Here is a 114,927-nt window from a genome sequence, read left to right as displayed (position 1 = left end):
CCGGCTGAAGCCCGTCAGTGCGGTCTCCCCGGTGGCCAGGGTGTAGCGCTCGATCTCCATGTTGAGGAACCACTGGGTGACGACACCCAGCACGGCCCCCCACAAGAAGACCAGCCCGATCTGGGAGGAGATGTAGGGCCACAGGATGAACTCGCCCGAGGCCAGGCCGACCCCGGCGCCGACGAGCCCGGGTCCGATGACGCGCCAGGTCTGCGTGGGCGGCGCGGGCAGGTCTCGCACCCGTGCGCCGGGAAGGTGCCTGGTGGACAGCGCAGACGAGGAGTCGGGCTCACCACCGGTCGAACGGGCCTCGGTCATGCCTCGTCCTTTCCGACAAATGTGCGAGATCTGGACGAAACGCTGCGGAATCAGTGAACCTCCAGTACGCCGAGTGGTCAAGCCGGTCGGCTCGGTGCTCTTCCGCCAGGTCGTGAACGCTGGTTGGCGCTTCGGTCGCCGGCGGTGTCCGCATCCGGCCATGCGTACGAACGGCGACCGCCGGCGGGGGAGTGTGAGGTGCGGCTCCGAATCGGCCGACGGGACGTACTGTCAAGGAACGCTTGACAGCAAGGACGTGTTGACGGTGGCGCGGCCGGTCCCGGGCAGGATCGCCGCGCTCGTCCCGCGGGCCGGTGACCGCCCGGCCGACGGCCCATAGACTTGCGGGGCCGGACGGCACGTCCGGGTTTCGACGAGGAGGCAACCGCGTGAGCTTGCAGCAGGCGATGGAGATCTGCCCGGCGGTGGCGATTCTGCGGTCGGCGTCGGCCGCGCGCTACGCCGAGGTCACCGACGTCCTTGTGGAGGCGGGAATCCGGGCGGTGGAGTTCACGTTCACCGCACCCGACGTCGCCGACGCCATCCGTTCCTACGCCGCGCGCAAGCCCGCCGACGTCGCGCTCGGGGCCGGCACGGTCATCACTCCCGCACAGGCCCGCGAGGCGGTGGACGCGGGCGCGACCTACCTCATCTCACCGGCGGTCTGCCTCGACGTCATCGAGGAGGCCAACCGCCTCGGCGTACCCGTCCTGCCCGGTGCGGCCACCCCGACCGAGATCCTCACCGCGTGGCGGGCGGGTGCCGCGATGGTGAAGGTGTTCCCGGCGTCGGCGCTCGGCGGGCCGGCGTACCTCAAGGCGATCCGAGGCCCGCTGCCCGACGTCCCGCTCGTTCCCACCGGCGGCGTGGACGTCGACAACGCGGGCTCCTACCTGCGGGCCGGCGCGGTCGCGGTGGGCGTGGGCAGTCCGCTGGTGGCCGACGCCTGCGAACCCGGTGCGGACCTCGACGCCCTTTCGGGGCGCGCACGCACGCTGGTGGCGAGCGTGGGCGGCACCCGCGACGCGACCCCGGCAGGCCGCGCATGAGCAGTTCGGCCCAAGACCCGAATGGGACCTCGGCCGGGGGTCAGGTCGGGAGGTCTGCCGACAGCTCGGTCGACGTGGTGACACTCGGCGAGACGATGGCGCTGGTCGCCGCCACCACCACCGGTTCGTTCGCGGTCGGCGCCCCGGCCCGGATCTCCTTCGGCGGCGCGGAGACCAACGTCGCCATCGGCCTGAGCCGGCTGGGCCACAACGCCACCTGGATCGGCCGGCTGGGCGCCGACCCGCTCGGCCACCTCGTCAGGGACGCCCTGCGCGGTGAGGGTGTGGACGTCTCCCGCGTGCGGACCGACACCGAGGTGCCCACCGGGCTGATGCTGCGCGAGCACCGCACCGCCGACCGGGTACGCGTGAGCTACTACCGCCGCGGCCTGGCGGGTTCCCGGCTGACCCCCGGCGACGTCGACACCGGCCTGGTGGCCGCGGCCCGGGTCCTGCACGTCTCCGGTATCACCCCGGCACTGTCGGAGTCCGCTCGCGCCGCCGTGCACACCGCGGTCGACGCGGCCCGGGCGGCCGGCGTACCCGTGTCGTTCGACTTCAACTACCGCGCCGCGCTGTGGTCGGTGACCGAGGCCGGTGCCGCGTTCCGCGAGCTCGTGGCCGCCGCGGACATCGTGTTCGCCGGTGACGAGGAGGCGGCCATGGTGGTGCCCGCCGGCTCGGTCGAGGAGGTGGCCAAGGAGCTGGCCGCGCTCGGGCCGGCGCAGGTCGTGCTCAAGCGCGGTGCCGCCGGTGCGTACGCCGTGGTGGACGGGGAGAGCTTCACCGAGCCGGCGCTCGCGGTCAGCCTGATCGACCCGGTCGGCGCGGGCGACGCGTTCGTCGCGGGCTACCTGTCCGCGACGCTGGACGGGCTGGATCCGGCGCAGCGGCTGCGGCGGGGCAACGTCTGCGGAGCCTTCGCGGTGTCGGTCGCCGGTGACTGGGAGGGCCTGCCGCGCCGGTCCGAACTCGCCACCATGGACGCCACCGAGAACGTCGCCCGCTGACGGGTTCGCCTGACCGGCTCGCTCGTCAGCCGCGCGGCAGCGACCGGGCGAGCAGCAGGGCCACGTCGTCGTCGTACCCGCCCGGCGGCCGCAACGCGTCGATCACCTGGTCGCAGAGACCTTCCAGGCTGCTGCCCGAGGCCCTGGCCAGCGCGTCCACCAGCGCGTCGATGCCGGCGTCGACGTCGCGCCGGCGATTCTCGACCAGTCCGTCGGTGTAGAACACGACCGTCGTCTCCTCGGGCAGGGAGACCACGTGCTCGGGTGCGGTCCGCGCCGGTGCCGCCGACGAGGCGCCCACGCCCAGCGGCAGGCCGGCCTCGTGGTCCAGCCGCCGCGCCTTGCCGAACCGGTCGACGGTGAGCAGTGGGAGGTGTCCGGCCGAGGCGTACGTCAGCGTCCCGCGCGCGGCGTCGAAGACCGCGTACGCGCAGGTGACGATCTCGGTGTCGCCCAGGTCGGCGACCACCCCGTCGAGGAGGGCGAGGATCTCCTTGGGCCGCAGATCCTGACGGGCGTAGGCGCGCACAGCGGTGCGTACCTGCCCCATGAACGTCGCCGCCCGCAGCCCGCGGCCCATCACGTCACCGATCACCAGCGCCGTGCGGCGAGGCCCGAGCGGGATCACGTCGTACCAGTCGCCGCCGACCTCGGCCTCCTCCGCGCCCGGGAAGTAGCGGGTCGCCACCTCGAGCTCCTCGGGCGGATGGATCCAGGCGGGCAGCAGGCTGCGCTGCAGAGTGAGTGCGGTACGCCGTTGCCGGCGTTCGCTGTCGGTGAGGTTGCGAGCCAGCCGGCGTTCGGCGTCGAAAAGCCGGGCGTTCTCGATGCTCTGCGCCGCCCGGGTGGCCACCTGTTCGAGCACCGCGAGGTCCTCGCCGGGCGCGAGGTCACGGCCGTACGCGCGGCCGGGCCCGAGCAGGGTCAGGACGCCGATCACCCGGCCACGGGTGACCAGTGGCACCGCGACGAAGCCGGCCCCGCGGGTCGCCTCACGCTCCGCCTCGTGTGCCTGCGGGTCGGCGTACATCTGGGCGAGGGTGTCCGGGTCGGTCGCGGTGAGCACGGCCGGGCGGCCGGTGAACACCGCGCGCAACGCCGGGTGCCCGTCGCGCTGGGAGCCGCCGAGTGCGCGGACCCGCTCGACCAGCGACTGCCGGGCAGGCTCGGCCTCGCGGACGTAGACGCGGTCCAGTCGGCGGCCGTCCCACAGGTCGATGATGCACAGCGTCCCGAACCGCGGCACGACGAGGTCGCCGACCGTCTCCATCGTCATGCCCACGTCGAGGGAGGAGGCGAGCCGGCTGCTGGCGTGCACGACGTAGGCGAGCCGGTCGCGGACGTGTTCGAGCTCGGCGCGCGCGGTCCGCTCGGCGCGGAGCAGGGCGGCCCGTTCGGCGCGGAGCAACGCGGCCCGGTCGTCGTCGCGGACCGTGCCCCCCGTACCCGCCGTACCCGCCGTGCCGGCCGGGCCCGCCGGCCCGTCTGTGCCGGTCGGGTCGCCGGGACTGCCGGGGCCGGACCGGCCGAGCTCGGCGAAGACGGCGAGGACCTCACCGACCGCGCCGTCGCCGTCTTCGCCGCCGCCACCACCGGCGCCGCCGGACAGGGCGCGCGCCCGGACCGCACAGACCACCGCGTGCCCGTCACGGTGCCGCAGCGGGACCGCTCCCTCCCAGGTGCCGTTCACCGCGAGCTTGGCCAGCAGGTCCCGGGCGGTGGAGTGGGAGTGCGGCGCGACCATCGCGGTCAGCACCTCCTGGCCCAGTGCCTGCTCGGCCGGCCAGCCGAGGACGGATTCGGCGGCGGCGTTCCAGAGCGCGATCCGGCCGCGCTCGTCGACCAGGACGATCGCGTTCGCGCTGAGTTCGAGGACGGCGTCGATCAGCTCGCGTTCGAGCGGTCTGGTCACGCCGGGTGCATCTTCCATTGCGGAGCATCATGCCGGTTCGCGGCTCGGTGCGTAGGGTTCATGCCGGATCACGCAAGGTCAGTCTGGTGGAGAAGCCGCGGCGTGGGTCCTTGTCAGCGGGTCTGAGGCGGTGGATCTGTGGGTGGGTCTGGTCAGGCAGTCGGACTGGTCGGTCGGTTCACGTCCGGGTCGAACGCCGGAGGTGAACCGTCGCGATGTCGGATGAGCTCGTCGGCCAGTGCGTTCCGCAGCCGGTCGTAACGAACCCGGGCGGCGGCCATGCGTACGACGTCGTCCGGGTCGGGCACGATCTGCTCCTTCGGCGGGGCCAGGTCGATCCCCAGCGCCAGCGCCGCCGCGCCCCGGGCGCCGACCTCGGGGTCCTCGGCGAGTCGCAACGACCGGTCGAAGGTGCCCGCGAACGCCCGGCACCACCACGGGGAGGCGTGCACGGCACCACCGCCGAGCACGATCTCGAGTTCGGCGCCGAACGACCCCTCGAGGGTGTCCAGCGCACGCGCCGACTCCAGCGCGACACCCTCCAGCGTCCCCGCGAGAAGCTCCTCCGGCGAGGTCTCCAGGGACAGCCCGGCGACCACGCCGGAGCCCGGCGGGATCGTGCCGGGTGGCCGGCTGCCGGCGTGCATCGGCAGGCAGACCAGGCCGCTAGTTCCGGGCGCGCGCGTGGGCTCGGCGTCCGCGCCGAGCCGCAGCAGGCGAACGACCCAGGCGCGCAAAACCCCGCCGCCGGAGAACGCGATTCCGCTCACCAGCCGGTCGGCGTCCACGCGGTAGCGCCACACGGTGGCCGGCGGCGGCGGGACGTCGGGCCCGTGGACCACGCGCAGCGCGGCGGAGGTGCCGACGGTGACGCCGACCGTGCCGGCGTCGGTGCACCCGCTGCCCAGGTTGGACGCGGCGCCGTCGCCGAGCGCCGGTGCCCAGAGGGCGTCGGCCAGCGCCGGCCAGCGGTCGCGCCAGTGGGGCGCCAGCCGGGCGGGGGTGTCGTCGACGGCGGGCAACTCGGCCGGGGTCACCTCCGCCAGGGCCAGCGCCTCGCGGTCCCAGGCCATGGCGAGGACGTCCAGCAGACCGGTGCCGGAGGCCATCGACACCGAGGTCGCGTCGGTGCCGAGGAGTACGCCGCGCAGGTAGTCGGGCAGGCCGAGGAAGCGCAGCGGCCTTCCGCCCAACTGGTCATGGAGCTGCTCCCGCAGGAAGGGCACCTTCGTGGTCCAGTAGAGTGGGTGCACCCACGCGCCGGTGCGTGCGTGGAACGCCTCGGGGTCGGCCGGCAGCCGGTCCGGCCGGGGCCGCGCGCGGGTGTCGAGCCAGCTGAGCACCGCCGAGCATGGCGTTCCGTCCGGCCCCACCGCGAGCACCGAGTGCCACTGGGAGGAGGTGGCCACCAGCTCCACGCCGTCCAGCGAGCCCGCCGTCTGCAGCTCGTCCAGGCAGCTCACCAGGTCGGCGAGGTAGCCGTCCGGGTCCAGTTCGCCGCGCCCGTCCTCGTCCTGGCGCGCGGTGACCGAACGCCGGGCCAGCAGGCCGGGCACCGGCTCGGCGCGTTCGTCGCACACGACGGCCCGTACCGACGACGACCCCAGGTCGAGCGCGAGAAGCCGCCGCGCGGTCATGTCCGGAGCTCTCCCGTCAGTGCGCTCAGGAACGAGCTGGCCCACCGGTCCACGTCGTGCTCCACCAGGTGCCGGCGCATCGAGCGCATGCGGCGGGTGGCGTTGCGCGGGTCCAGGCGGAGCGCGTCGACCAGGGTGGCCTTCAGCCCGTCCACGTCGTAGGGGTTGACAAGGAAAGCTTGCCGGAACTCGTCGGCCGCGCCGGCGAATTCGCTCAACAGGAGGGCACCGGTGTTGTCGTACCGGCAGGCGATGTACTCCTTCGCCACGAGGTTCATGCCGTCGCGCAGCGGCGTCACCACCATCACGTCGGCGGCGCGATACAGCGCGGCCAGCTCCTCCCGATCGTGCGAGGAGTGCAGGTAGGTCACCGCGGGCCGGCCGATCCGACCGTGCGTGCCGTTGACCCGGCCTACGGCCAGTTCGACTTCGTCGCGCAGCAGTTTGTACTGCTCGACGCGCTCCCGGCTCGGCGTGGCGACCTGGATGAACGTCGCCTCGTCGGGCGTCACCACCCCGTCGGTCAGGAGCTCGGCGAACGCGTGGATGCGCTCACCGATGCCCTTCGTGTAGTCGAGCCGGTCGATGCCGAGGAGGACCTTCGACGGGGAGCCGATCTCCTCCCTGATCTCCTCCGCGCGCCGCTGGGTCTCCGGGCGCCGGGCGATCTCCTCAAGCTGGGCCACGTCGATGGAGATCGGGAACGACCGTGCCCGCACCACCCGGCCGTCGGGCAGGAACGTCTGGTCGCGCTGGGTCTGGTAGCCGAGCAGCCGGCGGGTGAGCCGCAGGAAGTTGGACGCGGCGCCGGGACGCTGGAAGCCGACCAGGTCCGCGCCGAGCAGTCCGCGCAGGATCTGCTGGCGCCACGGCAGCCGGGCGAACAACTCCACCGGAGGCAGCGGGATGTGCAGGAAGTAGCCGATCCGCAGGTCCGGGCGCAGGGCGCGGAGCATCTCGGGTACGAGCTGGAGCTGGTAGTCGTGGATCCACACCACTGCGCCGTCGTCCGCGGTCTCCGCCGCCGCCTCGGCGAACCTCCGGTTGACCTTGACGTACGCCTCCCACCACTCGCGGCGGTAGACCGGGGGAGCGATCACGTCGTGGTAGAGCGGCCACAGGGTGGCGTTGGAGAAGCCCTCGTAGTACTCCTCGACCTCCGTGGCCGACAGGGGGACGGGCACGAGGTGCATGCCGGCCTCGTCGAACGGCTCCGGCGCCTCCTCGGTGGAACCGGCCCAGCCGATCCAGGCGCCCTTGTTGGCCTTCATCACCGGATCGAGCGCGGTGACCAGCCCGCCCGGGCTGCGCCGCCACTGCGTGCTGCCGTCGGGGGTGTCCACGCGGTCCACGGGCAGCCGGTTGGCGACGACGACGAACGCCGACCGTCCCGACTTGCCGGAGCCGCCCTTCGAGCCCGCCGCCCGGGTGGAGGTGCGGGAGCCGCCCTTCGACGTCCGGGACTTCGGCGCCCGGGCCGGTGCAGCGGCGGCGGCGTCGGCCGCGGCCGCGTCGGTCGCGGCCTCGCTCGCGGCGTCGGCCGCAGACTCGGAGGCAACGGCCGCCGCGGGGTCGGCGAACCCGTTGGAGGACCCGTTGGAGGTCTCGGACGTGGACTCGGCGGGTGACTCTGTGGGCACCGGGGCAACTCCCTCGATCGGTGGTGCGAACTTCTCCTGTCGACCCTACGGTCGCGACTGTGGGTGGCCGAATTGTCGGGGATGATCCGCCTGTTCCCGACCGTTCGAAACCAGCGAGCTACGCGGAGTCGCGGTCGCCAGGGTCGTCCCGGCCGGCCGGTTCGTCCGACTCGTCGTTGGGGTAGCGGACGCCGACCTGGGCGCGGGCGGCGTCGAGCACCTCCATCACCGCGATACTGTCCGCCCAGGGCACCAGCGGACTCTCCAGCAGCCCGGCGCGCAGGCACCGGGCCACCTCCTCGGCCTCGTAGGTGTAGCCGACGCCGAGCAGGTCGACGGTGACTTCCTCCGGCTCCTTGTCCGGGTGGTGGACGACCAGCCGGTCCGCGGCCTGGAAGTCGGCCGGGATCTCCACCCAGCCCTCGCTACCGCTGACGTACGCGGTGTTCGGGAGCGGGCCGGCCAGCGAACCGGTGAGCGTGGCCACCGCGCCGCCGGCGTACCCGAGCAGGAGTCCCGCGGTCGCGTCCACGCCGGTGGGGGCGAGCATCCCCGTGGCCCGCACCGTGTCGGGGGCGCCGAGCAGGTGGTGCGCGAGGCTCACCGGGTAGATGCCGACGTCCAGCAGGGAGCCGCCGGCCAGGTGGGGCGCGAACAGCCGGTCGTTCGGGTCGTAGTCGGCGAGGAAGCCGAGGGTGGCGTGGACCGACCGCGGTTCGCCCAGCCGGCCGGAGTCGAGCAGTTCGCGAAGGTGCAGGTGAAGCGGGTTGCACCGCATCCACATGGCCTCCATCAGGAACTGCCCGTGCTTGCGGGCCAGGTCGACCAGTTGGCGGGCCTCGGCGGCGTTGACGGTCAGCGCCTTCTCGCACAGGACGGCCTTGCCACTCTCCAGTGCGTGCCGGGTGGTGCCCAGGTGGTCGGAGTGCGGGGTGGCGACGTAGACGACGTCCACTTCCGGGTCCTCGGCCACCTCGGTGTAGGAGCCGTACGCCCGGGGGATGTCCCACTCCTGCGCGAACGCCTTCGCGCGGTCGAGGTTGCGCGAACCGACCGCCACCACCTCGTGGCCGGGCAGCAGGGCCAGCTCGCGGGCGAAGACTCCGGCGATGTTCCCGGTGGCGACGATGCCCCAGCGAAGTCGGGCTTGCATGGCTCCCATTTCCCTCGGTTCCCCTCGGTTCCTCTCGGCTGCCTCGCGGTCGTCCGGCCGGCCCTGGGACCGGCCGGACGGGCGGAGTCGAGGCGCGGCTGGTCTCCGACGCTACTGGTCGGGCGTGGGAGGTAGGTGCCGACGGCTGGCGCGGGTGGCGGCGGCCGTCCGGTACCGGCCTGGTGTGCCGGTGGCGCCGCGGCGGCGTAAGACACCGGTGAAACCTCTATACCGGTTGCATCGCCCCGCGTGTGACCGGCATACTCCGATTGCAGGTGACGCGCACGTAGGCAGGATTTTCGGGCGTACGTCACCGCCGCCGTCCGATTCCACTTCCACGGGAGGCCCTCATGACCGGCTCCACCAACACCGGCACGAACACCGGCTCCATCGGCACCGACGCCGGCCCCGTCGGCACGCTCGGGACGGTCGCGTTCGACTGCCCGGACCCCAGGGCACTCGGCGAGTTCTACGCCCGGGTGCTCGGCGGAAAACTGGAGATCAGCGAGGACGAGGACGACTGGGTGGACCTGCGCCTCGACGACGGCCGACGCCTCAGCTTCCAGCAGGCCGACGACTGGGCGTCGCCGACCTGGCCCGGAGGTGAGCGCCCTCAGCAGGCTCACATCGACGTCGAGGTCCCCGACCTGGACGCGGCCGAGGAGCGGGTGCTCGCGCTGGGCGCCCGGAAGGTCGACCACCAGCCGGGCAGCTCCTGGCGGGTGTTCCTGGACCCGGTGGGGCACCCCTTCTGCCTGTGCGCCTGCTGAGGTGAGGCACGCCGCAGGGTGTGTGCGCGGTCAGCCGATCCGGGCAGGCCGGAACGCCGGCCGCGCCTGCCGCCTCTGCGCGCCGAGGGCCTGTTCGAACGCGTACGCCAGCCGGATCAACGTCGGCTCGCTCCACGCCGTACCCGCGAACGCGAGCCCGACGGGCAGGCCGTCCACCGCGCCGCACGGCACCGTGACCACGGGATAGCCGGAGATCGCCGACGGCGTCGTGCACGCGCCGGGAAGCTGGTCGCCGTTGACCAGGTCGATCTTCCAGGCCGGGGGATAGGCCGGCATCACCAGCGCGTCCAGCCGGCCGGCGCCGAGAGCGGCGTCGATGCCGTGCGTACGCCCGAGCCGGCGGCAGGTGCGCAGCGCCTCGACGTAGACCGGGTCGCAGAGTCCCCGGGTGGCCAGGGCGCTCTCGAAGCGGTCCTGGCCGAAGTGCGTCAGCTCCCGGTCGGCGTGGGCGTCGTTGAACGCGATCAGCTCGGCGAGCGTGCGCGGCCCGTCCGGCCGGCGGGTGGCGAGGTAGCTCTCCAGGTCCGCCCTGAACTCGGTACTCAGCACCGTGAACTCCGCGTCGCTCTCCCGGATCTCGTCGATGCTGGGCAGGTCGGCGTGGTCGACGATCGTGGCGCCGCGGGCGGCCAGCAGCCGGACCGCTTCCTCGGCGAGCGCGTCGGCTGCCGCGCTGTATCCCCACAGCCCGGCGCGCGGCAGCCCGATCCGGGCACCCGCCAGCCCGTCGGGCCGGCAGAACCTCGTGTAGTCGGAGTACGCCACCCGGCCGGACCGCATGGTCGCGGCGTCAGAGGGGTCGGCGCCCGCCAGCACCCCGAGCAGCAGCGCGGCGTCGGCGACCGTGGTGGCGATCGGCCCGGGCGTGTCCTGGCTGTGGGAGATCGGCACCACGCCGGTCCTCGAGACCAGCCCGACCGTGGGCTTGATGCCCACCACCCCGCACAGCGCCGCCGGGCACACGATGGATCCGTCGGTCTCGGTGCCGACCGCGAGCGGTGCGAGGCCGGCCGCCACCGCCGCCGCCGAACCCGACGACGATCCTCCGGCCGAGCGGTCCAGGGCGTGCGGGTTGACGCACAGACCCCCGACGCCGCTCCATCCCGACGTCGAGGAGCCGGACCGGAAGTTGGCCCACTCCGACAGGTTGGCCTTGCCGACGAGGACCGCACCGGCCGCGCGCAGGGCGGTGACCAGGTGGGCGTCGGAAGGGGTGGGTACGTCCGCGAGTGCCAGCGACCCCGCGGTGGTCGGCAGCGCGCCACCGGTGTCCGCGATGTCCGCGGCATCTGCGGTGTCGATGTTGTCCTTCACCAGCACCGGAACCCCGTGCAGCGGGCCGCGGACCTGGCCGCGGGCGCGCTCGGCGTCGCGTTCGGCCGCACGGTCGACCGCGTGTGGGTCGACGGCGAGCACCGACCGCAGGGTGGGGCCGGACCGGTCGATCTCCTCGATCCGGCGCAGCAGCGCGGCGACGTGGTCGGCGGCGGAGGTGGCGCCGGTGGCGTACCGGTGGCGGAGTTCGGCGGCGTCCAGCGCGGCGGCGCAGGCGGTCGACGGCGACGGGTCCCACGAGACGGCGGGGTCGGCCGACGCTGCGGCGGAGCCGGGTGACGGAGCGGCGGCGGGCACCCGGCCATGGTGCACTGCCCGGCGCGATCTCGCTGGTGGACCGCGGCGGAGCCGGCGCTGGTAGGCGGCGCTCGGCAGGTGCTCGGCCAGGTGTTCAGACTGCGTTCGGTGCGCGTTCGGGCCGACTTGTCGGTGCTGTGCTGTACGACAGTGCTCACGAACAAACGCGACAATCGCGTGGCGGCGCTGAATGACATCGTTGTGCTTCGGTCGTACGATGTCAGGCGTCGCTGATCGCCGAGGAGGGATGCCCGGGTATGGACGCTGCAATGGAGCCGGCCCCGAAGATCGCTGCCGGCCTTTCCGACGGATCGCCTACCGAGTCGACCACCGAATCCACCATCGAGTCGACCGACCTCGACTCGCGCGCCACCTCCGGGCTGTGTGAGCGCGACCAGCAGATCATCTCCTTCGAGCGCCAGTGGTGGAAGTACGCCGGCGCCAAGGAGCAGGCCATCCGCGACCAGTTCGGGATGTCGGCCACCCGCTACTACCAGGTGCTCAACGCCCTGATCGACCGTCCCGAGGCGCTCGCGTTCGACCCGTTGCTCGTCAAGCGACTCCGCCGGCTGCGGTCCAGCCGCCAGCGGGCGCGCGCCGCGCGCCGTCTCGGCGTCGACGGGTGACCTCTCCGGACCCCCTGCCGACGCCCACCACACCCGAGGGCGAGGCCGCCCTCCGCGCGATCGTCGAGCATCCTGAGCGGTCGATGCTCGCCTTCGACTTCGACGGCGTGCTGTCACCGATCGTCGATGACCCCGAACGCGCCTTCGCCCACCCGGGAGTGCTGCCCGCGCTGCGCCGCCTCGCCCCGCGGTTCCAGGCGCTCGCGATCGTCACCGGGCGGCCCGCCGAGGTGGTCGTCCGGCTCGGCGGGTTCACCGACGTCTCCGAGCTCGCCGGCCTGCTCGTGGTCGGCCACTACGGCGAGGAACGCTGGGACGCCCGCACCGGAGAGGTCATCGCACCGCCGGTGGCTCCCGGGGTCGAGGAGGTCCGCCGGGCGCTGCCCGACCTGCTCCGCCGCTGGGGTGCGCCTGACGGCACCCGCGTGGAGGACAAGGGCCGGGCGGTCGCGGTCCACGTACGCCAGACCGCAGACCCGGCCGCCGCGGCCGAGTTGCTCACCGACCGGCTCACCGAGCTGGCCCGCGCCCACCACCTGGAAGCCCAGCCCGGCCGGATGGTGCTGGAGCTGAAGCCCGGCGGCATGGACAAGGGCGCCGCGCTGCGCAAGCTGGCCGAGGAGGTGGGCCCGAGCGCCCTCGCCTACACCGGTGACGACCTCGGCGACCTGCCCGCCTACGACACGGTCGAGGAGCTGCGGTCGCGCGGCGTCGCCGGCCTGAAGGTCTGCTCGGGATCGACCGAGGTGACCGCGCTCGCCGACCGGGCCGACCTGGTGCTCGACGGGCCGCCCGGGGTGGCGGCGTTCCTCGACGCCCTCGCCGACCGGATGCCCGCCTGACGCGCGGACGTCACCGCGCGGCAGCAGTCTCCGTCTGTTGTTCGGCCGATTGGTCCGGCGTACCGGCCTTGCGGGCCAGTCGGTCTGCCTCGTCGTCGGTGCTGGCGTACCGCTCGTCGTCGTTGCCTTCGGCGCCCGCGGCCTTCGCAAAGGCGGGCGGGGTCAGCGCGGGCGACGACTCGGGGAGGGGCGCAGGCGCCGGTGCGAACGTCGGTGCGGAGCCGGAGCGGTACCTCGTCCGGCCGCCCTCGTCGCGCGCGTCGACCACGATGATGCCCGCGATCGGCAGTTGCAGCCGGTCAAGGACCTGGATCGCCCGGCGAGCTTCGGCGACACCGGTGGAGCAGGCGCGTACGACCACCACGGCGGCGTCGCATTCCGCGGCCAGGGCGGACAGGCCCGCGCCGACGAGCACCGGCGGGCCGTCGAGGACGAGCACGTCGCTGTGCTCGCGGGTCGAGGTCAGGAAGTCCCGGAAGGCGACGCTGCGCAGCAGCGCGCGGCTGAGCTCAGGGTCGCACTCCGCGGCCGACACGACCCGCAGCGGCCCCTGGGCGGACCGCAGCCGCTCCGGCTTCGACATCAACTGCTGGATGGTGTACTCCCCGCCGCCCGGGAAGTGCTCGCCCACGCTGGGACGCTGCAGGTCCGTCTCCACCAAGGTCACGCGGTAGTACTGCTCGGCGAGCGCGAGCGAGATCAGGGCGCTGACGAACGCCTTGCCGTCGTCCTGGTAGGCGCTGGTGACCAGCAGTCGCCGGTCCGGGATGTCGGTGAGCGGGGCCAGCGCGGCGACCGCGGACCGCACCGGCCGGGCGACCCGCAGGCGGCGCCAGGCGCCGAGCGCTCCCTTGTGGCGCTGCCGGGCCGGTACCCGCGGGAGTGTGCCGAGGATGCCGACCTGCAGTTCACGCTCGATCTGGTCGGTGGACCGCAGAGTGCTGTCCGTTCGCCGGCGTACGACCACGATCACCAGCCCGGCGAGGAGCCCGGCGATCCCGCCCAGCACCAGGTTCCGCGGAAGGTTGGTGGGCACCCTGGTCGAGGAGGTCGCCGCGCGGTCCCAGGGGCTCACCGTCAAGGTCGCCTTGCTCCCGAACATTCCGGCGGTCGCGACCTGGGTGCGCAGCACCGTCGCCGCGGTGTTCACGATCGCCGCGGCCCGTCGGGAGGTCTTCGCGTCGCCGGTGAGGGTGACGACCTGGACGCCGGGTTGGTAGCCCGCGCGCAGGTGCCCCCTCACCGCGCCGACGGGAAGCCCCGTCCGGGCGGCGGTGAGCTGGGCGATCCGGCTCGACTCGGCCATCCGGGCGACGGTGGCCACGGCGCCCTGTGACAGGACGGGGTCGTACACACCCGCGGCCGGGATGCCGTCGGCAGGTGCGGTCCGGCCGGCGTTCGCCGATGCCGACCAGTACGCCGCCACCGTCACCGAGGACTGTGCCACGAAGGTCGGCCTCACCGAGATGGTGAGGGCGAACGCGGCGGCCAGGCCGATGGCGACGGTCGCAACGACGATGCCTGCCGGCCACCCGGCGGCGCGCACCGCCCCACGCCGGTTGAGAGAGCTGCTCACGTCGGTCGCCTTCCAGGTACGCGGCGGCCGGGATAGCCGGACGTGCAGGACTGCCCGTCGACCCCGGCTTGCGCAGCGGGACTTTCCGAAATCGCGCATTCGGTAGGGAATGCTCTCCAGCTGGCATGCTGGACAATCGCCGAATTCCGAACTAGCGGATTTCGGGAGGGGTTCCGGCGTACACCCGAGGGCGGTCACCGCTCAGCCGGCGTGGGTCTCCAGGGCGTGGAGCTGGTCGGCGAGCCAGGCCTGCGGCGGGCACCTGCCTGCCGCCTCCGCCAGCTGCGCCGACCGCGTGCGGCGTTCGGCACCACTCAGCGACAGCGCGGCGTGCATCGCCTCGGCGGTTTCCTCGATGTCGAACGGGTTGATCAGGAACGCCGCGTCACCGAGCTCGACCGCAGCGCCGGCCTCGCGCGACAGCACCAGCGCACAGCCGTTGTCGGAGACGATCGGGATCTCCTTGGCGACCAGGTTCATCCCGTCCCGGATGGGGTTCACCACCGCGACGTGGGCCATGCGGTACGTCGCGAGCGAGCGCGCGTAGTCGTCGTCGACGGTGAGCACGAGGGGGTCCCAGTCCGGGCTGCCGAACTCGTCCACGATCTCCTTGGCGACGCGCTGTACCGAGGCGGAGTACTCGCGGTACTCCGGAATGTCGTGCCGGCTCGGGTAGGCCAGCGCCGCGTGCACCACCCGGCCCTGCCACTCCGGCCGTCGGCGCAGTAGTTCGCGGTACGCCAGCAGTCCCCGCACGATGTTCTTGCTCAGCTCGGCCCGGTCGACCCGGACCAGCAGGAGACGGTCACCGACCTGGGCGCGCAGTCCCGCCATCCGGGCCCACACGTCGGGTGCGTTGGCCCGGGCGCGCATGGCGCCGGCGTCCACGCCGAGCGAGTGCACGCCCACGACGGTGCGCCGGCCGGCGTACTCCACGGTGTCGTGCGCCCAGTCGACCCGCGCGCCGAGCACGGCCTCACAGCACGCCAGGAACGCCCGCGCCCACCGCCGGGTGAGGAAGCCCGCGTGGTCCGCGGCGAGCAGCCCCTCCAGCAGGGCCACCGCCACGTCGTCGGGCAACAGCCGGTAGTAGTCCGGCGGCGCCCACGGGGTGTGGGAGAAGTGACCGATGGCGAGGTCGGGGCGGCGGGCACGGAGCAGTTGTGGCGCCAGGGTGAGGTGGTAGTCCTGGATCAGCACCCGCCCGCCCGGCGCGGCCTCCTCGGCGAGTGCCTGCGCGAACGCGGTGTTGTAGTCCACGTAGGACGCCCACTCCCGGCGGAACCTCCGGTCGAAGAGCGGCGCGTTGGCGGTGTCGAACAGCAGGTGGTGCAGAAACCACAGGGTGGAGTTGGCGATGCCGTTGTACGCACGGGTGAAGGTGAGCGGCTCGATGTCGAGCAGCCGGACCGGAATCGTCCCGGTGTCGTACCCCGCGGCGTCCAATCTGCCCGACGGCGCCGACCTGGCCGCGAGCCGGTCGGCGTCGGACAGCGCGGCCGCGACCCACAGCGCGTCCTCCTGAGGGGGGATCGCGGCGAGCGCCGCCGACAGTCCACCGGAGCCTCCGACGCACTGGAGCCTGCCGGCGTCGTCCTGGCGGAATGACACCGGGCCTCGGTTGGAGGCGAGCAGCACGCTCTTGTTCGGTTCGCTCGCCATGGCGACAGAGCCTAGGCCCTCGACTCGGGCCCATCCGCCGTTCAGGCCAGCCGGGAGCGCTGACCAACCGGTTGCACCGCGCGGTCGCACCGCCGGTTACAAAGCTGTGCGCAGACGGGTCGGCGGCGCGCCACCTGGGCACATCTGCTGCGTGGGATCGCGTGGTGGGCCTTCGAGTGTGCTCGGCCGTTGGCTTTCTGTCGTACGACTGCGGTGGCTGCTGGCCTTCGCCCTTCTGCTCCCGCTCGCGGCGGTGACGGATGCCGTCGCGGCCGACCACCCCGGCAAGCCGGTGATGCGGCAGGCACAGACGGTCGCCGTCGGCCGGACCGGGGAGTACGCGGGTGCCGCCTGGCGGCTGGTGACGTTCACCGCGAGCGCTCCGCGGCATCCGCTGCGGGTGCGGGCGGGTTGGACCGCCGTGTACGTCGCGCTGATGGTCACGCCGCGAGACCGCGCCGCGGGCCGCCGGATCCAGGGCTGCGAGTTCTCCGTCGCCGACCGCAGAGGGCACACCTGGCACCCTGCCGGCGTGCTCTTCACCGACATCCGGCGGCAGGTCAAGGAATCCGCGATCGGCTGCTTCCGGCACACCGGCCGGTTCCTGCGGCATCCGATTCCCGGTGGTGAGACCCAGAACGTCGTGACCGCCTTCCTGGTGCCGAAGGCCTCGGTCCGCGACCTCGCCCTGCGGGTGCTGGTGCCCGATGCGGCGCCGGCCTACCTGCGACTCCTCACCGGAGCGGGTGTAAAGCGCGCTTGACACGACCCGCGACGAGACGACGTTCGTGCACGCGTTGTTCACCGGCCGGCTGCTGCCGAAGGCCCAGGTCGCGCAGATGACCGACACCGGGAAGTTCGGCTACGGCCTGGGGATCTTCCCGGTGCAGGTGCCCTGTGTTCCCGGTGGCGTCGTCTGGGGCCACGACGGCGCGGTCTTCGGCTACAGCGCGGAGTCTTCAGTACGCCGGACGGGGTCCGGCAGGCCGCCGTGGGCGCCAACACCTGGCTGTTCACCGACGACGGTGAGCTGAACCCGCTGCCCGCCCAGGTGGCCGCCGTCGCGCTGTGCGACGGTTCCCGAAGCCCGGCCGCGGTGGCGCCGCTTCGGCGTTCCACGCCGGCCGCGACGGCCGCGGCGGGGGCGTGGCCGGCCCGATGAGCCCGGCTTGTCCTCCATTCGGACAGCTCGTCTCGCATTCTGAACGCTGTCGACGTTCGCCCGGACCTACCCGTTAGGCTCGCCCGCAGGCGGTGACACGACCGACGTCGCCGCTTGCCCCTGGAGGGGCCGCACAGCCGAACCGCCACAACTGAACACCACAACTGAACAAGGAACTCATCCAGAGGGGCAGAGGGACCGGCCCGACGAAGCCCCGGCAACCGGCCGACCGCCGACGAGTGTGTCTCGCGTACATGCAGGCCCACGGCGGCCACGGTGCCAACTCCGGCCCACGACTCCGCGTCCGGGACGACCTCCCGAGCGGACGTACGCGGGAAAGATGAGAGGAGAGGCCTCGCATGACGACGACCTACGCCGACAGCACCACGCCCGGCACCCACACGATCCGCCCCGGCGCCTTCGGGAACGCCACCGAACTGCGATGTCGGGAGTGCGGAGCCAGCAGCCCGCTCGGCGCCCACTACGCGTGCTCGGAGTGCTTCGGCCCGCTCGAGGTGGGCTACGACTTCCCCACGGTGACCCGCGAGCAGATCGCCGCCGGCCCGCACAACATCTGGCGTTACCGCGAACTGCTTCCCGTGCCGGCCGACGTGGCGTCGTTCCCCAACACCGAGCCCGGGCTCACCCGGCTGGTGCGCGCCGACCGGCTCGCCGCCGACCTGGACCTGGCCCGGCTGTGGGTCAAGGACGACTCCGGCAACCCCACCCACTCGTTCAAGGACCGCGTCGTCGCCGTCGCGCTGACCGCGGCCCGTGAGCTGGGCTTCCAGGTGCTGGCCTGCCCGTCCACGGGCAACCTCGCCAACGCCGTGGCCGCGGCCGCCGCCCGCGCCGGGATCCGCAGCGTGGTGCTGGTGCCGCACAACCTCGAGCAGCAGAAGATTGTCACCACCGCGGTGTACGGCGGCACGCTCGTCGCCGTCGAGGGCACCTACGACGACGTCAACCGCCTGGCCAGCGAGATCGCCGGCGAGGAGGAGACCTGGGCGTTCGTCAACGTCAACGTCCGGCCCTACTACGCCGAGGGCTCCAAGACGCTGGGGTACGAGATCGCCGAGCAGCTCGGCTGGCGGCTGCCCGAGCAGATCGTCGTCCCGATCGCGTCCGGCGCCCAGCTGGTGAAGATCGACAAGGGCATCCGCGAGCTGGTCGAGCTCGGGCTGGTGGAGGACACGCCGTACCGCATCTTCGGCGCCCAGGCCACCGGCTGCTCCCCGGTGTCGGCGGCGTTCCACGCCGGCCACGACGTGGTCGCCCCGGTGAAGCCACAGACGCTGGCGAAGTCGCTGGCGATCGGCAACCCCGCGGACGGGCCGTACGTCCTGGACGTGGTGCGGCGCACCGGCGGGACCGTCGAGGACGTCTCCGACGAGGAAGTGGTCGACGGCATCGCCCGGCTGGCCCGCACCGAGGGCATCTTCGGTGAGACCGCCGGCGGGGTGACCGTGGCCACGCTGGCGAAGCTGGTGCGCACCGGCAAGCTCGACCCGGCCGCCGAGACCGTGATCATCAACTCCGGCGACGGGCTGAAGACCCTGGACGCCATCGCCGGCAGGGTCGGCCCGAAGGCCACCATCCGCCCGACGTACGAAGCATTCACGGAGGCTGGTCTCGCATGAGCGTGAAGGTTCGGATCCCCACCATCCTGCGCACCTACACCGGCGGCTCGTCGGAGGTGAAGGCCGACGGCGACACCCTGGCCGAGGTGCTGGAGTCGCTGGACGCGAACTACCCCGGCATCCGCGCGCGTGTGCTCGACGACGCAGGCAAGCTGCGCAGGTTCGTCAACGTCTATGTCGGCGAGGAGGACGTGCGCTTCGCCGGCGGCCTGGACACCCCGACCCCGGAGGGTACGCAGGTCTCGGTGATCCCCGCCGTCGCCGGCGGTGCCCGCTGAGCTCACCGGCGGCGACGGGCGGCGTCACCGCGCCGGCGCCCGCGATTCCGGACGCGGCGTTCGTGCTGCACGAGCGCACCGACGGCCCGCGTCAAGCGCGCCTTGACGCGGGTCCGACCACCAGGTTCACCACCGCCGAGGTGGAGGTCGGGCTGGTCCAGGGGCCGAACGGTCTCGACGTCACGGTGGCCTGCCCGGACGCCGGCCTGTCCTGGGTGGTGCTGCGCTGGCGGCGCCGCGTGGCCACGTCCGCGCTGGTCCTCGGCGACGCCTGGGAACGCTCCTACGGTGACCTCGCCTGGAGGCACCACCAGCCCGAGCGGCTGCTGCCGTGGTCGTGGCTCGCGCACGACCCGGTGTCCGCGACGACCACGGGCATGGGCGTTCGCGTACGCCCGAACGCCTTCTGCGCCTGGACCGTCGACGAGGACGGCTGCTCGTTGTGGCTCGACGTCCGCAACGGCGGCGGCCCGGTCTCGCTGGGGGATCGGGTGCTGTCCGCGGCCACGGTGGTCGAGGTCGCCGGCGACGCGAACGCCTCGCCCTACGCCGTCCAGCGCGGGTTGACAGCGGCGATGTGCGCCGACCCGCTGCCGGTGGCCGAGCCAGTGGTCGGCGCCAACAACTGGTACTACGCCTACGGCCGCGACTTCGGCCCCGCCCAGATCCTGCGCGACGCCGAGACGATCGTGTCGTACGCCGACGGCCATCCGGTGCGGCCGTTCTGTGTCGTCGACGCCGGCTGGAGCCCCGGTGGCGTCTGCCCGGGTGGCCCCTGGACCGCCGGTGTCCCCGGCCTCTTCGACGACATGCCGGGCTTCGCCGCCGACATCGCGGCGCGGGGTGCCCGGCCGGGGATCTGGATGCGCCCCGCCGCGCTGTCCACCGTGACCGACCCGCCGCGGCTGCGGCCGGGCCCGCGCCCGGCACGCGAGCAGCCGCTCGACCTCACCCTGCCGGACAACCTGCGCACGATCGGCGAGGACGTGGCCCGGCTGGTCGGCTGGGGCTTCGAGCTGGTCAAGCACGACTTCTCGACCTTCGACGCGTTCGGCCGGTTCGGCCCGGCGATGGGTGCGGGGCTGACCGACCCCGGATGGCACTTCGCCGACCGCGGGCGTACGAACGCCGAGATCCTGCTGCGGCTGTACGAGACGATCCGCGAGGGTGCCGGCAGTGCGGTGGTGATCGGCTGCAACACCGTCGGGCACCTGGCCGCCGGCCTGGTGGAGGTGCAGCGGATCGGTGACGACACCTCCGGCCGGGACTGGGAACGCACCCGCCGGATGGGCGTCAACACGCTCGCGTACCGGCTCGCCCAGCACGGTGCGTTCTTCGCCGCCGACGCCGACTGCGTGCCGTGCACGCCGGTGACGCCGTGGGAGAAGAACCGCCAGTTCCTCGACCTGGTAGCCCGCTCGGGGACGGCGTTGTTCGTCTCGGTGGACCCTGCCTCCCGTACGCCGAAGGTGGACGCCGACCTGCGCGCGGCCGTCCGGCTGGCCCTGGACGGCGGGCAGCCCGGCGGGCTCGAGCCACTGGACTGGTTGTGGTCGACGGTTCCGCGCCGGTGGCGCTCCGGCGACGAGGAACTGACCTACGACTGGGCGGAATCCTTCGGGGCGTCTCCGCTGGCCAGCTGACGTTTTGTCCTGCATAGCGGGATGGTAGTTACGCGCTGTGGCCGATGTAGTAGACCGTTGACGTTCCGTGATTCTGAGTGGGGTGACGGGGCCGAACCTGGCCCAAACGAGATCGTTCAGACATCTCCACACCGGACACGTTTTTGGTTATGGTCGGCCGTGGTCGCCATGATCGTGCGTAACGGCTCGACCGCCAACGGTGGGAATGCGCGCTGATCGATCGCAACACCTCCCCTCGCGGGACGGGTGCGGTGAGTACGACCCGGGCCCGCGCCGGGCGGGTCTGACACCCGAACGGGTCTGAGGAGAGGGCATGACGCAGGGAACCGTGAAGTGGTTCAACTCGGAAAAGGGCTACGGCTTCATTGCGGTGGACGACGGTAACGACGTCTTCGTCCACTGGTCGAAGATCCAGATGGACGGATACAAGTCCCTCGCCGACGGCCAGGCCGTCGAGTTCGAGGTCGTCCGTGGCCCGAAGGGGCTTGAAGCGCACGAGGTGCGCCCGGTCTGAGCCAGACCACGGAAGGCGACGCCGGGGCCCGGGCGGGAGGATCCGTCCGGGCCCCGGCGTGTCCGCGGCAACCCGTGTGCGGCAACCCGTGTGCGGCAACCCGTGTGCGGCAACAACCTGTGTGCGGCAACAACCTGTGTGCGGCAACAACCTGTGTGCGGCAACCCGTCTGCGGCAACCCGTCTGCGGCAACACGTGTGCGAGGGTGTGTCCGTCGGTGAAGGATCGATGGGCACGCTGCGAGGGCCGGGGTCTCGGCTTGTCCGGCCTCCCCGCCCTCGGCTTGCACTCTCCCAGGGCGAGTGCTAAACACGTGTTAGCACTCGAAGGTCGCGAGTGACAATCCACTTGGTTTGGTTCGACGAGGTTCCCGGCCTGGCCGGGAAGCGTCCGTCGCGGGCGTCGACCCGAACCCACGACCATCCACCCACCTGGGGGAGGATCCAGCTAGATGCCCAAGATCATCTCGTTCAACGAGGACGCGCGCCGCGGTCTCGAGCGGGGAATGAACACCCTCGCCGACGCCGTCAAGGTGACTCTCGGCCCCAAGGGCCGCAACGTCGTCCTGGAGAAGAAGTGGGGCGCGCCGACGATCACCAACGACGGCGTCTCCATCGCGAAGGAGATCGAGCTCGAGGACCCGTGGGAGAAGATCGGGGCCGAGCTCGTCAAGGAAGTTGCCAAGAAGACCGACGATGTGGCCGGTGACGGCACCACGACCGCGACCGTGCTCGCCCAGGCGCTGGTCCGCGAGGGTCTGCGCAACGTCGCCGCCGGGGCCAACCCGATGGGCCTCAAGCGTGGCATCGAGGCCGCCGTCGACCGGGTGACCGAGCAGCTCGCCCAGGCCGCCAAGGACGTCGAGACCAAGGAGCAGATCGCCTCTGTGGCGGCCGTCTCCGCCGGTGGCGACGCGAGCGTCGGCGAGATCATCGCCGAGGCGATGGACAAGGTCGGCAAGGAAGGCGTCATCACCGTCGAGGAGAGCAACACCTTCGGGCTCGAGCTCGAGCTCACCGAGGGTATGCGCTTCGACAAGGGCTACATCTCGCCGTACTTCTGGACCGACGCCGAGCGCATGGAGGCCGTCCTCGACGACCCCTACGTTCTCGTCTACAACGGCAAGATCTCCGCGGTGAAGGACATGCTCCCTCTGCTGGAGAAGGTCATGCAGTCCGGCAAGCCGCTGGCGATCATCGCCGAGGACGTCGAGGGCGAGGCCCTGGCCACGCTCGTCGTCAACAAGGTCCGCGGCACCTTCAAGTCGGTTGCCGTCAAGGCTCCCGGCTTCGGTGACCGCCGCAAGGCCATGCTCGGCGACATCGCCATCCTCACCGGTGGCCAGGTCATCTCCGAGGAGGTCGGCCTGAAGCTGGAGAACGCCGGTCTCGACCTGCTCGGCCGCGCCCGCAAGGTCGTCGTCACCAAGGACGAGACGACGATCGTCGAGGGTGCCGGTGACCCCGAGCAGATCTCCGGCCGGGTCAACCAGATCCGCGCCGAGATCGAGCGCAGCGACTCCGACTACGACCGCGAGAAGCTGCAGGAGCGGCTGGCCAAGCTGGCCGGCGGCGTTGCGGTGATCAAGGTCGGCGCCGCCACCGAGGTGGAGCTGAAGGAGCGCAAGCACCGCATCGAGGACGCCGTTCGCGCGGCGAAGGCCTCGGTCGAGGAGGGCATCGTCGCCGGTGGCGGCGTGGCGCTCGTCCAGGCCGGCAAGAAGGCCTTCGACAAGCTCGACCTCGAAGGTGACGAGGCCACCGGCGCCAACATCGTCAAGGTGGCGCTCGAGGCTCCGCTGAAGCAGATCGCGGTCAACGCCGGCCTCGAGGGCGGCGTTGTCGCCGAGAAGGTCCGCGGACTCCCCGACGGCCACGGCCTCAACGCCGCGACCGGCGAGTACGTCGACCTGCTCGCGGCAGGCGTTCCCGACCCGGCCAAGGTCGTGCGCTCGGCGCTGCAGAACGCCTCGTCCATCGCCGGCCTGTTCCTCACCACCGAGGCGGTCGTCGCGGACAAGCCGGAGAAGGAGAAGGCCCCGGCGGGCGGCGGCATGCCCGACGGTGGAGGCATGGACTTCTGAGTTCGCTCGAAGCCCGGTAACTCCCGCATCACAGCGGCAGGGCGGTCCTGGAACACTCCAGGGCCGCCCTTCTGCATGTCGGCGAGGCGCCCACGGCAAGATCGGGGCATGGCCACCACGACTCCTGCCGACCACCTCGACCGAGCGCGGGCCCTGCTCGCCGCCCATCCGCTGGTCGACGGGCACAACGACCTGCCGATCGCGATGCGGCACGCCAGCGCGTACGACTTCGACAAGGTGGACATCGCCGTCGACCAGCCCAGCCTGCAGACCGACATCCCGCGGCTGCGGCAGGGTCACGTCGGCGCGCAGTTCTGGTCGGTCTACGTGCCGAGCCGGCTGCAGGGCGACCACGCGGTCTCGGCGACGCTGGAGCAGGTCGACGCCGTGCACGCGATGGTCAGCCGGTACGCCGACACGTTCGGGTTGGCGACCACGGCCGACGAGGTGGAGCAGGTTTTCGCCTCCGGCCGGATCGCGTCCCTGATGGGTATGGAAGGCGGCCACTCCATCGACTGTTCGCTGGCCACGCTCCGCGCGATGCACGCGCTCGGCGTGCGGTACATGACGCTCACTCACAACGACAACGTTCCGTGGGCGGACTCCGCGACCGACGAGCCGGCTGTCGGCGGGCTGTCGAAGTTCGGGCTGGAAGTCGTCGCCGAGATGAACCGGCTGGGCATGCTCGTCGACCTGTCCCACGTCTCCGCCGACACCATGCGGGCAGCTCTGGCGAGCAGCGAGGCGCCGGTGATCTTCTCCCACTCCTCGGCCCGGGCGGTGTGTGACGTGGCGCGGAACGTCCCCGACGACGTGCTCGCCCTGCTTCCGGCGAACGGCGGCGTGTGCATGGTGACGTTCGTGCCGGAGTTCGTCTCACCCGCGTGCGCGCTCTGGCGGGTGGAGGCGTCGGAGGCGGCGCGGGCACAGGGCATTAGCCCGACCGACCTCAGTGCGTTCTTCGAGTTCAGTCGGCAGTGGCGCAAGGAGCACCCGAAGCCGGACGCCGCGCTCTCCGACGTGGTGGCGCATGTGGAGCACGTACGCGAGGTGGCAGGTATCGACCACATCGGGCTCGGCGGCGACTACGACGGCACCGACACGTTCCCGGTGGGGCTCGGCGACGTGTCGGGCTACCCGCTGCTCTTCGCGGCGCTGCTGGAACGCGGCTGGTCCGAACAGGACCTCGCCAAGCTGGCCGGCGCGAACGCGATCCGGGCGCTCAGGGACGCCGAGGCCGTCTCCCGCGATCTGCGTACGCGCCGCGGTCCGTCCATCGCCACCATCGAGTCCCTCGACGGCCCCCCCGCGGCATCGTCGCGTCTTCGCAACGGGAACTCAGTAGATGTCAACAGCTAGTTGACAGGAATAGCCCTTGCTGCGGTTGGCGGTGCCGGCATCAACAAGGTGCGGCGGCGGTCATCTGGTCACGGACCAATCCACGGGCGTTGCGTCTTACTACCTACAAGAACGCCGCCAGGAGGACAGAGATCGCGCCCCGTCACGTCCTCCGCTGCTCTCGATCCTCCGGGTCGCGGGTGACGTAGGCCTCCACGTCCATGTCCTCCCACGGAATCCACTCGTTGCTGTCGGGGTCGAGGATCAGCCGAACCCCCGCCGGGAGGTCTGCTGCCCACCTAAGCACGGCGTCCTTGTCGGCAGCCTCGTAGGCCTTCATCCCTCCAGTCGACCCGGCGTGCCACTCACCTCGCCACATGTCCGGGCGGGTACCGGTGCGGCGGAGGAGGGTGACCGCGCGGCCTTCCTTCTGGGCGAGGGTCCTCATCCACGTGTTCGTCTGGACGTTGCGTTTCGCTGTAGCCCACCACAGGTCGTGCAGCGTGGACTTCACGTCCAGCAACGCGTAGGCGATCGCCTCGTCGGCACGCCCGGCGGCCAGAGCATCCCGAGCCTTAGCTTCGTCGTTACTCATGGCGCCTCCAATCACGCACTGTGTCAGTCCGAAAGCAGTCTGCCCCCGCGCTGGTGGATGCGGGGGCAGAACGCACACAATGACGGGTTCGCGGCCGCTGGCGTCTCGACCGCGACCGGGACGCCGGTCTCGGTGTCGAGTGGTTGCGCACTCGCGGCGGGGACGGAAAGGCCGAGCGTCGCGAAGGTGATCGCTAGGGTGGCCGGTAGCCATCTCTTCATGCTGGTTTCCCCTGTCGGGTCTGGTGTGGGAGTGGTGGTCAGGAGGGGTCCCCGGTGGCCGCCGAGGACCCCTCCACTATCGGGTTGCCCGGCGCGAGATCAGGCGTCGTGCCCGAGGCCGGACTGCTGTCCGGTCACCTGGTCACGCTTGATGCCGGTCGAGCCGAACAGCGACTCGTCGGCGCTGCTCGATCCGTTGCCAGGGTTGGTGATTGTTGCCTGCATGGCGCTACCTCTTTTCTTGGTGTCTTCTCATGACGTGGCCACCGCCGCCGCACCTGCGAGAGGTGCGGCGCCTCCGCGGTGGCCACTCTTCGTCGGCCCCGCCCTGGATGGACGGGGACCTGCAACCCGGACGTCGACGGGGCACGGATGCCCAACCGGCGTACGGGAATCCGAGGGGGTTCAGAGCGCGACGCGATGCTCGGTGACCCACGCGGTCGCGAACCGCACGACAGCGGCGTAGTCGCCGGCGTCGGCGCTCCAGGCGCAGCCGGGAACCCATGTCCACCGGTTGTCGCGGAGCCACAGGCACATGTGCAGCCGCTCGTCGGCGGGCTCGATCACCCGCACGCACCACGCGGACTTCCGGTCGTCCCAGACGACCGCCGCGGCTAGCCCGCTACGAGTGAACAGCTCGGCGAGTTCGTACGCCCGCTGTCTGGCTGTGATGGCCACGAGCGGTGCCTTCCCCGCGACGAGCGTTTCACTGCACCCGCTCCGCGTTTCGACCATGCGGCCACTCCCCGTCGTGTGAGTTCGCATCACGCCGCGCGCCGTCACCGCGCCGTCCGAGGGAACGAGAACCGGCGGGTGTCAGCTCGCCGTCATGATGACGATTTGCCGAATGATGCACACCTTGGCAGGCTTCGGCCAGGTCTGCAAGTACGCTTTGCACGTTGTTCGGCACTGTCCGTCACGCCTGACAGGAGCTAGGGTCATGCCCCAGGGGCGAATCATTCGGGTGCAAGGGGTGCCAGTGATCAGCAGTCCGTACGTATGTCGGCTGCGTCTTTCCGAGGAGCTGATCGCTCATCGGCAACGGGCGAAGATGACCCACGCGCAACTCGCGAAGGCGACCGGGCTGTCCCAGGCGAAGCTGTCCAAGCTGGAGAACGGCCATCTGCGCCCGCAGATCGACGAGATTCTCGACATCGCCGAAGCGCTGAACATCCAGGGAGACGCCTGGACCTTGTTCGTGGACACCGCGCGCGGCGCCGCCGAGCGCGGCTGGTGGGAGGCGCACAGCAGCCGGATGGGCCACCGGCAGGCGCGCTACGCCGACCTCGAGCAGGGGGCTTCGCAGATCCGCGACTACGCCATGGCGCTGGTTCCCGGTCTGCTCCAGACCGAGGCGTACGCACGCAGCATCGCCGAGGTCGACGACCTGACGTTCGTCGAACCGACCATCACCAGACAGGGAGTCGTACGCGGTCGGGCTGACCGGCAGCGGATGTTGCGGCGGCGCCGGCCGACGTACCAGGTGATCCTCGACGAGCTCATCGTCCGCCGCCCCGCGGTGCCGAAGGACGTGCTCGCCGAACAGCTCCGCCACCTTGCCGAGCAGCCCATGCACGCCGACATCCGGGTGCTCCCCGTGGACGCCCAGATCAAGGGTCCTGCCGTACCCAAGAGCGCGTTCGGGCTCTACACGTACCCCGAGCCGTTCTCCAAGACCTTGGTGACGGTCGACAACCTCGCGTTCGACACCGTGCTCACCGGCGAGGAGGAGGTACGCCTTCACGCGACCCTGTGGAAGCGCCTCCTGGAGGCCGCACTCCCGGCACAGGACAGCGTGACTCTGCTCCGGAAGGCCGCCGGGGAGCTGACCGGGCGGCAACCTCGCAAAGCTTCGGCCTCACCGGATGTCGCCCAGGTTGTGACGCCCGCGGCGCCCTCCTCGCTTTAGTACGTACGAAAGCCGAAGGCCCTCCCCGCTCGGCGTGGAGGGCCTCCGGCTTCGACTGCCGGGAGATCGGAGAACCTCAGGCGTCGCTACCTGCCGGCGTAGTACGCCTCGACCGCCTCGATGTCCACCGTCTCGTCGGGCTCGCGGCCGAGCTTCTCGTACAACTTCCGGCGGGCGTGCATGTCGGCGATCAGGACCGCGCGGGCGTGCACCGCGACCTCGCCCGCGACCTCGGCGGGTACGACGATCACGCCGTCGTCGTCGGTGCCCACGATGTCGCCGGGCCGCACCTGCACTCCGCCACAGCCGATGGTTACCTGGGCCTCGACCGCCTCGATCCGGCCCGGAATGATCGTCCGGCCGCGAGCCGCGGCGCATATCGGCGTCCGCTGCAGCTCGATCTCGGCGGTGTCCCGGCAGTACCCGTCGGTGACGATGCCGACGGCGCCGTTGGCGTGGGCGGACATGGCGTTCGCCGAACCCCAGAAGCCCACCTCCCGCGCCCCGCCGCCGTCGGTGACGATCACGTGGCCGGGCGGGAGGTCGCCGAGACCGGCGGGCCGGCCGACCTCCTCGAACCAGATGCCGTGCGCGGCAACGATGTCCTCGGTGGAGTCGAGCTTCCACATCGGACGGTTGGCGGGTACGCAGCGCAGCGTCGCCGCCTCACCCCAGAACTTCATCCCGCGCCACAGCGGGCGGACGTCGCGTGAGACCAGGCCGATGTCGAAGTAGCCGATGCCGTCCATGGCGTCGGCGACGTCGGTGACCCGGAGGTACTTGTAGAGGCTGGCGACTTCGGAGGGGCTGGTCGCCGCGGACGCGGCGGTCTTGCCCGTGGTCATGGCGTTCCTTTCCGGTACGTGGATGCGGAAGCTCGCACGTGGGGACGGGAGATCGCCGATGGGCCCTCGACTCGCTCCGATTATTGTCTACAACCGTCTGTCGCCAAGGCGTACGTCCGGGATGGGTCAGCCTGGGTGAGCGGAAGGACGCGCTCTGTCAGAGCTCCCCGAGCGGGGCGACGTCGATCCCGCCGCGGTCGCAGACCCAGTGCGGGTTCGGTCCGAGCTCGGGTTCGATCCGCAGCTCGTGCGGCTCGACGTCGTCGCAGGCCTTGCACCTGGGCCAGCGCCCCACCGAGTCCATCAGCGCGTCCTGCACGTCCTGGGCGATCTGGCCGGCGACATAGTCCGCGCCCTCCGGCCACTGCGCGACCCACCACCGGCGTTCGGCCACCGCGTCCTCGAGGATCGACACGCCTCGGGGGTCGGCGTGACCGGAGGCCTGCAGGTCGTGAAAAACCTGGGCTCGGGCGTTGATCAGCGGGTCGTCGTCCGTCACGGACACGATCCTGGCAGGCTTCGTCCCATGACGCGTCCCTTGCTCGAGGTCATCGCCCTCGGAGTCGCCGACGCCGTGGCCGCGGAGGACGGCGGCGCGGACCGGGTGGAGCTGGTGACCGACATGGATGCCGACGGCCTGTCGCCGGAGCCGTCGGTGGTGGAGGAGATCCGGCGGCGTACGAACGTTCCGCTCCGGGTGATGCTGCGCCTGTCCGACACGTTCAGCGCAACCGGTGCCGAGGTGGCCCGGCTGCGCGGACTGGCCTCGTCGTACGTCGCGGCAGGCGCGGACGGCTTCGTGCTCGGCTTCCTCACCGGCACGCTCGAGATCGACCAGGAGACCACCTGCGCTCTGGTCGAGGAGTTCCCCGACCGGCCGTGGACGTTCCACCGGGCGGTCGACCACGCGCTCGAGACCGACCGGGCCTGGCAGGACCTTCGCCGGCTGCCGGGGCTCACCCACGTGCTGACCGCGGGTTCGCCGCGCGGGGTGGAGGCCGGCCTGGACGACCTGACCCGGCGGGCGAAATCCGACCCGTTCGCCACCGACCGGATCATGGCCGGCGGGGGCCTGCGGGCCGATCACGTGCCGTGGCTGGCGCAGGCCGGGATCCGGGCGTTCCACGTGGGTACGGCGGTCCGGCCGGACCGTTCCTGGAAGGCGTACGCCGACGCGTCGTACGTCCGCGCCTGGCGCACCCTGGTCGACGACGAGGTGGCCCGCGCGCTCGACCTGCTCTCCAGTGGGACCGCGAAGGAGACCGCGAGGGAGACCGCGAAGGAGAGCGGAAGCGTGCCGGAGCTGTGACGCTCCTCCTCGACCCGCCGACCTGGCCCGCGCGCGGCACCGTCTGGTCGCATCTGGTGAGCGACCGGTCCTTCGAGGAACTGCACGACTTCGCCCGCCGCTGTGGACTGCCCGAGAGCGGCTTCCACCGTGACCACTACGACGTACCGGAGGCGAGGTACGCCGAGGTGCTCGCGGCGGGCGCGCAGCCGGTGACGAGCCGGGAACTCGTGGCCCGGATCACCGCCGCCGGCCTGCGCCGCCGCAAACCCCGCACGTAACGACGTACTCGGCGTACTCGACGTACTCAGTCCAGCTTGCGGTAGTTGACGCCCACGGTGTCCAGCCGGGCGAGGTGTGGCCGCAGCCGGTCCAGGAACGCGGAGTACTCCTCCACGCCGCCGGTCTCGTCGCGCCACACCGCCTCGGCGAACGCGCACACCCGCGGGAACAGCATGTACTCCGCGTGCTCGGGCGTCGGGACGTACTCCGTCCACAGCTGGCACTGCGCGCCGAGCACGTGCCGGGCGGCCTCGGCGTCGAGTTCGCCGGGGATCGGCCGGTAGTTGTAGACCTTCTCCAGCGGCGCGAACCCGCCGATGGCCAGCGGCTCGGAGTCGGTGTCCTCGCTCTGGTAGTAGTCGAAGTAGACGGTCTGGCAGGGCGCCATCACCACGTCCAGCCCGCCGCGGGCCGCCTCGATGCCGCCTTCCTCGCTGCGCCACGACATGACCACGACGTCCTCGGGCAGGTTGGCCGGTCCGCCGCCCTCGAGCACCTCGTCCCAGCCGACGAACCGCCGGCCCCGGTCGGCGAGGTGGGCCGCCATCTGCGCGGTGAACCACCCCTGCAGGGCGTTCTCGTCGGCGAGGCCGAGCGACCGCATGCGTTCCTGCGCGGCCGGGCTGACCTTCCACTCCGCCTTCGGGCACTCGTCGCCGCCGCAGTGGATGAGCGGGCTCGGGAAGAGGCCCATCACCTCGTCCAGGATGTCGCGGCAGAAGTCGAGGGTGGAGTCCTCGACGTTGAGCACCTGCTCGCTGATGCCCCAGCGGGTCCATACCTTCGCCGGCTTCAGGCCGTTGCCGAGCTCGGGATAGGCGGCGATGGCGGCCAGCATGTGCCCCGGCATGTCGATCTCGGGGATGACGGTGACGAAACGCTCCTGGGCGTACGCCACGATCTCCCGGATGTCGTCCTGGGTGTAGTAGCCGCCGTGCGGCGTGCCGTCGAAGGTGAACTCGCTCTCCGGGCGGTGGGCGTGCCCGACAAGGGTCTCCGGGCGGTAGGCGCCGACCTCGGTGAGGCGGGGGTACTTCTCACTCGCGAGGCGCCAGCCCTGGTCCTCGGTGAGGTGGAAGTGGAAGACGTTCAGCTTGTGCAGGGCGAGCAGGTCGATCAGCTTGAGGACGAACTCCTTCGGCATGAAGTGCCGGGCCACGTCGAGCATCGTCCCGCGCCAGCCGAACCGCGGCCGGTCGACGACCTCGACCGCCGGGATCTCCCACTGCCGCTCCACCGTGGTGGGGGAGAAGATCTCCGGGGGAAGCAGCTGCCGCAGCGACTGGACCCCGTAGAAGACACCGGAGGGGTCGCTGCCCGCGATCTCCACGCCGTCGGGCGTCACGCTGAGGCGGTAGGCCTCCGGCCCGACCAGGCCGGTGTCGACGCGCAGCGTGATCGCGGCGGAGTCGTCTCCCGAGGCGTCGTCGAGCGCGAAACCGGTCGCCGGCGCCAGCGCCCGGCGCAGGGCCCCGACGATCGGGGCCGACGACTCGTCGGCGCGGACCGTGGCGGAGCTGGTCAGATGGAACGCGCCGTCGAGGCGCTCGAGCTGCTGCGGCTTGGGAAGGATCACGATTCGGCAGCCTAGGGCATGTCCATGCCCGAACGTGACTGTGCACAGTCGCGTCAGCTCACTTGTGAGCACTGCTCAGGATGCGGGAGTGAGCGCCGCACGGGACGCCTCGATGGTGCCGCTGGTCGCCGTGGTCAGGCCGTAGCTGCGGGAGATCTTCTGCTCGTACGCCGGAATCCCGCCGAGGTCCTCCTCGTGCGCGGAGGCGACGGTGGCGGCGAGGTACGGCCACGGCGAGCGGCCGCGCGGCGAGCCCAGCACCCACCACAACGTGACGTACTTCTGTTCGCGGGTGACTCCGAGCAGGTGGCTGGCCTGGCTGATCGGGGCGTGGTACTTCAGGTACGCCACCCCCGGCTCGGCCACCCAGGCGGGCGCGCCGGCCGACCGGACGCTGGGCCGCACGGAGTAGCTCCCGTAGATCGTGGCCCGGTCCCCGCGCAGCACGGTGACCTGGCTGGAGGCGACCATCGCGTCGTACGCCGCGCTGACCGGGACCTGGACCAGGCGTACTTCTGTCGTCTCCGCGCCCGCCTCCAGCCGGTCGCCCGGGCGGAGGGAGTCGAGCTGGCCGGCGCCGACGAGTTCGTACCCCCGCACGGTCGTGTCGCGGAGCAGCTGTGCTCGCCCGTCGCGCAGTCCGACCAGCCGATCGGCGATCCCGGCGGCCGGTGTGTAACTGCCCAGCCGCCCGCTGACCTGGTACAACGTGCCGAGCACGTGCACGGGGACCGACCCGCGGTTCTTCACCGTGACCGAGAGCGGGACGAAGACCGACCGCCGGTCCGGAGCGAGCCGCGGCGCCCCGAACTCCGCGCTGGCCGACACGCTGACCGGCAGCGCGAACGGCTGGTAGATCTGGGAGTACGCGAAGTTGACGATCGCGATCCCGGCGGTCAGCGCCACCCCCAGCGCGAACCTGCGCGGATAGGGGATCTGCCCCCAGATGTGCTGGCGGTGCAGGACGCCGAGTGCCCACGCCGACCAGGCCAGCAGGGCCAGCCACAGCCAGAAGTTGGTGGCCAGCACCCACCGGCCGGGCACCGGTTCGTAGTCCCCGCTGGACACGCCGACCGCGATCAGCATCACCGCGGACAACGCCACGGTGAGCACGCCGACCAGCATCGCCGCGCCGGAGTTGGCGACCCGCCGGCGGCCGCGGTAGTCGGCCACCGCGAGCGCGGCCAGCCCGACCAGGACGGCCGCGAGCACCGCCAGCCCGCCGGTCAGCCGCCCCACGAACGTCAGGGCACCGGGGATGTCGGCCAGACCGATCCGGGCGAGGACGACGAACCCGGTGAGCAGGCCGGCCAGCAGGACCAGGGTGGTGAGGTTCTCGGTGGTGAGGAAGCTGGTCAGGCGTCGCCGGCGCGTGCGGGCGGACATGGCCTCTCCATTACCCGCGGGCTCACCGGGCGATGCCGGGGGAGCGGCCGGGCGGTGACCGCCGGAGAGCTGGTGGCCGGCGGAGAGCTGGTGGCCGGTGGAGGGCTGGTGGCCGGTGGCTCACTCCTCGGGCCGCACCAGGTCCTCAGGCCTGGTCAGCAGGATGAGCTCTGCGGCGAGGTTGTGGCGGGCGCGCTTCTCCCAGTGGGCCCGGCCGTACTCGGTGCCGAAGAGGCGTTCACGGGCGGCGAGGTCGGACAGGATCGCCGCGCGGCCCTCGCGGAACGCCTCGTCGGGCACGTGGGCGTACTCCGCGCGGACGTCGGCGACGTACACCGCGTAGCGCTCCGGCGCGGTGGACAGGACGGCCAGGTCGGCGTCGCACAGCACCGCGCCGTCGGCGTCGTCGGCGGCCGGTTGGTGCCCCGCGGTGAGCAGGACCAGCCGGGACACCTCCGCGGCGACCGCCTCGCCCACGCCGCACCTGGCCAGCGCCTGCTCGGCCAGTTGCGCGGACGCCTCCTCGTTGTCGCCGCGGTGCGGATCGTAGATCGCGTCGTGGAACCACCCCGCCAGCCGGACGGTGTCGACCTGGCGGGCGAAGTCGGCGAGCAGGTCGATCCGGTCGAGGACCTCGGTCAGGTGGCGTACGTCGTGGTAGCGGCGGGCGGGTTCGGAGTAGCGCGCGAGCAGGTCCCGGCCCACCGCCTCACGGTCGGCGTCGGCCACTCCGGCGGCGTCGGCAGCTCCGGCGGCCCGCGCGGCACGGTTCACCGTCTCCGTCCAGCGCCACAGCAGGTCCGCCTCGTCGGCCACGGTGGGGCTCATCCGGCCGTCCTCATGCCGCCATCCTCACCCGGCCGTGCTCGTGTCGCCACCGCGGCCCCCACCCGCACGCTCACCCTCATGAGTCGATCAGCGAGCTGCCCTCGGCCGCCGGGCCGAACACGGTGCCGACCTCCCCCGCGGTGGTGAGCTGGCGGGGGAGGGGGTCGGCGTGTACGACCCGGAGGGAGGTCACCGCGCGGGTCAGGCAGACGTAGAGCCGGCGCAGTCCGGTCACCTCGTCATGCTCCCCGGCGACGATCCGGGCCGGCTCGGCGAGGACCACATGGTCGAACTCCAAGCCCTTCGCCAGGGCCGCGGGTACGACGTCCAGCCGGGCGTCGACGTCGCCCTCCTCGCCCAGCTGGGCGTACGCCACACCGGCTCGGTCCAGTGCGGCACGCACCGCGCCCACCTGGGCGTCGGCGACGATCAGCCCCACCGACCCCGGCCGGTCCAGAGCGGCCCGAACGCCGCCCACGGTGGCCGCGACCGCTGCTGCCGGATCGGCGGCAGCCACCACCTCCAGGTCGCCGCGGGACCGGCGGACCGACGTGGGAGCGGTGAGCGTCGGCGCGATGTGTGGCAGCAGGCGGGCGGCGAAGGCGATCACGTCGGCGGGTACGCGGAACCCCCTGGTCAGCTCCTCGACGTGGCCGTCCGGCTTGCCGAGGTGCGCGAGCGCCTCGTCCCAGGCACGGGTCGCCCACGGCGTGGTCGCCTGGGCCAGGTCGCCCAGCACGGTGGCCGAACCCGTCGAGCAGCGCCGGCCCACGGCCCGCAGCTGCATCGGCGACAGGTCCTGCGCCTCGTCCAGGACGACGTGCCCCAGGCTCGGGGTGCGTTCGAGCAGGTCGGCCACCTCGTCGACGAGCACCGCGTCGGCCAGCGACCAGCGGGCCGACCCGGCCGTACGCGGCGGCTTGGGCCAGGCCAGCAGCGACTGTTCGCGCTCGTCCAGCAGCCCGTCGGCGTGCTCGGCGAGGAACGCGGGTTCGGACAGCAGCCGGAAGACCAGCCGCACCGGGTCGACCGCCGGCCACACCTGGTCGGCGTACGCCCGGACCGGCCGGCTGCGGGCGACGGAGTTCTGCACGCGGTCGTCGGGTGAGTCGCCGTCGGCCTCCATCCGCAGCAGGACGGCGTGTGCGAGGCGCTGCGGCAGGATCGCCCGGCCGGCGCCGTAGCGGACGCCGCGGTCACGGATCCCGCCGAGGATCTCGCTGACCTCGTACGACGGAACCCGGAACCGCCGCGCGCCCCTCGGCACCAGGAGACCCTCGGACGGGGCGCGCAGGTTGCTCCAGACAGCGCGGCGCAGCACCTCCGCCAGCCGGGCGTCGCCCTTCAGCGTGGCCACGTCGGCGGGCTCCTCGGCCCGGATGCGTACCCGGCCGACGAGTTCGGGGAGCGTGGCCTGCCGGGCCTCGATCTCACCGAGGGCGGGGAGCACGTCCCCGATGTAGCGGAGGAAGGAGTCGTTCGGGCCGACGACGAGGACGCCCTGGCGGCGGAGCTGGTCGCGGTGGGCGTAGAGCAGGAACGCGGCGCGGTGCAGGCCGACGGCCGTCTTGCCCGTGCCCGGTGCCCCCTGGACGGCCACGGTGCCGGCGAGGTCGGCGCGGACGATGTCGTCCTGCTCGGGCTGGATGGTGGCCACGATGTCGCGCATCGGCCCCACGCGGGGCCGCTCGATCTCGGTCTCCAGGATCGAGCTCGCGGCGTCGGTCTCGGACCGGTCGGTGAGGTGTTCGTCCTCGTACGCCGTCAGGTCGGCGTGGTGGAAGCCGAACCTCCGCCGCAGCTGCACGCCCATCGGCGCACCCCTGGTCGCGCGGTAGAAGGGGCGGGACACCCCGGCGCGCCAGTCGACCACCATCGGGTCGCCCTCGGCGTCGGTGACGTGCCGGCGGCCGATGTAGAAGCGCTCGCCGCGTTGGGCGGGACGGGTGCGGCCACCGGGCAGGTCCTCGGTGGGACCGGCGCCGGGCGCGTAGTCGAGCCGGCCGAAGAACAACGGTGTGCTCGGGTCGTCGGCGAGGGAACGGGCCCGGTGGTAGAGCGTGGCCTTGAGGTACTCGGTGGAGACGGCGTTGCCGCCCTCGGCCTTCAGCGACTCGGTGCGTTCGCGCATCCGGCGCAGCGCGTCGCGCGACGCGGCGAGGTGGGCCTGTTCGGCGGTCAGCGGATCGGCGGAGCCGACCGGACCGGCTGGGTTGGTAGCGGGGTTGGTTTCTGGGCTGGTATCGGGTGGCTGGAGAGTTTCGTGCGTCGGCATGGGGCGGCGTCCTCCCGTGAAAAACGGCCAGGCAGGTTAACACGCGAACGGCGTCCGATCGACCGGTTTGTGGACGCCGGTCGGCCGGTTGCTGACGTCGTGCACAGGGCGCCTGGCCGACCCCGGACGAACGGGGAACTACATGCGTGTGGTTCCCACCTGTGCGCTCTGACCGGCTTGTCGAATGTGATGCTGTGCGCGGTGAGTGCGTCTCCGGACGCTCTTCGTGTCCATATCGGTCGTGCACCAGTCACCATCAGCTGTTTTCGCCGGGGGACTCCTACGGGAAAGGCGGATCGTGATCAGACCTGACCACACATACCTGGCCGGTGTACGGCGCTTCCTTCCGGTGACCGGCGGTCGGAGGGCCGCCCGCAACCGCGTCGGTCTCGCTCTCGCCGTCGCCGGCATGGTCGCGGGGACGAGTGCCGTGACCACGTCCGCCACCGTGGCGAACGCCGCGGTCGGCGCGACCACCCCCACCTCCGACGGTGTCCAGTCCGCCCGCGCGGGCGCCGGCCGGGTCGCCACCCTGACGAAGGGCGCGACCCGGACGGTCGTGTACCGCGGGCTCCGGCTCACGGTCCCCGCCACCTGGGCCGTGCACGACCTCGACCGCGACCCGCGGACGTGCGTACGTTTCGACCGGCCGGCGCTCTACCTGGGCAGGCCCGGTGCCGACCAGCGCTGTCCGGCCCGCGCGGTGGGCCGCACCGAGGCGGTGCTGGTCCAGCCGGCCGCGTCGGCCCCGTGGGCGAAGGCGAAGGCCCCGGCGTCGCTGGGAAGGGGCGCCGAGGTTCGCAGGCTTCGTCCCGGCCGGACGACCTCGGTCACGGCCGGCGCCACCGCGGACCAGGAGGCGCACTTCGACCTGACCGGCACCGGGCTGGTCGCCACCATGGCGTACGGCGACCGGCCGGCGCTGGTCGAGGCGATCCTCGCCGACGCCACCTACACCGGGCCGAAGCGCGCAGGCGGCGGTACGGCGCTGTCGGGGCCGGCCGGGACGACCGGCCTGAGCGACCCGCCCTCCATGCCGGCCGGCTCCACCACGACGCGCTTCCGGGGGCTGGGGTTCGACACCTGCGGCGCCCCGTCCGCGACCACGATGCGGGCCTGGCTGGCCTCGCCGTACCGCAGCGTCGGCATCTACATCGGCGGCGTCAACCGGGCCTGCCCGGATGGCAACCTGAGTGCCGGTTGGGTACGCACCGTCGCCGGAATGGGATGGAAGCTCACCCCGATCTACGTCGGGCGGCAGGCACCGTGCGCGCTGCAGGGTGACCTCGGCCCGATCCGGACCACCAACCCCGGTGGGCAGGGCGTGGCCGCGGCGGAGGACGCGATCGCCGACGCGCGGCGGTTCGGGCTGGCCCCCGGCAGCACGATCTACAACGACATGGAGGGGTACGACACCCGGAGCGCCTCCTGTCGCCGGATCGTGCTCGCGTTCCTGAACGGCTGGACCAAGCGCCTCCACGACGGCGGTTACCTGTCCGGCGTCTACTCCAGCGCCTCGTCGGGAATCCGCGACCTGTCCGGGGTCTACGTGTCCAACACCTTCGCCCGGCCGGACGTCATCTGGACGGCCCGGTGGGACGGCAAGCCGACCGTGTGGGGCGAGCAGTACGTCGCCGACTCGAAGTGGGCGATGCACCAGCGGATCAAGCAGTACCGCGGTCCGCACACCGAGAGCTGGGGTGGCCGGCGGATCGAGATCGACAGCGACCGGGTCGACTCGCTGCAGGGCTCGGCGAAGTTCGTGCACGAGGTGATCTCCAGCGGTGACCTGGTGACGCGCAAGGGACCGGGTACGGCCTACCCGGCCGTCGGTCGCCGGGAGTCGGGCAGCAACGTCAACGTGCTCTGCCAGACCGCGGGCAGCCAGGTCGGTGCGACCACCGTCTGGGACCGCCTCGCCGACGGCACCTACGTCAGCGACCTGTACGTGGGTACGCCGAACAAGCGCGGGTACTCCGCGCCGATCCCCAAGTGCCGGTACTCGTACACCGTGTGGACCGACGCGCTGCGGGTGCGGTCCGGACCGGGAACGAACTACTCCCAGGTCGGCCAGATCCTGTACGGCGGGATGGCGAACATCCTGTGCCAGCGCACGGGCACGCAGGTCGGCAAGAGCCGGGTGTGGGACAAGCTGGACAACGGTGGCTGGGTCTCCGACTGGTACACGATGACGACCGGCCGGCCGGGGTACACCGCGACGATTCCGCGTTGCCCGTAAGGGAATCGAGCACAGCTGCCCGCGGGGCAGCGGGTCTGCAACCGAGACAAGGGCCGCCCGGCGACGTGCCGGGCGGCCCTTGTCCGGTTGGGGAATCCAACCGGGTGGGTCGGGTGAGTCAGGTGGGTCAGCTGAGTCAGCTGGGCATCTCGCCGGAGAGCACGTCGTCGGCGTCGACGATGCGGTAGGCATACCCCTGCTCTGCAAGGAAACGTTGACGGTGCGCGGCGAAGTCCTGGTCGACGGTGTCCCGGGACACCACGGCGTAGAAGCGCGCGGCCCGCTTGTCGTGCTTGGGCCGCAGCAGCCGCCCCAGCCGTTGTGCCTCCTCCTGCCGGGACCCGAAGGTGCCGGAGACCTGGATGGCCACCGCCGCCTCGGGCAGGTCGATGGAGAAGTTCGCGACCTTGGACACCACCAGCAGGCTGATCTCGCCGCTGCGGAACGCCTCGAACAGCCGCTGGCGTTCGCGGACGGTCGTCTCGCCCTTGATGATCGGGGCGTCCAGCCGGGCGGCGAGCTCGTCCAGTTGGTCGATGTACTGACCGATCACCAGCGTGGGTTCGCCGCGGTGCTGTTCGGCCAGCCGGCAGACCACCCGGGCCTTGGTGTCGGTCGTACACGCGAGGCGGTAACGCTCGTCGACCTCGGCGGTGGCGTAGGTGATGCGTTCGCTGTCGGTGAGGGTGACCCGGACCTCCACGCAGTCCGCCGGTGCGATCCAGCCCTGGGACTCGATGTCCTTCCAGGGCGCGTCGTAGCGCTTCGGCCCGATCAGGGAGAACACGTCGCCCTCCCGGCCGTCCTCGCGGACGAGCGTCGCCGTCAACCCCAGCCTGCGCCGGGCCTGCAGGTCGGCGGTCATCCGGAAGATCGGCGCCGGCAGCAGGTGCACCTCGTCGTAGAGCACCAGGCCCCAGTCGCGCGCACCGAAGAGCTCCAGGTGGGTGTAGGCGCCCTTACGCCGCGACGTCATCACCTGATACGTCGCGATGGTGACCGGCCGGATCTCCTTGCGGGCACCGGAGTACTCACCGATCTCGTCCTCGGTCAGGGACGTGCGGCGGATCAGCTCGTCCTTCCACTGCCGGGCGGACACGGTGTTGGTGACCAGGATCAGCGTGGTCGCCTTCGCGTGGGCCATCGCGGCCGCACCGACCAGGGTCTTGCCGGCACCACAGGGGAGTACGACGACGCCGGAACCCCCGTGCCAGAAGGCGTCCGCGGCCTGCTGTTGGTAGGGCCGCAGGGACCAGTCGTCCTGGAGCAGGTCGATCTGGTGCGCCTCGCCGTCGACGTAGCCCGCGGTGTCCTCGGCCGGCCAGCCGAGCTTGAGCAAGGCCTGCTTGACATGACCGCGCTCGGAGGGGTGCACCGCCACCGTGTCGGGGTCGATGCGCGCGCCGAGCATCGGCTTGAGCTTCGCGCTGCGCATCACCTCCTCCAGCACCGGGCGGTCGGTGGTCACCAGGACCAGCCCGTGCGAGGGGTGGTTGTCCAGCCGCAGCCGGCCGTAGCGGGCCATGGTGTCGGCGATGTCCACCAGCAGCGCGTGGGGCACGGCGTACCGGCTGAACCGCAGCAGCGTGTCGACCACCTGCTCGGCGTCGTGCCCGGCGGCGCGGGCGTTCCACAGCCCGAGCGGGGTGAGGCGGTAGGTGTGGACGTGCTCGGGTGCACGCTCGAGCTCGGCGAACGGCGCGATCGCCTTGCGCGCCTCGTCCGCCGCGGGATGCCCCACCTCCAGCAGCAGGGTCTTGTCGGACTGGACGATCAACGGTCCGTCGTTCACGAGATCTCCGGGTGGGGCGTCGGGGGTGTCACTCCAGTGTCCAACCCCGGGCAAGGCCGCGGTGTTCCGCGGCGGGCCGCGGGGACCGCGAGGGTCAGGGAGCCGTGGTGTCGGAGGGTCGGCAGGGTCGGCAGGGTCGGGGGAATCATGGTGCCGCGGCCGCCCGGCGGCGGGCCCGGAACGCGGCGACGTTGGCCCGCGAGGAGCACCGGTCGGAGCAGTAGCGGCGGGAACGGTTGGGGGAGGTGTCGACGAACACCTGGTCGCAGCGGTCCGCCTGGCACTCGCCCAGCCGGTCCGGGCCGAGATCGCAGACCACGATCGCCAGTCCCATCAACCCTTCCGCGGCGAGGGTTTCGGCCACAGAGGACCGGCGTTCGGCGACGTGCAGGTGGAGCCCCTGCCCGCCGTGCCCGGAGATGAACGGCGACACCGGATGGCGGGCGAGGAGCTCGTTGAGCCGCTCGACCACGTGTTCCGCGGCGTGGGCGGCGTCCCGGCCGGCGTCGGTGCCGCTGCGGCTGTGGGAGTCACTGCCGCTGTCCGTGGCGGTATCGGCGTCCGTTTCGGGGTCCGTCGTCCGGGTGAACACCGGTCTCAGGTCGCGCCGGAGCCGGCGCAACGCGCGGACGTCGGCCGCACCGACGCGCTCGGCCAGCCAGGGCCGGTCGGCAAGCAGGGCCCGCAGGTCGTCCTCGTCCTCCAGCGGCGCGTTGACCATGGTCGCCGCGCGGTCGGCGTAACGGAGAAAGTCCACTTGTGCACCTTACTCCACGCCTCTGAGATGTAATCCTCACAAGTCGTCAGTGACTATTACTTTGAAGGCGGGCCGCCGTACACCACCCACTTGGACCACCTGCGGGCCGCCGGGTTCGCCGAGGTCGGGCTGGTCTGGCGCGGGCTCACCGACGCGGCCTTCGCCGCTGTCCGCTGACGGGGCCGGCTGAGACCGAGTAGCGAAGACGCGGACCGGCGACCGCCCGTACGAGCGACGGCGCTGACCAGGGCATCGGCGACCGGGTAGCGTGCGGGCCATGCTGGCTCGTGATCTGGTCGAGGACTACCCGTCGGTCCACGTCGACGACGACGCCCTGGACGCCGCCCGGCTGATGGGCGAGCACCGGCTGCCCGGCCTGGTGGTGACCGGCGAGGGCGGCCGCCCGATCGCCGTGCTCCCCGCCTCGCAGGTGGTGCGGTTCGTCATCCCGGGCTACGTCCAGGAGGATCCCTCGCTGGCCCGCGTCCTGGACGAGCGGGCGGCCGACCGGATCGTCAACGAGCTCGCCGGCCGCCGGGTCGGAGACCTCCTGCCGCCGCGGACCAAGGACCTCCCGGTGCTGCACGGGGACGACACTGTGCTGGAACTCGCGGCCGTGATGGCCCGGCTGCGCTGCCCGCTGGTCGCCATCGTCGACGACGACAGCGTGCTGGGCGTGGTCACCGCGTCCCGGCTGCTGTCGTTGTCCCTGCACACCAGATGAGCCTGCACGCCACATGAGCCTGTGGATCGCGGTCGCCGCGTTCGTCGTCGCCTACACCCTCATCGCCACCGAACGGGTTCCCCGGCTGGCGGCTGCCCTCGGCGGAGCCGGTGTCGTACTGGCACTTGGGATCGTCGGCGCCCACGACGTCTTCTACTCGCCCGCGAGCGGCATCGACTGGAACGTCGTTTTCCTGCTCCTCGGCATGATGATCATCGTCGGGGTGCTCCGCCAGACCGGCATCTTCGAGTTCCTCGCGATCTGGGCGGCCAAACGCGCGCGCGGGCGGCCCTACCGCGTTCTGGTGCTGCTGTGCCTGCTCACCGCGGTGGCCTCGGCGCTGCTGGACAACGTGACGACCGTCCTGCTGATCGCCCCGGTCACGCTGCTGGTGTGCCAGCGGATCGGTGTACGCCCCGAACCCTTCCTCATCGCGGAGGTCCTCGCCTCCAACATCGGCGGCACCTCGACCCTGGTCGGTGACCCGCCCAACATCATCATCGCCAGCCGTGCCGGCCTGACGTTCAACGACTTCCTCGTCAACCTGGCCCCGTTCATCGTGGTCCTGCTGGTCGTCTTCCTCGCGGTGTGCAGGTGGCTGTTCCGGCACGCGTTCGAGGCCGACCCCGAACGCGTGGCCGAGGTGATGTCGCTGTCCGAACGCGAGGCGATCAACGACGTCCCCCTGCTGTGCCGCTCGCTGGTGGTGCTCGCGGGCGTCCTGCTCGGCTTCGTCCTCCACCCGGTGCTGCACGTCGAACCCTCCATCGTCGCGCTGCTCGGCGCCGGAGTGCTGGTGCTGGTCAGCGGACTGTCGTCCGGCACCTACCTGGAGGAGGTCGAGTGGGAGACGCTCGTCTTCTTCATGGGCCTGTTCGTCATGGTCGGTGCGCTGGTGAAGGTCGGCGTGATCGACGCCATCGCGAACTGGATGGCGGAGGCGACCGGCGGCAAGCCGGCGCTGGCGATCGGCGTCCTGCTGGTCGGCTCGGCGTTCCTGTCGGCGATCGTCGACAACATCCCGTTCGTGGCGACGATGGCGCCCGTCGTCGCCGAACTCACCGGTCCGCACGGGCCGCTCGCCGGGCAGACCGGCCTGTGGTGGGCACTCGCGCTGGGTGCCGACCTGGGCGGGAACGCCACCGCCGTCGGCGCCAGCGCGAACGTCGTCGCCCTCGGCATCGCCAAGCGCAACGGCTTCCCGATCAGCTTCTGGGAGTTCACCAAGTACGGCGCGCTGGTGGCCGCGATCTCGATCGCGCTGGCGCTGCCGTACCTCCTGCTCCGCTACACCTGACGCGCACGTGCCAGGCTTGGCCGTGATGAACGCGCTCCCGACTCCCGACTCAGCGGCCGTGCCCGATCCGGCGGCCGGCCTCGAGTCCGCCGCCGCACCCGAACGCGTCCGCGCGGTGATCTGCGACCTGGACGGCACCGTCTACCTGTCCGGCCGGCCGGTGCCGGGGGCGGTGGAGGCGCTGGCCCGCCTGCGCGCCGACGGCGTGCAGGTGCTGTTCGTCTCCAACAACCCGCTGCGCGACCCCGTGTCATACGCCGAACGCCTCACCGGGCTCGGCATCACGGCCACCGCCGACGACGTGCTCACCTCCGGTGTGGTGATGGGACGCTGGCTCGCCGAGGAGACCCCCGGCGCGAAGGTGTACCTCCTTGGCGAGGAGAGCCTGCGCCGCGAGCTCACTGCCGCCGGCGCGGTGCTGGTGGACTCCGGCGACCAGGCCGAGGTGGTGGTGGCGTCCTTCGACCGGACGTTCCGGTACGAGACCTGGCTGGAGGCGTTCAACGCGCTGCGGGCCGGTGCGCGGTTCGTGGCCACCAACCCCGATCCGACCTGCCCGGTCGAGGGCGGCGAGGTGCCCGACTGCGGCGGCATCATCGCGGCGCTGGAGGCGACCACCGGACGCCGGGTGGAGGCGGTCGCCGGCAAGCCGTCGCCCCTCATGCTGGCCGCGGCGCTGGAACGCCTCGGCTGCTCCCCGGCGGAGGCCGTGGTGGTCGGCGACCGCCCGGGCACCGACATCGAACTCGGCCACCGCGGCGGCGTGGCGACCGCTCTGGTGCTCACCGGCATCACCGACCGGGCGGGCGCCGCGGCACTGCGGCCGGCTCCGACGTTCGTCCTGGACAGCATCGCGGAACTCCCGGACACGCTGGCCGGCAGGACGTCCTAGGCCACGGGGGCCCGGGAGACGGAGGCCCGGGAGACAGGGGCCCAGGACACGGGGCCCGGGAGACGGGGCTCACAACTCCGAGCGCAGTGGCCAGGCGTTGGCCCGGCAGGAGCCGACACTCTTGGTCTGCTGCATCATCACCGGCGCCGGCCTGCCCGGGCCCGGGCAGCGCGCGTGGCTCTCGCCGAGGGCGTGCCCGACCTCGTGGTTGACGACGTACCGGCGATATTTCAGGACGTCGCCGCCGAACGCCGGGACGGCCTCCGCCCACCGGCGGGCGTTGATCGCGACGTGATCACCCATCCGGCAGGAGAGCTCTCCGCCGGTGCCCAGCGGCGCGCAGAGCTTGTCGGTGGTGTCCGGTGAGGCGATGACGATGCGCAGGTCGAATTTCTCGCCGGAGACGCGCTCGAATCTCGCCCGCCCCGCCGCTGCCCAGCTGCGCCGGTCGGCGAGAGTGGCGTCGACCACACGGGCGACGTCGGCCGGGCGCCAGGGCAGGGAGTCCTCCACCTCGACCCGGTAGCGCACGACACGGCCGGTTCCGAACGGCGCGGTGTGTCCCGGCGCCGCCACCAGCTCACCTGACCCGTGGTCGGGGACGGTCACCGGGCTCGGGGTCGGCTCGGGTGTCGGCCGCGGGGCAGCCGGGGAGGTACGGCCCTCGCTTCGGGAGATCCGGTCCGGTGAACCCCGCAGGACCGCCCGGACACCCTCCGACGCCGCGTTGGAGTCGGAGTCACCGGCATCGCCGGACCCCTTCGGGTCGTCGGATCCAGCGCGCTCGCCGCCGGTCCTGTTCGCCGCGTCGAGCATCCGCGGGGCGGCGTTTCGGTCGAACGGATTCGCCGGCGCCAGACCGCGCATGCCCGCGATCAGGGCGACCGCGACCACGGCGGCCGAAGCGAGCACGGTCAGTGAGCGCCGGAGCCGTCGGCGTCGCTGGAGTCGCCTCCCCTTACGACTGACCATCTAGTTCCGGCCCCCTCCGCTCGAACCCGAGGGAACCCTAGTCGACCACTGCGCGGAACCTGCCGCCTAGTCGACCGGAGCCGCGCCGGTGACGCGGTGCAACGCGAACGTGCGCGCCTCACCGGCGGCATGGTCGTACGCCGTCAGCCAGCCGCCGTCGATGCGTACCGGATCGACGATCCGATCCAGGGCACCCCCCTGCTGGTCCACGTACCCCATCCACACCGACCAGCCACCTGCCAGCGCGGCCCGCAGGACGTCGACGGCCTCACCGGAGGGCGTCCGGCGCAACTGTCCGACCGTCGCGCCCGCCGGCCGGGACGCGCGCGCCCGGTCACCGGCCCGGACCGCGCGGACCGCGGCCGCCAGCACCTCTGGTTCGGGCGTACGGGAACCCGCCGTGACCGGCGTGCGCTGTGGGGTTTCCGTCGTACGCCCGACCCGGGTCTCGCTGAGCATCAGCGCCCCGTCGGCGGTCTCGGGGACCGGGGAGAAGCCGAGCGCGCGGAGCTCGTCGACCAGGGCGCGTACGGGCTGGCGGGCAACCACCACCGTCGGCGCGATGCGGCGCAGCCCGAGGGCTGCCGTACGACGGTCCGCGAGCACGGAGTCCAGCAGCGCCGGGTCGTCGCAGCGCAGGTAGGCCGTCGCGGACCCGGCCCGCAGGTGGCCGTGCCGGCGAGCGACGTCGTCGACGAGGTACGACAGCGGCTGGGGCACCGGAGTCGCGGAATGGTGGGCCAGGAGCTCGTGGAGTTCGGCGGCGGTGCGGCCGGCGTCCAGTGCGCGGCGTACGGAAGTCTCGGTGAAGCGGTAGACGGTGGCGCCGCCGTGCGACTCCGCGTCCGCCATCGCCGCCAGCGACCTGGCGAGGTCCGGGCGCAGCGGTCCGGGCGCGACGGCGGTGAGGTCGGCCTGCAGGAGCACGTGGTCGACGGGTTCGGGAAGGTGCGGAGAGAGTTCGGCGGCGGCCGCCTCCTCACCCGCCGCGCCCGACAACAGGGCCCGCCCGTGGCCGGCCAGCGCACCGAGCCCGGTGACACCCCACGCGGACGCCTCCTCCAGCGTCCAGGCGACGAGCTGTTCCACGAACGCCGTCATCCGCCGGGGCCGCCGCCAGCGCACCCACGCCACGACCACCTCGGCGCTCGGTGCCGTACCCGCGTCGGCGTCGGCCAGGGCGGCGAGCACCAGCCGGCGGATGCCGGGGGCCACGGAGCGCTCCAGCTCGGCCGACAGCGCCTGCCGCGGCCGGTCGCGTTCGTCCCTGCTGCCAACCAGGGCGGGTACGCGGGGAGAGTCCAGCCACGCGGTGGCCAGCCGGGCCCAGCGGTGCTCGGTGTCCAGGGCGAGCCAGGTGTCGTACGCCGGCGTCGGCAGCCAGGAGTCGTCCTCGCCCACGGCGACCAGGCCGGCCGCGAACGCCGTCTCCAGCAACAGCGCCGCGCTCGGCTCGGACACGCCGAGGCCGGCGGCGGTGCGCCGCAGGTCGCGGACTCCGAGGCCGCCCGCGCGCAGCACCGACGGCGGGTCCGCGCCCCACGTGTCCAGCAGTTGCTCGACCTGTCGTACCACCTCCAGCGTGGTGCCGGCCGCGGTGCGGTCGACCAGCGCAGGGTCGCGGGTGGTGCCCTCCAGCGTGGGCGGGGTCAGCTGCTCGGCGGGGTAGAGCCGGCCACCCCGCAGGTGCAGGCCGACCTCGCGCGGCAGCACCACCGAGCGGGCGTCCGCCGCGGTGAGCAGGCCGCGGGCACGCAACCGTTCGACGGGAGTACGCGCGGTCTCCACCGTGACCGGCCGGTCGGCGGCGGTCACGATCCCGACCGGCGGCCCGGCGGCGAGTCGTTCGGCGACCGCCCGGGCCTCCGGCCCCGCCTCGGCCAGCAACGCGGCGATCCGCCCGTCGTCGGCAGGGTCGCCGAGGTCGCCGAGTTCGGTGGGCGGGCCGAGGCCGGCGGGGTAGGGGCCGAGCAGGTCCGCGAGCGCGACGGGTACTTCCAGTGCGTCCCTGGGACCCCACACCAGGGCGAGGCCGCGCAGCTGCGCCAACGTCTCCTTGACACGGGCATCCGGCAGACCGGCCAGCGCGCGGACCGCGGTCTCGGCGGCCGGCCGGGGGAGTACGACGAACGCCTCCAGCACCGCCAGCGCCCGCCGGTCGAGCTGGTCGAGCGTGCGGGCCAGCGAGCTGCGGGTGGTGGAACGGGACGCGAGCTGCGCGAGATCGGACGGCAGCGGCGTCATCAGGTCGGGACGGGCGCGGAACAGCTCCGCGAGCGCGTCGTCGTCAAACCCGCGCAACGTCTCCGGTAGCGTCGCGGGGCGCGAGGTGGATCTGGGCATCACCTCAACCGTAGAGCGCGGCGCAAGCGGGCCGCGCTCGGTGTGGCGTACGGCACCTTCGGCCGTCCTTGCCGACCAAGGCGCCCTACCCAGGTCGTAGCAAGGTCCCGACTATCGGGCGACGTCCCGGGTGGGTTCGGACCGGCAGGATCGAGCCATGGCTGATCAGCACCCCGCGCAGCGACCCTGGGCCACCCTGAGCGCCCCGCCAGGGTCACGCGCGGCCGTTCCCTGATGTGGGGGACCGCCCCAGGCGGCAGCCTGGAACCTGCCCGACGTCCGACCGCACGAATCACCCGGTCCGTGCCGATGATTGACGCCCGTCCCGTTCAGGTAGGAGATGACCGGTGACCACTCTCGCCCCGGTGCCCGTCCCGGCCCGTGCGACCCCACGTGCCCCGGGCACGGACGCGCGGCCGCGTCGTGACCTGCCCGCGGGCCGGGTCGCGGTGGCGGACCGAACGGAGACGCCGGTACGCCCGTCCACGCTCACGCCCGCCCCCTCCACGGCCCGGGTGGTGACGTCCGGCGCACCCGCGACCGCCGCGCCGGAACGCCGGACCGGAATCAAGTTCTCCTGGCGGCCGCGGCAGATTCTGCTGCTGGTCGCGGTGGTGGCGCTGGTCAGTGTGCTGGCCTACGACAACCGGCACGCGATCGACCTCGGACTGTGGCGGTCGCAGCTGAACCTCTGGTGGGCGGGCCTCGCGGTGTTCGGCATGGTCGTCACCCTCGCCGGCAACGCCTGGAACCTCATGGGCGCGAGCCCGGTGCGGCTGCGGTTCGGCGCGACGTTCGGTGCGCAGCTGGCCGGTTCGCTGGTCCGGATCGTGTCGCCGGCCGCGGTCGGCTCGGCCGCGGTCAACGTGCAGTACCTCCGCCGCGCGGGCGTCGGCACCTCGGCCTCGGTCGGCACCGTCTCGGTGGCGCAGAGCGTGCAGGTGCTGCTGGCGCTGTGCCTGCTTCCGCCGGTCGCGTACGCCGCCAACACCGACGTCGACCTGCTGCGGGGGGACGTGGCGCGGTTCGCGCCGTACGCCGCCGGCGGCCTGGCCGTCCTCGTTGTGGTCGGCGCCGTGCTGCTGCGCCGGTCGGCCCGGCTCACCCGCAAGGTGCGCGCGCTGGCGAAGGAGCTCACCCGGTCGCTGCGCACGATGGCCGCGCACCCGCTGCGGGCGCTGGTCAGCCTGACCGGGGCCGTCCTCATCTCCGCCGGCCTGATCACCGCGCTGTGGGCGTCGGTGCACGCATTCGGCGGCCACCTCGGGATCCTCACCGTCGCCGCCGTACTCCTGCTCGGCACCAGCGCCGGCAACGCCGTGCCGGTGCCCGGTGGCCTCGGCACGGTCGACGCCGCGCTGGCCGCCGCGCTCGCCGCGACCGGCGTGGGGCTGGCGGTGGCGCTGCCCGCGGTCGCGTTGTTCCGCCTCGTCACGCTGTGGATGCTGCTGCCGGCCGGTGCGGTGAGTGTCGGCGTGATGCGCCGCCGCGGCCTGTTGTGAACAAGATCACCGGAGCCCCTCGAACGGATGTGCGTGCGGGCGGACGCGTCGGGTAGGAAGGACGTACCGCCCGCCCAGGCCCAGCTCCGGCCGAGGGCCGCGGGCGCCAGACCAGAGCACACATCCGAGCACGGAAGGAGCCCCACATGGCGAAGGTCGCGTTCCTCCTCGCCGACGTCTTCGAGGACTCGGAGTTCCAGCAGCCCTACGACGCGGTCCGCGACGCCGGGCACGAGGCGGTCGTGGTGGGCAAGGAGTCCGGCAAGCAGGTCACCGGCAAGAAAGGCTCCAAGGTCACCATCGACAAGGGCTCGACCGACGTGCGTGCCGACGAGTTCGACGCAGTTGTCGTACCCGGCGGCTACTCCCCGGACAAGGTGCGCACCGACGAGGCGTCGGTCGCCATCGCCCGCGGTGTCCACGAGGCCGGCAAGCCGGTGGCGGCGATCTGCCACGCGGGCTGGGTGCTGGCCGAGGCCGACATCGTGCGCGGCCGCACGGTGACGTCGGTCGCCTCGATTCGCACCGACCTGAAGAACGCCGGCGCCACCTGGGTCGACCAGGAAGTCGTCGAGGACGGCAACCTCATCACCTCCCGTACGCCGGACGACCTGCCGGCGTTCTGCGCGGCGCTGCTCAAGCAGCTGCCCTGAGCCGCGGGGGTCCGGCCCGCCGGCACCCCGCCGCGAACGAGCACGCCGAACGCCCCGTCCCGGGCAACCCGGGGCGGGGCTTCGCCGTCCGTACGACATGAAGCCCGCGCGCTCCGCCACCCGGTCCGGCATCCCCGGCATCCACGGCGCCCTCGCTCCGCTCGCGGTCGTGCTGTTCGTGCTCGCGTGCGCCGGCTGCGGCCGCGCGGCCGGCACGACGTCGACCACGACGGAGCAGGCCGAGCCGACCGGTCACACGTACCTCTCCACCGAGGTGACCGAGGCGGGCACACCGCGGACGCTCGCGCCCGGCACCCGGATCCGGCTGGAGTTCACCGAGGACGACCGGTTGGCCGTCGACGCCGGATGCTCGTCCATGGGCGGTTCGGTCGCGCTGAAGGACGACCGGTTGGCTGTCGGAGAGATCGCCGGCACCGACATCGGCTGTGACGCGCCCCGGCACGCGCAGGACCAGTGGCTGACGAGCTTCCTGGCCGCCGAACCTGCCTGGCAGGTCAGCGGGCACCGGCTCGTCCTGACTGCCGACCGGCCGCACCAGGGCACCCGGATCGTGTTGCTCGACCGCAAGGTGGCCGACCCGGACCGTCCGCTGCTCGGCACCCGCTGGGACGTGACGACGCTGGTGGACGGCGACACCGCGTCCACGATCGCGCGGTCGGCCGACGCCGAGATGGTCTTCTCCGAGAACGAGATGAGAGGGTCGGACGGGTGTAACGGCATGGGCGGCCCGGTGACCCACACGAGCACGCACCTGACCTTCGGAATGATCTTTACCCACGTGGCGAAATGCATCGACCTCGACCGGGACCGCACCGAAGTCCACGTCCTGGCAATCGTTCAAAGCGGTGAGCCGGTGGCGTACCACATCGACGGTGACCAGCTCACCCTCGACGGACCCGACGGCAAGGGACTCGTCCTCACCGCGCACCGAGCGAGCCGATGACGGTGGTCCGGTTCTGGCCGCACGACGGGTGGAAGGTCGGTTACCGTCCGAAAGCCCGTAAGGTCAAGGGGTGGCCCCGGATACGTTCGTCGTCGGTTTCGACCTGGACATGACCCTGATCGACTCCCGCCCCGGCATCGCCGCGGTGTGGGACGCGGTGTCCGCCCGCACGGGCGTCGCCGTCGACAGTGCGCTCGCGGTGAGCCGGCTCGGTCCACCGCTGGAGTACGAAGCGGGACTGTGGTTCCCGCCCGAGCAGGTGACCGACGTCGTCGCTCTCTATCGCAGCCTGTACGCCGACACCGCGATCGGCGCGGCGTCGCTGATGCCCGGTGCGGCCGAGGCGATCGCCGCCGTACGCCGGCACGGCGGCCGGGTACTCGTCGTCACCGCGAAGAACACCGCCCACGCGAAGCTGCACGTCGAGCACTTCGGGCTGGAGGTGGACGAGGTCATCGGCGACGTGTGGGCGGAGCAGAAGGGCGAGGTCCTGCTGGCACGCGGTGCGGCCATCTACGCCGGCGACCACCTCGGTGACGTCCGGGGTGCCCGGGCCGCAGGGGCGCTCGCGCTCGGTGTCGCCACCGGTCCGGTGCCCGCGGAGGAGTTGCGCGCGGCCGGTGCCGACGTGGTGCTCGCCGACCTGGCCGACTTCCCGTACTGGCTGGAGGACCACCTGCTCGAGCAGCGGCTGGCAGATCTCAACGACCAGCTCGCGGGCCTGGGCTCGGTGCTGGTGGCGTTCTCCGGCGGTGCCGACTCGGCGTTCCTGCTGGCCGCCGCGGTGCGCGCGCTCGGACCGGAGAAGGTGGCCGCGGCGACCGCGGTGTCGCCGTCGCTGCCGGACGCCGAACTCGACCCGGCGCGGGAGTTCGCCCAGTCCCTCGGCGTCGAGCACCACACGCCGCACACCGACGAGATGGCCCGCGACGGCTACCGCGCCAACGCCGGCGACCGCTGCTACTTCTGCAAGGCGGAGCTGGTGGAGGTCCTCGGCCCGCTGGCCGAGCAGCTCGGGCTCACCCACATCGCCACCGGCACCAACGCCGACGACGCGCGGGCCGGGTTCCGTCCGGGCATCCGCGCGGCCGCCGAGCGGGGCGCGGTCACGCCGTTGCGCGACGCCGGCTTCACCAAGGAGCAGGTACGCGAGGCCTCCCGGCGCTGGGGGCTTCCCACCTGGGACAAGCCGGCCGCGGCCTGTCTGTCCAGCCGGATCGCGTACGGCCTCGCGATCACCCCGGCCCGGCTGGCCCGGGTCGAACAGGCCGAGGTCGCCCTGCGCGCGGTCCTGGCCGAGTCCGGTACGCCGTATCGCAACCTGCGGGTCCGCGACCTCGGCGACACCGCCCGGATCGAGGTGGACGCCGAGCTCGTCGACCAGGTGGCGTCGATGGACGAGGCGGTCGAGGCGGTCCTCGCGGCCGGTTTCGACGTGGCGGAGGTCGACCCCAAGGGCTTCCGTTCCGGTGCGATGAACGAGCTGCTGCCCGATCCCACGCGCTACCGCTGAGCCGGCCGGACGCAAGCCGTTACCGGCGAAGCTGATCTAAGTAGTGGAGCGCGGGCGCCGCGCCGTCTAGGCTGGGAGTGGCCCCCGTGCGACGGGGGCCACTGTCATGGACGGGCGCGGGCACGGTCCGCGTTCTACGCAACCTTCGGGTTCAGCGCGAGTGAGGTCGATGTGCCGGCTGGCAAGGTGAAGTGGTACGACGCGGACAAGGGCTTCGGCTTCCTCACCAAGGACGGTGGCGGTGACGTCTACGTCCGGGCGAGTGCCCTACCCGCGGGAGTCGCCGCGCTCAAGGCCGGTCAGCGGGTGGAGTTCGGCATCGTCGAGGGCCGAAAGGGCGACCAGGCGCTGTCGGTGCGGTTGCTGGAAGCCCCGCCGAGCGTCTCCAAGGCGATGCGCAAGTCGCCGGACGAGATGGTGCTGATCGTGGAGGACCTGATCCGCCTGCTCGACGGCCTGGAGACCACCTACCGCCGCGACCGCCACCCGGACCCGCGTACGTCCAAGAAGGTGTCCACGGTGCTGCGCGCGCTGGCCGACGAGCTGGAGCTCTGACCAGGACCTTACGAACGCGCTGTCAGCGGTCGGCAGCGCCGGTCGGCGTCCGCGGCTGCTCCACCGCCGTGGACACCGACCCGCGCGGTGTTCGGAGTACGACCACGAGTCCCGCCGCCAGCCCGGCAGCACACAGGCCGAGCCCGAGCTGGGGGATGAGCGGGAGCACGATCCCGATACCGCCGCCGACCACCCAGGCCAGCTGGATCAGCGTCTCCGAGCGGGCGAAGACGCTGGTCCGCACACTCTCGGGCACCTCGTGCTGGATGAGCGCGTCCAGGGACAGCTTGCCGGCCTGTTGTGCGAAGCCCGCGGCGAACGCCAGGACCGCGACCGTCACCAGGCCGTAGAAGGTCGCGGCCAGGGCGGCCACCGCGGCCGTGACGCCGAGGAGCACCGACAGCACGAGTTCGGGCCGGCGGGCCCGGGCCAGCGCGCCGAGTGCCGTACCCACCAGGTTGCCGGCACCGGCGGCCCCGACCACCACGCCCACCTGCACGGTCGCCGACCACCCGGGCAGTGGCACCTCGCGCAGCAGGAACGCCATGAACATCAACAGGAAGCCCGACAGCACGCGGAACGCGACGTTCGCCCGCAGCGCGAGCCCGATGCTGGGGGAGATGCCGCGCAGCCGCCGGCCGATGTCGGCGATCCGGACGTCCTCCTCGCCCTCGGCGGAGTCCACCCTTGCGGGCAGCAGGATGGCCGCGACGGTCCCCGCCGCGAAGACCACGAACGCGAACCGCAACGGCCACTGCGGTCCGAAGTACGCCAGACCGCCCGCGGCCGCGCCGACGACGCCCGCGCCGATGCTGCCCGCGAGCGAGATCCGCGAGTTGGCGGTGACCAGCGCGACGCCGTCCGGCAACAGTCGCGGCACGGCCGCCGCCCGGGTCACGTTGTGCGCCTTGGACGCGATCAGGCAACCGAACACCAGGGGGTACAGCCACAGCGCGCCGGTGGCGACCCCGCCGGCCATCACCCAGCAGAAGAACGCCCGGACCGCCATCGTCGACCCGATCGCCCATCGGCGGCCCCGCCGGAAGCGGTCCAGGAACGGCCCGATCAGCGGTGCCACCACCGCGAACGGCGCCATCGTGATGAGCAGGTAGAGCGCCACCCGGCCGCGGGCCTCACCGGACGGCACGGCGAAGAACAGCGTGCCGGCGAGCCCGATGGCCATCGCCGCGTCGCCGCCGGCGTGGAACGCGTTCAGCTCGATCAGCTTGGCAAGCCCGGACTCGCCCATGCCCTGGGCGTGGGTCACCCGGCGTACCCGGCGGACTCCGGCGCCGCCCGCCCGCCGCGCGCCACGGCCGGCGCCGGCGGCCGCCGCACCGACCGCGCGGGCGGTGCGGGTGAGCCCGTCCCGCGCGGCGCGGGTACGCGAGCCTCGGGGCGGCGCCCCCGTGTCGCTTCGGGGCGGGTCGCTTCGCGGCGGCGCTGATCCGTTCGGCGCTGGTCCGTTCGGCGGAGGTCCGTTCGGCGTGGACCAGCGCGGTGGGGACCCGCCCTGGGCGGATCCGTTCTCGGCAGATCCGTTCTCTGCAGATCCGTTCTGGTCGGATCCGTTCTCGCCGGCCGGCTGCTCCTCGAGCGGACGGGTGCGGTCGGGACCGGGGGAGTCCGGGATCGCCCGTTGACCGGCGCGGCGACCGGGCGGTCCGAGCGGCCGGCCCGGCGGGCGATCACGTGGTTCCACCGTCACATCCTCTCCCGGTCGTCTGGTCGGCGTCTCGTGCTCCCCCGCTCCCGGCCATGCTCCAGGCCCGGCTCCGGCCGGACCGGCGGCGGACCCAGGTCGGCCGTTCCAGGCGGGGGCGCGGCACCCGGTGAGGACCAAGGGGGCGCGTGCAAGAATCGCTGTCGTGAGTACCACCACCCGGCGGCTTTCCCGGACCGCACGGATCGACGCCGTGTGCGCGGGGGCCGTTGAGCTGGCGCGCGCCGCCGCCTGTGAGGTCGCCGCCGAGGGCGAGGTCGGCTCCTACCTCGGCTGCGAGGCCGAGGGCGAGCGGCTCGTCACCCACTACTTCGACGCCGGTCACCGCGGCTACGTCGGCTGGCGCTGGGCGGTCAGCGTGGCCCGGGCCGCCCGGGCCAAGGCCGCGACCGTGGACGAGGTCGTACTCATCCCCGGTCCGGAAGCGATCACCGCGCCCGCCTGGGTGCCGTGGTCGCAGCGGGTGCAGGCGGGCGACCTGGGACCGGGCGACATCCTGCCGACGGCACCCGACGACTTCCGCCTGGTGCCCGGCTACCTCGGCCCGGACGACACCGAGGCCGCCGACTCACTCCGCGTCCTCAACCAGGAGGTCGGGCTCGGCCGGGTCCGCGTGCTGTCGGTGGAGGGGCGCGACGACGCCGCCGAACGCTGGTACACCGGACCGCACGGCCCGGACGACCCGGTCGCGCAGGCGGCGCCGGCTCCCTGCTCCACCTGTGCGTTTTTTGTCCCGCTGTCCGGCCCGCTGGGCACGCTGTTCGGAGTGTGCAGCAACGAGTTCTCCCCGAGCGACGGCCAGGTGGTGGCGTACGACCACGGCTGCGGTGCGCACTCCGAGATCCAGGCGCCCACGCCCGCGGCGTCGGAGCCGACCGGGCCGACCGGGTTGCCGTCGCACGTGCTCGACACCCTGGGCTACGACGACCTGGAGTACCAGCCCCGCCGCTCCCGCCGCTCCGGCCGCTGAGCCCGCCGGGCCGCCCTGCCCGAGGTGCTTCGGCCTACGTCCCCCGCTGCGCCTGCGGGGACCGGTCCTTCCGGCCCTGCCTCATCCGGTCGCGGCGATGGCGGCAGTACGCCAGCCCGACCAGGCCCAGCACGATCCCGGTCACGCAGGTCCACAGCCACCATTCCATGCCGGCGGCACGCAGCCGGGACGTGAACGGCAGCAGGGCCAGCAGCGCGACCGTCCAGACGAGGATGCCGATCGAGACGGTGCGTACCCCGTCGACGTCGAGCGGGTGCACCTCGCTGGCGACGAGCCGCCCGCGGGCCGGCCGACCGGACTCGTCCGTGGCTGCCTCGTCCGGGGTAGGTTCGTCCGGGTTCACACCACGAGCGTAACCCGGGTGTTGCACGCGTAGGGCATCATCCATGGTTGGTGGTACCTCCGCGTCGGGCGAACGCCCGGCGTCTGGCATGCTGCCGCCGGATCCTCAGGGCGCGCGCCCTGCTCGTGGGCGCAGGCCGCCCTCATCGCTAGAAAGGTGCCTGGGATGGCCGGTGCGGCAACCGACACGGTATCCACCGACAAGGGGGACAGAGGTTCCGTGGGCGGGCTCGACCGTTTCTTCCGGATCAGCGAGCGCGGCTCGACGGTCGGCCGGGAGGTCCGCGGGGGGCTCGTGACGTTCTTCGCGATGGCGTACATCGTCGCGCTGAACCCGCTGATCATCGGCACTGTCAAGGACGCGAGCGGGCAGTTCCTCGGGGGCGGCACCTCGCCGAACATCGCGATGGTCGCGGCGGCCACCGCACTGGTCGCGGGCGTGGTCACGATCCTGATGGGCCTGGTCGCCAACTACCCGCTGGCGCTGGCGACCGGCCTCGGCCTGAACGCCTTCCTCGCCTTCGGCGTCGCGTCCTCGATGACCTGGGCGGACGCGATGGGGCTCATCGTGCTCGAGGGCCTGGTCATCCTGGTGCTGGTCCTCACCGGCTTCCGCAGGGCGGTCTTCCACGCCGTGCCCCGCGAGCTCAAGACCGCGATCAGCGTCGGCATCGGACTGTTCATCGCGCTGATCGGCTTCGTCGACGCGGGCCTGGTCCGGCGGACCTCCGCGCCGCCCGTGCCGGTGCAGTTCGGCGTCGACGGCTCCCTCGGCGGCTGGCCGGTGCTGGTGTTCGTGGTGGGCCTGCTGGCGATCACGATCATGGTGGTCCGCAAGGTGCGCGGCGCCATCCTGTACGGCATCCTCGGCGCGACCGTGCTGGCCATCGTGATCGAGACGATCACGAAGGTCGGCGCCGCCGGGCCCGGTTACGCGACCAACCCCCGCGGCTGGGGCCTGAACGTCCCGCGACTGCCCGACCACTGGATCCAGGTCCCCGACTTCGGCCTGCTCGGCCACTTCAGCCTGCTCGGGTCGTTCGAGCGCATCGGCATCGTGGCCGCGGTCCTGCTCATCTTCACCCTGATGGTCGCCGACTTCTTCGACACGATGGGCACGATGACCGCGATCGGCTCCGAGGCGGGGCTGCTGGACAAGGACGGCGTGCCGCCGAACTCCCAGCGGATCCTGGTGGTCGACTCGGTGGCCGCGGCCGCCGGAGGTGCCGCGTCGGTCTCGTCGGCCACGTCCTACATCGAGTCGGCGGCGGGCGTGGGCGAGGGCGCGCGCACCGGCCTGGCCAGCGTCGTCACCGGGGTGTGCTTCCTGCTGGCGACGTTGTTCGCGCCGATCGTGGAGATCATTCCCTACGAGGCGGCCACGCCGGCTCTGGTCGTCGTCGGGTTCTTGATGATGACCCAGGTCACCGAGATCTCCTGGGACAAGTACGACATCGCGATCCCGGCGTTCCTCACCATCGTGCTGATGCCGTTCACATACTCCATCAGCGTCGGCATCGGTGCGGGCTTCGTGTCCTACGTCGTGCTGCGCGCCGCCCGCGGCAAGGCGCGCGAGATCCACCCGCTCCTGTGGGTGGTCGCGGTGCTGTTCGTCGTGTACTTCGCGATCGACCCGATCAAGCAGGCACTCGGCGTCTCCTGAGGCCTGCGCCCCGGTCCCGCCTGGACCCTCCGCCCGATCTCAGCCGTACCCCGGGTCCGGTCCAGCGCGGACCGGGAGGTTACGGGACACTGTGCGCATGCCGGGATTCGTGGAAGGTCTGTTCTCGCTGCACGGCCGGGTGGCGTTGGTCACCGGCGGAAGCTCGGGGATCGGGGGCGCGATCGCCACGGCCCTGGCCCGGGCCGGTGCCGACGTGGTGGTGGTCGCCCGGCGGGAGCCCCCGCTGCTGGAGACGGTGGCGGCCCTGCGCCGGGCCGGTTGCCAGGCCGCGCACGTGCAGGCAGACCTCGGGGTCCGTGCCGAGGTGTTCCGCGCGGCCGACGAGGCGGTCGCGGTGTTCGGGGAGCCCGACATCGTGGTGCACGCGGCTGGGATCAATCTCCGCCCGCCGATGGCCGAGCTCACCCCCGCCGACTGGGACCGCACGCTGGCGGTCAACCTCGACGCCGCCTTCCTGCTCGGGCAGCGGTTCGGGCCCGCCATGGCCGCCCGGGGCTGGGGCCGGATCATCAACGTCGGTTCGCAGCAGTCGATCCGTGCGTTCGGCAACAGTGGTGCGTACGGCGTGTCCAAGGCCGGCGTGCTCGCCCTCACCCGGTCCCAGGCGGAGGCCTGGTCGGCGCAGGGTGTGCGGTGCAACGCGATCGTTCCCGGCTTCGTCCGTACCCCGCTCACCGAGTCGGTGATGAACGATCCCGAGCGCGAGCAGGCCCTGGCCGCCCGGACGATGATCGGCCGCAACGGCGAGCCCGGCGACTTCGCGGGCGTCGCGGTGTTCCTCGCCGGTGACGCGGCGGACTACGTCACCGGTCAGGTGATCTACGTCGACGGCGGGTTCTCGGTCACCTGATCCTCTCGGTCACCTGATCCTCTCGGTGACCTGATCTTCTCCGTCACCTGAGCTTCTCCGTCACCCGATCCTCCTCGGCGGCTTGATCCTCTCCTGCACTGACCGTCCTCGGCTCTCCGGCGGTGCCACGAACGCGCCGGATGCGCGTTGGGTGAGCTTCGCGAGGTTCGCCGCGCAAGCGGCCGCAGTGCGCCGTCCACATTGTGGGAACGCAACCATACCCGCGCCGGGAGAGCGCTTGCCGAAGCCGGAAACCCTTACCCGCATACGGGGAATGCTCGGCGCCGGGTGGTCGTTAGCAAGGGTAATGAGGTACGCTAACTTTCATGCCGTCATCAACCTTGCCCGTGAAGTCTGACGCGGGCCTCGCAAGTGTGTTGCGTATATCGGTGATGCGGATGTCCCGTCGGCTGCGAAACCAGCGCGCCGCCGACCACCAGCTCACGGCGAACCAACTCGGTGTGATGGCCACCGTCAACCGCCACGGCGCGTTGACGATCGGTGAGATCGCCGCCCTGGAAAAGGTGCGGCCCCCGTCGACCACCCGCACGGTGAGCTCACTGGAAGCCCTCGGTCTCGCGGTGCGCGAGGCGCACCCCACCGACGGGCGCCAGGTGGTGGTCCGGCTGGCCGACGAAGGACGCCGCATCCTCGCCGAAGACCGCAAGCGACGCGACGCGTGGCTGGCTCAGCGTCTGCGTGAACTGTCCCCCGACGAGAAAGAGATCCTGCGCCAGGCGGCGCCGATCCTGGAAAGGCTGGCCGCAGCGTGATCGAGACGTTCCGATCCCTCCGGAATCGTAACTACCGTCTCTACGCGGCCGGCTCGGCAGTCTCGAACACCGGCACCTGGCTGCAGCGGGTGGCCCAGGACTGGCTCGTCCTCGAGCTCACCCACAACAGCGGCACCGCGCTCGGCATCACCACCGGTCTGCAGTTCCTGCCGTTCCTGCTGGTCGCACCGTTCGGCGGCCTGATCGCCGACCGTTTCTCCAAGCGCAAGGTGCTGCAGTGCACCCAGGTCGCGATGGGCATCACCGCCGCCGCGCTGGCCCTGCTCGACCTCACCGGTGTCGTCACCGTGTGGCACGTCTACCTCATCGCGTTCCTGTTCGGCGTCGCCAGCGCGGTCGACAACCCCGCGCGGCAGTCGTTCGTCGTGGAGATGGTGGGCAAGGAGGACCTGCCCAACGCGGTCGGCCTGAACTCCGCGTCGTTCAACGGCGCCCGGGTCATCGGGCCGGCGCTGGCCGGTTTACTGATCGTCCTGGTCGGCACCGGCTGGGTGATCCTGATCAACGCGATCACCTACGCCGCGACCATCATCGCGCTCGCCCGGATGCGGTCCTCCGAGCTCCAGACGGCCGCGCCCGTCCCACGCAAGCCCGGTATGGTGCGCGACGGCGTTCAGTACGTCCGCGGCCGGCCGGATCTGATGCTGGTGCTGTGGGTCGTGTTCTTCGTCGGCTGCTTCGGCCTGAACTTCCAGATGACCAGCGCCCTGATGGCGACCGAGGTGTTCGGCAAGGGCGCCGGGGAGTACGGCGTCCTCGGCTCGATCGTCGCGGTCGGCGCCGTGATCGGCGCCCTGCGCGCCGCCCGTACGGGCCGGCCGCGGCTGCGGATCGTTCTCGTCGCCGCGGTGATCTTCGGGATTCTGGAGGCGCTGAACGGCCTGGCGCCGACCTATCTCACCTTCGCCCTCATGCTGCCGTTCCTCGGGTTCGCGCAGCTGACCATGATCACCGCCGCGAACGCGATGATGCAGCTGTCGGTCAGCCCGGAGATGCGCGGGCGGGTGATCTCGCTCTACAGCATGGTGTTCATCGGCAGCACGCCGTTCGGAGCGCCGATCGTCGGCTGGGTCGGCCAGACCTTCGGTGCCCGGTGGACCCTCATCGGCGGCGGCCTGATCAGCCTGTTCGGCACGCTCGGTGCGGCGCTGATCCTGACCCACCGGCAGGGGCTGGTGATGCGGGCGCACCTTCGTCCGCGTCCGCACCTGCACTTCTGGTGGACCCAGCAGCGGCCCGAGGCGACCGCTGCCGGGCTGCCCGCCGACGCCGCCGCGCCGGAGGGGGGCGCCGAGGACGAGGTGGTCACCCAGGAACGCCCGATCGACGTCGAGCCGGTCGGCCCCGAGCCGGTCGGCCCCGAGCCGGTCGACGCCGAGCCGGTCAGTGCCGAACCTGTCAGTGCCGAGCCTGTCCGGGGCGAGCCGGTCGGAGTACGCGCCGAGGCGAGCGCACCAGACGGGCCGGAGGGGCGGGGCGACCCGCACCACGGCGGCGTGCGCCGGTCCGGACACGCATCCGGCGAGGGTCGGCCCGCTGCGGTCGTTCCGCCCCGATCGGCGGTGCGCCGCGCGCCGGCGCCGACCGGTGAGAGAGTGCCGGCATGGAGTTCGGTCGCCACCACCCGCTGCTCGGGCCCGACACCACAGGCGGTGCGTCCGTGGCGGACACAGGTCTCGGCCCGCCAGTCACGGCGCGGCGGGGCCGGCCGGTCCGCGACGCTGTAGTCCGGCCGGTGCGCTGATGCGGTTGTTCGTCGCCGTGGTCCCGCCGCCCGCGGTGCTCGACGACCTGGCCGACGAGCTCGCCCAGGTGCGCGAACGGCTCGCGCCGGTCGCGTCCGACGACAACTACCGCTGGTCGCTGCGGGCACAGTGGCACCTCACCCTGGCCTTCCTGGGTGAGGTGCCCGACTCCGCGCGCACCGACCTTCACCGCCGCCTGGGGCGAGCCGCCGGGCGGTACCCGCCGATGCGGCTTCGGGTCGCCGGCAGCGGCGGCTTCGGCTCGGTGCGCCGAGCCAGGGTTCTGTGGGCCGGGATCGACGGTGACCTGCGCCCGCTGCGAGCGCTGGCTGGTTCGGTGTCGGCTGCGGCCCGCCGCAGTGGGCTGGACGTACGCGAAGGGCGCTTCAAGCCGCACCTGACGCTCGCCCGGCTGCGCGAGCCGGCCGACGTAGGGCAGGTGACGGCCGAGTTGGCCGGTTACGGCGGCCCGGAGTGGGTCGCCGACCGCCTCGAACTCGTGGCGTCCCACCTCGGCCAGGGCGAGGGGCGGCACCCGCGCTACGAGACGGTCGCCGACTGGCCGCTCACGGGCCGGGCCGACCACACGAGCGCGGACAGGTAGCCTCCCAGACGTGCATCCTCGGTACCGGCGGCTGGTGATCCCCGGCGTGCTCCTGCTCCTCGTGGCGATCGTGGTCGTGGCGGCGCTCACCCGGGGCTGAGCGCCGCGTCCCGAGCCGGTCGGAGTGATTACGGAATCCGAACGCTTCCACCCCGACTCCGGCCCGCGCTGGCCAGACCGAGCAGGCGGGGTGAGGATTCGAGGATGGGAACGACGAACTCCGGGCCTGCCGCCGGGCCCGGTTCCAGACGCGGGTCCCGGCCGCGGCCGGGCCTTCGTACGTGGGCGGCGGGCGCCGGTGTCGTGGCGGCCGGCGCGGGTCTTGCCCTCGCCCAGCTCGCGGCCGGCCTGATCGCCGAACCCCGGTCCGCGCCCGTGGTGGCCGTGGGCGCGGCGTTCATCGATGTCATCCCGGCGTCCGTACGCGAGTTCGGCATCCGCACGCTCGGTACTGCCGACAAGCCCGTGCTCGTCACCGGAATCGTGGTGCTCGTCGTGGCGCTCGGCGCGCTGGCCGGCCTGGCCGGGTGGTGGCGCCGCCCGCTGGGTTGGGTGGTCTTCGGCGTACTCGGCCTGGTCGGTGCGCTGGCCGCCGCCAGCCGCCCGGACGCGGGTGCCGCCGCGATCGTCCCGTCGCTGCTCGCCGCGCTCGCCGCCGGTGGCGTGCTCGTCTGGGCGCTACGGGCCGTCGAACGAACGGCTGAGCCGGCCGAGCCGGCAGGTGCGAAGGCAGCACGGGCCGAGCCGGGTGCCGGTTCGGCAGCCGCGCAGGCGCGGCGGGACCTGCTGCTGAGAGGCGGGCTGGTCGTCGCCGGTTCGCTGGTCGCGGCCGGCGCGGGCTCCCTGCTGCTGCGCCGGCGAGGGGCGGTGGCCGACGCGCGGGCGTCGTTCCCGGTGCCGCGCCCGCCCACCACGGCCGTACCCGCCGGCGCCGACCTGCGCATCCGCGACCTGACCCCCTGGCGTACTCCGAACGACGTCTTCTACCGCATCGACACCGCCCTGTCGGTGCCCGTGGTCGACCCGGCGAGCTGGCGGCTGCGCGTTCACGGCATGGTCGACCGTCCGCTGGAGCTGTCCGTCGCCGACCTGCGCAGACGGCAGATAGTGCACCGGTGGGTGACGCTGACCTGCGTGAGCAACGAGGTCGGCGGCGATCTGGCCGGCAACGCCCTGTGGACCGGCGTACTGCTGTCCGACCTGCTGGAGGAGGCCGGCGTCCGTCCCGGTGCGGACGCGGTGAAGTCGACGTCGGCGGACGGCTGGACGTGCGGCACGCCGTTGTCGGCGCTCACCGACGGCCGGGCGGCGATGCTGGCGTTCGGGATGAACGGCGCGCCGCTGCCGCTGGAGCACGGCTTCCCGGTGCGGATGGTGGTGCCCGGGCTGTACGGCTACGTCTCGGCCACCAAGTGGGTGGTGGACGTCGAGGTGACGAGGTTCGACCGGTTCCAGGCGTACTGGACGACCCGGGGCTGGTCGGCGCAGGGACCGATCAAGACCGCCTCCCGGATCGACGTACCCGCGAGCGACGCGAAGGTGCCGGCGGGCGCGGTGACCGTCGCCGGCGTGGCCTGGGCACAGCACCGCGGCGTCTCCCGGGTCGAAGTGCGGGCCGGTAGCGGACCGTGGCAGGTCGCGCGGCTGGCCGGGCAGCCGACGAAGGACTCCTGGCGGCAGTGGAGCTGGACCTGGCAGGCGCCGGAGGGCAGGTACCAACTGGAGGTACGGGCGTTCGACGGTGCCGGGCAGGTGCAGTCCGCCGCGGTCGCCCCGCCGGCGCCGGACGGCGCCAGCGGCTACCACGCGATCGAGGTGACGGTGACCTGACCGGCGCGAGCCGGTCGAGTCCCGCAGTCAGCCGCCGCGGTCAGGGCAGGGTGAGCACGACCGGGCCGTCCTCGGTGATCGCCACGCTGTGCTCGACGTGCGCGGCCCGGCTCCGGTCGTCGCTGCACAGCGCCCATCCGTCCCGCGCGGCGTGGTAGCCGTCGTGGCCGCCGGAGATGAACATCGGCTCGATCGCGATCACCAGGCCGGGCCGCAGCGGAAAGCCGCGTCCGGGCCTTCCTTCGTTGGGCACCGACGGCGGCTCGTGCATCTGCCGGCCGATTCCGTGCCCGCCGAAGTCGGCGGGAATGCCGTACCCGGCGTCGCGGCCGATCCGCCCGATGGCGTGGGAGATGTCGCCGATCCGGTTGCCGGGTGTGGCGGCGGCGATGCCGGCGTCCAGGGCGGCCCGGGTGGTCGCGATCAGCTTCTCGTCCGCGGGATCGGTGGCCGTCCCCACCACCAGGCTGGTGGCCGCGTCGCCGTGGAAGCCGTCGAGTTCGGCGCCGAAGTCGATGCTCAGCAGGTCGCCGTCGGCGAGGCGGTAGTCGTCCGGGATGCCGTGCACGATCACGTCGTTCACCGATGTGATCAGGACCGCCGGGAAGGGGGTCGGCGCGAAGTGCGGGTGGTAGTCGAGGAACGACGACCTCGCGCCGTTGGCCGCGAGCACGCCCCGGGCCACCTCGTCCAGGTCGCGCAGGGGTACGCCGGGCCGGGCGGCCTCCGCGCAGGCGGCCAGCGTCTGCGCGACGACCCGGCCGGCGGCCCGCATCGCGGCGATCTCGTTCGCGGTCTTGAGTTCGACCATGCTCTGTTCGTCCGTCCGTCGGAGGGTCTGTTCCGGTCGGGCGCGGGTCGCCGTCAGGTCTGGCGCCGGGCCGCGCGGGCGTAGCGGCTCGGCGACTGCCCGGTGGCCGCGGTGAAGTCGCGCACCAGGTGTGCCTGGTCGCTGTAGCCGAGGTCGGCGGCGAGGCGTACCCAGTCCGGGTCGCGGTCCTCGGCCGCGCGTTCGACGGCCTCATGCAGACGGTAGCGCCGGATGACCCACTTCGGTCCGACACCGGCGTACTCCGCACACAGCCGCTGCAGCGCCCGGACACCGAGCCCGAGCCGGGCCGCGAGCTGGTCCACGCGCACGATGGTGGGGTCGGTCGCGACCAGTTCGACGATCCCGGCCACCCGCTCGGCGGTGGACAGGGTGGAGGCGTCCCGCCCACGCGCGCGGACGACAAGCCGGGTGAGAAACTCTTCCGCCGCCGCGACCAGACCGTCGTCGTCCGGCGCGGCGAGCACCGCGGCCGCCGCCTCGTCTCCCTCGGCACCGAAGACCTCCGCGAGCGGCAGGAACCGGTCGGTGATCGTGGCCACCGACCGGCCCAGCAGCGGCCGGAACCCGCCCGGCCGGAACATCACGCCGAGCACCCGGCCGGTACCGGCGAGCAGTTGCGGATGAGGGGTGCGCAGCACTCCGGCGACCCGGCTGCGCGCAGCCTCGTAGATGACGTTGACACAGGGGTACGGCAGGACGCGCTGGGTGTGCGGCGGCTGCCCGTGCAGGTCCCAGGACACGATCCAGTAGTGCGAGACCAGCCCGGCAACCGTTGGTGAGGGCAGCCGCCGGCGCAGCTCGAACCGCCGCAGACCCTCCCGGGCGTGCAGGATCCCGCGCGTGCTGTCCAACCCCTGCACCGGTGCGGATCCGTTCACACCGCGAGCCTAGGGCCGGGCGCCGACAGGGCCCGCGACCGGCTGTCGGCACCTGCCCGGACGGCGGTCGGTCGCGTTTCTTCAAGACCTGCACCCCGCCGCCCGGGTTGACTGACCGGCGTCGACAGGCAGCCGCCGATCCGGCATCGGCGGGGAACGAGCGAAGGGACAGCGATGAAAATCCAGCCGCTGATGGCTCGGGCCGCCCGGTCCGCGATCGCGGTCGTCCGCGGCGTACGACCCGAACAGCTCGGGTCGCCGACACCGTGCACGGAGTACGACGTACGGGCGCTGCTCAACCACCTGATCCTGTGGACCGGCCACGTCAGCGAGCTCAGCGCCCGCAAGCGACCCGTCGCCGACCTGCCCGACCCAGCGATGCTGGCGCCGGACCACGACTTCCTGCACGGTGAGTGGGTGAAGTCCTACGCCGCCCAGCTGGACCGGGCGGTCGCCGCGTGGGGTGAACCCGGCGCGGAGGACGGGACGACGCGGATGGGCGGCGAGACCGAACTCCCGGCCGACTTCGTGGCGCAGATGCTGTTCGGCGAGCTCGTCCTGCACGGCTGGGACCTGGCCGTGGCGACCGGACAGCGCCTGGACTGCCCGGGCGACGTGGCGCGGGCGGCGTACGACGCGACGGCCCGGTCGGCCGAACAGGCGCGCGCGATGGGGCTGTTCGGTACGCCGCTGGAGGTGCCGGCGACCGCGAGCGACCTGGACCGGGTGCTGGCGCTCAGCGGACGGGACCCGCGCTGGACACCGTGACCGCCTCCGTCAGCCGGAGGTGGCGGCGGATCGCCGCCGGGCCGGGGCGGCGGCGATGGCCACCGCCACCAGGGTGAGCAGCGTCCCGGAGATGGTGGTCACGGTCAGGTGGGCCGAACTCGTCGGCAGCGCCGCGTCCAGGACCAGCGCGCCGACGAGCTGCCCGGCCACCGAGGTCAGGCCGAGCAGGAGTACGCCGGTGATCTTCACGACGTACGCCGCCAGGCTGATGAACGCGATCCCGAACAACCCGCCGATGTACAGCAGCGGGTTGGTGGGCCAGGCGGTCGGCATGCCGCGCAGCCCGACGTCGACCGCGGCGGCGATCACCAGCGCGGCCGTACCGACACCGAAGTTGGTCAGCGCAGCCACCAGCGCGGCGAGCAGGCCGTTGCCGTTGGTCCCCGCCGGCTTGCGCCCGGGCCGGGTGCCGGCGTCGGAGGGCGGTCCGGCGGCGGCCCGCGCCACCCGGCCGTTCACCGCCTGCTGCCACGCGGTACCCACCCCGGCCAGTGCGGGCAGGATCGCCAGCGCCGCGGTCGCCGGCGTACCCAACTGGTGGGCGACGGTGAGGACGACCGCGCCGAGCGCCAGCACCGCGCCGACCATCCGCCGGGTCGTCACCGGCTGCCGTCCACCCGGACCCAGGCCCAGCCGGTCGACGACCAGGCTGCTGCCAGCCTGCCCGGCGACCACCGCGACCGTGAAGACGGCCACGCCGACCAGGCCGACGGTCGCGGACTGGGTGACCACGAGGTACGCCCCGCAGACGCCGCCGAGGACCTGCCACGGCCGCAGCGCCCACGGCGAGTCCCCCTCGGTGCTGCCGGAGCGCTCGGAGCGCCCGGCGCGCAGGGCGGCCAGCACCGAACGCAGCCCGGACCGCATGCCGGGGACGAGCGCGGCGACGATCACCAGGACCACGAACCCGGAGCCGAACGACCAGGTGGCGGCGACGATCCCGTCGTGGAGTTCCGAGCCGAGCTGGCCGTTCACCCTCGACTGGCAGGCGAGCAGGACGCCGATCACGAACGTGATCGCGATGCCCACCGCGAGCTGCGCCGGCGGGGCGTGCTGGTCGGTTCCGGTGGGGGAGTTGCGGGTCTGGGTCACACCCCATCCTCTGCCGCCCGGCCGTGGACCGGGCACGCACCCCCGGTCCACGGCGTCGATCAGTCGCCGGGGATCACCCACCGGAGATCACTCCGAGGAGTTGAGGAGGCGGGTGGCGATGATCCCGGTCAGCAGGGCCAGGACGGCCTCCGCGGCGAGCACCGCCACCGTGGCACCTCGCCAGTCGGCTCCGGCGGCCGCGCCGGTCGCGGAGCCGGTCGCGGCACCGGTCGACGCGACCCGGAAGAACACCGTGCCGAGCGCAGCCACGCCGACCGCGATGGTCGCCTGCTGGGTGGTGGTGAGGACGCCGCTGGCGACTCCGGCCCGGTCGGTGGGTACCCCGGCCAGGACGACCCCGAACACCGGGATCATCACCAGGCCCTGGCCGAAGCCGATCACGACGAACGCCGGCAGCAGGGTCCGGGTCGTCAGTCCGTCGTACCCCACGCTCGCCTGGACGGCAGCCACGGCCAGGCCGGTCGCGAGGACGACCGCACCGGCCACGATCACCCGGCCGGCGTACCGCCCGACCAGCCGCGGCACGGTCAGCGAGGCGGCGAGGAAGCCGAGCGCGTACGGCGCGAGCGCGAATCCCGCGCCGAGCGGGCTCATGCCCAGGCCCTCCTGCAGCGAGATGCCGGTGGTGAGCAGGAACCCGCCCAGGCCGACGAAGAACACCGCGACGACGGCCAGCCCCCGCCGAAACGACGGCAACCGGACCAGCGACGGCGGCAGCAGCGGCGCACCGCCGGCGCGTTCGCGTGCCGCCTGGTCGCGGACGAACCCGTACGCCACGACCGGCGTCGCGGCCAGGGCGACCCAGGCCCACGTCGGCCACCCCGCACCCGCCCCGACGCTCAGCGGCACGAGCAGCAGGACGAGGGTGAGCGTGAGCAGTGCCGCGCCCCGCAGGTCCAGCGGAAGCGGCCGGCCCCGGGTCTCGGGGACGAAGCGGACCGCCAGCGCGGCGACCAGCAACGCGACCGGCGCGAACGGCAGGAAGGCCAGCCGCCAGGTCAGGTGCGCGACGTCGAAGGTCACCGCCACGCCGCCGTACAACTGCCCGACCACACAGGCGATTCCGAGCGTGGCGCCGAAGCCCCCAAGCGCACGTTGACGCCCCGGCCCGGTGTAGCCGGCCTGGATCGTGCTGAGTACCTGCGGTACGAAGATCCCGGCAGCCGCACCCTGGACGAGCCGGGCGCCGGTGAGGGTCCAGGCGTTGCCGGCCAGGCCGCAGGCGAGACCGGAGATGGCGAACCCGGCCAGTCCGAGGACGAACATCCGTCGCCGGCCGAAGCGGTCACCGAGCCGGCCGCCGGCGACCAGCGCGGCGGCGTACGACACGGAGTACGCCGCGACGACCAACTGCAGCACGGCGGCGTTCGCGTGCAGGGACCTGCCGATCGTGGGCAAGGCGACGTTGACGACGAAGAAGTTGGCGGTGGCGAGGAACGAGCCGAGCAGGAGGACCGGCAGGGCGAGCCGGTCGGCTACCCGGGCGGTCCTGCCCGCCGTGGAAGGGAGGGCGGTGGTAGTCACGCAGTCAGCATTCGGCGCTCGCGAGCCTGGTACCAGAGTGTGCTCATCCTGGTATCGGCACTACCTGGCACCGGTTCCGCAGCCGGAGCATCATGGTGTCCGTGACCGCCGAACCGAGCAGTGTCGACCCGCACAGCGCCGACCAGCGCGACATCGATCCGCGCGGCGTCGAACCCCGGCGCGCCGAGCTCGCGGCGTTCCTGCGCTCGCGCCGGGAACGCCTGCGGCCCGAGGACGTCGGCCTGCCGCCCGGCGGACGCCGCCGTACGCCGGGCCTGCGCCGGGAGGAGGTCGCCCAGCTCGCCGGGGTCGGTGTCACCTGGTACACCTGGCTTGAGCAGGGCCGCCGGATCAACGCCTCGCCGTCCGTCCTCGACGCGATCGCGCGCAGTCTGCGGCTGCATCCCGACGAGACCCGCCACCTGTTCGCGCTGTCCGGCGCCACCCCTCCGGAGCGGCCGAGCCCGCCCAGTCCGGTCGACCCGGTGATCCAGCGCGTACTCGACGCCCTCGACCCCTACCCGGCGCACGTCGTCACCCCGCGGTACGACCTGGTGGCCGGCAACCGGGCGGACCGGCTGCTGATGGGTGACTGGCGCGCCCTGCCCCAGCACCGGCGCAACGTCCTGTGGCTGTTGTTCACCGAACCGTCGTGGCGGCGGATGCTGGTGGACTGGGACGTCGAGGCCGGGCACTCGCTGGCGTTGTTCCGCGGCGCGAGCGCGGAGCACGTGGGTGAGCCGGCCTGGACGAACCTGGTCCGCGAGCTCACCGAGGTCTCATCCGACTTCGCGGCGATGTGGAACGACCACGCGGTCGCCAGTCCCACCACCCGCGTCAAGTTGTTCCTGCACCGTGAGGTCGGCCCGCTCCGACTGGAGACCACCAGCCTGTGGCTGCGCGAACACCCCGACGCGCGGATGGTCGTCTACACCGCCGCCGACGCGGCGACCGAGGAGTGCCTGCGCCGGCTGCCGGAGGTTCCGGCGCGCACCGAGTGGTCGGAGCTAGCTCGCCGCGACTGAGTCCGTACGCCGGGACCTGGCGGCGACCGCCTCCTGGCGGGCCGCGAACCTGCGGAACACCCGGCGGACCAGCCGGCTGATCACCCAGGTGAAGAACCCGGCGATCGCCGGCACCGCCGCGGGCACCGTGATCACCAGCAGCGCCGCGAGCAGCAACAGGAGCAGGCTGAGCAGCGTCGTCAGCGGATGCGCCGCCGCGAACAGCGCGCTGTTGCGCAGCACCCGCCGCCACGGTGCGGGATAGGTGGTCATCACCGGGAACAGGAAGACCAGCGTGCCGCCGACGGCGAGGAACCCGATGATCGCGGCGACCATGACCACGGCCCGCAGCGGCGCGTCGGTCGCCCGCAGGCCGTACAGCAGGTCGATCGTCAGCAACCCGCCGGCGACGGCGGCCGCGAACCCCAGGCCCAGGCTCTGCCGCAGGTGGCTCCGGAAGCCGCCCCAGAACGTCGACCACACCGACGGCGGACCGTCCTCGCCCCACTCCATCATCACCGCGGCGAGACCGGCCGTCCCCGGGCCGAGGGTCACCAGCGGAACGGCGGTGAGCACCCACAGCAACCCCGCGACCACCATGGTGAACAGGGCCTCGAGGGGTCTGGTGAGGATCTGCATCCGAATGTCTCCCGGCTTCGATGAGCGATCACCAACCCTACGGCCCGATCACCGGGCGCGGACAGGTCGGCGGGTGGTGAATACCGGACGCGGAACCGGAGGCCGACCCTGGGGCGAGGTGGTCGCCGGGGGGAGATGGTCGACAATGGCGCGATGCCGGGCCGGGCCCGCACGCGCTCGGGCCCGCCACCGATCTCCTCGTGAAAGGCGGCGGCTGTGCGCACCGACGGTCTGACCGCAGCGTCCGGAAGACTTGTGGGTCACCAGGTTGATGTGATGGAGTTCGTCGCTTCCGAGCACGACCGGCTGGAGGGACGACGGACGTGAGGGCGCATCCCGCACTCGACGGTCACCTGTCAGGCCGACTCCGCCCGGCGGGCCGGCCGTGGTCACGCCGCCTCGCCACGGCGTTCGCGGCGCTGCTGCTCGGCGCGGTGATGGTGCCGTCGTACGTCACTCCGTCGTACGCTGCCCCGGCGGATCCGGCCAAGGAGCGCAGGGCTTTCAGCATCAGCGACTCCCGGATCACCGAGTCCAGCGGACTGGTCGCGAGCGCGGTGCACCGCGGGTACTTCTACACCCACAACGACTCCGGCGACGAGCCGCGGGTGTTCCTGCTCGACCCGCGCGGGCGGGTGGCGGCGACGATCTCGCTCCGGACCGCCGAGAACGTCGACTGGGAGGCCATCGCCCCCGGCCCTGACCAGCGCATCTGGGTGGGGGACATCGGCGACAACGCCCGCGTGCGCGACAGGATCACGATCTACCGCTTCCGCGAGCCGAACTCCATCGGCGACCAGCCCGTGGAGTGGAGCCGGTTCCGGTTCAGGTACCCCGACGGGGCGCACGACGCGGAGGCGCTACTGGTCGACCCGCGTACCGCCCGGGTCTACGTCGTGACCAAGGACCCCGGCGGCGGGGCGATCTACGCCGCGCCGTCCAGCCTCGTGCCCGGCACCACCGCCACCCTCACCAAGGTCGCCGACGCTCCCCCCATGGTGACCGACGGCACGTTCCTTCCCGACGGCTCGGCGATCGTGCTGCGGACGTACGCCGACGTGCGGGTGCTGCGCTGGCCCGGTGGCAAGCCCGAACGCACCATCTCGCTGAGTCGGCCGCAGCGGCAGGGCGAGTCCGTCGCGGTCGGCGCGGACGGGAAGCGGTTGTTCCTGGGTAGCGAGGGCACCAACTCGCCGGTGTACGAGATGCCGTTCACCGCGGCCGCGTCCGCTCCCTCGCGCCGGCCACCGGGCGCCACTCCGTCGCCCACCCCGACCGCGCAGGCACCCACCTCCGGCGGAAGCGACGGGTCCCTGCTGAGCGGTCTGCCGCGCTGGATCCTGCTCCTGGTGGTCGGCGCCGCGTTGCTGGCCGGGCTGGCGGCCTACCCGGCCTCACGCCGACGTGGGCGGCTCGCACCGAAGCCGGGACCGGGCCGGGCGCCGGGTTCACGCCGCCCGCCGGCGTCGGCCGAGCCACCGTACGCCGAGTCGCCGACGCAGGCGTACGCCCGCCCGCCGAGGTCGGTGCAGGCCGCGGGGTACGGCGACGTGGGCCGGGGTCCGATCTGGCCGGCGGAGCCGGCCGGGCGGCCGGAGGACCAGGGTGGGCAGCGACGTACCGACCGCTCGGCGCAGCCCTCTGCCCAGCAGTCGGCCCAGCAGTCGGCCCAGCAGTCGGCCCAGCAGTCGGCCCAGCAGTCGGCCCAGCGGCCGGCGCCGCACCCGGGGGTGCAGTCGGCCCCGCGTGGCGGCCGCGACGACACCCCGCTCCCGTGGGAGGACGAGGACTGGCGGCGAGAACGCGGGAACGACGTACCGCCGCCTCGCCCAGCCGATCGGCCGCGGTCGTCCGGACTACCCCGCACGGGTGGTCCGCCCCCGGCGCCGGGCTCGGCCGGTGCACCGGGACGACGTGCCCGGCCGCCTGCGGCTCGGCCGCCCGCCGAGGCCGACTGGCCCGACGAGCCGGCCGGAAACCCGCCGCGATGGGCCGAGGACCACGGTGGGGGCAGGCGCCGATGGCCGACGTACCGCGACGAGGGCCGCGACCCCGAAGGGCCGTGATCCCGAAGGGCCGTGATCCCGAAGGGCCGTGATCCCGAAGGGCCGTGATCCCCGGACGCCGTGCAGGTCAGTGGGCGCGCAGCTGCTCCACCACGTAGTCGATGCAGCCGGTCAGAGCCTCCACGTCCGCCGGCTCGACCGCCGGGAACATCGCCACCCGCAGCTGGTTGCGGCCGAGCTTGCGGTAGGGCTCGACGTCCACGACGCCGTTGGCCCGGAGCACCTTCGCCACCGCCGAGGCGTCCACCGCCGCGTCGAAGTCGATGGTGCCGACGACCAGCGAGCGGGCGTTCGGGTCGGTCACGAACGGCGTGGCGTACTCCGACTTCTCCGCCCAGGTGTAGAGCCGGCTGGAGGAGTCGGTCGTACGCTCGACCGCACCGGTGAGCCCGCCGAGGCCGAGCAGCCAGTCCAGCTGCTCGGCGAGGAGCACGAGGGTGGCGATCGCCGGGGTGTTGTAGGTCTGGTCCTTGCGCGAGTTGTCGATCGCGGTCGGCAGGTCGAGGAACGTCGGCACGTAGCGGCCGGACGCCGCGATCTCGTCCACCCGGGCCAGCGCCCGCGGCGACATGATCGCGAGCCACAGCCCGCCGTCGGAGGCGAAGCTCTTCTGCGGCGCGAAGTAGTAGACGTCGGCCTCGGCGATGTCGACCGGCAGGCCGCCCGCGCCGGAGGTGGCGTCGACGAGGACCAGCGAGTCGGCGTCGGCGCCGGGCACGCGGCGCACCGGTGCCATCACGCCGGTCGAGGTCTCGTTGTGCGGCCAGGCGTACGCGTCGATACCGGCCTCGGCGGTCGGCGAGACGAGTGATCCGGGCTCGGCCCTGACGACGGTGGGCTTGCCGAGGAACGGCGCCCCGTCGGTCACCGACGCGAATTTCGCGGAGAACTCGCCGAACGACAGGTGCTGCGCCCGGTCGCGGACGAGGTTGTGTGCCGCGATGTCCCAGAACGCCGTGCTGCCGCCGTTGCCCAGAACGACCTCGTAGCCGTCGGGGAGCCCGAACAGCTCGGCGATGCCCTCCCGGACCCGCCGGACGAGCTTGCGGACCGGCGCCTGCCGGTGGGAGGTGCCCATCAGCGAGGCGGCCGGGCCGGCGAGGGTGGCCAGCGCCTCCGGGCGGACCTTCGACGGGCCGGAACCGAACCGGCCGTCGCCGGGCAGCCGGTCGGGCGGGATGGTGATGCGTGCGGGATCGAGGGCGTCAGCCACGGGTGCCACCTCTGCGGACGGGCGGGGAGCGGGACGAACGGGTCACCCAGACGTCTGTGTCCGGCTCCGCCATTGTGTCAGCCGGGTGGGCCGGGCCGGCGGCGCCCGGCTGTGCGCGCGGTCTGGCTCAGTCCTGGGCGCGGTGGGGCGATCATCGCCACCAGCCGGTCGCCCCGGTGCAGCTCGGCCGCCCCGATCGTCCGCGGCCAGGGTTCGCGAGTGTGCTCGCTCGTGGTGTCCACGGTGGCACTTCACGCGTGCTCGACGTCAAGGTCGGCGGCGCGAAGCCAAGGAGTGTTCCGGGAGATGCCCTAGTGTCGGGGTGCATGGACGTACACGAGGAGGCAGGCGGGACGGGAAACGGTCCGCGGTCCGCCGGTGAAGAGCCGCCGATCCGTCCCGTGCCGCCCCTGGGCACAGAGCCGCCGTTCGGGAGCGACCCCGCGTCGTTCGGTGGCGAGGCGCACCGCGGTGCCCAGGCGCCGCAGCTTCCGTCGCCGGCCCAACTGGCCGCGCTGCGCCGGCGTTACGGCCGCGGCGAGCTCGTGGAGAGCGAGCTTCCCGGCCATCCCCTGGTGCTGTTCCACACCTGGCTGGCCGACGCGCTGGCCGAGGAGGTGCCCGAGCCGAACGCGATGGTGGTCGCGACCGTCGGCGCGGACGGCGTTCCCTCGGCGCGGACCGTGCTGCTCAAGGGCCTCGACGATCGCGGCTTCGTCTTCTACACCAACTACGGCTCCGCCAAGGCCGCGGACCTGGACGCCCACCCGAACGCCGCGCTGGTCTTCCCCTGGCACGCGATGGAGCGCCAGGTCCGGGTGACCGGCCCCGCCGCGCGGGTGAGCCGGGAGGAGTCGGCCGCGTACTTCGCGAGCCGGCCGCGGGAGAGCAGGCTCGGCGCGTGGGCGAGTCCCCAGTCGGAGGTGGTCGCCGACCGGGAGAGCCTGGACCGGTTGTATGCCGAGACGGTCGAGCGGTTCGCCGGCACCGAGGACGTGCCGCTTCCGGACTTCTGGGGCGGATATCGCGTACGCCCCGAAGTGGTGGAGTTCTGGCAGGGCCGGCAGGGCCGGATGCACGACCGCGTGCGGTATCGGCGTACGGAGAAGAACTGGATCGTGGAGCGGCTGGCGCCCTGAGCGCCCGCCCCGGTTTCCGCGCCCGAACCGGTTTCGGGCATGGGACGACCCGCGGGCTTTTTGTGCTGGAGGGACTAATTCCAGCGCCCGCGGGTCGGGTGGCTGCCCCTTGGTTTCGCCGACCGCCATCCGGTGCACACACACGCGTTGGCGCGGGCACCCTCAGGACGAGCCGGTGATCGGCAGTCAGTCCTTACTAAGGGGACAGCGGCTAGCGGACAGCCACCTCACGAGTCCCAAAGCTATGCATGCGTTGGACCACCTCCTTCCTCGTGTACGCCCGACCGTACGCGGTGCCGGGCGAACAGACAACAACGTTTTCCCCGACACGTCACCAGATGAGACGACCGGAGCGTTCGGTGCCGGTGCCGAGGGAGAACTCCCCGGACAGGTTGGGGTCCACGGTGTGCCAGAACCCCAGCGGCCCGGCGCCCAGCGCGGTGGCGTAGGTGAGGCCGGACGAGTCCACGTCGTACACGCGGTAGGTGCTGGCTCCCTGGCCGAGCGAGCCCGCCGTCACCTGGGTGCAGTGCGGCGCGAGTGGCCGTACGGACGTGACGTGCACGTGGCCGCAGGCGTACAGCCGGACGTTCGGCTGCCGGCGGATCAGGTCCAGCAGCGCCGCGCCGGTGCGCGGTACGAACGCCTCCGAGCCGAACTCCTCGTGTGGCTTGGGGTCCCGGGTCGGTACGAGCGGGTAGTGGCCGACCAGGATCACCGGCCGGGTGTCGGCGGCGAGTGTCTCGGCCAGCCGGGGGAGTACGCCGTCGGGGTCGTCCTCGCGCACGCCGAAGCCGACGACGCGCAGCTGGCCGAGGTCGCGTACCTCCACCGGATCGGTGCCGAAGGTGCGGCCGTACCCCGTCCGGCCGTACGGCACGTCCTCGTACGCCTCCTGGACGGGGCTGCGCGCGCCACGGTCGGGGCTCGGTCCGAGGTCGTGGTTGCCGGGCACGGCGAGGTACGGGACGTCCAGGCCGTCCAGCCATTCCCGGGCCAGGGCGAGGTGCTCGGGCCGGGAGCTTCCGTAGGTGGTCAGGTCGCCGGAGACGATCATCAGGTCGGCGCCGACACGCCGCAGCGGGTCCCGGTCACGGTCGAGGGAGGCCATCAGCCCGGGCAGGCGTTCCTCCGGCGCGGGCTCGACGTGCAGGTCGGAGATGTGCAGGATGCGCATGGCCCGACTTTCCCAGACGGCACGCGCCGCCCCTGCCGGGAGTCTCGGACCCCGGCTGGCCAGTCCCAGACGCGCTTGTCCAAGACGCGCTTGTCCAAGACGCGCGGCCTCAGACGCGCATCACCTGGACGCCGGCCTCCTCGAACTTCGCCACCGCGTCGTCGCCGACGCCGACGTCGGTGATCAGCATGTCGATCTCCTCCGGCCGGCGGATCCTGGCGAACGCCTGGCCGCCGATCTTGGAGCTGTCGGCGACCACCACCACGCGCCGGGCGCGGGAGGCCATCAGCTTGTTGATGTCCGCCTCGCCCTCGTGGTGGGCGCTCGCGCCGTGCAGCGGGTCGACCGCGTCCGCGCCGAGGATGGCGAGGTCGAGGCTCACGCCCTCCAGGATGTGGGTGGCCAGCGGACCGGCGAGTTCGTACGACTGCGGCCGGGCGACACCGCCGGTGACGACGATCTTGACGTGCGGGCGGACGGTGAGCTCGTTGGCGATGTTGACGGCATTGGTGACGATGGTGATCGCCCGGCGTCCCTCGTTGGGTGAGCGCAGGTCGGTGCGGGTGGCGATGGCGCGGGCCACCTCGGTGGCGGTGGTGCCGCCGTTGATGCCGATCACCATGCCGACCGCCACGAGGTCGGCGGCCGCCTGGCCGATCCGCTGCTTCTCCGTCGCCTGGCGGGCGGTCTTGTAGCGCAGGGGCAGGTCGTAGGCGACGCTGTGCGCGACCGCTCCGCCGCGGGTACGGGTGAGGAACTGCTGCTGGGCGAGGTGGTCGAGGTCTCGCCGGATGGTCGCGGTGGAGACGGCGAGTTCCTCGGCCAGGGTCTCGACGTCGATCCGGCCGCGTTCGGCGACGAGCTCGAGGATCGCGTTGAGCCGCTCGTAGCGGTTCATGGGCATCGCCTCTGTTCGGTACCGCGGCTCCGCGGGCGCTCATGGGGCTGTTCGAAGCTGCGCGGGTAGTAGGAGAACCGATCATAGAGTGCCCGGAGCCTGCAAAGCTGGTGCTTGAACACACATCCGGGAACAATCACCCCGAGTAGGACGCGGGGAAGTCCGGTGTTGCCGATCTTGCACAACAGTGCTCATTTATGCCGGAAAGCATGCACAAATGGGCGTCCCTGCCCTATGCTGCGGGGCAGCCGACTTCGCGGAAGGGACCAGGCATGGAATTCGTGACCGAGGAGATCGCCAGCCAACCCGGGTGCTGGCGGCGTGCCGTCGCGCTCGCCGAGTCCGCCGCGGCGGTGCTGCCCCGTCCGGGCGAGCGAGTCGCGGTGCTCGGCTGTGGCACGTCGTGGTTCATGGCCCAGGCGTACGCCAGTCTGCGGGAAGGCTCCGGCCAGGGCGAGACCGACGCGTTCACCGCCAGCGAGCTGCCCACCGACCGGCGCTACGACCGGGTGGTCACGATCACGCGGTCCGGGACCACCACCGAGGTGCTCGCCGCGCTGACCCGGCTGCACGGCCGGGTGCCCACGGTCTCCCTGACCGCGGACCCGAACACGCCGGTGATGGAGCGCTCGGACGAGACGGTCGTCCTCGACTTCGCAGACGAGCGGTCGGTCGTCCAGACGCGGTTCGCCACCTCCGTCCTCGCCCTGCTGCGCACCCACCTCGGTGCCGACCTCACCAGCGCGATCGCCGACGCCGAGACCACGGTCACCGAGCCGCTTCCGGCCGGTGCCACCGAGCGCCGGCAGTTCACCTACCTCGGCACCGGCTGGACGATCGGCCTGGCCAACGAGGCCGCGCTGAAGATGCGCGAGGCATCGCTGTCGTGGACCGAGGCCTACCCCGCGATGGAGTACCGCCACGGTCCGATGAGCATCACCGACGGATCGTCGGTGATCTGGTTCCTCGGTACGCCGCCCGCCGGTCTGCTGGACGAGGTGGGCAAGCTCGGTGCGCTGGTGGTCAACGAGCCCGCGCGTGACCCGATGGCGGAGCTGATCCGCATCCAGCGGCTCGCCGTGGAGATCGGCGCGGGCAAGGGGCTCGACCCCGACCGCCCGCGCAACCTCACCAGGTCGGTCGTCCTGGACTCCGGCGACTCGGGTCAGGCGTGACCGACACCGCTCCGCCCACCGGCCTGGCGCCGCGCGGCTGCGTCGCTGCACTCGATGTCGGCGGCACCTCCATGAAGGGTGCCCTGGTCGACGCCGAGCGCCGGGTGCGCGCGCGGATGAGCTTCCCGACCCCCGTCGCTGACGGCCCGGACGCCGTGGTCGACCAGATCGGGTCCGCGCTGGAGACGCTGGCCGCGCGGGCACCCGAGATCGGCCTGGACGCGCCGGTGGCCGCCGGCCTCGTCGTACCCGGCATCGTGGACGAGCCGCGCGGCGTGGCCGTCGCGGCGGCCAACATCGGCTGGGAGAACGCACCGTTGGTCGCGGTCCTGCAGGACCGGCTCGGCATCCCGGTCGCGCTCGGCCACGACGTGCGCGGCGGCGGGCTGGCCGAGCGGGTTCTCGGGGCCGGAGCCGGCGCGCGGGACACGTTGTTCATCGCTCTGGGCACGGGGATCGCCGCCAGTTGCATCGTGGACGGCCGCCCGCTGGTGGCCGGCGGCTACGCCGGTGAGGTGGGGCACGTGGTCGTCGAGCCCGACGGCGAGCTGTGCGGCTGCGGCGGGCGCGGGTGCCTGGAACGCGTCGCGTCGGCAGCCGCCGTGGCTCGCCGCTACACCGCACGCACCGGCACGCTGGTGTCCGGAGCGGCCGACGTCGCTCTTCGGGTCCGCGAAGGTGACCCGGACGCCCAGGCGGTCTGGGACGAGGCGGTCGCCGCGCTGGTGACGGTCCTGCACACGGCCGTCACCCTGCTCGGACCGGAGGTCGTCATCGTCGGCGGTGGCCTGGCCGAGGCCGAGGACCTCCTGCTCGACCCGCTGCGGCGGGGGCTGGAGGATCGGCTGACGTTCCAGCGGCGGCCGAGGCTGGTAAGGGCAGCGCTGGGTGATCAGGCAGGATGTCTGGGCGCGGCCCTGCTGGCCGAAGGCACGAAGCACTGACGCGACGGAGGAGCCCGTGACGCTGCTGGCGAACGCCAAGGTCGTGACCCCGGACGAGATCCTCGAACCCGGCTGGGTGGAGGTGGACGGCGAGCGGATCGTCGGCGTCGGTGCCGGAACGCCGGACCGGCCCGCCGACCTCGACCTGTCCGGTCGGGTCGTCGTACCCGGGTTCGTCGACACCCACGTGCACGGTGGCGGCGGCGGGTCGTACCTCCGGGCCGACCCGGAGGAGACCGCCCGGGTGGCGGCGTTCCACCGGTCGCACGGCACGACCACGACCTTCGCGAGCCTGGTCTCCACCACCGCGGAGAAGCTGGAACGCCAGGTCGCGGCGACGTCGGACCTCGTGCTCGACGGCGTGGTCGCCGGGATACACCTGGAAGGCCCGTGGATCAGCGAGGTCCGCCGGGGCGCTCACGACCCCGCGTACCTCCGGCCCGCGGAGCCCGCCGAACTGGACCGCTTGCTCCGCCTGGGCAAGGGCACGGTGTCGATGGTGACGCTGGCGCCGGAGCTGCCGGGCGGGCTGGACGCCGTACGCCAGGTGACCGACGCGGGCGTGGTCGTCGCGGTCGGGCACAGCGACGCCGACTACGCCACCGTGATCGCCGCCGTGGACGCCGGTGCGCGGGTGGCCACCCACCTGTTCAACGGCATGCCGCCGCTGCACCATCGGGCGCCGGGACCGGTGGGCGCCCTGCTGGAGGACCCGCGGGTGACGGTGGAGCTCATCGCCGACGGCATGCACGTGCACCCCGGGGTGATCGCGGTGGCGGCCCGCTCGGCCGGGCCCGGCCGCACCTCGCTGGTCACCGACGCGATGACCGCCGCCGGGATGCCCGACGGGGTCTACGACCTCGGCGGCCAGAGCGTACGAGTCGACCACGGGCTGGTGAAGCTGGTCCACGGCGACTCGATCGCGGGCAGCACGCTGACCATGGACGCGGCGTTCCGGCTGGTGGTCCGCGAGGCCGGCTTCGACCTGCGCGACGCGGCGCGGATGGCCGCGACCACACCGGCCGCGACGTTCGGGCTCGCCGACGTGGGTGCGCTGGCACCGGGACTGTTCGCCGACCTGGTGGTCCTGGACGAGGATCTGCGGACGGTCGCGGTGATGCGGCGGGGCGGCTGGGTGGCGCACGAACCAGCCTCCGACGAGCTGTTTTCCCACTGACGAAGGAGAAGCTGCGATGCCGCTGGTGTCGACCGGACAGATCGTAGGGGACGCGGCGCGGGCCGGCCGCGGCGTCGGCGCGTTCAACGTGATCCAGCTCGAGCACGCGCAAGCGCTGGTTGACGGTGCCGAACGCGCGGGCGCACCGGTGATCCTGCAGATCAGCGAGAACGCCGTGAAGTACCACCGGGCACTGGAGCCGATCGGGCTGGCCACGCTGGCGGTGGCCCGGACGGCGTCGGTACCGGTGGCGGTCCATCTCGACCACGCCACCCGGCCCGAACTCGTGCGAGAGGCCGTCGCGCTCGGGTTCGGTTCGGTGATGTACGACGCTTCGGTCCTGCCGTACGACGAGAACGTCGAGGCCACCCGGGAGGTCGTCGGGCACTGCCACGCGGCCGGGGTGTTCGTGGAGGCCGAGCTCGGTGAGGTCGGCGGCAAGGACGGCGTGCACGCTCCGGGCGCACGGACCGACCCGGCCGAGGCCGCCACGTTCGTGGAGTCCACCGGCATCGATGCGCTCGCCATCGCGGTCGGAACCTCGCACGCGATGCTGGAGAAGACCGCATCGCTCGACTTCGACCTGATCGCCGCCAACCGCAAGACGGTGCCGGTCCCGTTGGTCTTGCATGGTTCCTCGGGGGTGCCCGACGCCGACCTCACCCGGGCCGTGGAGGCGGGCATGACGAAGGTCAACATCGCCACCTCGCTGAACCAGGCGTTCACGGGTGCGGTGCGCGAGTATCTCGCCGCCAACCCGAAGGTCGTGGACACCCGCAAGTACCTCGCGCCGGGACGCGACGCGGTGGCCGCCGAGGTCGCCCGCCTGCTGGGTGTCCTCCGCGCAGCCTGAACGGGTCTCTCGGCCAGTCTGTGGGCGGCCCGGCTTTGGTGCCCGGTGTCGGGTGCAGGTGTCGGGCATCAGGTTCCGGTGCGCCACTGGAGCCACCACCACGGCCACTGCGCGCGAGTACCTGCGCGTGTCTCGCGACCGGTCCGGGCACGCCAGTGCTAGGTGCCACATTCTGCAACAGCGGGACGGGAATTGGCATAAGCGCGTGGGGGCGGGTGGTACCCGGTGAGCCGGCACAGGAAAGGCCGCCCCACCGGCAACGGGGCGGCCCACCAACACACACAACCTGCCACACCCAGTATGCCGCGCCGGGTCGTCGTCGAGCGGGCCGCCGCCGCGCTCAAGCGCGCTCGGTCAGCTCCCAGATGACGGCTCCCTTGCATCTGCGGTGCGGAGGAAACCGTTCACCCTTGCTCAGCGGGATCTTCATGGCCTCCGGTGTCGGTTCGCACTCCGCGTCCACCGACTCGATGAAGCGATAGACGCCCGAGACGGGTGCCACCTGGCCTGTCCTGAACAGGGCGCCGACGTCGGTCACCGCGAACTCACCTCAATCGTCACCTCGACACGAGTACCGGTCACGGTCTTCCTGCCCGGCGCGTCGCCCGTCAAACGGCCAGGGTGATGCCGCATGATCCGCCACGACTGCCACCACCGGCCGGTGCTGTGGCACGGCCTGGTGTTGCTGCTCGACGTCTTCGTCCCGATGCGCCGCGAACGGGCACGACCTGCCGGCCGCGCCGGCATTCGTCCGCGACGACGGCCAGTCCGCGTCGAGTACATCCACCCGGGTGGCGCTGCTGCTGCCATACGCGCGGTCGTCGCCCGCAGCGGCGAGGGCCGGGCGGGCGGGATGCATGATGCCGCGCAAGCAGCAGTCGCGGGCGCCGCAACTCGCCGCGGCGGCCGGCGCCGGGGAATCTTCGGGCTTGGCCTGAACCCAACCTCCCTCCGGGAGCCGCCCCGGGCACACCCGCCGGCCGGTGTCGAGAGATCAGCACACCGGCCACCCGGCCACCAGTGCGCCTCCGGCTTCGCTGCGCTCACCCCGGCGGCCGGACGTCCGGCACGCTCGCCACGGAGTGCACCGACCGACGGGAGCGCCCTTTTACCACGAGGGCGACAGCTGTGCCACCTGATGTCAAGGACCCATTGACACTAGACGCGACAAAGACGTGACGCCCTTACCGGCAACGCGACCGGGCACGCAGTACCCCTGCGTCGTCGGGTTGCATGTTCGAACTCTACGGCTGCCACCGACAGCTCACCCGTTGTCCACAACGCGACCTCGAAGAGACACGCCGATCCGCCACCCATGGACAAGGACCTGGCGCTGACTGAGCGAAGGTTCCGTGCGAGGTCGCAACTCTGGCCATCGGCCATCGGCCATCGGCCATTGGTCCGGAGAGCCGGTTCGGCATTGGCTCGGGGGCGTACGCGGCATGGGCAGTACGGTCAACCGCATGGACTATCGCACCATCGGCAAGGACCCCAAGACCCGTCGCGACGTCAGTGTTCTGAGCCTCGGCGCCATGCTGTTCGGCACCCGCACGGACGAGGCGACGTCGTTCGAGATCCTCGACCGCTATGTCGAGGCCGGCGGTACGTTCGTCGACACCTCCAACAACTACGTCTTCTGGGAGAACGGCGACCAGGGAGGGCAGAGCGAAGCGCTGCTCGGCCGCTGGCGTCGGTCCCGTGGCGTCGGACCCGAGATCGTCATCGCCACCAAGCTGGGAGCGCGACCACTCGCACCCGGCACCAGCTACATCGACAATCCCGAAGGTCTGTCCGCCAAGGTGATCCGCGAGTCGGCCGAACGCAGCCGGGAGCGCCTCGGTGTCGACAAGCTCGACCTGCTCTACGCCCACATCGAGGATCCCACCATCCCGGTGCAGGAGACGGTCGAGGGCTTCGCCGGTCTCGTCGCCGAAGGCACCGTCGGGCTGCTCGGAGTGAGCAACCACTGGACCTGGCGGGTGGAGCGCGCCCGGACCATCGCCGCGGCCAGGGGCTTGCCCGGCTACGAGGTTCTGCAGTACAGCCACACCTATCTGCGTCCGCGTTATGACCTTCGGGGCGATCTCTCGCCCGACGGCAACCAGGGCGCAGTCGGCGGCGATCTGCTCAGCTACCTGCGTGCGGAGCCATCGCTCACCCTGGTCGCCTACTCACCGCTCCTCGGCGGCCGGTACGTCCGGGACGACAAGCCGATGGGCTTGGAGTTCGACCACCCGGGTACACCGCGCCGAATGAAGGCGTTGGGCGAGGTTGCCAAGGAGACCGGTGCCACCGTCAATCAGGTCGTGCTGTCGTACTTGATCGGAGGACCCTTGCCGGTCATCCCACTGGTGGGCGCGTCGTCGGTGGCGCAGCTCGACGAAAGCCTCGGCGCGGTCGACCTGAAGCTCAGTGCTGATCAGCGGGCGCGCCTCGACGCGGCGTACTGACGCTTCACGACCTCCCCGCGGGAGCGGAGGCCGCCTCAGAGTACGAGGTCGGCGTAGCGCTGGATCATCGTGGTGAGCACCTGGTCGGGGTCGGCGGCCCACACATCGGCGTTGAAGATCTCCACCTCGATGTCGCAGGTGTAGCCGGCGGCGTCGACCGCCTCCCGGAACGGCCGGAAGTCGATCACGCCGTCGCCCATCATTCCCCTGGCCAGCAACGCGTCCGCGGGGATGGGCAGGTTGAAGTCGCACACCTGGAAGGACGCGATCCGCGCACCCGCGCGGGCGATCTGGGCGAAGACGGCCGGGTCCCACCACAGATGGAAGGTGTCCACGACGACGCCGACCCGCTCGATCGGGAACCGCTCGGCGAGGTCGAGTGCCTGCGCCAGGGTGGACAGCACCGCGCGGTCCGCGCAGTACATCGGGTGCAGGGGTTCGAGCGCGAGGCGGACGCCCCGCTCACCGGCGTACGGCGCGAGTTCGGCGACCGCCTCGGCCACCCGCTCCCGCGCCGCGGGGAGGTTCCTGGACCCGTCCGGCAGCCCGCCGACGACCAGGACCAGGCAGGGCGCGCCCAGCGCCGCGGCCTCGTCGACGGCGAGCCGGTTGTCGTCGAGTGCACGTCGACGGGCGGCCGGCTCCGCGGCGGTGAGGAAACCACCCCGGCACAGCGAGGAGACCCGAAGACCCGCGTCGCGCACGAGCTTGGCCGCGCGTTCCACCCCGATGTCCTGCACGGGTTCGCGCCACAGGCCGATGGCGGGGATTCCCTTGCGTACGCAACCGGCGACCGCCTGCGCGACATCCCAGCTGTTGGTCGTCTTCTGGTTGAGGGACAGCCGTGTCAGGTCCGGCTTGACAGTGCTGTCGGTAGTGCTGTCGGTGGTGCTCTCGGCATCCCTGCCGACGGGGCGGGTAGTCACGCGGCGACTCCGTGCAGGGCGAGGAAGGTTCGCATCCGGGCCGCGGCGAGGTCCGGGTCGGGCAGGAGCCCGGCCCGGTCGGCGAGCCGGAACGCCTCCACCAGGTGGGGAACGCTGCGTGCGCTCTGCAGCCCACCCACCATCGCGAAGGCATCCTGGTGTCCGGAAAGCCAAGCCAGGAAGCAGATTCCGGTCTTGTAGTAGTACGTCGGCGTGCCGAACAGGTGCCGCGACAACGGCACCGTCGGCCCGAACGCCTCGTCGTAGCCCGCGGTGTCGCCGGCGTCCAGTGCGGCCAGTGCGGTCGCGGCAGCGGGTGCGATGGCGGCGAAGATGCCGAGCAGCGCGTCCGAACCGGAGGCGATCAGATCGGGGTAGTTGAAGTCGTCCCCGGTGTAGAGACGTACGCCGGTGGGCAGATTCGACCGCACGGCGATCTCGTGGTCGGCATCCAGCAAGGACACCTTGACACCCTCGACCACGTCCGCGTGATCGTGCACCAGCGACAGGAACGTCCGCGTCGCTGCGGCCAGGTCGGCCGAACCCCAGTAGCCGGTCAGCGCGGGGTCGAACATCGGCCCCAGCCAGTGCAGGATCACCGGGCGGCGCACCTGGCCGAGCAGCCGGTCGTAGACCTTGCGGTAGTCGTCGGCGTCCCGGGCGGCGGCGGCCAGGTGCCGGCTGGCCATCAGGATGGGCTGCGCGCCCGCGTCCTCGACCACGGCGAGCTGTTCCTCGTACGCCGCGACCACGTCGTCCAGGCTCGGCGGCCCGGAGGCGTCCGAAGCCCCGAGGGCCGGCAGCTGGTCGGTGCCGGCGCCGCAGGCCACCCGTCCGCGGCAGGTCGCGGCCTCGGCTGCGCTGCGCCGGATCAGCTCCGCGGTGGTGTCCCAGGTCAGGCCCATGCCGCGCTGCGCGGTGTCCATCGCGTCGGCGACTCCCAGGCCGTGCGCCCACAGATGTCGCCGGAACGCCAACGTGGCATCCCAGTCCAGCCGGGCAGGAGCGCCGGGAGTGTTGTCGGCGAACGGATCGGCCACCACGTGAGCGGCCGCGAAGGCGACCCGGGAGGTGAACCCGTCGCTTCGTCGGAGCCACTGCCGCGGTGCCGCCAGCTCGTACGGACGGATGGATCCGTCGGCCTGGGGGAGGTTCAGCCGCACGCCGGTCATATGCCGACCTCCGGCACCTCGATCCGCCGGCCCTCGCGGGACGACTGGAGGCCCAGCTCGGCGAGCTGAACGCCACGGGCCGCGGCCAGGAAGTCGTGCGGGAACGCCGGGGCGTCCTCCTCCAGCACGTACCGCAGGAACTGCTCCCACTCCACCTTGAAACCGTTGTCGTAGACCGCGTTGTCGGGCACCTGCTGCCACTGCTGGCGGAACGGCTCGGTGGCCGGCAGGTCGGGATTCCACACCGGCATGGGCGTGGTCGAACGGTGCTGGATCCGGCAGTTGCGCAAGCCTGCGACCGCACTGCCCTCGGTCCCGTCGACCTGGAACTCCACCAGTTCGTCGCGGTAGACGCGCACCGCCCAGGAGGAGTTGAGCTGGGCGATCGTGCCGTCCTCCAGTTCGAAGATCGCGTACGCCGCGTCGTCGGCGGTGGCGTCGTAGGCCCGGCCCTGCTCGTCCCACCGCCGCGGGATGTGGGTCACCGACCGTGCGGTGACGGCGCGCACCCGGCCGGCGATCGACTCCAGGACGTAGTTCCAGTGGCAGAACATGTCCAGGGTGATCCCGCCGCCGTCCTCGGCGCGGTAGTTCCAGCTCGGTCGCTGCGCGCGCTGCCAGTCGCCCTCGAACACCCAGTAGCCGAACTCTCCGCGTACGGACAGGATCCGGCCGAAGAACCCGCCCTCGACCAGCCGCCGGAGCTTGCGCAGGCCGGGGAGGAAGACCTTGTCCATGACGACGCCGTTCTTCACCCCTGCCTCGCGGGCTGCCCGGACGAGTTCGAGGGCGCCGGCCACCGAATCCGACGTCGGCTTCTCGCAGTAGACGTGCCGGCCGGCGGCGATCGCGGCGAGCACCGACTTCTCCCGGGCGCGGGTGGTCTGGGCGTCGAAGTAGATCAGGGTGGAGTGGTCGGACAGGGCGGTGTCGAGGTCGGTGGTCCACCGGGTCAGGCCGTGGCGGTCGGCGATGTCGCGCAGCTTCTGCTCCGAGCGGCCGACCAGGAGAGGATCGGGAACGACGCGGGTGCCGTCGGCGAGCTCGATGCCGCCCTGGTCCCGAATGGCGAGGATCGACCGCACCAGGTGCTGGTTGTACCCCATCCGGCCGGTCACGCCGTTCATGACGATCCCGACTTCACGCACGGCCATCGGTTCCTCCCGCTGAGAACCTGTCAGGGAAACATGTGGAAAACGCTTTCCCGTCTTTTCAGGGAGCCTAGCCGAGCCGGTCGACCGGGAGCAAGCCCGGCGACCGACCCGGCCGGACCGGGGGCGCCGTTGCGCACCGTCACCGCGTCGGCGCGCACACGTCCACGACAGGCCGGGGCTGGTGAAGGTAATTTCTGCACAGGCCGGCTCCCCGGAGCGTCCCCTCGCCCGTGCGGGCAGCCGATCCGGCATGCTGGAGCGCGTACGCCGGGCCAGGCCGGCGTGCACCGACGTACACCGACGTACACCGACGTACGCCGGGACGAGCTGCGGGCGGAGACACGGAACACATGAGCCTTCCCACGGTGGTCACTCTCGGCGACGTCGCCCGGCGGGCCGGGGTGTCGCTGGCGACCGCGTCGCGGGTGCTCAACGGCAGCACCCGCCGGGTCAACGAGGACCTTCGGGTGGTCGTGCTGAAGGCGGCGGAGGAGCTGGGTTACACGCCCAACCTGCACGCCCAGGCGGTGGCGCGCGGGACGAGCTCGACCGTCGGCCTGGTCATGCACGACATCGCCGACCCGTACTTCTCCGCGATCGCGTCCGGGGTGATGCGCGTCGCCGACGAGCGCGGCCTGATCGTGACGCTGGGGACCACCTCGCGCAACCCCAACCGGGAGTTGCAGTACGTCGCGATGATGCGGGCCCAGCGCGCCCGGGCAGTGATCCTCGCCGGCACCCGCACCGCCGACAAGGAGCAGACCGAGCGGCTGGCCGCGGAAGTGACCGCGTTCCGGCGCTCGGGCGGCCGGGTGGCCTGCGTGAGCCAGCACAAGCTGCCCGCCGACACGGTGCTTCCGGAGAACCGCGCGGGCGCACGGGAGCTCGCGGTGAAGCTGGCCGAGCTCGGGCACCGGCGGTTCGGCGTACTCGCCGGTCCGCGCCCGCTGCTGACCGCGCGCGACCGGCTGGCCGGGTTCAAGGCGGGTCTGGCGGAGAAGGGTGTGCAGCTCGCGCCGGACTCGATCGTCGAGGGACCCTTCACCCGCGACGGCGGTTACCAGGCCGCACGCGAGCTGATAGCCAGAGGGCTCGGTGTCACCTGCGTGTTCGCCGTCAACGACGTGATGGCGGTCGGTGCGATGGCCGCCTGCCGCGACGAGGGCGTCGACATCCCGCGTGACCTTTCCATCGCCGGTTTCGACGACATCCAGACGTTGCGCGACCTGGTCCCGCCGCTGACCACGGTTCGGCTCCCGCTGGAGGAGATGGGCGTACGTGCGGCGGAGCTCGCGCTGGAGCTCGACGCTCCGGAGAAGGACCGGCTGGTACGCGTACGCGGTGAGGTCGTGCTCCGGGAGAGCACCCGCAAGGTCCGCGGCTGACCCCATCCGGTCCCACCTCGCTTCAGGACAGGCCCTGGGTGCCCTGCTGTGTGTGCTGGATGATCCCGCGTGCGGCGTGGACGAGGGCGTCGTTGCCCGGGCGAGGGCGACGTCGGGGAGGTGCAGCACCGGCGCGGCTTCGCGCACCGTTGGGACAGACCTGCAGCGCGGTGACATGGTCGCAGAGGCATCCCGGCCGGCGCCGGACGTGGCCACCGCCGTCGTCACCGGCTTCGGGAAGCGCTTACCCACGCGCGCTACGCTGCCGCACATGGCCCCAGCGCAGCGTCCCGCCGTCGTGCTCGCGATGTCCCCGGCAAACCTGCCCCGCCTACTCGACGACCACCAACGCCAGCGCCTCGCCGCACTCGCGGACGTGGACCTCGACCTCGTCCTGGACGAGTACCACAGCGCGCGGGCCAGATCGGTCCTCGGACGCGCGCAGGTGCTGCTCACCTGCTGGGGCGCTCCGCCCGTGGACGCCGGGGCGGTCGCCGCCGCACCCGGGCTGGCCGCGATCGTGCACGGTGCCGGCTCGGTCAAGAGCCTGGTCACCCAGGCCGCCTGGGACCACGGCGTCCGGGTCTCCTCGGCGGTCGCCGCGAACGCCGTACCCGTCGCGGAGTACACCGTCGCCATGGTGGTGCTCGCCGGCAAGCGGGCGTTCCCGATCCAGGCGGCCTACCGCGCCGACGGACGGCGACAGGACTGGGCGGCACGGTTCCCCGGCCTCGGCAACTACCGCACCACGGTCGGGATTGTCGGCGCCTCCCACGTCGGGCGGCGGGTGCTGAACCTGCTCGCGGCGTACGACATGGATCCCCTGCTGGCCGACCCGACCCTGACCGCGGCGCAGGCATCGGACCTCGGCGCCCGGCTGGTCGACCTGGACGAGCTCGCCGCCGGTTCGGACGTGGTGAGCATCCACGCGCCGGACATACCCGCGACGTACCACATGTTCGACGCCCGCCGGCTGGCCCTGATGCCCGACGGCGCGACGCTCGTCAACACCGCGCGCGGCCGGCTGGTGGACACCGCCGCACTGACCGCGGAGGCGGTGAGCGGGCGGCTGTCCGCGGTGCTGGACGTCACCGACCCGGAGCCGCTGCCCGCGGACTCGCCGTTGTTCGGGCTCCCGAACGTCGTGCTCACTCCCCACATCGCCGGGTCGCTGGGCAACGAGGTCCACCGGATGGGTGCGCTCGCGGTGGACGAGGTCGAACGCTTCGCCCGGGGCGAGGACTTCGCCCACCCGGTCGACCGGGCGCGGCTGGACCTGCTGGCCTGAATCGCGGCACGGCCGCAGGGCGCCGTCGGCCGGCGGTTCAGGGGCGCCACCGGGCGAGGGTCCCGGACGGTACACGCGGAAGGGATAGGCTCCCGACCATGGGACGAGGATCGCGAGCAAAGGTTCGTTGGACGAAGGAACGCACCCGCCGCAAGCGCGAGCGGGACCGGCGCAAGGCAGAGGAAAGAGGCGCGGCGCGCAAGAGCGCGTGAGCGCGAGCGGGTGGTCGCCGTGCTTCCGGGGTCGTCCCGGCGGCGCGGCGATCTCGCGCGGCCGGTCCGCATCGGACCCGTCAGTGAGCGCTACGCCACGTGTGGGCGTTTTCGGCCTATGATGCCGAGCCCGAGCGCCGGCAGCCCGTTACGACGGTTACGGCGCACCTGCCAAGCCTTTCGCCCGTTTCGACCGCGGCCGGGTTCGGACACCTCCGCGTATCCTTTGGGCAGGCAGACCTAAGAAGGAGCACGCGGCGTGAGCCACAGCGATCTGATCGACACCACGGAGATGTATCTCCGCACCGTGTACGAGCTGGAGGAGGAGGGCATCGTCCCCCTCCGTGCCCGGATCGCCGAACGCCTGCACCAGTCCGGTCCCACGGTCAGCCAGACGGTGGCCCGGATGGAACGCGACGGGCTGCTCACCGTCCAGGGCGACCGGCACCTCGAGCTCTCGCCGAAGGGCCGGGCACTGGCCACCCGGGTGATGCGCAAGCACCGGCTCGCCGAGCGGCTGCTGGTCGACGTGATCGGGCTGGACTGGGAGCTCGTACACGTCGAGGCGTGCCGGTGGGAGCACGTGATCTCCGACGACGTCGAACGCCGGCTGGTGACGATCCTCGGCGAGCCGACCGTGTCCCCGTACGGCAATCCCATCCCCGGTCTTTCCGAGCTCGGCTACACCGGTGCGGTGGAGGACTTCCTGACCGAGGTGGAGTCGCTGGAGCAGGTGGTCGACCGGGCCGGGCCCGGCGAGGAGACAAAGGTGGTCGTACGCCGGATCAGCGAGCCGCTGCAGACCACGCCGGAGCTGATGGAGGTGCTGCGCCGGGCGGGTGCGCTCCCGGGGCAGACCGTGACCGTGACGGCCGGGCCGGACAGCGTCCTGGTCCGGGGCGGCGACGGTGGCGAGGTGGGCGGCGACGGGTCGGCCCGGATCGCCGGCGCGACCGCCGAGATCGCCCACCAGCACGCCGGCCACATCTTCGTCCGGCGCCTGTAGGCGGTGTCGTAGCCCGCGACACCCGTTCCCCGGCCCGGGTCCTATCCTCGACCTGCCCTGCCACCGTCGTCCGCGAAGGAGGCTGACCAGCCGTGACGTCTGACTGGCTGGGCTATCTCGACGACTTCCACGTCCGGCACGCCGGCGTCACCGAGGAGCTGTTGCGCCGTTGTCACGCCGGCGACCTCACGCCGTACGGCTGGGTGTTACGGCCGGTGGCCGGCAGGGGACGTCGCGTGCTGGATGTCGCGTGCGGCAGCGGCGCGGTGGCCGGTGACCTGCATCTGGAGCAGTTCCACCGCGAGGGCATCGAGGATCCCCTGGTCGTAGGCATCGACCGGTCGCGGCGGGAGCTGGAGACGGCCCGGGAGCGCCACCACGCCCAGGTGCTGTGTGCCGACGCCACCAGGCTGCCGTTCACCGAGGGCGGGTTCGACGCGGTGGTGTGCTCGATGGGCCTGATGGTGGTCCAGCCGGTGGCGGAGGCGCTGGCGGAGATCGCGCGGGTGCTGCGTCCGGGCGGGATGCTGTCCGCGACCGTGCCGGCCGCGGTGCCGTTGCGGCCGAGCGACCTGCTCGTCCTCGGCCCTCTCACGGCCAGGCTTCGCATGCCACCGCGGTTCCCCGGCTGGGCCGAGCTCGGCGACCTGGGCGACCGGCTGGAAGAGGCCGGCCTGCACGTGGTGGAGGACGCCCGCGAGCGCTTCGTGTTCTCCGTACGAGACGCGGCCGACGCCGAACTTCTGATCACCGCGCTGTATCTGCCGGAGCTTTCAGAAGACAGGCGGGCGGCGGCGATCGGCTGGCTCACCGAACGCGCGCAGGGTCGTCCGGACGGAGTGGACATCGCCATCCCGATCCGCCGCGTGCTGGCGATGCGCCGCTGAGGGCGTAGGCCCCTCGTCGGCAGGCGCAAGGCAGCATTGACACCGGCCGGTTGACAACGGCCCGGCTGTCAACCGGCTCTTGTCAGTGCGAGGAGGTCGAACGCGCCGAGGTCAGCGAAAGTCAGCGCGGTTGGTGCGGGCCGCTGGACTCCCGGACGACCAGCTCCGGTTGGAACAACACCTGTTCGTGCTCGTGTTCGTGCTGGCTGCGAGTCCCGGCCTCGGCGAGGAGGAGGTCGGCGGCGGCCCGGCCGATCTGGTAGCGCGGCTGGCGGATGGAGGTCAGTGGCGTGGTGAGCACGGCCGCGAACTCGACGTCGTCGTACCCCACCACGGCGACGTCGTCGGGCACGCTGAGCCCTCGTGCGCGCAACCCCCGCAGCACGCCGAGCGCGGTCAGGTCGTTGACGCACACGATCGCGGTCACGCCGTCGGCATGGTCGAGCACCTGGGTGAGAGCCTGCTCACCGCCGTCGGCGTTGAGCGCGCTGACGGTCACCTCGACCAGCGAATCGGACAGGGTGAGACCGGCGGACTTCAGTGCCTTGCGAACACCCTTGCGCCGGTCCGCGCACTGCCGGATCTTCGTGGGCCCGTTGACGAACGCGATCCTCCGGTGGCCCAGCGAGACCAGATGAGCGGCCGCGAGCTCGCCGCCGCGTACGTCGTCCACCCCGACCGAGCACATCGTGCCGTCGTCGCTGCGGTCGAGGAGTACGACGGCGGTGCCGCGGGCGCGCGCCTGATCCAGCCAGGTGAGGTCCTCCTCGGCCGGGCTGACCAGGACGCCCTGCACGCCCTGCTCTTCCAGCAGCCGGAGGTAGCGGAGCTCGCGTTCGTTGCTCTCGTCGGAGCTGGCCAGGATGAGGATGTGGTCGTCCTCGGCGAGGCGGTCCTCGATGCCGCGGGCGACGTCGGTGAAGAACGGGTTGGCGATGTCGAGGACGATCGCTCCGACCGCACGACTGGTGCCGGCACGAAGCTGGCGGGCCGAACCGTTGCGGACGAAGCCGAGTGTCGCGATGGCCTCCTCCACCCGGCGGCGGGTTTCGTCGGCCACCAGTGCGGGTTTGTTCAGCACGTTCGAAACGGTCCCGACGGACACGCCGGCGAGTTCGGCCACGTCGCGAATACCTCGGCGACGCGCGGCGCTGTGTGGCGTACGACCCACACTTTCGGCAATCGCCGCCATGAAATCCCTCCCACGGTAAGGCCCGTTCCGGAAAAAGCCGTTCCCGGAACCGACCGTCAAACGCACCCGCCGACCGGCCGCGAACTCCCACCCCAACCGCCGGGACACTGCCACCTGCGAATCCACTCACGAATACACGCACGCACGCACATACGAACCAGGCTTGGGATCCAGCATAGGAGGCCCTTGACAGTCCGCTGCGCCGACAATAGCGTCACTCGCGCGAATCTTGAAAGGTTTCACCGCCCATTCAACGGACGGACTGTGACGTGGACGAAACCGCCGGGCCACTTCGGCCGCACGATCTTCGGACAGAAACCGCGAAATCCCCCCTCGGCCTGGACGAGCCCACGCCGCTTCTGGCCTGGGAACTGACCGGAAACGGCCGGAGCAGGGCGCAGCGCGGTTACCGCATCCGGCTCTTCCCGGCCGCTGCGGGCACCGACCCGCTCGCGGAGGGCGGTGAGACGCACCCGGGCGTCGTGTGGGACTCCGGCGAGGTGACCTCGGACCAGTCGACCGGTGTGGAGTACGCCGGTCCGAAACTGGCCGCCCGCGAGCGCTACGCCTGGGCGGTGCGGGTGACCGACGAGGCCGGACGCGACTCGGGGTGGAGTGAGCCGGCGGAGTTCGAGATGGGCCTGCTGGCCGAGTCCGACTGGCAGGCCGACGGCATCGGCACGCAGTGGATCGGCGCGCCCGGCGAGGACGACCTGGCCGGCGCGGTGTCACTGGACTACGCCGGGCGGCCGCGGCAGCGGATCGAGCGGGTGTGGTTGCCCGGCGACCTCGCCTCGGCCGCGCGCACCGCCTACTTCCGGACGCGGTTCGAGGTCCCTGCAGATTCGGCTGTCGAGCGGGTGCGAGTTCTGGCCGACGCGGACGACGCGCGGATCCGGGTCTACTGCAACGGACACGAGGTGGCCGCGGACGGCAGCCCGGTCCACGCCGACGTCGTGTGTACGGGCACGAACGTGCTCGCGGTCGCGGTCGACGGCAACCCGGTCGAGAGGAAGTCCGATGCCGGCACCGACGCGACGTCGGGTCTGGTGGTGCACCTGCACGTCGAGTGCGGTGCGAACAGCGTCGTGGTGACCAGCGACGACAGCTGGCGGTGCTCATCCACCGCCGACGACGGCTGGGAGAGGACCGACCACGACGACTCCGGCTGGCGTCTCGCCCAGGCGTTCGGTCTGCACGGCGTCGCACCGCACGGGCGTTCACCGCTGAGCTACCGGCCCACTCCCTATCTGCGCAAGGAGTTCCGGACCGGCGCGCCGGTCCGCCGCGCACGGCTTTACGCCACCGCGCTCGGCATCTACGAAGCCCGGTTGAACGGCGAGCGTGTCGGCGACCACCGGTTCGCGCCCGGTTGGACCGACTACGCCCGCCGCGTGCCGTACCAGACCTACGACGTGACCGACCTCGTGCGGTCCGGCGACAACGTCCTCGCCGGCGTGCTCGCCGACGGGTGGTACACCGGCAACGTCTGCTGGTTCGGTCCTTTCCAGTACGGCCGGCACCGGATGTTCCGCGCCCGGTTGGAGGTCGAGCACACCGACGGCACCCGCACTGTCGTGGCCACCGACGAGACCTGGCGGGTGGGCGAGGGTGCGACGCGGTACGCCGACCTGCAGAACGGCGAGGTCGTCGACGCCCGGCTGGAGCCGAGGGGCTGGGACCTGCCCGGCTTCGACGACTCGGACTGGCGGTCCGCGGTCACCGGCTCGCCCACGCACGGTCCGCTGGAGGCGCAGGTCGCCCCGCCGATCCGTGTCAAGGAGACCTTGCCCGCGGTCACTGTCACCGCGCCCCGGCCCGGTGTGCACCTGGTCGACTTCGGCCAGAACCTCGTCGGCTGGGTGCGGTTGCGCGTACGCGGACAGGCAGGCACCAGGCTGCTGCTGCGGCACGCGGAGGTGCTCGACCACCGCGGCGAGCTCTACGTCGAGGCACTGCGCGACGCCCGGGCCACCGACGAATACATCCTGCGCGGCGATCCTGGCGGTGAGGTGTTCGAGCCCAGGTTCACCGTGCACGGGTTCCGGTACGCCGAGATCGTCGGCCTGCAAGGCGATCTGGACCCGGCCGACGTGCAGGCCCTGGTCGTCTACGCCGACATGGAACAGATCGGCGCCTTCGAGTGCTCCGACCCGCGGCTCAACCAGCTGCAGCACAACATCGTCTGGGGTCAGCGCGGCAACTTCCTCAGCGTTCCGACCGACTGCCCGCAGCGCGACGAGCGGCTCGGCTGGACCGGCGACGCGCAGGTCTTCGCGTCCACCGCGGCGTACAACTACGACGTCCGTTCGTTCCTGCGCAAATGGATGCGCGACCTGCGCGACGGCCAGCAGCCCGACGGCGGCGTACCCCACGTCGCCCCGGACGTGCTGACACCGCAGTCGTTCGTGATGGGCGGTGACGGTCGCGCGGCCGCGGGTGCCGCCGGATGGGGTGACGCCGTCGAGATCGTCCCGTGGGAGATGCTGCGGGCGTACGGCGACCGCCGGGTGGTCGCGGAGAACCTCGCCGCGGTCGGCTCCTGGCTGGACTACCTCGAGACCCACAGCGCGGACTTCGTGCGGCCGGCCGAGGGGTTCGCCGACTGGCTGGCGCCGATGCCGACCCCGGCCGACCTGGTGGCCACGGCGTTCTTCGCCTACGCCGCCCGGATCGCGGCCCGGCTGGCCGCCGAGCTCGACCGGACCGAGGAGGCGGCCCGGTGGGAGAAGCTGTACGAGCAGGTGCGGGCGGCGTTCCGGGCCCGCTACGTGCGCGGCGGCGGACGCGTGCAGTCCGGCACCCAGACGTCGTACGTGCTGGCGTTGCACTTCGGGCTGCTCGAACCCGCCGAGGAGCCGCTCGCCGCGCGGCACCTGGTGGAGGAGATCGCCTCCCGCAACTGGCACCTCGCCACCGGATTCCTGGGTACGCCCTACCTGCTCCAGGTGCTGTGCCGGTTCGGTTTCGAGGACGTCGCGTTCCGGCTGCTCACGCAGGACACCTTCCCGTCCTGGCTCTACCCCGTCGTGCACGGCGACGCCACCACGATGTGGGAACGCTGGGACTCCTGGAGCGACTCGCGCGGCTTCCAGGACCCGAGCATGACCTCGTTCAACCACTACGCCTACGGCGCGGTAGGGGAGTGGATCTACCAGACGCTCGGCGGGATCGCGCCCGGAGAGCCGGGCTACCGGAAGGTGGTGGTCCGCCCGCGCGCCGGCGGCGACGTCAGCTGGGCGCGGGCGTCCCTGCGGACGCCGTACGGAAAGGTGTCGACGTGCTGGCGGCAGACACCCGAGGGAGCGTTCGCCCTGGAGGTCACGCTGCCCCCGAACGTCACCGGCGAGGTCTGGCTGCCGACGGCGGACGTGTCAGGGGTGACCGAGGGCGGCGAGCCGCTCGCCGCGGCGCACGGCCTGGCGGTGGAGCCGAGCACCGACGGGGAGGAGACCCTGGTCCGGGTGGGCTCGGGCACGTACACCTTCCAGGTGCCGGCCACGGCCTGACGCAGGTCGGCCACGAGGATCGGCCGGACCAGGATCGGCCGGACCAGGAACGGCGGACCGTGTGCCGGCCGGAGGGGCGCCCACGCTTCCCAGACGGCTGGGCGCCCACCCCGGTCAGCACACGGTCAGCACGAGGTCAGCGGACGGCCGCGCCGCGGGGCCGCCGCAGCGTGTAGCCCACGCCGCGCACGGTGTGGATCAGCGGCGGGTCCTGCTTGTCGATCTTGCGACGGAGGTAGCTGATGTAGGACTCGACGATGCGGCTGTCACCGCCCGCCTGGTAGTCCCACACCCGGTCCAGGATCTGGGTCTTGCTCACCACCTTCTCCGCGTTGATCAGCAGGTAGCGGAGCAGGTTGAACTCGGTGGGGGAGAGCCTGACGCTGACGCCGCTGCGGCGAACCTCGTGGGCGTGCTCGTCGAGTTCCAGGTCACAGTAGGTCAACACCGGCGGTCCTCAGGGGTCGGAATCTCAGGCGGTCGGCTACGCCCGGAGCTTCGCCGTTCAACCTGAGAGCGGCCTGTGATTTAGTCCAAGAGCAGGGAAGGTTTCCGCAAGTTACGGGCACCGGGACGCGTCGGGCCGGGTCCGAAAGTGCGGAAACGTGCAGGGGCAGGATCGGGAACCGACCCGTGGTGACGGTGCGTCGTAACGCAACGCGAAGACGTCGACACGCCAGGACATCGCGGCGACGCCCACGCGACAGGTGTCCTGGACATGCCCTGGGCGGGCAGAGGTATGACGACACGGCAGAGGTACGACGACAAAGGAGACGCGCGCATGCGCAGCTGGCATTCGGACGCGCTGAACCACATCGCCGCGGCGGCAGCGGCCGACCGCAGGATCACCCAGGCCTGGGTGTACGGCTCCGGGGCCGGTGGCGAACTCGACGAGTGGAGCGACCTCGACGTCGGCCTGGTGGTGTCGGGGGAGGACCCGCACAAGATCGCGGCGCCTGACTGGCTGGCGTTCCTCGGCCCGATCTGGACCTTCCAGTGCGCCGACCGGGACGGCGGCGCGCTGGTGCGGGTGGTGTTCCGCGACGGGCGGCGGATCGACCTCAGTGCCGTCGACGACCCGGAGGTGCTTCCGGCCGACCGGCGGCGGATCGACCTGACCCTGAGCGACGCGGATCGCGCGGCCCACGCGGATTCCGGGCCGGACGAGGCGGAGCTGCCCGCCCTGGTGCACCAGTTCCGGTTCACGGCCGCGCTCGCCGTGGTCAAGGACGCCCGTGACGATCTGCTGATCGGCGGCCACCTCGCACTGGAGCTGCCGCGGCTGTGCCTGGTGCTCGCCATGCTCCTGCGCGATCGGGCGGAGAGCACCGCACACCACCGGTTCGGCGGCGCGGGCAACGACGTCTGGGACCACGTGCTCGACCTGATGCCCGAGCAGGACTCCGGGCGCGACAGCGTGCTGGACCTGGTGGACGCCTCGGCGGGACTCTTCGACGACCTCGCCGCGCGGGTGTGGCCCGACTACGTGCCCGACTGGTCGGGGCTCACCGTGCTGCTGGACCGGGCCCGGGAGCGCTGCCTGCCGGAGGGGCCGGCGTCCGTCCGGCCGTGAGTGCGAACCCGCGCCGGGTGAGTGCCTCGGCCATCGGGCGGAAGCGCACGCCGGTGACGAGGTGAACGCCGTCGTAGGCGCCGCTGTCCCGGATTCGTTCCACCTGCTCGCACGCCGCCTCGACACCGGCCTGCCGGTCCTGCCCGACCCGGCGGATCAGCTCCTCGGGGACGTCAAGGTCGGGGATGCTGGCCGCGAGCCGGCGGGCCATCGCCTCGCTGGACAGCACCAGCACGCCGGCGTACACCGGGCAGTCCGGCCCGTGCGTCTCCCGCCAGCGCACCTGCGCGGCCACGTCGAAGCCCACCTGCGCGAACACGAAGTCAGCCGCCCGCTTCCACGCCCGCAGCGGGCCGGGCCCGGCGGCGACGCCCGCGCGGAATCCTCCGCCTCGTAGCTCCGGCTCCTCGGCGAACCTCCGCACCTCCTCCAGCATGGCGCGCACCGTCAGGTCGCCGGTCCGGTTGCCGGAGGCGGGTTTGTCGCCGTACACGAACACGAACCGCTCGACGCCGTACGCCGCCGCGGTGAGCAGGTCGCGGCGCAGGCCGAGCAGGTTGCGGTCGCGGGCGTTCAGGCAGGCCAGCCCGCGGCCGCCGGCGCGCTGGATCTCGTGCGCGACGGCGACGCTGGAAATCGTCGCCCGGCCGAGGTGGTTGTCGGGTGCCAGGAAGGCATCCGCGACCGGGCCCAGCACCTCGATCTGGCGGCGGACATGGGCGAGGTCGGGCCGGGCGGGCGGCTCGACCTCGCAGACGACCTCGAATGCGGGAGGGGGCATCCGCTCACCTTAGGCTGCCTCCTCCGATGCCTGCGCCCGCACCTCCGTCCATACCTCCGCCCGCCCGGCGCTCAGCGGTGGGTCAGGTGGTAGGCCCGGACCAGCGTCTGGTCCAGGGTGCCGCCCGCCCCGTCGTCGGCGGTGACCCGCAACGACACCGAACCCGAAGCCCGCACCCGGGGGTGGTGGTAGGTCGCGGTGAAGGCGGCGGCCTCGCCGAGGCCGGTCTCCGGTGCGGACCGCACGGTCGCCCGCCGCCAGGTCGTGCCCTCGTCGAAGGACACCCAGACCGCGACCGACCGCACCGCGGAGGCCACCGATCCGAGCTGGTGGCCCACCCGGAGCCGCAGGGAGACGTCGCGGTCGTCGGCCGCGGTGTTGGTGAGGTCCAGTGCCGACCGGCCGCTGCCCGGGTCCACGACCCCGGTGTAGTCGACGTCGACCAGCGGCAGGGTGTACGTCCCGCCGTCGCCGGCGGAGCGGAACGTCCACGTCGAACGGGCCTGGGTGGACAGTCCGAAGAACGCCCCGTCGGGCTCGACCTCGGTCTCCAGCCGGTAGACCGACTCGGCGGCCGGCACCTGCGCCGACCCGGTCAGCCTGTAGTCGCTGGCAGCGATCAGCGTCCCGTCCCGGTAGAGCCGGGCCTGGGAGGTCGCCGGCCCGAGCGACGGTGTCCAGTGCCCGGCCGAGTCGGTCCAGGGCGCGATGTCGTAGTGCAGCGTGTCGCCGAACCGTGTGCTCGCCCGCCGCGCGCCACTCAGTGTCAACTCGGAGTTGGCAGGGCCGGGAGAGAACGGCGCGACCAGCCAGTCCTCGCCGGTGCGCTGCCCGGCCCGGTACGCCGGCTGCTCGCGGGCGTACATCACGTCGCCGGGGTTGTCGTAGAGATACTGCCAACTGGGCTGGACGCCCACGTCCGGGCGCGCGGTGACGTACTCGGTCCTCGTGTGGCCGAGCGTGGGCAGGTAGTCGGCCACCAGGGTCGACCCACACCCACAGGGCGCGGCGACGAAGTTGTGCAGGCGCCAGCCGCGTTCGCCGGTCCCGGTGGTGGCGAGGCGCAGGTCGACCTGCGCCACGTCGTCCGGCCGGACGGTGTAGGCGAGTTGGTGCGGGACCTGCCCCTGCTCCACGAAGGCGACGTCGTAGGCGTACGGCGCGACCGGCCGGCCCACGAACCTCACCGACGCGGGGCCCCGGCGCAGCACCGCGACCAGCGCGTCACCGTCGGACTTCGGTGCCGCCAGCACCGGCACCGGCCCGCCGGCGGACGGCCAGAAGACGCCGGGCTCGGCCGAGGTGAGCAGCACCGCGCGAGCACCCTTCGCCACCACCGCGGACACCTGGCCGGCGTAGGTCAGGTCGGCGCTCTCCCGGACCACCGCGAGCTTGCCGCGCAGGTCGGCCCCGGCCAGATCGTCCGGGCTCGCGGTCCCGGCGTCGGTGGCGGCCATCACGACCGTGCCGTCGATCGGCGGGCCGCCCTCCCAGACCGGATGCAGGATGCCGTTGCCCGGCGGGCGCGCGCCACCGACGATCTGCCCGGTGAGCTCGGGCAGACCGGCGTCGAACCCGGTGGTCACCACGAACGGCGCGTCGTCCACCCGGTCCGTGCCGGCCACCGACACCTTCTCAGGCGATCCGTCGCTGACCATGACCCCAAGGGAGTCGAAGCTTCGGTACGGCGTTCCGGGCGTGCCACGCCACCACGACAACGCCAGCGACCGGATGGTCGAGGCCCGCGGCGTGGTCAGCCGTACCGGCTCGGCCTTGCGTGCGTCCAGGACGACGGAGAAGTTCGGCGCGTACGCGTGCACGCGCGGGATGGAGACGACGCTCTTCTCCTCGACGTACCGCCCGGACTCGTCGAAGGTGAGGATGTTCGCCCACAGGGTGTAGTCACCCTCGGGCACCCGGCGAAGCTGCTCGGTCTCGCCGGGGGTGAGGTAGAAGTAGTCGGGGTAGTACCGCCCGTCGAAATCCGCCTTCTTGTACGGCGCAAGCCGCAGAGTGGCGGTCGCCGGGCGCCCGTGCCGGTCGAGCGCCTTCACCGAGATGTCCGCCGTGTCGTCCTGCTTGTAGAAGCCGACGGTGGTACGAATCGCCACCTCCGCGCCGTCGGCGCTGTCGGCGCCGTCGGGGTTCGCCTCGGAGGTGGCCACGACGCCACCGGTGTAGGTGCTCGGCGCGAGCGCGCGGGCGTCCACGGTCGCGGTGGCCTGTCCAGTCCCGCCGGCCGGCAGTGTCAGTCGCGTCGGCGAGACGGTGAGGCCGGAGGCGTCGGCGGCCTGACCGTCCTTGTCGGCAAGCGTGGCCGACAGACTCATGGTGACGGGGGTCCTGCCGTCGTTGTGATATGTCAAGGTCTTCTTGACGACCATCGCCGACTCGTCGTACGGCCGGGCGAAGTAGCCCGCGTCGAGGGTGCCCTGGTCGACCCGGACCTGCTGGCGGGTGGCACGATCGACGTCGATCCGGCCGGCGCCCTGGTCGACGACGGACGCGCCGTTGATCCGCACGGTGGTCGATGTCAATGCTGCCTTGACGTCGGCCACGGTCCACTTCGGGTGCTCCTGCAACAGCAGGGCGGCCGCGCCGGCGACGTGTGGCGTGGCCATCGAGGCCGGTCATCGTGGTGTACGGGCCGCCGTCACCGGTACCCGCGGCCTGCGCGGCGGTGATGCTCACGCCGGGCGCGACCACCTCCGGCTTGACTGCGGTGTCGCCGAGCCGCCCCCGGCGCGACCCGGTGTACATCCGGTCCTGCTTGGAGACCGCACCCACGGTGAGCGCGTCGTCGGCCGCACCGGGCGAGGTCACGAACCTGCTGTCCTGGCCGTACGGGTTGAAATTGCCGGCCGCGACCACGAACAACGTGCCGTACCGGCCGGAGAGTTCGTCCAGCGCCTGGCTCACCGGATCGTCACCGCGGGACGGATCGCCACCCAGGCTGAGGTTCACCACGTCGGCACCCTCGCTCGCCGCCCACTGCATGCCCTCGATCACCTGCGACATCGAGCCGGAACCGTCGTCGCCGAGCACCTTGCCCACCATCAGGTGCGCACCCGGCGCGACGCCGCGGTAGCGGCCGTCGGAGGCGGCACCGGAGCCGAGCACGGTGGACGCGACGTGCGTGCCGTGCCCGGCGCCGTCGACGACGTTGCCCTTGCCGGTGAAGTCGCGGGTCGAATCGATCCGGCCGGCGAAGTCCGGATGCGTGGCGTCGATGCCGGTGTCGAGCACCGCCACCTTCACTCCCGACCCGTCAAGCCCGCGTTGCCAGGCGGCCGGTGCACCGATCTGCGGCACGCTCTGGTCCAGGCTCGCCCGCACTCTCGCGTCCAGCCACACCCGGCGGACGCCTCCGGTCAGGGCGGTGGCGGTCAGCGGATGCCGGGTGTTCGCGGGCGCACCGGTGAGTCCGGACCAGAAGCGCGCGGCGTCCTGCTTGCGTACGGACACCGCACCGGCGTGGGCCGCACCCAGCCGGGCGGTGAGCCGGGCCGCCGGCGGCGCCGCCGCGCGCGACGAGACGCTCGCGGTGGGATAGGCGAGGATCAGCGGCAGCGCGGACGTGTGCGCGTCGTCGTAGCCCTGGCGGACCAGAGCGGAGACGTTGAACAACGCCGGGTCCAGCCGCCCGGCGCCGACCAGCCGCTGGGCGGCCTCGGGCACGAAGTGTGCGTCACCGGCGGGGTCGATGTAGGAGTGGTAACCCGCACCGGTCGCGGCCGGCCGCAGGAGCGTCGCGATGTGCTGCCCACCGGAGGTGTCCAGGCGTACGACGTCACCGGTGACCAGGGTGACCGCCGCCGACGGGTGCCGCGGGCCGGCACCCGCTCCGGCCGGGTCGCGGCCGCCGGAGCCCGGCGGCGCCGCGCCGGCGACGGCGGGGGAGAACAGGGCGGAGGGGGAGAGCAGGGCGGCGAGAACTGCACACGCCGCCACCAGGGCGGCGGACACGCGAGTACGCATGGAGGCTCCCGGAGACGTCGTCGTCCCGCCGGGGAACCGTGCCGTGGCAAGACCGGCCGAGCAACCGGGGCCGGAGCAGCCCGGATCGAAGCTGCCCGGTCCGGGCCGTGCCCGCGACCACACCAGACCGGCCGGCGGCCCGGCCAACGGGGAGTATGGCCGCGCTCACCCGCTGTCGTAAACCGTGCGGCGGAACGCTGGCACATTTCAGCCACGAGACACCGCGCGGAGCGTCACCGGGCGCGGACCGCCACCTGCACAACGGGACCCGCCGCTGGCGAGCTCCGGACACCTCGGGCGGGCGGGGTTCTCACATGGTGAACGTGCAGGGGGTCGGCGTTGCCCTGCGTTACCGCGCGCCATACCGTCGAGCCCTCGCTTTTTGGGCTCGCACAGGAGGAGCTGACGCCCGTGACAACATCGCCGGGTCCCGCCGGATCGCGCCGAGCACTGGTCGTGCGGGGAGGCTGGGACGGCCACGTGCCCGTGGAGGCAACCGATCGCTTCGTCCCGTTCCTACGTGACAGCGGGTACACCGTGGAGGTCTCCGACACCCTGGACTCCTACCTCGACGCCGACCTGCTCGCCTCGACCGACCTGATCGTGCAGTGCTGGACGATGGGCCAGATCACCCCCGAGCAGAGCAAGGGACTGGACACGGCCGTACGGGCTGGTACCGGCCTCGCCGGTTGGCACGGTGGCATCGCCGACGCCTTCCGCGCCGACCTCGAGTACAACTTCATGGTGGGCGGGCAGTTCATCTGCCACCCGGGCGGCTTCGTCGACTACGAGGTCCAGGTGCTTCCCGAGCGCGCCGACCACCCGATCGTCGCCGGTGTCGACCGGTTCGCCCTGCACACCGAGCAGTACTACGTCCACGCCGACCCGAGCATCGACGTGCTCGCGTCCACGACCTTCGCCGCGCATCCGGACTACCCCTGGATCGACGGCGCGACCATGCCGGCCGTGTGGACCAAGCCCTGGGGTTCGGGCCGGGTCTTCGTCTGTACGGTCGGTCACAAGCTTGACGACCTCGACACCCCCGAGGTTCGCACGATCATCGAGAGAGGACTGCTATGGGCGAGCCGCTGAAGGTTGGCGTCGTCGGCACCGGCACGATCAGCAGGACGTACTTCGAGCACCTGGCCAAGCTGCCGGGCACCGAGGTCGTCGCCGCCGCCGACCTGGACATCTCGCGGGCCAAGGCCGCCGGGGAGAAGTACGGCGTACGGGCGCTGACTCCCGACGAGCTGTACGCCGACGACGAGGTGGAGGCGATCCTCAACCTCACCATCCCGGCCGCGCACGCCTCGGTGGCGCTGGCCGCGCTCGGTGCGGGCAAGCACGTCTACGGCGAGAAGCCGCTGGCCGCCACCCGGCAGGAGGCCCGGCCGCTGCTCGACGCCGCCGCCCGGGCCGGCCTGCGGATCGGCTGCGCGCCCGACACCGTGCTCGGCACCGGTACGCAGACGGCACGGGCACTGCTCGACCGCGGGGAGATCGGCCAGCCGACCGCGGCGACCGCGTTCTTCGTCAGCCCCGGCCCCGAGCCGTGGCACCCGGACCCGGAGTTCTACTACAAGCCGGGCGGCGGTCCGCTGCTGGACATGGGCCCCTACTACCTCAGTGCGCTGATCAACCTGCTCGGGCCGATCGCCCGGGTCACCGGCCGGGTCGGCCGGGCCAAGCAGGAGCGCACCGTCGGAAGCGGCCCGAAGGAGGGGACGACGTTCAGCGTGGAGGTGGACACGCACGTGACCGGCGTCCTCGAGCATGAGTCCGGTGTCCTCACCTCGATCGTCACCAGCTTCGACGTGTGGGGCGCCAAGCTCCCCCGGATCGAGGTCTACGGCAGCGAGGGTTCGCTGTCGGTCCCCGACCCGAACGGCTTCGCCGGCGACGTCGAGGTGTTCAAGCCGGGCAGCCGCGAGTGGTCGGTGGCGAAGGTGGCCGGCGGGTACGCCGACTCCGGCCGCGGCTACGGCCTGGCCGACATGGCACGGGCGATCCGCGACGGCGGGCCGCACCGGGCCAGCGGCGAGCTCGCCTACCACGTGCTCGACGTGATGGAGTCCCTGCTGGAGTCCGGCGCCCAGAGCGGCGCTCCGGTCGAGGTGGAGAGCACGGTGGAGCGGCCGGCGGCCGTCCCCGAGGGTGCCACCCCCGACGTGGCCTGAAGCGTTCGACGCACGACCTCACGAACGGCCCCCACACCGCACGGTGTGGGGGCCGTTCGCTGTCCGGTGTCCGTTTCCGGAAGCGTTCGCGGTCGAGATTTCGCCGCGGTTACGCGTCAAGATCACCGGCCGTCGAACGGCAACCATCGGACGGTGTCGGCGTAGCGTGGTCGCCGTTACTTGTAGGAAACGAACGCAATGTGACAAGGCGAGTTCGTCTGCTCACGAAGTGTTTATTGATAGCGGGAAGTAGTCGGGAACAGCGTGCGTCCGACCGTTGACTAGGCGGGGCGGCGCCCGTACCTTAGGTGCACATTGAAACGACTCAGGCCGCTTCTTTTAACACGGGGTTAACGCGAACGCAGGGTACGGGGTCAACGCGAAGGCGGATGGGCATGTCAGATCTCAGCCATGGCGTAGTGAGGGCTCTTCGACCGGCTGGTGTCGCCAATGAGGGCATCTACAGTGCGCCAGCTGTCACCACGACGCATCACAATGTTCCCAGTCATGTTCCGAGTCACGTTCCAAGTCACGTCACGACGACGACCGACCTCAGGCGTCGCGTGACCGACGACGAGATCAGGCTCCTGGCACTGCTGGCCGACGGGCTTCCGGTGGAAGCCATCGCGCGTCGGCTAGCGCTTTCCGATCGGACGGTGCGCCGGCGTTCCCGGGCGCTCTGCGACCGACTCGGTGCCCGGGCGCCTATTCAGGTCGTCGCTTGGGCCGCGAGGAACGGGCTGATCTAGAACCCCACCAGGGTTCGAAGCAGCTCTCCCGCGCCGGCGAGTCACAGCGCAACGAAGCGCTCGGCCCGTCGGTCCTACCGAACCTCCCGTTGGGCGGGTGCCGTGAAGGCACCCGCCCAACGGTTTTTTGTGCCGGAAGCCGGGTATCTGGAGAGCGGTTTCCGAGATAGCCGGCACCTGGTGTGGGATCGTTACCAGCTTGTGATCGACAGCGTGGGCGGCGAATTCGGCGTGGATTACCACTGAGCGTGACCAAAAGAGCAATGTGAACGCCCGGCCGAATGGTCTCGGCCGGGCGTTCGCGGGTCCTGCGGGCGTTCTTTGCCCTTTCAGGTTGTGGCAGGTCCGGTGATGCAGGTTCGGGTTGACGCCGTGTCGGCGACGGGTTGACGACAGGTACGACGTCGGGCCGACGTCGGGCCGCTCAGCCCTTCACGCCCGTGAGGGTGATGCCCTGGATGAAGGTGCGCTGGGCGAAGAAGAACACCACGATCACCGGGATCACCACCACCGTGCTGGCCGCCATCAGCGGCCCGAACTGCGAGCTGTACTCGCTGCGGAAGAAGGTCAGCCCGAGCGAGAGGGTGTAGCTGTCGGCGTCGCTGAGGTAGATCAACGGGCCGAGCAGGTCGTTCCACGAGGTGAGGAACTGGAACAACGCCACCGCCGCCAAGGCCGGCTTGGCGAGCGGCAGGATGATCCGCCAGTAGATGACCAGCTCGTTGGCGCCGTCCATGCGAGCTGACTCCGACATCTCCCTCGGGATGCTCAGGAAGAACTGCCGGAGCAGGAAGATGTAGAACGGCACGCCGAAGAAGTGCGGAACGATCAGCGGCAGGTAGGTGTCGGTCCACCCGATCGCCCGGAACATCGTGAACAGCGGCACCATCGTGACGTAGAACGGGATCATCATCGTGGACAGGATCACCACGAACAGCGGTGTGCGCCACCGCCACTCGATCCGGGACAGCCCGTACGCCACGAACGAGCTCGACAGCGCGGCGCCCAGCATGGAGAAGGCGCAGATCACCAGGGTGTTGAACAGGTAGCGGGCGAAGGGGAACACCTGCAGCCCGGCGATGTAGTTCTCCAGCGTCAGCGTCTTGGGAAACCACACCACCGGAAAGGCGTTCAGGTCGACGCCGGTCTTCAGCGAGCCGGAGACCATCCAGAAGAACGGCACCATGAAGATCACGCTGATCACGATCAGGAACGCGTGCGCGACGATCTTCTCGGCGAGTTTGTTCCAGCCCGCGCCCCGTTGGGCGGGGAGGGCCGTACGTTGTGCGACTGCCATCTCTCCAAGCCCTCCTATGCTCCGCCGTAGTAGACGCGCCGGCCGACCAGGCGGAAGACGAGCGCGGTACCCAGGCCGACGATGATGAACAGCACCCAGGCGATCGCGCTCGCGTAGCCGACCTTGAAGAACTGGAACGCGTTCTGGTACAGGTACAGCCCGGACACGAGGGTCTTGCCCGCCGGGCCGCCGGTGCCGTTGGTCAGCACGAACACCGGTGTGAAGAACTGGAAGCCCGCGATCAGGCCGGTGACCAGTGCGAACAACAGGTGCGGGCTGAGGAACGGCAGGCTCACGTGCCGGAAGCGCCGGAACACCCCGGCGCCGTCGACCTTGGCCTGGTCGTGCAGGTCCTGCGGCACGTCCTGCAGGCCCGCCAGCAGGATGATCATCAGGTTGCCCGCGCCCCAGGTACTGAAGATGATCAGCGCGGGCATCGCCCACTCCGGACTGGCCAGCCAGCCCGGACCGGTGATGCCGAACCACCCGAGGACGGTGTTGAGGACGCCGTACTGCGGATTGAAGACGTACAACCACACCACGGCGGAGGCGACCAGCGGGACGATCGCCGGGAGGTAGAAGATCACCCGGTAGATCGACTGCCCGCGGACGTTCAGGTTGAGCAGGATGGCGAGGAACAACGCCACCGCGATGCCGAGCGGCACGCTCACCACGATGTAGTAGAGAGTGTTGCCGAGTGAGTTCCAGAAGGCGGAGTCCGACCCCAGCGACTCGTAGTTGCCGAGTCCGAGCCACTCCGCGGGCTTCATCATCGTGGCCGAGGTGAAGCTGTAGTACAGCGACACCAGCACCGGGTAGGCGGTGAACCACAACAGCCCGATGATCGCCGGTGAGGTGAACACCAGGCCCCAGAAGAAGTTGCGTCGCTGCTGGGGCGTGCGTGCGGACCGCCTGGTGCTGGATCGTGTGCCGGCCCGTGTCGACGGCGCCGAGGTCGCGGTCATGCCTGGACCTCCTTCCGGAACCTGTCCCATTCGCCCATGACGTTCTTCTTGACCGTGCGCAGGGCCTGGAGGGGTGTGCTCAACCCGAGCACGGCGTTGCTGATCTGTTCGTCGAGCTGGGTGAAGTAGAAGTCGGCCACCGGGACCGGAGGCCGGATGTTGGTGGCGGTCGTGAGCACGTCGTAGAACGGCGCCATCACCGGATCATCACGGATCTCGGACAGGACCGAGGCCTTGCGGTAGCCGGGCGGGAAGCCGATCGTGTCCCACTGGGCCTTGGTGCCCTCGTCGGTGGCGCCGGCCCAGCGCATGAACTCCCAGGCCTCGTCCTTGTGCCGGGCGGTGGCCGGGATGAACATCCCCCAGCCGCCGATCCAGGCGCCGGCGCCTGGAGCCTTCGCCCCGGGCGGTTCGAACGGCAGGAGCGTGGCGCCGATCTTCATGTCCTTGACGTTGGTCTTGATGTCGCGGTAGTTCGGCGCGACGAGCGGGGACATGCCGATGTTGCCGGTGCTGAACGGGTGCAGCTGGAGCCCCGGCGGCGTCACCGTCACCCGGTCCGCTCCACCCACCGACCGCGCGTACTTGACGATCCACTCCAGCGCCTTCACGGAGTACTCGTGGTCGGGAGTGACCTCCTCGCGTTCCTGGTCGTAGAACTCCGCGCCGAAGCCGAAGCCCCACGTGAACAGCGAGTTGGAGTAGCCGTAGGAGTCCCAGGGGATCATGCCGATCTTGGTGACGTTTGCCCCGGACTTCTTCAGGATCTTCGCGGAGTACTCGTCCACCTCGTCCAGCGTCCTCGGTGGCTTGTCCGGGTCCAGGCCCGAGTCCTCGAACAGCTGCTTGTTCCAGAAGAACGGGAAGTTCGGGTCGGCGTCCCACTGCATCTGCCAGACCCTGTCCTTGTACTGGATGCCGTCCCAGATCGGCGCGAAGAAGTCGTCCTTGCCAAGGCCGGCAGCGCGGTATCGGTCGGTGAGGTCGGTCATGATGCCGAGCTCGACCCACTGCGGCGCCTGGGCCGGCACGAGCTGTCCGACGTCGGGCGGGTTGTCGCCGGCGATGGCGGTGAACAGCTTCTGCTGGACCGCGCCGCCGCCCATGCCGGCGGGCGCGTAGACCACGCGTACGCCGATGTCCGGCTGGGCCTTTTCGAAGAGCGCCGCGAGCTTGACCATTCCCGCTCCGACGGTTCCGCCCCAGACGCTGTAGACCTCGATGTTCGTCTTCCGGCCAGGCGCCGGCTTCTTGTCCAGGCCGACGTCGGTGATGGGCGGCGTGCCCTTGGTGAACGTGCAGCCTCCGTTGAGGAGGCCCATCGCGCCCAGGCCAAGCCCCCCGAGGGCCTGGATCGCCCGTCGGCGCGAGATGCGTGCTGCCGGCATGACCATCGCACTCCTTTGTTCGTCGCGCTTGATCGTCGCGCTCCGCACACGTAGCTGACCCCGTGTGAGCACCAGAAGATGGCATCGAGCCCCGCATCTGGCAAGGACCGATCACACTGCCGAACACGCCGGGGGTTGTGGAGACGACCCAGGGTCGCCGAAAACCGCCAACCCCGCCTTGCGCTGTCCGAGTTCGGCCAGTCCGGCGACCGGTAGCGGCTCGGCGCCGAGGTTGCCCGGGCAGCCTGGAAGGCTTGGCCCCATGGCACCAGACATCACACGTGCGGACGGAAAGCTGGGCTGGGGAATCCTCGGCCCGGGCAACATCGCCCGCCGATTTGCAGGAGACCTTCCGGCGTCGAGCACCGGCGTGCTCGTGGCGGTGGGCAGTCGCGACCTCGACAAGGCGAAGGCGTTCGCCACGGAGTTCGGCGGCGCCCGCAGTTACGGCAGCTACGAGGAACTACTCGCCGACGACGAGGTCGACGCGGTCTACATCTCCACCCCGCACCCGCAGCACGCGCAGTGGGCGATCAGGGCGGCCGAGGCGGGCAAGCACATCCTGTGCGAGAAGCCCCTGACCGTGAACCACGCCGAGACGATGGCCGTGATCGAGGCGGCCCGCGAGCACGACGTCTTCTTGATGGAGGCGTTCATGTATCGCTGCGTGCCGCAGACCGCGGCCCTGCTGGACCTGTTGCGCGAGGGCGCGATCGGGAAGATCCACCAGATCGAGGCGTCGTTCGCGTTCGGTGGTTCCCCGAACCCCGGCAGCCGGCTGTGGGACCCCGAACTCGCCGGCGGCGGCATCCTCGACGTGGGTGGCTACCCCGTCACGATGGCCCGGCTGATCGCCGGGGTGGCGACCGGTGAGCCGTTCGCCGAGCCCACGTCGGTCAGCGCGGTCGGCCGGGTCGGCGAGACCGGCGTCGACGAGTGGGCCGCGGCCAACCTCACGTTCCCCGGCGGAGTGTCCGCACACGTGGTGACCGGCATCCGCAAGTCGGCGGAGAACGTCGTCCGGGTGGTCGGCAGCGAGGGCTATCTCGTGGTGCCCAACCCGTGGCTGCCGGCCCGCGACGGGAGCAGCGCGGGCATCGACGTCCGCCGCGTCGGCGAGGACGACCGGCACGTCGAGGTGGAGACGGTGCCGTTGTACGCCGCGGAGGCCGACACGGTGGCCGCGCACCTGGCCGACCGGCAGGCGCCGGCGATGACCTGGGCGGACTCGCTCGGAACGGCAGCCACGCTGGACGCCTGGCGCGCCGAGATCGGGCTGGAGTACCCCTCGGAGCGGCTGGACGCCAACCGGCCCACAGTGCACCGGCGGCCGCTACGCCGGCGTGACGACCACACCATGAAGTACGGCCGGATCGTGGGCGTCGACAAGCAGGTGTCCCGTCTGGTGATGGGCGTGGACAACCAGATGAACCTCTCGCACGGCACCGCGATGTTCGACGACTTCTTCGAGCGTGGCGGGACCACCTTCGACACCGGCTACATCTACGGCGGTGGGCAGTGCGAACGCGTGCTGGGGCAGTGGATCCACAACCGGGGCGTCCGCGACGACGTGGTGGTCATCGGCAAGGGTGCGCACACCCCGCACTGCGACCCGGAGTCCATCACCCGGCAGCTGCACGAGTCGCTGGAACGGCTGCAGACCGACTACGTCGACGTCTACTTCATGCACCGGGACAACACCGACTACCCGGTGGGTGAGTTCGTCGACGTGCTGGACGAGCATTTCCGGGCCGGCCGGATCAAGGCGTACGGCGGTTCGAACTGGACGCTGGAGCGCCTCGCCGAGGCGAACGCCTACGCCGAGGCCAACGGTCGTCAACCCATGGTTGCGGTGAGCAACAACTTCAGCCTGGCAAGGGCGCTGGACGTTCCCTGGGCCGGCTGCCTGGCCGTCAGTGACGACGAGTCCCGGCAGTGGCTGGAGAAGAACCAGCTGGCGTTGATGCCCTGGTCGAGTCAGGCGCGGGGCTTCTTCACCGGGCGGGCCAAGCCCGAGGACCGGTCGGACGCCGAGCTGGTCCGGTGCTGGTACAGCGACGACAACTTCGAGCGGCTGGCCCGGGCGACGTCGCTGGCGAAGAAGCGTGGCGTGCATCCGACCGCGATCGCGCTGGCGTACGTCCTGCACCAGGACTTCCCGACGTTCCCGCTGATCGGGCCGCGCGCGTTGTCGGAGACGCACAGCTCGCTGCCCGGCCTGCAGGTGGAGCTGACGCCGGACGAGGTGCGCTGGCTGGACCTGCGCGACTGAGTTCCGCGCCGCCTGGTTGGTGATCCGACCGACGTTCGGGCCCCGCATCGTTGCTCGGTGCGGGGCCCGTTCGCGTTCTCGGTTCAGCGTTCCACGGAGATGGTGAAGCGCACGGTGTCGTGCACGCCGACCAGGTCGAGCCGGACCAGTCCGCACAGCCCGCGGCGGTTCTCGAAGCCGTGGGGCAGGTGCACCATCGCCTGCACGGGCGCTTCCACCTCGACCACGACCACCTCGTCCCCGTGCACGAGGCGCACGCCGTGGGGAGTGCGTTCGACCTCGGTGTGCACGCCGGTGCCGGGGTCGCGCAGGTACGGCACCAACAGGGTTCGCTCACCGGTGACGCCCGGGGTGGCCTCCTCCACGTGGACGCCGCCGTCGTGCACGCTGATCTCGAGCCGGTACGGCGTCGCGTCGTCACCGTCGGCCCGGCCTCGTAGTCGCAGCCCGGCGGGGGCGGCAGGGCCGGCCGAGCCGTCGGGTCGGTGCAGCGCATCGATCGGCGCGTCCAGGGTGAAGGTCCACTGAGCCGGCACGTCCAGCTCCCCGCGTACGCCACCGGAGCGAAGAGCCGTTCCCAGGTTGAGGAATCGCCCGCTCTCCACGTGCCGGACACTAGACGCGAACTGCAGGTGTCGGCCGGGTCCGACGGTGAGGTCGGTGATCCCGAACCCGTCGTAGGCTGGCGCCGGGTCCGCGTTCACGGCGACCGAGTAACGGCCCGCGCTCGCCACTGCGCGGTAGGTCGGCGCGTGCTCTGCCCGTGTCACCGGCGCCCGGGCGGCCAGCGGGGTGTCCCCGGTGAACCCCACTCGGACCGCGGCAGCCAGGAACGCCAGGGCGAGGTTGGCGTAGTGGCTGTCGGCGGTGTAGGTCTCGTACCCCACCCGCCAGCCCGCGGGCAGGACGTTTTCCACCGGACTGAAGGTCGCACCCGGCCGCTGCCAACGCCGCATTGACGCGTACGCGCGGGTGGCGGCCTCGGCGGCCCGGCCCGCGCGCTCGACGTCCTGCCGCGCGTCGAAGTACGCCCGCGCGTGGGTGAAGTAGGCCACCTGGGCGCCGAGCGTCCACGTCTGCCCGGCGCTGCGGTGCGCGGAGGCCAGCGACCCGTCGGACAGTTGCACGGCGAGGCTGCGGTCCAGGCCGGTCACCATCAGCCGCTCCAGCGTGGGTCGGTGCCGGCCGTCGTATCCCTCCGCCAGCAGGTCCGCGACGTGCAGCCGGGTGAACAGGTCGTAGGAGTTCGGCTTTCCCGGTTCGAAGTAGAAGCCGTCCTCAGGACGCAGCAGGTCGGTGAGGAAGACCGCCAGCCACTCGTCCACGTCGGCGACGGAGTACGGCGAGAGACCTTCCCGGATGCGGATCCACTCACCGGACAGCCACACCGACGCCCAGTTCGACGGCGGCCGGGAGCGAAACGAGCGCAGGATGTCCACCGCGGCGATCCGGTCGGCGAACTGCTTGGTCCGCTCGTCACCGGCGTCGCGCAGAACCCGGAACGTCTTCAGGATCGGCGGCCAGGTGAAGTCGCGGTGGTTGGACCGGCGAACCGACCCGTCGGCCCGGGAGAAGGAGGCGCCGGTCGGCGGAAGGCCGGGGTTCTCGGTGTGGGTGAGTGCCGCGTCCAGCCCGCGACCCGCCCGGGCCAGCCGCTCGGCGCGCTCGCCGGCCGGACCCACCTCCGCAAGGACGGCTTGACAGTACGCGTGGTAGGCGGTGCCGTACTGCGTGGGTTCGTCGAACACCGGGTCGTGCAACTCACCGGACTCCTGCACGTACGGCGAGAAGCTGTCCACGCCGGTGGTGAGGACGGCGACGGGTTCAGTGGTCATGACAGTGGGACGCGCACGGGCCTGCGGGGGTTCGCGATCGGGGTGCGGCTGACCGGGGCCGGACGGTTTCGCCCTGCCCCGGTCAGTGCGCCGACTGTGGTCAGCCGCGGCCCTTCTCGATCGCGGCCGTCCGGAGCTGGGCGGCGCGGATGCGTCCGAGGTCGAACTTCTCCGACCGGTCGAAGCGGTAGACGCCGTTCTGCTCCTGGAAGACGTCGGTCAGCTGCGTGTAGCAGTAGCCGAACATGTCCGGGTCGTCCAGCAGCACCGCGACCAGTCCCTCGAAGCGGGCGTAGAACTCCTCCAGCGTGCGGCAGCGTTCGCCGTAACCCCAGGAGTCCTCGTCCGGTCGCGCGTCGGGGTTCCACCAGATCCCGCCGAACTCGCTGCAGAAGTAGGGCTGTCCGGAGTACGCGATCGAGAACGGCTTGTCGGTGCCGCCGTCGTTGACGTACGGCTTGCCGTCCGCGAGGCCCTTCATCGCCTCGGCGAACTTCTCCGGGTTCTGTTCGTAGTTGTGCGAGTCGTAGATGTCGGTCTCGGGCACCCGGTGGGAGTAGCCGGAGGTGTCCAGCACCGGCCGGGACTGGTCGGCGGCCTTGGTGGCGAGGAACATCCCGCGCATCACGTCGTCGAGCACGGTGATCCGGTCGTGCAGGCGCTGCCAGGTCTCGTTCAGCGGGCACCAGCCGACGATCGAGGGGTGGGAGTAGTCGCGCTCGACCGCCTCCAGCCACTGCGTGATGTACGTCGCGGTCGGCTGCTGGTTGTCGCCGTCACGTCCCACGTTGCAGCCCCAGTCGGGGAACTCGCCCCAGACGAGGTAGCCGAGCCGGTCGGCGTGGTAGAGGAAGCGCTCCTCGAACACCTTCTGGTGCAGGCGGGCGCCGTTGAACCCGGCGGCGACGGAGAGCTCGATGTCGGCGACGAGGGCGGCGTCGTCGGGCGCGGTGAGGAGGCCGTCGGCGTAGTAGCCCTGGTCGAGGACGAGCCGCTGGAAGACGGGTTCGCCGTTCAGCAACACGGCCTTGCCGTCGATGGTGACCGACCGCAGCCCGGCGTAGCTCGTGGCCTGGTCGACCACGGTGCCGGCGGCGTCGACGAGCTCGAACGTCAGGTCGTACAGGTGACCCGCGCCCACCGACCACAGCTGTCGGCGGTCCTCGGGCACCGCGAGGGTGAGGCGTACGGCGAGGTCGAGGTCGGCACGCACCTGCGCGGTGGCCACCACGCCGGCGTCGTCGGACAAGGTCGCCCTGACGGTGAGCCCGCGACGCGGGCCGGCCAGCGGAACCTCCACGTGGAAGGCGCTGCCGGCGACGTCGGGCGTGATCCGCGGCCGGTTCAGGTGCGAGGTCGGGACCGGCTCCAGCCACACCGTCTGCCAGATGCCGGTGGTCCGCGTGTAGTGGCAGTCGTGGTTGCCGTACTGGTCGGACTGCTTGCCGCGGGCCTGCGGCCCCGCCCGGTGGTCGCGGGCGCGGACGACGAGCGTCACCTCCCGGCCGGCGACGTCGCCGAGGTCGGCGCTGAAGGGCGTCGACCCGCCGCGGTGCCTGGCCACCTCGACGCCGTCCGCCCACACCGTGGTGTCGTGGTCGACGGCCTGGAAGTGGACCAGCACGTTCCGTCCGCCCCACTGCTCGGGGACCGCGAACATACGGCGGTACCAGACCGCCTCCATGAAGTCGACGTCGCCGATCCCGGACAGCTCCGACTCCGGGCAGAACGGCACCAGGATCTCACCGCCCAGGTCGCGGTCGACCAGACCGCGCTCGAGGCCTGAGTCGCCCCGGTCGATCTCGAACTGCCAACGTCCGTTGAGGTTGAGCCAGTCGGGACGGACGAACTGCGGTCGCGGGTATTCCGGGCGGGGCTGATCGGTGGAGTTCGAGGTCGCGGTCGAGGTCATGGTGGTGGGCTCCTCGGGCACGGGGGCTCCTGCGTCGGGGCGATACGGGGGTGGTGCTCGGTCAGCGATCGGTCGGCGTCGGTCAATCGTCAGCGTCGTCGGCGACGATCATTACATCGCTGTAAACGCGATCCTCGCAGATGCCCACCGCCAGGACCAGCGCGTGTTCCACAGGCGGGCAATGCACGCGCCCTAGCTGGTCCGGAGGTGGCGTTCCCACCAGTCCAGGATCGCGTCGAAGCGGGCGATCCGGTGGCTGGGCAGGCCCGACCGGGACAGTTCGTGCCCCTCGCCGGGGAACAACAGCAGCTCCGTCTCCACGCCCCGCAGCTTCAGCGCCACGAACAGTCGCTGTGCCTGCTCGACCGGACACCGCCAGTCGTGTTCGGAGTGGATGATCAGCATCGGGATGTCGATGTCGCCGGCCGCTGCCAGCGGGGAGAGCCGGGCGCGCCGGTCGGCGTCGCCGTAGTAGCCGTCGGCGAAGTACCACCCGATGTCGCTGGAGCCGGTGAAGCTGTCGGGTGCGTTCACGGCGCGTTCGCTGATCGCCGCCCGGAACCGGTCGGAGTGCCCGGCCAGCCAGGTGGTCATGAAGCCACCGTGCGACCCGCCCATCACTCCCGTCCGATCCGCGTCCAGGTCCGGGTGGGTGGCCAGGGCGTGGTCCAGGAGGGCGTGCAGGTCGGTCGCGGAGCGCTCGCCGACGTCGTATCGGATGGCGGCTCCGTGTGCCTGCCCGTAGCCGGAGGACCCCCGCGGGTTGCCCATCACCACCGCATAGCCCGCACCGGCGTAGACCTGGGCCTCGTCCAGCAGGGTCCAGCCGTACTGCGCGAACGGGCCGCCGTGGATCAGCAGCAGGACCGGGTGCGGGCCTGGGCCCTCCGGCCGGACGAGCCAGCCGTGCACGGGATAGCC

99 protein-coding genes, 1 pseudogene and 1 riboswitch (2 of these 101 running past the window's edge) are annotated in these 114,927 nt (G+C 71.9%); of the genes and pseudogenes, 53 read left to right on the top strand and 47 right to left on the bottom strand.

Annotated elements, in window-relative coordinates; genetic code table 11:
* Nucleotides 1–318: the 5' portion of an Nramp family divalent metal transporter gene (locus tag ABZV93_RS11550; protein WP_354933628.1), read on the bottom strand. Its footprint begins 1,122 nt before the window's first position; the window shows 318 of its 1,440 coding nt (coding positions 1–318); the start codon lies at nt 316–318; its stop codon lies off the left edge, out of view.
* A 389-nt stretch (nt 319–707) separates the two neighbouring features.
* On the opposite strand from ABZV93_RS11550, the gene ABZV93_RS11545 reads away from it, so the two are divergent.
* A complete protein-coding gene (locus ABZV93_RS11545) occupies nt 708–1,367 on the top strand; it encodes a bifunctional 4-hydroxy-2-oxoglutarate aldolase/2-dehydro-3-deoxy-phosphogluconate aldolase (RefSeq protein ID WP_354933626.1) in 660 nt (219 codons plus the stop codon).
* 77 nt (nt 1,368–1,444) lie between these two features.
* Nucleotides 1,445–2,377: a sugar kinase gene (locus ABZV93_RS11540; RefSeq protein WP_354933624.1), complete on the top strand. Its 933-nt coding sequence runs from the start codon at nt 1,445–1,447 to the stop codon at nt 2,375–2,377.
* A gap of 25 nt (nt 2,378–2,402) precedes the next feature.
* On the opposite strand, the gene ABZV93_RS11535 is transcribed toward ABZV93_RS11540, so the two are convergent.
* The 4 genes from ABZV93_RS11535 to ABZV93_RS11520 all read right to left on the bottom strand — a co-directional run bounded on the left by ABZV93_RS11535 (nt 2,403) and on the right by ABZV93_RS11520 (nt 8,719).
* Nucleotides 2,403–4,289, bottom strand: a complete 1,887-nt coding sequence (locus tag ABZV93_RS11535) for a SpoIIE family protein phosphatase (protein WP_354933622.1) — start codon at nt 4,287–4,289, stop codon at nt 2,403–2,405.
* Nucleotides 4,290–4,441: 152 nt separating this feature from the next.
* Entirely contained in the window at nt 4,442–5,926 is a 1,485-nt protein-coding gene (locus ABZV93_RS11530) for an FGGY family carbohydrate kinase (protein ID WP_354933620.1), read from the bottom strand.
* Nucleotides 5,923–7,566 (bottom strand): trehalose-6-phosphate synthase, encoded by a 1,644-nt coding sequence (locus ABZV93_RS11525; protein ID WP_354933618.1) that lies wholly within the window; start codon nt 7,564–7,566, stop codon nt 5,923–5,925. The genes ABZV93_RS11530 and ABZV93_RS11525 overlap by 4 nt, the downstream gene beginning before the upstream one ends.
* A gap of 118 nt (nt 7,567–7,684) precedes the next feature.
* The gene (locus ABZV93_RS11520) at nt 7,685–8,719 is read right to left on the bottom strand and encodes a Gfo/Idh/MocA family oxidoreductase (RefSeq protein ID WP_354933616.1); all 1,035 of its coding nucleotides are present in this window, start codon (nt 8,717–8,719) and stop codon (nt 7,685–7,687) included.
* 350 nt (nt 8,720–9,069) lie between these two features.
* Between ABZV93_RS11520 and ABZV93_RS11515 the strand changes: the two genes are divergently transcribed.
* Nucleotides 9,070–9,489 (top strand): VOC family protein, encoded by a 420-nt coding sequence (locus ABZV93_RS11515; protein ID WP_354933614.1) that lies wholly within the window; start codon nt 9,070–9,072, stop codon nt 9,487–9,489.
* A gap of 30 nt (nt 9,490–9,519) precedes the next feature.
* Here the strand turns inward: ABZV93_RS11515 and ABZV93_RS11510 are convergent, their stop codons facing one another.
* Complete coding sequence (locus ABZV93_RS11510) at nt 9,520–11,142, bottom strand: amidase (RefSeq protein ID WP_354933612.1); 1,623 nt, start codon at nt 11,140–11,142, stop codon at nt 9,520–9,522.
* Nucleotides 11,143–11,399: 257 nt separating this feature from the next.
* Here ABZV93_RS11510 and ABZV93_RS11505 point away from each other — a divergent pair, with 257 nt between their 5' ends.
* Nucleotides 11,400–11,768, top strand: coding sequence for a DUF3263 domain-containing protein (locus ABZV93_RS11505; RefSeq protein WP_354933610.1), 369 nt, complete (start codon nt 11,400–11,402; stop codon nt 11,766–11,768).
* Entirely contained in the window at nt 11,765–12,610 is an 846-nt protein-coding gene (gene otsB / locus ABZV93_RS11500; protein WP_354933608.1) for a trehalose-phosphatase, read from the top strand. The genes ABZV93_RS11505 and otsB overlap by 4 nt, the downstream gene beginning before the upstream one ends.
* A gap of 10 nt (nt 12,611–12,620) precedes the next feature.
* Here otsB and ABZV93_RS11495 read toward each other — a convergent pair whose 3' ends face one another.
* A complete protein-coding gene (locus ABZV93_RS11495; protein ID WP_354933606.1) occupies nt 12,621–14,186 on the bottom strand; it encodes a P-loop NTPase in 1,566 nt (521 codons plus the stop codon).
* A gap of 201 nt (nt 14,187–14,387) precedes the next feature.
* Nucleotides 14,388–15,848, bottom strand: a complete 1,461-nt coding sequence (locus tag ABZV93_RS11490) for a trehalose-6-phosphate synthase (protein WP_354933604.1) — start codon at nt 15,846–15,848, stop codon at nt 14,388–14,390.
* A 151-nt stretch (nt 15,849–15,999) separates the two neighbouring features.
* Here ABZV93_RS11490 and ABZV93_RS11485 point away from each other — a divergent pair, with 151 nt between their 5' ends.
* From ABZV93_RS11485 to ABZV93_RS11450, 8 genes are all read left to right on the top strand, one after another.
* Nucleotides 16,000–16,611: a hypothetical protein gene (locus ABZV93_RS11485; protein ID WP_354933602.1), complete on the top strand. Its 612-nt coding sequence runs from the start codon at nt 16,000–16,002 to the stop codon at nt 16,609–16,611.
* A gap of 25 nt (nt 16,612–16,636) precedes the next feature.
* Nucleotides 16,637–16,882: a hypothetical protein gene (locus ABZV93_RS11480; protein ID WP_354933600.1), complete on the top strand. Its 246-nt coding sequence runs from the start codon at nt 16,637–16,639 to the stop codon at nt 16,880–16,882.
* A 302-nt stretch (nt 16,883–17,184) separates the two neighbouring features.
* A riboswitch (SAM riboswitch) is annotated at nt 17,185–17,357 on the top strand.
* A gap of 12 nt (nt 17,358–17,369) precedes the next feature.
* Entirely contained in the window at nt 17,370–18,650 is a 1,281-nt protein-coding gene (gene thrC / locus ABZV93_RS11475; RefSeq protein WP_354933598.1) for a threonine synthase, read from the top strand.
* Entirely contained in the window at nt 18,647–18,928 is a 282-nt protein-coding gene (locus ABZV93_RS11470; protein WP_179786277.1) for a MoaD/ThiS family protein, read from the top strand. The genes thrC and ABZV93_RS11470 overlap by 4 nt, the downstream gene beginning before the upstream one ends.
* A gap of 62 nt (nt 18,929–18,990) precedes the next feature.
* Nucleotides 18,991–20,571 carry a hypothetical protein gene (locus ABZV93_RS11465; RefSeq protein WP_354933597.1) on the top strand — a complete coding sequence of 527 codons (1,581 nt, stop codon included), beginning with the start codon at nt 18,991–18,993 and terminating at the stop codon, nt 20,569–20,571.
* Between the two features lie 313 nt (nt 20,572–20,884).
* Nucleotides 20,885–21,085: a cold-shock protein gene (locus ABZV93_RS11460; protein ID WP_092649937.1), complete on the top strand. Its 201-nt coding sequence runs from the start codon at nt 20,885–20,887 to the stop codon at nt 21,083–21,085.
* 451 nt (nt 21,086–21,536) lie between these two features.
* Nucleotides 21,537–23,168 (top strand): chaperonin GroEL, encoded by a 1,632-nt coding sequence (gene groL, locus ABZV93_RS11455; RefSeq protein WP_092649935.1) that lies wholly within the window; start codon nt 21,537–21,539, stop codon nt 23,166–23,168.
* Between the two features lie 108 nt (nt 23,169–23,276).
* Nucleotides 23,277–24,527: a dipeptidase gene (locus ABZV93_RS11450; protein ID WP_354933594.1), complete on the top strand. Its 1,251-nt coding sequence runs from the start codon at nt 23,277–23,279 to the stop codon at nt 24,525–24,527.
* A 142-nt stretch (nt 24,528–24,669) separates the two neighbouring features.
* Here ABZV93_RS11450 and ABZV93_RS11445 read toward each other — a convergent pair whose 3' ends face one another.
* From ABZV93_RS11445 to ABZV93_RS11435, 3 genes are all read right to left on the bottom strand, one after another.
* Complete coding sequence (locus tag ABZV93_RS11445) at nt 24,670–25,101, bottom strand: hypothetical protein (RefSeq protein WP_354933592.1); 432 nt, start codon at nt 25,099–25,101, stop codon at nt 24,670–24,672.
* A gap of 320 nt (nt 25,102–25,421) precedes the next feature.
* A complete protein-coding gene (locus tag ABZV93_RS11440) occupies nt 25,422–25,547 on the bottom strand; it encodes a hypothetical protein (RefSeq protein ID WP_354933590.1) in 126 nt (41 codons plus the stop codon).
* A gap of 180 nt (nt 25,548–25,727) precedes the next feature.
* Nucleotides 25,728–26,057 carry a hypothetical protein gene (locus tag ABZV93_RS11435; protein ID WP_354933588.1) on the bottom strand — a complete coding sequence of 110 codons (330 nt, stop codon included), beginning with the start codon at nt 26,055–26,057 and terminating at the stop codon, nt 25,728–25,730.
* A 244-nt stretch (nt 26,058–26,301) separates the two neighbouring features.
* Here ABZV93_RS11435 and ABZV93_RS11430 point away from each other — a divergent pair, with 244 nt between their 5' ends.
* Nucleotides 26,302–27,231, top strand: a complete 930-nt coding sequence (locus ABZV93_RS11430) for a helix-turn-helix transcriptional regulator (protein WP_354933586.1) — start codon at nt 26,302–26,304, stop codon at nt 27,229–27,231.
* Nucleotides 27,232–27,317: 86 nt separating this feature from the next.
* On the opposite strand, the gene ABZV93_RS11425 is transcribed toward ABZV93_RS11430, so the two are convergent.
* Both ABZV93_RS11425 and ABZV93_RS11420 read right to left on the bottom strand, forming a co-directional pair.
* Nucleotides 27,318–28,076, bottom strand: coding sequence for an RraA family protein (locus tag ABZV93_RS11425; RefSeq protein ID WP_354933584.1), 759 nt, complete (start codon nt 28,074–28,076; stop codon nt 27,318–27,320).
* Between the two features lie 157 nt (nt 28,077–28,233).
* Nucleotides 28,234–28,575, bottom strand: coding sequence for a hypothetical protein (locus tag ABZV93_RS11420; RefSeq protein ID WP_354933582.1), 342 nt, complete (start codon nt 28,573–28,575; stop codon nt 28,234–28,236).
* A 27-nt stretch (nt 28,576–28,602) separates the two neighbouring features.
* Between ABZV93_RS11420 and ABZV93_RS11415 the strand changes: the two genes are divergently transcribed.
* Together ABZV93_RS11415 and ABZV93_RS11410 are read left to right on the top strand one after the other, a co-directional pair.
* A complete protein-coding gene (locus ABZV93_RS11415; RefSeq protein ID WP_354933580.1) occupies nt 28,603–29,385 on the top strand; it encodes a copper homeostasis protein CutC in 783 nt (260 codons plus the stop codon).
* On the top strand, nt 29,382–29,645 hold the full coding sequence (locus ABZV93_RS11410; RefSeq protein ID WP_354933578.1) for a DUF4031 domain-containing protein: 264 nt from the start codon (nt 29,382–29,384) through the stop codon (nt 29,643–29,645). Before ABZV93_RS11415 ends, ABZV93_RS11410 begins: the two co-directional genes overlap by 4 nt.
* A 26-nt stretch (nt 29,646–29,671) precedes the next feature.
* Here the strand turns inward: ABZV93_RS11410 and ABZV93_RS11405 are convergent, their stop codons facing one another.
* From ABZV93_RS11405 to ABZV93_RS11390, 4 genes are all read right to left on the bottom strand, one after another.
* The gene (locus ABZV93_RS11405; RefSeq protein ID WP_354933576.1) at nt 29,672–31,222 is read right to left on the bottom strand and encodes a beta-N-acetylhexosaminidase; all 1,551 of its coding nucleotides are present in this window, start codon (nt 31,220–31,222) and stop codon (nt 29,672–29,674) included.
* A 75-nt stretch (nt 31,223–31,297) separates the two neighbouring features.
* Entirely contained in the window at nt 31,298–32,608 is a 1,311-nt protein-coding gene (locus tag ABZV93_RS11400) for a hypothetical protein (protein ID WP_354933574.1), read from the bottom strand.
* A 120-nt stretch (nt 32,609–32,728) separates the two neighbouring features.
* The gene (locus ABZV93_RS11395; protein ID WP_354933572.1) at nt 32,729–33,436 is read right to left on the bottom strand and encodes a metal-dependent phosphohydrolase; all 708 of its coding nucleotides are present in this window, start codon (nt 33,434–33,436) and stop codon (nt 32,729–32,731) included.
* A gap of 76 nt (nt 33,437–33,512) precedes the next feature.
* Entirely contained in the window at nt 33,513–35,711 is a 2,199-nt protein-coding gene (locus ABZV93_RS11390; protein WP_354933570.1) for an AAA family ATPase, read from the bottom strand.
* 298 nt (nt 35,712–36,009) lie between these two features.
* Here ABZV93_RS11390 and ABZV93_RS11385 point away from each other — a divergent pair, with 298 nt between their 5' ends.
* Nucleotides 36,010–37,950, top strand: a complete 1,941-nt coding sequence (locus ABZV93_RS11385; RefSeq protein ID WP_354933568.1) for a glycoside hydrolase domain-containing protein — start codon at nt 36,010–36,012, stop codon at nt 37,948–37,950.
* 136 nt (nt 37,951–38,086) lie between these two features.
* On the opposite strand, the gene ABZV93_RS11380 is transcribed toward ABZV93_RS11385, so the two are convergent.
* Together ABZV93_RS11380 and ABZV93_RS11375 are read right to left on the bottom strand one after the other, a co-directional pair.
* Nucleotides 38,087–39,742, bottom strand: a complete 1,656-nt coding sequence (locus ABZV93_RS11380; RefSeq protein WP_354933566.1) for a DNA repair helicase XPB — start codon at nt 39,740–39,742, stop codon at nt 38,087–38,089.
* Between the two features lie 145 nt (nt 39,743–39,887).
* Entirely contained in the window at nt 39,888–40,499 is a 612-nt protein-coding gene (locus ABZV93_RS11375; protein WP_354933564.1) for a CGNR zinc finger domain-containing protein, read from the bottom strand.
* Between the two features lie 277 nt (nt 40,500–40,776).
* On the opposite strand from ABZV93_RS11375, the gene ABZV93_RS11370 reads away from it, so the two are divergent.
* Genes ABZV93_RS11370 through ABZV93_RS11360 form a run of 3 tightly spaced genes read left to right on the top strand, consistent with a single transcriptional unit; the run spans nt 40,777 to nt 43,412 of the window.
* Nucleotides 40,777–41,223, top strand: a complete 447-nt coding sequence (locus ABZV93_RS11370; protein ID WP_354933562.1) for a CBS domain-containing protein — start codon at nt 40,777–40,779, stop codon at nt 41,221–41,223.
* Nucleotides 41,224–41,236: 13 nt separating this feature from the next.
* Nucleotides 41,237–42,520 (top strand): ArsB/NhaD family transporter, encoded by a 1,284-nt coding sequence (locus ABZV93_RS11365; RefSeq protein ID WP_354933560.1) that lies wholly within the window; start codon nt 41,237–41,239, stop codon nt 42,518–42,520.
* A gap of 25 nt (nt 42,521–42,545) precedes the next feature.
* Nucleotides 42,546–43,412, top strand: a complete 867-nt coding sequence (locus tag ABZV93_RS11360) for an HAD-IIA family hydrolase (protein ID WP_354933558.1) — start codon at nt 42,546–42,548, stop codon at nt 43,410–43,412.
* Between the two features lie 69 nt (nt 43,413–43,481).
* Here the strand turns inward: ABZV93_RS11360 and ABZV93_RS11355 are convergent, their stop codons facing one another.
* Both ABZV93_RS11355 and ABZV93_RS11350 read right to left on the bottom strand, forming a co-directional pair.
* On the bottom strand, nt 43,482–44,324 hold the full coding sequence (locus tag ABZV93_RS11355; RefSeq protein WP_354933556.1) for a DUF3152 domain-containing protein: 843 nt from the start codon (nt 44,322–44,324) through the stop codon (nt 43,482–43,484).
* Nucleotides 44,325–44,450: 126 nt separating this feature from the next.
* Nucleotides 44,451–46,727, bottom strand: coding sequence for a helicase-associated domain-containing protein (locus ABZV93_RS11350; RefSeq protein WP_354933554.1), 2,277 nt, complete (start codon nt 46,725–46,727; stop codon nt 44,451–44,453).
* A 347-nt stretch (nt 46,728–47,074) separates the two neighbouring features.
* Between ABZV93_RS11350 and ABZV93_RS11345 the strand changes: the two genes are divergently transcribed.
* The 5 genes from ABZV93_RS11345 (at nt 47,075) to ABZV93_RS11325 (ending at nt 51,914) form a co-directional block, all read left to right on the top strand.
* Nucleotides 47,075–48,229: a lysylphosphatidylglycerol synthase domain-containing protein gene (locus tag ABZV93_RS11345; protein ID WP_354933552.1), complete on the top strand. Its 1,155-nt coding sequence runs from the start codon at nt 47,075–47,077 to the stop codon at nt 48,227–48,229.
* Between the two features lie 146 nt (nt 48,230–48,375).
* Nucleotides 48,376–48,882, top strand: coding sequence for a type 1 glutamine amidotransferase domain-containing protein (locus ABZV93_RS11340; RefSeq protein WP_354933550.1), 507 nt, complete (start codon nt 48,376–48,378; stop codon nt 48,880–48,882).
* 97 nt (nt 48,883–48,979) lie between these two features.
* Complete coding sequence (locus tag ABZV93_RS11335; protein WP_354933548.1) at nt 48,980–49,846, top strand: META domain-containing protein; 867 nt, start codon at nt 48,980–48,982, stop codon at nt 49,844–49,846.
* A gap of 70 nt (nt 49,847–49,916) precedes the next feature.
* Nucleotides 49,917–51,359, top strand: coding sequence for an ATP-dependent sacrificial sulfur transferase LarE (larE, locus tag ABZV93_RS11330; protein ID WP_354933546.1), 1,443 nt, complete (start codon nt 49,917–49,919; stop codon nt 51,357–51,359).
* 171 nt (nt 51,360–51,530) lie between these two features.
* Nucleotides 51,531–51,914, top strand: a complete 384-nt coding sequence (locus ABZV93_RS11325; RefSeq protein WP_354933544.1) for a cold-shock protein — start codon at nt 51,531–51,533, stop codon at nt 51,912–51,914.
* A 22-nt stretch (nt 51,915–51,936) separates the two neighbouring features.
* On the opposite strand, the gene ABZV93_RS11320 is transcribed toward ABZV93_RS11325, so the two are convergent.
* Entirely contained in the window at nt 51,937–53,181 is a 1,245-nt protein-coding gene (locus ABZV93_RS11320; protein WP_354933542.1) for an MFS transporter, read from the bottom strand.
* A gap of 601 nt (nt 53,182–53,782) precedes the next feature.
* On the opposite strand from ABZV93_RS11320, the gene ABZV93_RS11315 reads away from it, so the two are divergent.
* Entirely contained in the window at nt 53,783–54,607 is an 825-nt protein-coding gene (locus ABZV93_RS11315; RefSeq protein WP_354933540.1) for a DUF3027 domain-containing protein, read from the top strand.
* Nucleotides 54,608–54,641: 34 nt separating this feature from the next.
* Here ABZV93_RS11315 and ABZV93_RS11310 read toward each other — a convergent pair whose 3' ends face one another.
* On the bottom strand, nt 54,642–54,971 hold the full coding sequence (locus ABZV93_RS11310; protein WP_354933538.1) for a DUF2530 domain-containing protein: 330 nt from the start codon (nt 54,969–54,971) through the stop codon (nt 54,642–54,644).
* Nucleotides 54,972–55,136: 165 nt separating this feature from the next.
* Between ABZV93_RS11310 and ABZV93_RS11305 the strand changes: the two genes are divergently transcribed.
* The 6 genes from ABZV93_RS11305 (at nt 55,137) to ABZV93_RS11280 (ending at nt 62,477) form a co-directional block, all read left to right on the top strand.
* Complete coding sequence (locus ABZV93_RS11305; protein WP_354933536.1) at nt 55,137–56,633, top strand: NCS2 family permease; 1,497 nt, start codon at nt 55,137–55,139, stop codon at nt 56,631–56,633.
* 97 nt (nt 56,634–56,730) lie between these two features.
* Nucleotides 56,731–57,504 (top strand): glucose 1-dehydrogenase, encoded by a 774-nt coding sequence (locus ABZV93_RS11300; protein WP_354933534.1) that lies wholly within the window; start codon nt 56,731–56,733, stop codon nt 57,502–57,504.
* Between the two features lie 326 nt (nt 57,505–57,830).
* Nucleotides 57,831–58,277 (top strand): MarR family transcriptional regulator, encoded by a 447-nt coding sequence (locus tag ABZV93_RS11295; protein ID WP_354933532.1) that lies wholly within the window; start codon nt 57,831–57,833, stop codon nt 58,275–58,277.
* Nucleotides 58,274–60,025 (top strand): MFS transporter, encoded by a 1,752-nt coding sequence (locus ABZV93_RS11290; protein ID WP_354933530.1) that lies wholly within the window; start codon nt 58,274–58,276, stop codon nt 60,023–60,025. The genes ABZV93_RS11295 and ABZV93_RS11290 overlap by 4 nt, the downstream gene beginning before the upstream one ends.
* Before the next feature lie 16 nt (nt 60,026–60,041).
* Nucleotides 60,042–60,647 carry an RNA 2',3'-cyclic phosphodiesterase gene (thpR, locus tag ABZV93_RS11285; protein WP_354933528.1) on the top strand — a complete coding sequence of 202 codons (606 nt, stop codon included), beginning with the start codon at nt 60,042–60,044 and terminating at the stop codon, nt 60,645–60,647.
* Between the two features lie 204 nt (nt 60,648–60,851).
* Nucleotides 60,852–62,477 (top strand): molybdopterin-dependent oxidoreductase, encoded by a 1,626-nt coding sequence (locus ABZV93_RS11280; RefSeq protein ID WP_354933526.1) that lies wholly within the window; start codon nt 60,852–60,854, stop codon nt 62,475–62,477.
* Nucleotides 62,478–62,517: 40 nt separating this feature from the next.
* Here ABZV93_RS11280 and map read toward each other — a convergent pair whose 3' ends face one another.
* Nucleotides 62,518–63,288, bottom strand: coding sequence for a type I methionyl aminopeptidase (map, locus tag ABZV93_RS11275; protein ID WP_354933524.1), 771 nt, complete (start codon nt 63,286–63,288; stop codon nt 62,518–62,520).
* A 53-nt stretch (nt 63,289–63,341) separates the two neighbouring features.
* Nucleotides 63,342–64,187 (bottom strand): AraC family transcriptional regulator, encoded by an 846-nt coding sequence (locus ABZV93_RS11270; protein ID WP_354933522.1) that lies wholly within the window; start codon nt 64,185–64,187, stop codon nt 63,342–63,344.
* Between the two features lie 174 nt (nt 64,188–64,361).
* On the opposite strand from ABZV93_RS11270, the gene ABZV93_RS11265 reads away from it, so the two are divergent.
* A complete protein-coding gene (locus ABZV93_RS11265; RefSeq protein ID WP_354933520.1) occupies nt 64,362–64,955 on the top strand; it encodes a TIGR03086 family metal-binding protein in 594 nt (197 codons plus the stop codon).
* Between the two features lie 9 nt (nt 64,956–64,964).
* Here ABZV93_RS11265 and ABZV93_RS11260 read toward each other — a convergent pair whose 3' ends face one another.
* Together ABZV93_RS11260 and ABZV93_RS11255 are read right to left on the bottom strand one after the other, a co-directional pair.
* Entirely contained in the window at nt 64,965–66,068 is a 1,104-nt protein-coding gene (locus tag ABZV93_RS11260) for a DMT family transporter (protein ID WP_354933518.1), read from the bottom strand.
* An 87-nt stretch (nt 66,069–66,155) separates the two neighbouring features.
* Nucleotides 66,156–67,613 carry an MFS transporter gene (locus ABZV93_RS11255; protein WP_354933516.1) on the bottom strand — a complete coding sequence of 486 codons (1,458 nt, stop codon included), beginning with the start codon at nt 67,611–67,613 and terminating at the stop codon, nt 66,156–66,158.
* A gap of 101 nt (nt 67,614–67,714) precedes the next feature.
* On the opposite strand from ABZV93_RS11255, the gene ABZV93_RS11250 reads away from it, so the two are divergent.
* Nucleotides 67,715–68,638: a helix-turn-helix transcriptional regulator gene (locus ABZV93_RS11250; protein WP_354933514.1), complete on the top strand. Its 924-nt coding sequence runs from the start codon at nt 67,715–67,717 to the stop codon at nt 68,636–68,638.
* On the opposite strand, the gene ABZV93_RS11245 is transcribed toward ABZV93_RS11250, so the two are convergent.
* Nucleotides 68,621–69,256 carry a DUF624 domain-containing protein gene (locus ABZV93_RS11245; RefSeq protein ID WP_354933512.1) on the bottom strand — a complete coding sequence of 212 codons (636 nt, stop codon included), beginning with the start codon at nt 69,254–69,256 and terminating at the stop codon, nt 68,621–68,623. The genes ABZV93_RS11250 and ABZV93_RS11245 overlap by 18 nt on opposite strands.
* Nucleotides 69,257–69,579: 323 nt before the next feature.
* On the opposite strand from ABZV93_RS11245, the gene ABZV93_RS11240 reads away from it, so the two are divergent.
* On the top strand, nt 69,580–71,322 hold the full coding sequence (locus ABZV93_RS11240; RefSeq protein ID WP_354933510.1) for a hypothetical protein: 1,743 nt from the start codon (nt 69,580–69,582) through the stop codon (nt 71,320–71,322).
* 67 nt (nt 71,323–71,389) lie between these two features.
* Here the strand turns inward: ABZV93_RS11240 and serC are convergent, their stop codons facing one another.
* Both serC and ABZV93_RS11230 read right to left on the bottom strand, forming a co-directional pair.
* Entirely contained in the window at nt 71,390–72,535 is a 1,146-nt protein-coding gene (gene serC / locus ABZV93_RS11235) for a phosphoserine transaminase (protein ID WP_354933508.1), read from the bottom strand.
* 77 nt (nt 72,536–72,612) lie between these two features.
* The gene (locus ABZV93_RS11230) at nt 72,613–72,777 is read right to left on the bottom strand and encodes a hypothetical protein (protein ID WP_354933506.1); all 165 of its coding nucleotides are present in this window, start codon (nt 72,775–72,777) and stop codon (nt 72,613–72,615) included.
* An 84-nt stretch (nt 72,778–72,861) separates the two neighbouring features.
* Between ABZV93_RS11230 and pdxH the strand changes: the two genes are divergently transcribed.
* Nucleotides 72,862–73,674, top strand: a complete 813-nt coding sequence (pdxH, locus tag ABZV93_RS11225) for a pyridoxamine 5'-phosphate oxidase (protein ID WP_354933504.1) — start codon at nt 72,862–72,864, stop codon at nt 73,672–73,674.
* Between the two features lie 331 nt (nt 73,675–74,005).
* On the opposite strand, the gene ABZV93_RS11220 is transcribed toward pdxH, so the two are convergent.
* The gene (locus ABZV93_RS11220; protein WP_354933502.1) at nt 74,006–74,851 is read right to left on the bottom strand and encodes a metallophosphoesterase; all 846 of its coding nucleotides are present in this window, start codon (nt 74,849–74,851) and stop codon (nt 74,006–74,008) included.
* A 109-nt stretch (nt 74,852–74,960) separates the two neighbouring features.
* Nucleotides 74,961–75,749, bottom strand: coding sequence for a DeoR/GlpR family DNA-binding transcription regulator (locus tag ABZV93_RS11215; RefSeq protein ID WP_354933500.1), 789 nt, complete (start codon nt 75,747–75,749; stop codon nt 74,961–74,963).
* Between the two features lie 272 nt (nt 75,750–76,021).
* On the opposite strand from ABZV93_RS11215, the gene ABZV93_RS11210 reads away from it, so the two are divergent.
* The 4 genes from ABZV93_RS11210 to ABZV93_RS11195 are packed head-to-tail and all read left to right on the top strand — an operon-like array spanning nt 76,022 to nt 79,898.
* The gene (locus ABZV93_RS11210) at nt 76,022–76,924 is read left to right on the top strand and encodes a sugar isomerase (protein WP_354933498.1); all 903 of its coding nucleotides are present in this window, start codon (nt 76,022–76,024) and stop codon (nt 76,922–76,924) included.
* Complete coding sequence (locus ABZV93_RS11205) at nt 76,921–77,868, top strand: ROK family protein (RefSeq protein WP_354933496.1); 948 nt, start codon at nt 76,921–76,923, stop codon at nt 77,866–77,868. Before ABZV93_RS11210 ends, ABZV93_RS11205 begins: the two co-directional genes overlap by 4 nt.
* Before the next feature lie 16 nt (nt 77,869–77,884).
* The gene (nagA, locus tag ABZV93_RS11200; RefSeq protein WP_354933494.1) at nt 77,885–79,045 is read left to right on the top strand and encodes an N-acetylglucosamine-6-phosphate deacetylase; all 1,161 of its coding nucleotides are present in this window, start codon (nt 77,885–77,887) and stop codon (nt 79,043–79,045) included.
* Between the two features lie 16 nt (nt 79,046–79,061).
* Nucleotides 79,062–79,898, top strand: a complete 837-nt coding sequence (locus ABZV93_RS11195; RefSeq protein ID WP_354933492.1) for a class II fructose-bisphosphate aldolase — start codon at nt 79,062–79,064, stop codon at nt 79,896–79,898.
* Nucleotides 79,899–80,238: 340 nt separating this feature from the next.
* On the opposite strand, the gene ABZV93_RS11190 is transcribed toward ABZV93_RS11195, so the two are convergent.
* Nucleotides 80,239–80,436: a YjzC family protein gene (locus tag ABZV93_RS11190; RefSeq protein WP_354933490.1), complete on the bottom strand. Its 198-nt coding sequence runs from the start codon at nt 80,434–80,436 to the stop codon at nt 80,239–80,241.
* A 925-nt stretch (nt 80,437–81,361) separates the two neighbouring features.
* Here ABZV93_RS11190 and ABZV93_RS11185 point away from each other — a divergent pair.
* Nucleotides 81,362–82,348 (top strand): aldo/keto reductase, encoded by a 987-nt coding sequence (locus ABZV93_RS11185; protein WP_354933488.1) that lies wholly within the window; start codon nt 81,362–81,364, stop codon nt 82,346–82,348.
* A gap of 35 nt (nt 82,349–82,383) precedes the next feature.
* Here the strand turns inward: ABZV93_RS11185 and ABZV93_RS11180 are convergent, their stop codons facing one another.
* From ABZV93_RS11180 to ABZV93_RS11170, 3 genes are read right to left on the bottom strand one after another with little or no spacing between them, the layout of a single operon-like run.
* Nucleotides 82,384–83,274 carry a sugar phosphate isomerase/epimerase family protein gene (locus ABZV93_RS11180; RefSeq protein ID WP_354933486.1) on the bottom strand — a complete coding sequence of 297 codons (891 nt, stop codon included), beginning with the start codon at nt 83,272–83,274 and terminating at the stop codon, nt 82,384–82,386.
* The gene (locus ABZV93_RS11175; protein WP_354933484.1) at nt 83,271–84,446 is read right to left on the bottom strand and encodes a dihydrodipicolinate synthase family protein; all 1,176 of its coding nucleotides are present in this window, start codon (nt 84,444–84,446) and stop codon (nt 83,271–83,273) included. The genes ABZV93_RS11180 and ABZV93_RS11175 overlap by 4 nt, the downstream gene beginning before the upstream one ends.
* Entirely contained in the window at nt 84,443–85,600 is a 1,158-nt protein-coding gene (locus tag ABZV93_RS11170) for a Gfo/Idh/MocA family oxidoreductase (RefSeq protein WP_354933482.1), read from the bottom strand. Before ABZV93_RS11170 ends, ABZV93_RS11175 begins: the two co-directional genes overlap by 4 nt.
* Nucleotides 85,601–85,950: 350 nt before the next feature.
* On the opposite strand from ABZV93_RS11170, the gene ABZV93_RS11165 reads away from it, so the two are divergent.
* From ABZV93_RS11165 to ABZV93_RS11150, 4 genes are all read left to right on the top strand, one after another.
* On the top strand, nt 85,951–86,985 hold the full coding sequence (locus ABZV93_RS11165; protein WP_354933480.1) for a LacI family DNA-binding transcriptional regulator: 1,035 nt from the start codon (nt 85,951–85,953) through the stop codon (nt 86,983–86,985).
* Between the two features lie 271 nt (nt 86,986–87,256).
* Nucleotides 87,257–88,273, top strand: coding sequence for a hydroxyacid dehydrogenase (locus ABZV93_RS11160; RefSeq protein WP_354933478.1), 1,017 nt, complete (start codon nt 87,257–87,259; stop codon nt 88,271–88,273).
* Nucleotides 88,274–88,744: 471 nt separating this feature from the next.
* Nucleotides 88,745–89,491: a metal-dependent transcriptional regulator gene (locus ABZV93_RS11155; RefSeq protein ID WP_354933476.1), complete on the top strand. Its 747-nt coding sequence runs from the start codon at nt 88,745–88,747 to the stop codon at nt 89,489–89,491.
* Nucleotides 89,492–89,583: 92 nt separating this feature from the next.
* Entirely contained in the window at nt 89,584–90,378 is a 795-nt protein-coding gene (locus ABZV93_RS11150) for a class I SAM-dependent methyltransferase (RefSeq protein WP_354933474.1), read from the top strand.
* Nucleotides 90,379–90,499: 121 nt separating this feature from the next.
* On the opposite strand, the gene ABZV93_RS11145 is transcribed toward ABZV93_RS11150, so the two are convergent.
* On the bottom strand, nt 90,500–91,501 hold the full coding sequence (locus ABZV93_RS11145) for a LacI family DNA-binding transcriptional regulator (protein WP_354933472.1): 1,002 nt from the start codon (nt 91,499–91,501) through the stop codon (nt 90,500–90,502).
* A gap of 338 nt (nt 91,502–91,839) precedes the next feature.
* On the opposite strand from ABZV93_RS11145, the gene ABZV93_RS11140 reads away from it, so the two are divergent.
* Nucleotides 91,840–95,079, top strand: a complete 3,240-nt coding sequence (locus ABZV93_RS11140; protein WP_354933470.1) for a family 78 glycoside hydrolase catalytic domain — start codon at nt 91,840–91,842, stop codon at nt 95,077–95,079.
* Nucleotides 95,080–95,215: 136 nt separating this feature from the next.
* Here ABZV93_RS11140 and ABZV93_RS11135 read toward each other — a convergent pair whose 3' ends face one another.
* The gene (locus tag ABZV93_RS11135; RefSeq protein ID WP_330831710.1) at nt 95,216–95,527 is read right to left on the bottom strand and encodes a winged helix-turn-helix domain-containing protein; all 312 of its coding nucleotides are present in this window, start codon (nt 95,525–95,527) and stop codon (nt 95,216–95,218) included.
* Between the two features lie 333 nt (nt 95,528–95,860).
* Here ABZV93_RS11135 and ABZV93_RS11130 point away from each other — a divergent pair, with 333 nt between their 5' ends.
* On the top strand, nt 95,861–96,652 hold the full coding sequence (locus ABZV93_RS11130; RefSeq protein ID WP_354933468.1) for an aminoglycoside 6-adenylyltransferase: 792 nt from the start codon (nt 95,861–95,863) through the stop codon (nt 96,650–96,652).
* On the opposite strand, the gene ABZV93_RS11125 is transcribed toward ABZV93_RS11130, so the two are convergent.
* From ABZV93_RS11125 to ABZV93_RS11115, 3 genes and pseudogenes are all read right to left on the bottom strand, one after another.
* Nucleotides 96,585–97,433 (bottom strand): methylenetetrahydrofolate reductase, encoded by an 849-nt coding sequence (locus ABZV93_RS11125; protein ID WP_354933466.1) that lies wholly within the window; start codon nt 97,431–97,433, stop codon nt 96,585–96,587. The two genes, ABZV93_RS11130 and ABZV93_RS11125, sit on opposite strands and share 68 nt — an antisense overlap.
* A 71-nt stretch (nt 97,434–97,504) precedes the next feature.
* Nucleotides 97,505–100,054 (bottom strand): S8 family serine peptidase, encoded by a 2,550-nt coding sequence (locus ABZV93_RS11120; RefSeq protein WP_354933464.1) that lies wholly within the window; start codon nt 100,052–100,054, stop codon nt 97,505–97,507.
* Between the two features lie 109 nt (nt 100,055–100,163).
* Nucleotides 100,164–100,679, bottom strand: a pseudogene (locus ABZV93_RS11115) (S8 family serine peptidase); the annotation flags it as partial.
* On the opposite strand from ABZV93_RS11115, the gene ABZV93_RS11110 reads away from it, so the two are divergent.
* The 5 genes from ABZV93_RS11110 (at nt 100,663) to ABZV93_RS11090 (ending at nt 104,583) form a co-directional block, all read left to right on the top strand.
* Nucleotides 100,663–100,986 (top strand): hypothetical protein, encoded by a 324-nt coding sequence (locus ABZV93_RS11110; protein WP_354934002.1) that lies wholly within the window; start codon nt 100,663–100,665, stop codon nt 100,984–100,986. The pseudogene ABZV93_RS11115 and the gene ABZV93_RS11110 overlap by 17 nt on opposite strands.
* Before the next feature lie 836 nt (nt 100,987–101,822).
* Nucleotides 101,823–102,503, top strand: coding sequence for a ThuA domain-containing protein (locus ABZV93_RS11105; protein WP_354933462.1), 681 nt, complete (start codon nt 101,823–101,825; stop codon nt 102,501–102,503).
* Nucleotides 102,488–103,588 carry a Gfo/Idh/MocA family oxidoreductase gene (locus ABZV93_RS11100; RefSeq protein ID WP_354933460.1) on the top strand — a complete coding sequence of 367 codons (1,101 nt, stop codon included), beginning with the start codon at nt 102,488–102,490 and terminating at the stop codon, nt 103,586–103,588. Before ABZV93_RS11105 ends, ABZV93_RS11100 begins: the two co-directional genes overlap by 16 nt.
* A gap of 389 nt (nt 103,589–103,977) precedes the next feature.
* Nucleotides 103,978–104,337 carry a LuxR C-terminal-related transcriptional regulator gene (locus ABZV93_RS11095; RefSeq protein ID WP_197681629.1) on the top strand — a complete coding sequence of 120 codons (360 nt, stop codon included), beginning with the start codon at nt 103,978–103,980 and terminating at the stop codon, nt 104,335–104,337.
* A gap of 102 nt (nt 104,338–104,439) precedes the next feature.
* A complete protein-coding gene (locus ABZV93_RS11090; protein WP_354933458.1) occupies nt 104,440–104,583 on the top strand; it encodes a hypothetical protein in 144 nt (47 codons plus the stop codon).
* 178 nt (nt 104,584–104,761) lie between these two features.
* On the opposite strand, the gene ABZV93_RS11085 is transcribed toward ABZV93_RS11090, so the two are convergent.
* Genes ABZV93_RS11085 through ABZV93_RS11075 form a run of 3 tightly spaced genes read right to left on the bottom strand, consistent with a single transcriptional unit; the run spans nt 104,762 to nt 107,987 of the window.
* Nucleotides 104,762–105,634: a carbohydrate ABC transporter permease gene (locus ABZV93_RS11085; RefSeq protein ID WP_354933456.1), complete on the bottom strand. Its 873-nt coding sequence runs from the start codon at nt 105,632–105,634 to the stop codon at nt 104,762–104,764.
* Between the two features lie 14 nt (nt 105,635–105,648).
* Nucleotides 105,649–106,599, bottom strand: coding sequence for a sugar ABC transporter permease (locus tag ABZV93_RS11080; RefSeq protein WP_354933454.1), 951 nt, complete (start codon nt 106,597–106,599; stop codon nt 105,649–105,651).
* The gene (locus ABZV93_RS11075; protein WP_354933452.1) at nt 106,596–107,987 is read right to left on the bottom strand and encodes an extracellular solute-binding protein; all 1,392 of its coding nucleotides are present in this window, start codon (nt 107,985–107,987) and stop codon (nt 106,596–106,598) included. The genes ABZV93_RS11080 and ABZV93_RS11075 overlap by 4 nt, the downstream gene beginning before the upstream one ends.
* A gap of 262 nt (nt 107,988–108,249) precedes the next feature.
* Here ABZV93_RS11075 and ABZV93_RS11070 point away from each other — a divergent pair, with 262 nt between their 5' ends.
* On the top strand, nt 108,250–110,259 hold the full coding sequence (locus ABZV93_RS11070) for an aldo/keto reductase (protein WP_354933450.1): 2,010 nt from the start codon (nt 108,250–108,252) through the stop codon (nt 110,257–110,259).
* An 83-nt stretch (nt 110,260–110,342) separates the two neighbouring features.
* Here the strand turns inward: ABZV93_RS11070 and ABZV93_RS11065 are convergent, their stop codons facing one another.
* From ABZV93_RS11065 to ABZV93_RS11055, 3 genes are all read right to left on the bottom strand, one after another.
* Complete coding sequence (locus tag ABZV93_RS11065) at nt 110,343–112,094, bottom strand: hypothetical protein (RefSeq protein WP_354933448.1); 1,752 nt, start codon at nt 112,092–112,094, stop codon at nt 110,343–110,345.
* Between the two features lie 100 nt (nt 112,095–112,194).
* The gene (locus ABZV93_RS11060; RefSeq protein WP_354933446.1) at nt 112,195–114,006 is read right to left on the bottom strand and encodes a sugar-binding domain-containing protein; all 1,812 of its coding nucleotides are present in this window, start codon (nt 114,004–114,006) and stop codon (nt 112,195–112,197) included.
* A 192-nt stretch (nt 114,007–114,198) separates the two neighbouring features.
* A protein-coding gene (locus ABZV93_RS11055; protein ID WP_354933444.1) for a S9 family peptidase crosses the window boundary here: on the bottom strand, nt 114,199–114,927 show its final stretch. It continues 1,230 nt past the right edge of the window; the window shows 729 of its 1,959 coding nt (coding positions 1,231–1,959); its start codon lies off the right edge, out of view; the stop codon is at nt 114,199–114,201.

Source organism: Actinopolymorpha sp. NPDC004070 (assembly GCF_040610475.1).
Taxonomy (GTDB): Bacteria; Actinomycetota; Actinomycetes; order Propionibacteriales; family Actinopolymorphaceae; genus Actinopolymorpha.
This window is presented reverse-complemented; position numbering and strand designations above follow the sequence as displayed.

What these genes read in the sequence shown, in the direction of transcription:
- ABZV93_RS11450 (WP_354933594.1), top strand. Translation starts at nt 23,277, where the DNA reads ATGGCCACCACGACTCCTGCCGACCACCTCGACCGAGCGCGGGCCCTG.
- ABZV93_RS11265 (WP_354933520.1), top strand. Translation starts at nt 64,362, where the DNA reads ATGAAAATCCAGCCGCTGATGGCTCGGGCCGCCCGGTCCGCGATCGCG.
- thpR (WP_354933528.1), top strand. Translation starts at nt 60,042, where the DNA reads ATGCGGTTGTTCGTCGCCGTGGTCCCGCCGCCCGCGGTGCTCGACGAC.
- ABZV93_RS11360 (WP_354933558.1), top strand. Translation starts at nt 42,546, where the DNA reads ATGAACGCGCTCCCGACTCCCGACTCAGCGGCCGTGCCCGATCCGGCG.
- ABZV93_RS11490 (WP_354933604.1), bottom strand. Translation starts at nt 15,848, where the DNA reads ATGGCGAGCGAACCGAACAAGAGCGTGCTGCTCGCCTCCAACCGAGGC.
- ABZV93_RS11395 (WP_354933572.1), bottom strand. Translation starts at nt 33,436, where the DNA reads ATGAGCCCCACCGTGGCCGACGAGGCGGACCTGCTGTGGCGCTGGACG.
- ABZV93_RS11210 (WP_354933498.1), top strand. Translation starts at nt 76,022, where the DNA reads ATGGAATTCGTGACCGAGGAGATCGCCAGCCAACCCGGGTGCTGGCGG.
- ABZV93_RS11220 (WP_354933502.1), bottom strand. Translation starts at nt 74,851, where the DNA reads ATGCGCATCCTGCACATCTCCGACCTGCACGTCGAGCCCGCGCCGGAG.
- ABZV93_RS11520 (WP_354933616.1), bottom strand. Translation starts at nt 8,719, where the DNA reads ATGCAAGCCCGACTTCGCTGGGGCATCGTCGCCACCGGGAACATCGCC.
- ABZV93_RS11215 (WP_354933500.1), bottom strand. Translation starts at nt 75,749, where the DNA reads ATGAACCGCTACGAGCGGCTCAACGCGATCCTCGAGCTCGTCGCCGAA.
- ABZV93_RS11400 (WP_354933574.1), bottom strand. Translation starts at nt 32,608, where the DNA reads ATGTCCGCCCGCACGCGCCGGCGACGCCTGACCAGCTTCCTCACCACC.
- ABZV93_RS11335 (WP_354933548.1), top strand. Translation starts at nt 48,980, where the DNA reads ATGAAGCCCGCGCGCTCCGCCACCCGGTCCGGCATCCCCGGCATCCAC.
- ABZV93_RS11100 (WP_354933460.1), top strand. Translation starts at nt 102,488, where the DNA reads ATGGGCGAGCCGCTGAAGGTTGGCGTCGTCGGCACCGGCACGATCAGC.
- ABZV93_RS11440 (WP_354933590.1), bottom strand. Translation starts at nt 25,547, where the DNA reads ATGCAGGCAACAATCACCAACCCTGGCAACGGATCGAGCAGCGCCGAC.
- ABZV93_RS11130 (WP_354933468.1), top strand. Translation starts at nt 95,861, where the DNA reads ATGCGCAGCTGGCATTCGGACGCGCTGAACCACATCGCCGCGGCGGCA.
- ABZV93_RS11070 (WP_354933450.1), top strand. Translation starts at nt 108,250, where the DNA reads ATGGCACCAGACATCACACGTGCGGACGGAAAGCTGGGCTGGGGAATC.
- ABZV93_RS11530 (WP_354933620.1), bottom strand. Translation starts at nt 5,926, where the DNA reads ATGACCGCGCGGCGGCTTCTCGCGCTCGACCTGGGGTCGTCGTCGGTA.
- ABZV93_RS11160 (WP_354933478.1), top strand. Translation starts at nt 87,257, where the DNA reads ATGGCCCCAGCGCAGCGTCCCGCCGTCGTGCTCGCGATGTCCCCGGCA.
- ABZV93_RS11170 (WP_354933482.1), bottom strand. Translation starts at nt 85,600, where the DNA reads ATGGCCGTGCGTGAAGTCGGGATCGTCATGAACGGCGTGACCGGCCGG.
- pdxH (WP_354933504.1), top strand. Translation starts at nt 72,862, where the DNA reads ATGGACGTACACGAGGAGGCAGGCGGGACGGGAAACGGTCCGCGGTCC.
- ABZV93_RS11165 (WP_354933480.1), top strand. Translation starts at nt 85,951, where the DNA reads ATGAGCCTTCCCACGGTGGTCACTCTCGGCGACGTCGCCCGGCGGGCC.
- ABZV93_RS11110 (WP_354934002.1), top strand. Translation starts at nt 100,663, where the DNA reads ATGCCGGTGTCGAGCACCGCCACCTTCACTCCCGACCCGTCAAGCCCG.
- ABZV93_RS11245 (WP_354933512.1), bottom strand. Translation starts at nt 69,256, where the DNA reads ATGCAGATCCTCACCAGACCCCTCGAGGCCCTGTTCACCATGGTGGTC.
- ABZV93_RS11295 (WP_354933532.1), top strand. Translation starts at nt 57,831, where the DNA reads ATGCCGTCATCAACCTTGCCCGTGAAGTCTGACGCGGGCCTCGCAAGT.
- ABZV93_RS11390 (WP_354933570.1), bottom strand. Translation starts at nt 35,711, where the DNA reads ATGCCGACGCACGAAACTCTCCAGCCACCCGATACCAGCCCAGAAACC.
- ABZV93_RS11460 (WP_092649937.1), top strand. Translation starts at nt 20,885, where the DNA reads ATGACGCAGGGAACCGTGAAGTGGTTCAACTCGGAAAAGGGCTACGGC.
- ABZV93_RS11060 (WP_354933446.1), bottom strand. Translation starts at nt 114,006, where the DNA reads ATGACCTCGACCGCGACCTCGAACTCCACCGATCAGCCCCGCCCGGAA.
- ABZV93_RS11470 (WP_179786277.1), top strand. Translation starts at nt 18,647, where the DNA reads ATGAGCGTGAAGGTTCGGATCCCCACCATCCTGCGCACCTACACCGGC.
- ABZV93_RS11195 (WP_354933492.1), top strand. Translation starts at nt 79,062, where the DNA reads ATGCCGCTGGTGTCGACCGGACAGATCGTAGGGGACGCGGCGCGGGCC.
- ABZV93_RS11515 (WP_354933614.1), top strand. Translation starts at nt 9,070, where the DNA reads ATGACCGGCTCCACCAACACCGGCACGAACACCGGCTCCATCGGCACC.
- ABZV93_RS11085 (WP_354933456.1), bottom strand. Translation starts at nt 105,634, where the DNA reads ATGGCAGTCGCACAACGTACGGCCCTCCCCGCCCAACGGGGCGCGGGC.
- ABZV93_RS11065 (WP_354933448.1), bottom strand. Translation starts at nt 112,094, where the DNA reads ATGACCACTGAACCCGTCGCCGTCCTCACCACCGGCGTGGACAGCTTC.
- groL (WP_092649935.1), top strand. Translation starts at nt 21,537, where the DNA reads ATGCCCAAGATCATCTCGTTCAACGAGGACGCGCGCCGCGGTCTCGAG.
- ABZV93_RS11415 (WP_354933580.1), top strand. Translation starts at nt 28,603, where the DNA reads ATGACGCGTCCCTTGCTCGAGGTCATCGCCCTCGGAGTCGCCGACGCC.
- ABZV93_RS11435 (WP_354933588.1), bottom strand. Translation starts at nt 26,057, where the DNA reads ATGGTCGAAACGCGGAGCGGGTGCAGTGAAACGCTCGTCGCGGGGAAG.
- ABZV93_RS11425 (WP_354933584.1), bottom strand. Translation starts at nt 28,076, where the DNA reads ATGACCACGGGCAAGACCGCCGCGTCCGCGGCGACCAGCCCCTCCGAA.
- ABZV93_RS11350 (WP_354933554.1), bottom strand. Translation starts at nt 46,727, where the DNA reads ATGCCCAGATCCACCTCGCGCCCCGCGACGCTACCGGAGACGTTGCGC.
- ABZV93_RS11075 (WP_354933452.1), bottom strand. Translation starts at nt 107,987, where the DNA reads ATGCCGGCAGCACGCATCTCGCGCCGACGGGCGATCCAGGCCCTCGGG.
- thrC (WP_354933598.1), top strand. Translation starts at nt 17,370, where the DNA reads ATGACGACGACCTACGCCGACAGCACCACGCCCGGCACCCACACGATC.
- ABZV93_RS11300 (WP_354933534.1), top strand. Translation starts at nt 56,731, where the DNA reads ATGCCGGGATTCGTGGAAGGTCTGTTCTCGCTGCACGGCCGGGTGGCG.
- ABZV93_RS11120 (WP_354933464.1), bottom strand. Translation starts at nt 100,054, where the DNA reads ATGGCCACGCCACACGTCGCCGGCGCGGCCGCCCTGCTGTTGCAGGAG.
- ABZV93_RS11125 (WP_354933466.1), bottom strand. Translation starts at nt 97,433, where the DNA reads ATGCCCCCTCCCGCATTCGAGGTCGTCTGCGAGGTCGAGCCGCCCGCC.
- ABZV93_RS11340 (WP_354933550.1), top strand. Translation starts at nt 48,376, where the DNA reads ATGGCGAAGGTCGCGTTCCTCCTCGCCGACGTCTTCGAGGACTCGGAG.
- ABZV93_RS11305 (WP_354933536.1), top strand. Translation starts at nt 55,137, where the DNA reads ATGGCCGGTGCGGCAACCGACACGGTATCCACCGACAAGGGGGACAGA.
- ABZV93_RS11185 (WP_354933488.1), top strand. Translation starts at nt 81,362, where the DNA reads ATGGACTATCGCACCATCGGCAAGGACCCCAAGACCCGTCGCGACGTC.
- ABZV93_RS11280 (WP_354933526.1), top strand. Translation starts at nt 60,852, where the DNA reads ATGGGAACGACGAACTCCGGGCCTGCCGCCGGGCCCGGTTCCAGACGC.
- ABZV93_RS11095 (WP_197681629.1), top strand. Translation starts at nt 103,978, where the DNA reads ATGGGCATGTCAGATCTCAGCCATGGCGTAGTGAGGGCTCTTCGACCG.
- ABZV93_RS11505 (WP_354933610.1), top strand. Translation starts at nt 11,400, where the DNA reads ATGGACGCTGCAATGGAGCCGGCCCCGAAGATCGCTGCCGGCCTTTCC.
- ABZV93_RS11365 (WP_354933560.1), top strand. Translation starts at nt 41,237, where the DNA reads ATGAGCCTGTGGATCGCGGTCGCCGCGTTCGTCGTCGCCTACACCCTC.
- ABZV93_RS11175 (WP_354933484.1), bottom strand. Translation starts at nt 84,446, where the DNA reads ATGACCGGCGTGCGGCTGAACCTCCCCCAGGCCGACGGATCCATCCGT.
- ABZV93_RS11445 (WP_354933592.1), bottom strand. Translation starts at nt 25,101, where the DNA reads ATGAGTAACGACGAAGCTAAGGCTCGGGATGCTCTGGCCGCCGGGCGT.
- ABZV93_RS11080 (WP_354933454.1), bottom strand. Translation starts at nt 106,599, where the DNA reads ATGACCGCGACCTCGGCGCCGTCGACACGGGCCGGCACACGATCCAGC.
- ABZV93_RS11370 (WP_354933562.1), top strand. Translation starts at nt 40,777, where the DNA reads ATGCTGGCTCGTGATCTGGTCGAGGACTACCCGTCGGTCCACGTCGAC.
- map (WP_354933524.1), bottom strand. Translation starts at nt 63,288, where the DNA reads ATGGTCGAACTCAAGACCGCGAACGAGATCGCCGCGATGCGGGCCGCC.